Raw genomic sequence first — 110,248 nt, forward strand, 5'->3', positions numbered from 1 at the left:
CTTGGGTGAGGTGGCCGGAACGGGCGGGAGTAGAGGATTTGGCGGTGGCGGCGCCGGAAACGGCAGCAGCATCGCGGCGAACGGTGGGAGTGGCGGAGGCGGCGGCGGAGGCGGCGGTGCCGGATTGGGCGGCGCGCTGTTCGTTCAGGAGGGCGGCTCGCTAACGATCGCCGGCGCGTTCAACGTCAACGGCGGCAGCGTCGCCGGGGGAGTCGGCGGCGCCGGCGGCAACGGTTTTGGCGGCGTGGACAATGGCACGGCGGGTAGTGGCGGTTCTGCCTTCGGAGCCGGCATCTTCCTTCAAGGCAACGGCATCCTCAACTTCCAGCCCGGCGGCGGTGCGACGCAAACGCTTTCGGACGGCATCGCCGACCAGACCGGTTCTGGCGGCACGGGTGTCGACGCCGGAACCTGGGGACTGAACAAGAACGGCGTCGGCACGCTGGTGCTCTCGGCGGCCAGCACCTATAGCGGCGCAACGATAGTAGACGGCGGAACGCTGCGCGCCGGACATGCCGCCGCGTTCGGGACCAGCGACCAGTTTTCGGTCGCGGGCGGCGCGACGCTGGATTTGAACGGCTTCAACCAGACATTCGCCGTTTTGCAAGGCGCCGGCACAGTGACCGGCGCCAACAGCACGATCTCCGGCATCTTTGCGCCTGGCAACGGCACGCCAGGTTCGTCGATGGCGATAACAGGCAATCTCGCGTTCCAGGCGGCCGCGCAATATCTGGTCCAAATCGACCCCACGACCGCCTCTTTTGCGGTCGTCAACGGTACAGCGACGCTTGGCGGCGCTGCGGTGGGCGCCAGCTTTGCGCCCGGGACCTATGTGCAGAAGAAGTACACCATCCTCACCGCGACCGGTGGCGTCGGCGGTACCTTCGGTGGCGTGATTACTTCCGGTGCGCCATCGAACTTTTCTTCGACGTTGAGCTACGATGCCAACAACGTCTACCTGGACATGGTGCTGAGTTTCGCCATTCCAGGCGGCCTCAACCCCAATCAGCAGGCGGTCGGCGACGCGCTGACGAAGTTCTTCAACACCACCGGCGGCATTCCCGCAGTGTTCGCAAACATGTCGCCGAAGGGGCTCTCGCAGGCGGCCGGCGAGACCGGAACGGGATCGCAGCAATCCACGTTCAACGCGATGAACCAGTTCATGGGCGTCATGACCGACCCGTTCATTGCCGGGAGGGACGAAGGCGGGAACACGCCCGGCACGGCGCCAGGTTACGCCGACGCGGAAGCGCTGGCGCATGCCGCGAAGAAACGCAATCCGAGCGATGCGCTGGCGGCGATTTACACCAAGGCGCCAGCTGCGGTGCCATTCCAGCAGCGCTGGAGCGTATGGGCGGCCGGCTTCGGCGGCTCGCAAACGACGGATGGCAACAACGTGACCGGCTCCAATGCGGCGACGTCGCAGGTCTATGGCACAGCTGTTGGCGCCGACTATCGCTTCTCGCCGTTTACCATCGCCGGCTTCTCGCTGGCCGGCGGCGGCACCAGTTTCAGCGTCGCCAATAACGGCACCGGGCGTTCCGACCTGTTCCAGGCCGGCGCGTTCGTTCGGCACACTATCGACGCCGCCTATGTCTCCGGCGCGCTCGCCTATGGCTGGCAGGACGTCACCACCGATCGCACCGTTACCGTCGCCGGCATCGATCGGCTGCGCGCGCAGTTCAACGCCAATGCCTGGTCGGGCCGCGTCGAGGGCGGCTACCGCTTCGTGGCGCCCCTGATCGGCGGAATTGGCTTCACGCCCTACGGGGCGGGCCAGTTCACCACGTTCGAACTGCCGGCCTATGCGGAAGGTGTCATCTCGGGCAACAACACCTTTACGCTCGCTTATACGGCGAAGAGCGTGACCGACACCCGCAGCGAACTCGGCGTGCGCGCCGACAAATCCTTCGCCATGCAGAGCGCGATGCTGACGCTGCGCGGCCGCGTGGCCTGGGCGCATGACTTCAGTTCCGACCGCGGCATCGGTGCGACGTTCCAGACGCTGCCGGGCGCCAGCTTATTCGTCAACGGCGCCCCGCAGGCTAGCGATTCCGCGCTTCTCACCGCATCCGCCGAAACCAAATGGATGAACGGCTGGTCGACCGCCGCGACTTTCGACGGCGAGTTCTCCAACGTGACGCGCAGCTACGCCGGCAAGGGCGTGGTGCGATATGCGTGGTGAACTCCTCGGGTGGCAGCGGTGCCGTCGGAAACGATCAAGCCGCGCCATGACATGATGACGCTCGGCGTGGAAGACAAGTTTGATTGAACGCCGTTCGCGGAACGGACCACTTCGACGTCGTCACGGCGCCGGACACGCCGCTCCGGTCTTCACCCAGGCCTCGACCAGCGCGCCGGCCTGCTCTTGCGTGCCCGGGGCGGGCGTGCGGCCGAAGCCGGGCTTCCAGGCCCAGCCGACGAGGGTGTCCTTGCCGATATGGTCGATCAGGTCTTCCACCTTGCGCCCGCCATTGCGCGCGGGATCCCTGATCTGCTCGCAGATCTCGCCGACGGTCTTGCCCTCCCAGGCCATCTCGCGCGGGGCGAGATGCCATTCGGGATGGCCGGGCATGCGGCCGGGCTCGAAATTGGCCTTCTGGTGACAGGTGTTGCAGCGCATCGCCTCGAGCCCGTGGCCGTCAGCGCCGCGCGTGACCGGCGGCTGATGCAGGCGGGCATTGTCGCCCTGGTGCGGCCTGTCGCCGGCCGGATGACAATTGGTGCAGCGCGGATGCGTCAGCACCTTGCCGAGCTCGGTGAAGATTGCGGCCGAACGCTTGTCTGTGTCGCCGATCGAAGCAAAGCTCTCGGGTGAGGCGAGGGCGTGGCCTGCCGTCTCCGACGCCGCGTAGCCCGCACTGAGACTGCCGGCGAGGGCGGCGACCACGGCAATCATCTTGAACCGCACGTCGAAGATCATGATGCGTGTCACTTGGTGGCCATGAGGTAGCGCTTCGAGTCGGCGAGGATCACGTCGCGCACCGCCTCGTGATATTTGATGTAGCCGGTGCAGCGACAGAGATGGCCGTCGAGCGCATCCGCGATGGTCTGCTCCAGCGCCTCGCGCGCGACCGGTGTCCGCGACAGGCGCTCCAGCAAGACCTGGCCCTCATTGAGGAAGCCGGCGGTGCAATAGCCGCACTGAAAGGCGAAATTCGCGATGAAGGCCTTTTGCAGGGTCGAGAGCTCGCCGTCCCTCGCGTGCCCCTCGACGGTGCGGATCGACTTTCCGTCGAAATTCACGGCGGGCGCGACGCAGGTCGGGCTGGTGGTGCTGGTGCCGTCGGGCGCATCGATGATGACGGCGCAGCTCAGGCATTGCGCGGCGCCGCAGCCGAACTTGGTGCCGGTCATGCCCAGCATCTCGCGCAGAAAATCGTTCATCGAGAGATCTTCGCGGACGTCCATCGGGCCGTGCTTCTGGCCGTTGATGGTGAGGCTGAGGGTCGTCACGCGAGCACTCCCTTCAATAGGCTTGCGGTGACCGGCAGCGCGCGGAAGCGATGGCCGGTGGCGTCGTGGATGGCGTTGATCAGCGCCGGCACGATCGGGATCATCACGACCTCCGCCATGCCCTTCGGTGCTTCGTCTGCCGTTTGCGGCTTCAGCATCTCGATCTCGAGATCGCGGAGCGGCAGGTCAGAGCCGCGTGCGACCAGATAGCGCCCGAGATTCCATTCGCCGTTGCCCGGCCCGCCCTCGAACGGGGGCAGGGTTTCGAGCAGCGCGTAGCCGACGCCCATGGCGAAGCCGCCCTGGGCCTGGCCCATCACCACCTCGGGCACGAGCGCGGTGCCGCATTCGAACACGCTATAGGCCTTGGCGATGCGCAAGCTCCCGGTTGCGCGCTCGATCTCGACGCGAACGACCGTGCCGCACATCGAGGTGTAGGCGGTGCCGATCCGGTTGTTGTCGGTCGGCGGAAACTTGACACTGGTGCGGTTGATCCGCTCGAACTTGCCGTTGCCTTTGCGGATCGCCAGCGCGTCGATCTCGGCGCGGTATTGCTCGCCGGACAGCGGGAAGCGTGCCCGCGACCACGCCCAGCGCGAGAAGCTGTGCGCGACCGCACCGGTGACGAACCCGCGCGTGTGAGCCGTCGCCGCGAGCGCCGGGAGGGCGAGCGGTTCGAGGCCGGGCATGGTGAGCCGGCCGTTCTGCCAGCTTGCGCTGGCCCATTGCCGCGCGCGCGGATCGGTCTTTGCGATGCGCCACAGGTCGAGCGCCGCCGGCCACAGGCCGAAGCGGAAAATCACGCGGGCGGCTTCCGCGGCGGAATGCGTGCCGACATGCGCGCCGATCGAGGAGCTTGTCGGCGAGCTGATCGCAGGCACCCAGCGCGGATTTTTCTCCGCGGCATCCTGGGTCTTCTGGTCCATGGTGGAGGGATCGCCTGATGTGACCAGCCCGAGCACGTCATAGCTGTCGACGCGGGCGACCGAGACCTCGTCGGCGATGGCGCCGAGATGACCGGCGACCCGGTTGGCCAGCGCCGTCCCGATGCCGTTGCCCATTTCGACATGATCGCAATAGATGACGATCTTGCCGTCAGGTCCAAGCTCCACGCGTCCGAGCGAGCCGTCCGCGCCGGAGCCATAGTCTTTCGTCACGCAGGCGACGCCGGTGCCGACCAGTCGATCCGATGAGGTCTGTTTGAACTGCGCCCGCTGCTGCCAGATCGGGTGCTTCTCGAGCTTGTCGAGGATTTCGGGCGTGCGCACCGAGACGATGTAGGGATTGCCCGTCATGGTCCGGCCGTTTTGCGGCAGCGCGTTGCGCCGCCGGAATTCGATCGGATCGCGTTTGAGCTCGGACGCGGCTTCGTCGATCAGGACCTCCAGCGCCGTCATGGCTTGCAGGATGCCGTAGCCGCGCATTGAGCCCGCGCTCACACCGCGCGAGTGCACCGCGACGGTCCTGACGTCGACCTTCGGAATGTCGTAGATGCCGATTGCACCGGTGGCTGCGACGACGGCGACGCTGGCCGAGAAATGGGCGAGCCCGCCGCCGTCGAGCACGTGATCGGCGGCGAACCCCTTGATCTTGCCGGTCGCGCGATCGATGCCGATGCGCGAGCGCATCTTGATCGCGTGGCGTTTGATGCCAGCCTGAAACTGCTGGTAGCGGTCATGCGCCAGCCGCACCGGCTTGCCAGGAAAGCAGACCGCCGCAAGCGCAACATAGAGAATAAAAGGCGTGTGATCGCGACCACCAAAGCCCCCGCCGACATGGGCGAACTGCGCGTTGATGTGCGCCGGCTTGTAGGGCGCGCGGGCCTTGCCGAGCAGATGCGCGATCGACTCCGCCGCCTCGTAAGGCGACTGGACGCCGAGCAGCAGTTCGAGATTGCCGCCCTTGCCGTCGTACCAGGCGAGCCCGCATTCCGGCTCCAGGAACATCGGGTCGACCGATTGCGTCTCGAACTCGCGGTCGAGCACCAGCATCGAGGCGTCATCCGCGGCAAGCTCGCCGCGGATCTGCTCGCCATATTTCGCCGCCTTGGCGTAATCCGCCGGCATGTCCTTCGCGAGCGGCGACCACACCGGCAGCGCCGCGCTCTGGACCTTCTTGGGCGAGACCCAGCCGGCCTGGAGCGGCGAATAGACATCCGGTTTGTCAGGTGAGGGACCGGCCACGCGGGTGAAGCGGAAGGCCCCGTAATCGGGGACGACGACGGGCCCGGTCTCCTCGCCGAACTGGACGAACGTGCCGTCGCGCAGCGCCAGACGCGCCTGGTCGAAGGCGTCGAACTTCTCGAAGATCAAAAGCGCGACCGGCTGTCCCAGATAAAGCGGCGTCTTGCCGATCGGACACAACAGGTCGCCCGCATAGAATTCCGGCACCTGTGTCCCGATCCGGTCGAGATCGGCGGCAGTCACCACCACCGACGGCTTGAGCGCGCCGCCGAGGCGGGCGAGGTCCAGCCCGGTATAGACATGCGTGGCGTCGTTGGCGCGGACCAGGATGGCGTGCGAGGTGGCCTGCGGCCAGCCGGGGAGATCGTTGGCGCGGAAGTCGGAGGCGTAAAGTTTTGCGCCGGTGACCTTGGCGACGCCGTCGACACGGCCGGCGCCCGTTGTCGCGGGATTGAACTTGCCGCGTCCAGGCAGCGTCTCGTGCGCTGCGAAGGGCACACCGGCCGCGGACGCCAGATGTGACAGGCTGACCGAGATGCCTCCCGCCGACAACCACTTCACGAACTCGCGTCGCGAAGTCCCCATGATCATATCCTTGTACAGAATTTCGAGAACATCGGGATGCCGTCAGCATGCGATGTCCGAAGGGCATAGGCGCGCGCCAGCGCGAATCCGTCACGATGCATCATGCGACGATAGAACGGGTGAGAAGGTTTACAACCGCTGAATGTCGTGCGCTCGCAGATCGAATTGTGGTTTCGTGCTTGCTTTAGAATCGAATCGAACGGAAGACGGTCCGGCAACAGGGGGGCGCAATTCAAATGCAGCAGGATCCGAACGGTGCGTCTTCAGTCACCAGGGCGATGGGCACGACGACACTGTCGCGCCGCCAATTGCTGGATTGCGGTCTCAAAGCGGGCGCGTTGTCGCTGTTCGCAGGTGCCGCAAATGCCCAGCACGCCATGCACGACCATGCGGGCACGTCCCACACTGCGGACATGTCGCCGAGCATGGGGATGGTCGCTGAAACGCCCGTTCCCGCCATGGACCAAGCGCTGGTCGAGCCCGAGGTGCGGCGGTCAGTCAATGGCGTGCTGAGCACGACGTTGCGCGTCGGCTATGCCTATCGCCAGATCGGCGGCGTCAGGCTCTATGTCAGATCCTATGAGGGCGGCAGCCCCGGACCGACCTTGCGCATGAAGCCCGGCGAAACCCTGCGCATCAAGATGATCAACGATTTGCCGCCGAACCGCGATGGATTGCCGGCCGACATCAGCCATCCGCACCAGTTCAACAACACCAATTTCCATTTCCACGGCGCGCATACCAGCCCGAGCGGGATTTCCGACAACGTCATGCGCTCGATGGCGCCGGGCCGCAGCTACAACATCGAAATCACCCTGCCGGCCGATCACACCAGGGGCACCTACTGGTATCACCCGCATCACCACGGCAGCGCCGACATCCAGATGTCCTCCGGCATGGTGGGCGCCGTCGTCATCGAGGGTGATTTCGCCGACGTTCCCGAGATCGCTACGGCTCGCGAACGGCTCATGGTGCTCACCCAGGTGGTCTACGATTCCAACGGCATGGTCGAGAATTTCGAGACGCTGTTTCCCGAGACCGCGACGCGCTTTCTCGCCATCAACGGCCAGCGCCGGCCGATGATCGAGATGCGGCCAGGCGAGGTGCAGCGCTGGCGCATCCTCAATGCCGCCTATCAGGACGACATGCTGCTCGACTTGGAAAAGCACGATCTGCATGCGATCGCCTATGACGGCATCCAGCTCGGCGCCATGCAGCCGCTCAAGCAGGTCCTGATCGCGCCTGGGCAGCGCGCCGACATTCTGGTGAAGGCAGGCGCCCCCGGCACCTACGCCTTCAATGCCGCGCCCTACGACCAGGGGCATCCGTCGCCGGTGGGACCGCTGGCGCGGGTCGTGGTGTCGGGCGCGCCGATGGACATGAAGCTGCCGCGCACCCTGCCGCCGGCTCCGCTCGCGACCATCAAGGATTCCGAGATCACCAACCGCCGCAAGGTGGTGCTGTCGGCCACCGCGCCGGAGGCCGATGCGGCCGGCCATTGGCAGGAATTCCAGTTCTTCGTCGATGGCAAGAAGTTCGACCCCAGCCGCATCGATCAACGGGTCAAGTTGGGCGCGGTCGAGGAGTGGACCATCGTCAACACGCATGAGCATGACGACCACGTGTTCCACATCCATACCAACCCGTTCCAGGTGATCTCGGCCAATGGCAAGGCGCTGGCGGTGCCGGAATGGCGGGATTCCGTGATCGTGGAGCGCAAGGGCGGCGTGGTCGTGTTCCGCTCGCGCTTCATCGATTTCACCGGCGTCTACATGCTTCACTGCCACATGATGAACCATGAGGAGATGGGCATGATGCAGACCGTGGAGGTCTACAAGGCGTAAGCTTCTGGGCGAATTGCGGGAGTTTGGCGATTGGTTGCGGCTGATCCGGGCCCCCCGATGTTGCCGATCGGCGGCCGCATCCGAGTTTTCGGATATACGTAGCCTTGCACCTGCGGCCCAGTTCGTTATCGCAGCCTGCCAAGCCACAGCGCGGCGAGCGACTGGCGACTGCGCATGATCCGGCCGCCTGTCGGGTTTCTGATCCTGCGATTGACGGCGCTCCTGGATTGCAGTGGCACGGCGGAGTCGATGCGCGCGCCGGCGCTCAGAAAGCACAGCGTACCACCTTTCCAGGTAGTTCTCAGGCCCCTCGAGTGGCGCGATATTCGGCACGGTGACTGGGAAAACGGATTCTCTCTGCATAACGACATAGTTCAGCGGGCCTCCGCAGAACTTGCAGCGCGCGCAGATCACGTTGCCGATATACCACCCCGCCTCGCAATCGTCGTGCCGTGACGATTGTTCGCCGTTTTCAAGGATCCAGCCATGGAACTCATTTCTGTTCCGTGCTCCGCTCGCGAGCCATTCCCTGTCGTCGACACGCCAAACACGAGCGTTTCTGGAGTTACGTCATGAAGGTCAAGCTCGGTTCGACGACGCGGCTGCAAACGACGAAGATGACGTTTGGAAGCCGACTTCACGCTGTTAAAGGGTCAGGGTCAGGACGGCGGCATCGCTTGCTCGCCGGCACGGCCTTCACCGGCGCGTTCATCGCGGTGATCGCTGCCTATCCCCAAGGGGCGCTGGCGGCATGCGCAGGCGTCGACTCGGCGAGCGTCAGCTGCGACCTCGCCAATCAGGCGGCGGCCGGTATCCTCACCACCACATTCAACGGCACCACGGTCGTGAACGTCGGCAATGGCGGCAAGATCGATGCCGCCGGCGCCACCGCCACCGTGACGGCGCCGGGCAACCTGACATTCAACCACAGCGACGCGACCTACGGCATCACGAATCTTGGTGTCGGCAGCGGTTCGGGCGTAACGCTCGCAAACGACTTCGGCAACATCACCTATGTCGGCAGCGCCGGCGTGGTCGCGACGGCCATGGGGGACGGCATCAACGCCATCATCAACGCCGGCGCTGGCAACATCAGCATCACCAACAATGGCACCGTGAGCGGCGTGGGCACTGGCATCTACGTTGAGAACCAAGGTTCCGGCACCGTGCTGGTGAGCGGGACCGGCGCCGTGAACGGAGCCAGTGGGATCAGCGCGATACAGAACGGTGTCGGCCCAGGCGGCGGCACCAATGGTGTGGCGATCTCCGGCAGCGGCGCTGTCAACGGGTCCTTTGGCGTCGGCATCGCGGGACTCGTGGCAGGCGGCGCTTCCAACGTCCTGATCGACTGGTCCGGCCCGGTAAGCGGAGGTTTCAACAGCGCCATCCTCGCCCGGAACGACGGCAACGGAAACGTCGTCGTCAACGGCAGCGGTTCGGTGACCGGCGTGGATACCTTCACCTTCACGCCGGTCGACGGTATCAGAGCTTGGCAGACCAATGGTGCCGGCACCAGCGGCAGCGTGTCGGTCGGCGGTTCCGGCAATGTCAGCGCCACCGGCGACGGCATTACTGCCATCGTTATAGATACCAACAACACCGGCAACGTCACCGTCACCCGCACGGGCACGGTCACCGCGGACGGCGCCGGCATCGTTGCGCAAGCTTCCGGCGGCGGGAACGTCACCGTCGCTGGCACTGGCAATGTGAGTTCGTCCGGCTCCGCCGGCATCTATGCCATGGCCTCCGGCGGCAACGGCAATGTCGTGGTCGCGCCCGCCGGCACCGTCGCCGGCCTGACACTCGGCATCACTGCGAGCGCCGTCGGGACCGGCAACGTCACCATCACGACGTCAGGCGACGTCAGCGGTCCGCAGGGCGGCGGCATCCTTGCAAACGTGGTGGACGGCCGCGCCACGGTGAACGTCACGAGCGGCACAGTCAGCGGCGGTACCAACAACACGGGTATCGTAGCCGGCGCAACGGGCACAGGTGGAGTCACCATCGCCATCAGCGCCGGCGCGTCCGTCATCGGTCTCACCGGCATCGACGGCGACGGGACAAACAATCTCATCATCAACCACGGCACCATCCGGGGCTTAGTCGGCGTCAATTTCGTGGGCCCGACGTCGCTCGTCAATGCCGGCGCGATCATCGGCACGGCCGGCTCCGGCGTGATCTTCTTCGGCGTCGGCAACACGCTGACCATGGAGGGGCCCTTGGCCACGCTGACGGGCCAGGCCATCGCCAGCCCCGTCGGCACCGATACGTTTCGATTTGCCGGCGCCGGCACCAACAGCTTCGACGTCAGCCAGATCGGCGCCAACTGGGCATTGCTCGACAAGACCGGGAGCTCGAACTGGAGCCTGACCGGCACTGGTACTTACGCCGGCCCGGTAACGGTCAATGGCGGCACGCTCAGCGTCAACGGCGATCTTACTTCGGCAAGCAGCCTTACGGTGAATCCCGGCGGCACGCTCGGCGGCAGCGGCTTCGTCGGCAACGCCACCATCAACGGCGGCACGCTGGCGCCCGGCAATTCGATCGGCACGCTCACGGTCAGCGGCAGCCTGACCATGACGGCGGCATCGACCTATCTGGTGCAGATATCGGGCGCTTCGTCTGACAAAACCGTCGTGACCGGCACCGCCAATCTGGCCGGCAAGGTCGCGGTCGATCCCTTGGCTCGCGTCTCCGCAACCACCACCTACACCATTCTGAACGCGGGCACCGTCAGCGGCACTTTCTCCACGGCGGATTTCCTCGCCGCCAACAGTTTCGCGCGCAATGCGCGACTGAGCTATGTGGGCAACGACGTCTTTCTGACGGTCGATCCCGGCCTGCTGTCGCCGAACCTGCCCACCAATGCCAACATCAACCAGAAGAACGTCGCTGCCGGAATCGACAACGCGCTCAATGCGGGCGCGAACATGCCGGGGGGCTTCAACGCGCTATTCGCCCTGACCGGCTCCGGTCTTGCCAATGCGCTGTCCCAGATCTCCGGCGAGACGGCAACCGGATCGCAGCAGTCGACGTTCAATGCGATGAACCAGTTCATGGGGTTGATGACCGATCCGTTCATCGCCGGACGAGACGGAGCCGCAAATGCGCCCGGCGCGGCGCCAGGTTTCGCCGAGGAGGAAGCGCTCGCCTATGCCGCGAGGAAGCGTAACCCGAACGACGCGCTGGCCGCGATCTACACCAAGGCGCCAGCTGCGGCGCCGTTCCAGCAGCGCTGGAGCGTGTGGGCGGCCGGATTTGGCGGCTCGCAGAAAACCGACGGCAACTCGATCGCCGGCTCGAACAACACCAGCAGCAGCCTCTATGGCACCGCTGTCGGCGCCGACTACCGCATCTCGCGCGACACGCTGGTTGGGTTTGCACTTGCCGGCGGCGGCACCAATTTCAGCGTCGTCAACGGTGGCGGCGGACGCTCCGACCTGTTCCAGGCGGGCGCCTTCGTACGCCATACGGTGGGCGCCGCTTATTTCTCCGGCGCGCTCGCCTACGGCTGGCAGGACGTCACCACCGATCGCACCGTCACCATCGCCGGCATCGATCGGCTGCGCGCGCAGTTTAACGCCAATGCGTTCTCCGGTCGCGCCGAGGGCGGCTACCGCTTCGTCGCGCCCGTAATTGGCGGGGTCGGATTCACGCCGTACGCGGCTGGCCAGTTCACCACCTTCGACCTGCCGGCCTATGCCGAGTCCGTCGTCTCCGGCGCCAACACCTTTGCGCTGGCCTACGGCTCCAAGAGCGTCACCGCGACCCGCAGCGAACTCGGCGTCCGCACCGACAAATCCTTTGCCATGCAGAGCGGGATGCTGACGCTGCGCGGCCGCGTGGCCTGGGCGCATGATTTCAATCCCGACCGCGGCATTGGTGCGACGTTCCAGACGCTGCCGGGCGCCAGCTTCTTCGTCAACGGCGCGGCGCAAGCCGCCGAGTCCGCGCTCGTCACCGCATCCGCGGAGACCAGATGGATGAACGGCTGGTCGACCGCCGCGACATTCGAAGGCGAGTTCTCCAGCGTGACGCGCAGCTACGCCGGCAAGGGCGTGGTGCGATATGCGTGGTAGGCACCCGTCTCCCTAGTCTCGACCAGCGCCGGCTTGCTCTTGCATGCCCGGCACGGGTGCGCGCAGCTTGCGGCTCAGCATCGCGCAAGCTGGTGCGGCGGGGCAGGGTGTCTCACGCAGGGAGGGAGCAATCGTCAGCCGCGCGGTGCTGCTTGCCAGAGGTCGTCCGAGTCGATTGGCTTTAATCCCCGGACAAATGGCACATTTGAGTCCGGCGAGGGCGGAATCCGGGTCCGGCCGGGCTTCCCCTGGCGGCCCGCATGGCCTATTGACGCTGCAACGCAACAATTCCCCCAAAAAGACCTCATGATCCGCCTCGACAACGTCAGCAAGCAAGCCGGCCACCAGATCCTGTTCATCGAAGCGTCCGCCGCCCTCAACAAGGGGGAGAAGATCGGGCTCGTCGGCCCGAACGGCGCGGGCAAGACCACGCTATTCCGGATGATCGCCGGCGAGGAACTGCCCGATGAGGGGCAGGTCTCGACCGATCGCGGCATCACCATCGGCTATTTCAACCAGGATGTCGGCGAGATGGCCGGCCGCAGCGCCGTGGCCGAGGTCATGGACGGGGCGGGGCCGGTGAGTGCGGTAGCGGCTGAGCTGCGCGAGCTCGAGACGGCGATGGCCGATCCTGATAAGGCCGACCAGATGGATGAGATCATCGCGCGTTATGGCGAGGTGCAGCACGCCTTCGAAGAGCTCGACGGCTACGCGCTCGACGGCCGCGCGCGCGAGGCGCTGTCCGGCCTCGGCTTCAGCCAGGAGATGATGGACGGCGACGTCGGCAAGCTCTCCGGCGGCTGGAAGATGCGCGTGGCGCTGGCGCGGATTCTCCTGATGCGCCCAGACGTCATGCTGCTCGACGAACCCAGCAACCATCTCGATCTCGAAAGCCTGATCTGGCTGGAGAAGTTCTTGCACGATTACGAAGGCACGCTGCTGATGACCTCGCACGATCGCGAGTTCATCAACCGCGTGATCTCGAAAGTGGTCGAGATCGATTCAGGATCGCTCACCACCTACGCCGGCAATTACGAGTTCTACGAGCAGCAGCGGGCGCTGAGCGAGAAGCAGCAGCAGGCGCAGTTCGAGCGCCAGCAGGCAATGCTCGCCAAGGAGATCAAGTTCATCGAGCGGTTCAAGGCGCGCGCCTCTCATGCAGCGCAGGTGCAGAGCCGGGTGAAGAAGCTCGACAAGATCGAGCGGGTCGAGCCGCCGCGCCGCCGCCAGACGGTGGCATTCGACTTCCCGCCGGCGCCGCGCTCCGGCGAGGACGTTGTTGCGCTCAAAAAGGTGTTCAAGGGCTACGGCAGCAAGCGGATCTATGACGGGCTCGATTTCATGATCCGCCGCAGGGAGCGCTGGTGCGTGATGGGCGTCAACGGCGCCGGCAAATCGACACTGCTCAAGCTCGTCGCGGGAGCGAGCGAGCCGGACGAGGGCACGGTGGCGGTCGGCGGCAGCGTCAAGATGGGCTATTTCGCCCAGCATGCGATGGATTTGCTCGACGGCGAGCAGACGGTGTTCGAGTCACTCGAATACGCGTTTCCGACCGCGGGGCAGGGGTCCTTGCGCGCGCTCGCCGGCTGCTTCGGCTTCTCCGGCGACGACGTCGAGAAGCGCTGCCGCGTATTATCGGGCGGCGAGAAGGCGCGCCTCGTGATGGCGAAGATGCTGTTCGATCCGCCGAACTTTCTGGTGCTGGACGAGCCGACCAACCATCTCGACCTCGCCACCAAGGAGATGCTGATCGCGGCGCTGTCGGATTTCGAGGGCACCATGCTGTTCGTCTCGCATGACCGGCATTTTCTCAGCGTCCTGTCGAACCGCGTTCTGGAGCTGACGCCCGAAGGCATCCACCAGTTCGGCGGCGGCTACACCGAATATGTCGCGCGCACAGGGCAGGAAGCGCCGGGGTTGCGGAGCTAGATGGGATCGGTAGCCTGGATGGAGCGCAGCGCAATCCGGGTCAGTCTTCGCGTTCACCGAAGCTACCAACAATCTCTCCAGATCCTCCCCAATCGAGCGGAAGCAGGCCTTCGCGGACGTAGCGGTGAAGCGACGAATGCGGCCAGTCTATCGGTGACGCGACAAGGCCGTGCTTGACCGGATTGTAGTGAATGTAGTTCGCGCAGCGTTCGAAATCGGTCTCGTCGCGAATGGTATGCTCCCAAAAACGTCGCTGCCACAATGCGAATTCGCCCCGACGATTGCGGCTGATGGGGACACCTGAAATAGCCAGTTGATGCGTGAAGGAGCTCTTGATCCGCCGCCATCGGCCGGAAAGATCAGCGTCATTGTTCGGCAGCGTCATAATGATGTGCAGATGATCGGGGAGGGCGACGATCGCGTCGATCGTGAACGGCCTTTCTTCGCGTGCCACTCGGAATGCGTGGCGCAGCTTATCCACATGATCGACCAACACGGACGATCGTCGATCGTCCAGCGTCACCGTGAAGAAGAAGGTCCCGCCAGGGACGAAATTGCGCCGATAGCGAACCACGCGAGCACCTTCCCGGATTACGCTTTCGCTCCATCCGGGCTACAACCAGATCGAGAGATTTGCAATCCATTCGCTCGCTTGCACGTTTCAGGGGCTCTCGCTACGCTGCTTAAAAAAGCGGGAGTGACACAGCCATGAAGCAGCTGCGCATCGGCGACATCACCATCGATGCGGTGATCGAGCGGGAGGGGCCGTGGCGGCGGCCGCAGGATTTTTTCCCGGCTTATGACGAGGGTGTGTTCAACCACCATCTGCCGACGATGGAGCCGGAGGTGTTCGACGCCGCGCGCGGCATGATGATGATCACCTATCAGACCTTCGTCGTGCGCACGCCGCGCTACACCATCCTGGTGGATACCTGCACCGGCGAGGACAAGGGCCATCCGCCGCCGTTCGATTTTCCGGGCAAGGCGCGCTGGCGCAACGAGCTGTTCGCGCTCGGCATCGGCTTCGAGCAGATCGACTACGTCTTCTGCACGCATCTGCATATCGACCACACCGGCTGGAATACGACCTTGCGCGACGGCCGTTGGGTGCCGACGTTTCCGAATGCGAAATACGTCTTCCACAAGGGAGAATATGCGGCCTGGGAGGCCGAGCATGCCAAGGGCAGCAACCCGCCCGGCACCGTGTTTCGCGACAATTGCCTGCCGATCGTCGAGGCAGGCCAAGCGCTGTTGGTCGATGATGATTACGCGCTCGACGACACCGTCACGCTGACGCCGACGCCGGGGCATTCGCCCTGCCATTGCTGCGTCAACATCTTCTCGAAGGGGCGCCGCGCGGTGGTCGCCGGCGACCTCATGCACCACCAGATTCAGTGCCGCGAGCCGGACTGGTCGGCCAAGCCGGATTGGGACGCGAAGCAGTCGGCGGTGTCGCGGCGAAAGTTTTTTGCTTCCGTCGCCGACACCGACACGCTGATCCTGCCGATTCATTTTCCAACGCCGACCGTCGGGCTGATCAAGCCGCTCGGCGCCGCCTTTGACTACCGTTTCAAGCGGGAGTAGGCGACCGCCTCGCCGTCATGGCCGGGCTCGTCCCGGCCATCCACGACCTTCTACGCGGAAACAAGAACGTAGATGCCCGGGACAAGCCCGGGCATGACGAGTTCGTGGAGGGACCGCACGTCGGACGGTCTAGTAAGTGAAGAACATCCGCTGGATTTCTTTCGTGTCGGTCGTCTTGGTCAGCGCCAGCATCAGCAGAATGCGCGCCTTTTGAGGATTGAGCGTATCCGAGACGACGAAGTCGTGTTCGTCGTCCTTGGCCTCGCCGTTGCGCGCGACGATGCCGTTGCCGACCCGGCTGCTGCGCACGATGACGACCCCCTTCTTGCGGGCTTCGTCGAGGGCCGGCTCGACCGCGGGCCGAGCCAGGCTGCCGTCCCCCACGCCGGCATGCACGATCCCCTTGGCTCCGGCGGCGACAAAGGCGTCGATCGCGACCCGGTTCATGTTGGCGTAGCCGTAGACGATGTCGACTTGCGGCAGGACATCGAGGCTGGAGACGTCGAATTCGGAGTCCGCCGTATGCCGCCGAGTCGATTGACGATAGAAGTACGGCTTGTTGCCCTGCATGTAGCCGAGAAAGCCGAGTTCCGGTGTCCGGAAGGTGTCCGCCGTCGAGGTGTTGTTCTTGGTGACATCGCGAGCCGCGTTGATCTGATCGTTGAGAGCAACGAGCACGCCCTTGCCGACGGCCTCGTCACTGCCCGCGAGGATCACCGCGTTGAAGAGGTTGATCGGCCCATCCGCGCTGATCGCCGTCGACGGCCGCATCGCACCGACGACGACGACCGGTTTCTTGCTCTTGACGACGAGGTCGAGGAAATAGCTGGTTTCCTCGATCGTATCGGTCCCGTGCGTGATCACGATCCCATCGACGTCGTCCTGCGCGAGCAGCGTGTTGACGCGTTTTGCGAGCTTGAGCCAGTAGTCGTTATTCATGTTCTCGCTGGCGATCTGGAAAACCTGCTCGCCCTTGACGTTGGCCACCGTTTTCAGTTCGGGGACGGCATTCAGGAGGGTCTCGATGCCCACCGTAGCTGCGGTGTAGCCGACCACGGTGGTGCTGCTCGCCCCGCTGCCGGCGATCGTGCCGCCGGTTGCGAGCACCATGACGTTGGGCAGTCCCGGGCCCCGCGCGTTCGCGGCTTCAAGTCCGATGAGCAGAGCGAAGAGCAAGCTCATTGCCGCGATGAAGTGATGACGCACTCGAGGTTGCCACATCTTGACGTCCCTTTCCTAGAAAGCCCTGTCGATGCGCCCCGGTTCGCTCAGCACCGTATGATCGGTCAGTCGAGAGCTCCTGTCTAGGGTGGCGGCTTTCGGATGATTTGGTCTGGACGCCGGCACTGGAAGCACAAACGCGAATGGCCGGGACAGGCCCGGCCATGACAGTGTTCGTTTGGCGATTGCCCGCTAAAGATGCAGCGAGTTCGCGACGCCTTACGCGCCCATCTCGCACTTCTTCATGAAGCTGTTCTTTGCGGCGCCGGCGAGCGGCTTGCCCTCGGCGCTGACGGCCTTGGGCGCGCAGGCGTCGGCCTTGCACTTCTTCATGAACGAGCTCTTGGCGGCTCCAGCCAAGGCCTTGCCGTCCTTGCCGACGGCCTTGCTTTCGCAGGTGTCGTCCGCGAAGGCCGAACCCGCTGCAAAAGTGGCAACGATCGCAGCCAGGAAAATCCGCTTCATCATGATTGTCTCCCTAAACCAGAAATGGCGCGCGGATTGGAGCCGGGAATCGTGGCGCAATCAAGCTGGATCAGCGCCTGCCGTCCGGTCTTCCCAGCGATTTTCCGAGCGCGGGTGCGACAGGGCCCACCGCCTGCTGCACTGCTCGCTGACCGGGCCGGGCAATCCTGCTAGCTTCGGGCGAGTTTAGCCGGAGGGAGCATCGTGACGGAGACCCTGATTGCGAACATGCCGAATGCCGCTTCCGACCGGCATTCTCACCTGGTTCGGCCGCAAGAGATGGAATGGCAAAAGACGCGCTTTCCCGGCTGCGAGGCCAAGACGCTGCTGTTCGATCGCAGCAGCGGTCTGATGACGGCCTTGATGCGCTTTGCGCCGGGTTCGGTGCTGCCCGATCACGAGCATGTCGGCGTCGAGCAGAGTTATGTCATCGAGGGCGCTCTCGTCGACAACGAGGGACCGGCCAGCGGCATCGCCTGCAAGGCCGGCGAATTCATCTGGCGCGAGGCGGGCAGCCGGCATGCCGCCTGGTGCCCGGAGGGCGCCCTGATCCTGGCGATCTTCCAGGTGCCGAACAAATTCTTCGAAGCCGACGGCCGCGTCGTCGATGCCGCCGGTCAGGACTGGGACCAGACGTGGGGGCACACCGACGCGCAACGGGCGCGGAGCACCCGATAGGCGGCTCTTCGCAGCTCAACGGCCGTCATCGATGCTTCTGACGAGCACGGTGACCTGAACGGCGATCAGCCGCCGCATCTCCTTGCCGCTTCGGGCGGTTTCGCGCAGCCCCCGCATGCCGAACACCAGGCATCGCGCCAGCACTTCCGGCTCGTCCGCTATCCCAGCGGCCTTCACCTGATCGCGGATGAGGTCGGCGACCAAACACTGGAAGTTGTCGTAGACCTTCCGAACCGCGGGGAAACGGAGGTCGAACAGATCTGCCGAATCGGGATGCGCCTCGATCAGGTCGAAGCCATGCGATCCCCAGGATTTACAGGCATGGAGCAGCTTGGCGTGAAGGCCGTCGAGGCGCGCGATGGCGGCCCTGATCTCCCGATGCTTCTGCTCGTCCATTCGCTGGATCACCGCCGCGAACACGGCATCCTTGTCGGGGAAGAGCAAATAGAGCGCCGGCCGCGACATTCCCGCCTTGGCGGCGATGTCGCCCATCGTCGTGCGGGCATGGCCGTAGCGGGAGAAGACTTCCGTCGCAGCCCCGACGGCGAGCTCTTCTTTCGAAATGCCGGAACGAGCCATGAGCCTCACGAGGGTCGGAATTGAACGTCGGCCATATTGACAAAATAACGATAATTGTCAATTTGCACAAAGCTGCATGGGGCCATGAGAGGTTCTGCGAGATGAACGATGAAGCGCGATTGAAGACTTGGAACACCTATCAGGCGGCGTGGGGACCCATCGATGAGGACGCGCGGCGTCGGCTGCTCGAGCAAAGCGTTGCCGCGGACTGCGTGTATACCGATCCGGGCTCGCAGATTGAGGGACGTGACGCCTTGATGGCGCGCATCGGTCAAACCCAGCTCAAGTTTCCTGGCGCGCATTTCAGCAATGACAGCTTCCTCGAGCACCATGATCAGGGGCTTTTTCGCTGGACGATGTATGACGGCGCCGGTGACGTGTTCGTCACGGGCGAGAGCTTCGGCCGCTTCGGCGACGACGGCCGGCTCGTTCAGGCGACGGGTTTCTTCGAGGTGCCTGCTGCCAAGGTCTGACCGCTGGCCGGCGCGGCGGTCGATCCTGCCGCTCCCGACATCATACGCCCCGCGCGAGAAGCGCCTTGAAGTCCGCCCGTGCACGCCGCGCTTCGGACCGCGCCACCTCGGAGGCGTCGCCGAGGCCGAAATAGCCGTGGATCAGGCCGGGGCCCTCATGATGCTTCACCGGCACACCGGCGGCTTCCAGCGCGCGTGCATAGGCGGCACCTTCGTCGCGCAGGGGATCGAACCAGGCGGTGGTGACGATCGCGGGCGCGACGCCGGCAAGCGACTTCGCGCGCAGCGGTGAAACGCGCCAGTCGGTGGCGTGCGAGGGATCGGCGAGATAATGGCCGCAGAACCACTCCATCACCGCGCGTGAGAGAAAGTAGCCTTCGGCATTCTCGGCGCGCGAGGGAAAGCGTGCGTTCTCGCGCGCGTCCGCATAACTCCCGAGGACGTCGGTCACGGGGTAGACCAGGAGTTGCGCCGCGAGCTTGATGCCGGCGTCGCGGCAGGCGATCGCGGTGGTGGCTGCGAGATTGCCGCCGGCGCTGTCGCCGGCAACGCCGAGGCGTTTTGCATCGCCTCCAAATTCCGCAACGCGGCCAAACACGTCGCTGACCGCGGCAAAGGCGTCCTCGAACGCACCGGGAAAGCGCGTTTCGGGCGGGCGGCGATAGTCGACGGAGACGACGACCGCGCCGGTCTCGATCGCAAGGTTGCGTGCCTGCCGGTCGTGGGTCTCGAGGTCGCCCGCGACCCAGCCGCCGCCATGGAAGAACACCACGGTCGGCGCCGGCGTGGTGCCGACCCGGTAGACCCGTGCGTCGAGCGGGCCGGCGCCGCCTTTCACCTTGATATCCGCGACGATGTCGACCGGCGGCGGCGGTATGGCCGCGCGCGAGGCAGCCAGTGCGCGCAAGGAATCGCGGGCGCTCTGTGGCGTCATCGTCGTGTGATCGCGCATCGGCAGCAGCGGAATGATCTGGGCGACGACGGGATCGAGCGGTGCGGCCATGTTGGCTTTCATGGGGATCCTCACAGGGTTCTTGGTCTTGGTTGAGGGTTAGCATAGATTTTGCGCGCCGCATCGGCAACCGCTCGCATGTGGCAATGCCGGGAATGAACGGGCAGGGAGGTCTTGAGGTGGAATTCGAAACGCTGGTCCAGTCGCGCCGCAGCGTGCGTGGCTTCAAGAACGAGCCGGTGCCGCGCGCGGTGGTCGAGGCGATCATCGACAGCGCCAAACGTGCGCCGTCGTCGATGAACACCCAGCCCTGGCATGTCCACGTGCTCACAGGCGGACCGCTGGAACAGCTGCGCCGACGCAACATGGAGGAAATGGTCGGCGGCGCCAAGGTCAAGCGCGACATCGTCAGCCATGGCGAATACCAGGGCGTGCACCGCACGCGGCAAGTCGACGTCGCCAAGAAACTGTTCGGCGCGATGGGAATCGCGCGCGACGACAAGCCGATGCGGCAGGACTGGGTGATGCGCGGCTTCCGCCAGTTCGACGCGCCGGTCTCGCTGGTCTTGACCTATGATCGCGTGCTCGATCCCGGCGCGGTCTGCCATTTCGATCTGGGCGCGCTCTGCTACGGCATCGTGCTCGCGGCCTGGGACCGTGGTCTCGGTTCGGTGATCAACGGGCAGGGCATCATGCGTTCCGACATCGTGCGCGAGGTCGCGAACATTCCGGAGGACGAGGTGATCATGACCTGCGTCGCGATGGGCTATCCCGACGACAACTTTGCCGCGAACGCCGTGCGTTCCGATCGCGAGGGCAACGACGATTTCGTGCGCTACGTCGGATTCGCGGAGTAGTGCAGGCAGAGGAGATTATTCTCTCGCCTGAAATTTTTGGTGCGGACCGCTTGGCGGCCTCTTGCAATCTCGATCGTGCGGGAGGAACAATGTGCGGACTGAAAGGTTTGATGCTGGCGCGAGGGAATTGACATGCGGCGGCTCGCTAGCCTGGTTCGACGGTTCTTCGGCCCGCGAGTGCGGCGTCCGATCGATGATGATCCAAGTCTTCCTTTCACCCCCGAAGAGTTCGGCCGGCTGATCCGCAGCGGCCGGCAAGAGGACATGAAGCTGCTGGCCAACGGGCTCGCCTGCCGGTCCGTTCCGCGCCGCACCAGACATCGCGCCGCGCACTAGACTGGAGTCGAGGCGGGTGTGACGCGCTTATCGCTTGAGCGCGACCTGCCTGAACGCGATCAGCAGTGCCTTCTCCAACTTTCCGCTCATCCCGCATAGGATGTCATAGGCCTCGCCGCGTGGCAGCGTCGGCTTGTAGTGCCGATACTCTATCAGGGCCGCGAAGATGTCCGAGATCGTGAGAATCCGCACGATGTCGCCAATGCTCTCGGCCCCGAGCGCATCCGGATAGCCGCTGCCGTCGAGATATTCGTGATGATGCCGCACGGCATCGAGGATCTCCGGCGAGATATCGTCGTGGTCTTTCAGGAAATCGTAGCCCGCTGCCGGGTGAGTCTCGATCATGGCACGTTCCTCCGGATCGAGACGGCCGGGCTTGTCGAGGATGGCAAGAGGGATCCGGGCCTTGCCGATGTCGTGGAACATGGCCGCCGTATACAGGCGCTCCAGATCGGGCCTGCCGACGCCGAGGCTCAGGCCGAAGTCGATGGTGACGCCGGTGACGAGGAGACAATGCTGATAGGTCCCCTCGTGATGGCGCCGCACCGTCGTGAGCCATTCCGACAGGCCATGCTGGCTGATGCGATCGGCGATTTGGCGGCCGGCTTCTCTGGCGCCGTTGACGTCGATCGGCTGGCCCGATGTCACCGAGGTGAACATCGATGCGATCGCGGTCGCCGCGGTCTCGACTGCATTGTCCGGCTGCGCCGCGTGACCTGAGAAAGCAGACGCCACTTCGGCGGGCTCCGCCAGCGCTGCCAGCAGCTTGATCTTGTCGATCGTTCCGGGAAGGACGAGCGTGGCCCCGAGCGCGTAGGCCTGCGAAATACTCATGTGAGAGGAGTGCTCGACCAGGAAGATGCGCTTCGTTGCCTTCGCGAGCTTTACGGCTCGTTTCTTGATGGCCGCAATGGTGCGGACGTCACGCAATTCCGCGCGGATGACGATCGCGAACGGCACCTGGGACAGCTTGGCTTCCGCGTCGAGCCGTTCGCCTGAGACGGCAAACTGCTGCTCGAGAATCGAACAGACGCTCGATAATTTGTCTGAGGAATCAGCCAGCACATGCACGAACGGGCGTGCCGCTTCCTTCTCTCGGATGCCGCCGTCGCCTTTGACGGGGCGGGATATAATTCGCGCGCTCTGCACGGTTGACCTGAATTATGCTGAGTGGATGTGACCGATGAATCCTTGGGCCTATTTGCTCTGAGCGGCAGCGGCGGCGGCGGCGGCTGCCGGTTTCCTCTTTCCGTCTACGGTGACGAAGTGCACGCCGGCCGTGGTGCCGTCGATCCAGACCAATTCGCAGCGCCGGTAGGCGAGCCCCGTCGACGACAGCAGCAGGAAGAATTCCTTGGCCCGCAGAACGTCGAGCGTGCCCTCGACTTCGATCTTCGCACCGCTTTGCGATATGTCGAGCAGAACGCAACTGCGCCGCCACGTGCCGTCCGAGCCCATCAGATTGACCGGCTGCTTGTGATCCATTTTCACGCGCTGCGCCTTGCGACCGTCGAACTTCATCGGCCAACCCCCATCTTCGCGCCGCGATTTGCCGGATCGCTCGTGTTGGCGCTTGCCGCTATTTCCCCCCATCGCACTGTCCATTGGCTGGTGGACAGAAGCAGCGTCTCGAAGATCCGTTGCGCGCGCTCGCGCTCGGCATAGGAGAGCCTTTTGCCGCTGCGGTTGCTCAGGATGGTAAGGGTGGTCTGCCAGTTCAGCCGCGAAGCCCGGCACGCCATGACCAGCCCCTCGCAATCGTCGTCGCTCACGACATGCTCGATGATTTCAAGCGGCGCCCCTGAAAGCACCGACAGCGCCGTGAACAGGTTGGCCGTCTCGCCGCGGATCGCAAAACGGTTCACCGTGGAATCATTGAGCTTGCCGATTCGGTTGAGGACGACGATCTCCGGCCTCGCGCTTGCGTAGTCGGCCCGGCAAGGCCGCTTTGGCGCAGCCGGCTCCGCTTCCGGCACCGGCGCCGCGGCGGATGGGTTGGGCGTCGCCGGTGCCTTCCGGATTGGTGGGACGGAGAGCAGCTTGCGCACGACCAGGTCGGGCGTGCCGGGCCGGAGTACCATCGCCTTCGTGATCTCGCCGTCCTGGTCGGCCTTGGCAATCAGCGCTGCATAGGCTGCGTCGGAGAATTTCGCTCCCGGGTTCTTGATCAGGGCAAGGCAGATCGGGCCGCCGTGCTTGATCAACGCCTCGGTCACGGCCGGCGCGATGTCGCTGCGGTCGGCGATCGCGCGTCGATGCCACTCGCCACGGGAGTCAATGACAGCCTCGAGATCGGCTGCGGAAAGTGCACGCGACTTGAGCAACACAGGACATGCCACGTCCGGATTATCGTGCGAGGCGAGACGCCACAATGTTTCGGGAGGCGCGATGTCAAGCTCGGCGAGCGCCGTGCTGAGCTGGACCAGTGCGCTGGCCTCGACCCGTTCCGTCAATCGCAGCAGAACACCGTCGACCACGTTGCTGAGCAATTCCCGGCACTGGTCGCGGCTGCCATTGAGCAACTGCACCATGCCGGAGAGAATGCGTGCGCAACGCTCCGCCGGGCACGTTGCGACCGTCTCTTCCAATTCAGCAAGAATATCAGCAGGCGAATTTGCCATCATGGCAGGGGCCTGACTCAAAATTAATTTGGACTATCGAACTGCGCCTATTCCGCTCGACAAACGTTAATTTGAAATTTGGATTTTGCTCGTCTAGGTATATGTGCACCGCAGGCCACACGGGAAACGCTATCGAAAATTGGCGAGATTTGATGCGTCGCCTTGTCCTTGGACTTCGACGCTCGCCAACTGGTCAGCATAGTTCGAAGTGATTCTTTCAGACTTAAGGGGACACCGGAACGGGGAAGTTGGGCCAGCATCGTCGCCGGACGCGCGTGTGTTGCGATGCGAAGTCACATTGCCATGAACAGAAGTGATGATGCGCCGACGCTGGCGCCGAAGGTATTTCGTTTCACCGACGTCGATGAATTTCGAAGTGCCATACGAGGCCTGAACTTCGAGTTCACGCCTTTCGTACGGAGGATTTCGGCCGAGCAGACCATTCTGTCGCTGCCCGGCTGCGACGTGAATCTGACGCGGGCATTTCCGCGGGTCGTCGACGCACAGCTCGTCGAGAATTGTACGGCGATTGGATTCACGATGGACGATTTGGACGTCCCGGTTCGATTCAACGGCACGCAGCGCACACGACCCGTCATCGTCATCGGCAACGGCGGCGCGGCTTACACCACCATCGAGGAGGTGCAGCGGCAAATCGCCTCGGTGGTGTTCAGGCCGGAGGTGACGGATCGCGGTTGGCCACAAGCAGCCTTCTGCTTCAACATCTTCGAAACGACCGCGGCGGGCTTGAACCGGCTCCGCGGGGTGGTTCGGGAGGTGCTGGCAGCCGCTTCGGAGCCGGTCGATGCGCCCGACGTGCCGCTGAAGGCGGCCGCCATGAAGGAGACCCTGCTCGGCACTGTGGACGCAGTTTTCGAAAGCATCGTTCCTGCGCGATGGACCCTGCGCCCCAATGACGAGCGCAACTTCAAGGTCTTTCAGGACATCCGCGCGCTGCTTTCCGACGACCTCTCGCAGCCCATCTACAGCGACGAGATCGCGCGCAAGCTCGGTCTGTCCGTTCGCACCATGCACGACGTCGTCCGCCGCTATCGCGGCATGAGCCTGCACCGCTACTTGCGCCTGCGGCGGCTGTGGCTGGTGCGCCAGCGGCTGCTCGCCGGTGCCGACAGCGTCAAGGCCGTTGCGCTGGCGTTCGGCTTCTGGCATCTCGGCGACTTCTCCAGAAGCTATCGGGACCAGTTCGGCGAGACACCGTCGCAAACGCTTGAATGCGGACGGCGAACCTAGCCGTCAAAACGTTGAGGCCGGTCTGATGATCCGTGCTATAGTACCGGTCATGAGCAATCGCATCCTCGTCCTCTACGGTTCCTACCGTTCCGACCGCATGGGCATCCGCCTTGCGAATTTCGTCATCGATCGCTTGCGCGCCCGCGGCGACGACGTCGTGTTCATCGACGCCAAGGCGATCGGCCTGCCGATGCTCGATCGTATGTACAAGGAATATCCCAAGGGCTCCGCACCCGAGGCGCTGGAGAAGCTGGCCGGAGAGATCCGCGGCGCGGACGGTTTCGTGTTCGTCACTGGCGAATACAATTGGGGCATTCAGCCGGGCCTGAAGAATCTTACCGACCACTTCCTCGAGGAGTGGTTCTGGCGTCCGGCCGCCATCGTGAGCTACTCGGCCGGCCGCCTGTCCGGCGCGCGTGCCTCGACCGCCTGGCATGGCACGCTCTCGGAGATGGGCATGGTGGTGGTGTCGAGCACCATCGGCGTCGGCCCGATCGCTCAGACGCTGTCGGAGGCGGGCGAGCCAATCGGCGAGGGCGGCAAGGCGCTGGAACGCTCGTTCCCGCGCTTCGCCGACGATCTCGCCTGGTGGATCGAAGCTGCCAAGGCGCAACGGGCGCGCAAGGCGCCGCCTTATTGACGTCCCGTATTGACGGTCCCGTAGCCCGGATGGAGCGCAGCGCAATCCGGGGCCGCCGGTGTTTACGGCACGATTCCCGGATTACGCTTTCGCTCCATCCGGGCTACGAAGCTGCGCGTTTGCCGCGCTTACGCCGACCTGACCTCACCGAGGAAGCGGTCGAACTGTCCGGCGAGATCGCGTGACTGGGTCGAGAGCTGCTCGGCTGCGCCCAGCACCTCCCGCGCGGCCGTACCGGTGTCGTCGGCGGCGCGCTGCACGCCCGATATGTTGGTGTTGACCTCCTGGGTGCCGCGCGCGGCCTCCTGGACGCTGCGGGCGATCTCCTTGGTCGCCGAGCCCTGTTCCTCGATCGCGGCCGCAATCGCGGTGCCGATCTGGTCGATCTCGCCGATCACGTCGGCGACGTTGCGGATCGCGGTCACGGTCTCGTCGCTCGCGGCCTGGATCGCCGAAATCTGCTCGGAAATTTCGGTGGTGGCCTTGGCGGTCTGGCCCGCCAGCGATTTAACCTCGGCAGCAACCACCGCAAAGCCGCGGCCGGCCTCGCCGGCGCGGGCGGCCTCGATGGTCGCGTTCAGCGCCAGCAAATTGGTCTGCTCGGCGATGCTCTGGATCAGCGTCACGACGTCGCCGATCTTCTGCGCGCCCTCGGCCAGCGCGCGGGCGGTGTCGCCGGTGCGGCGGGCGTTGTCGACGGCGCGGGCCGCGATCTCAGTGGATTGGGCCACTTGACGGCCGATCTCCGAGATCGAAGAGGTCAGCTCTTCGGTGGCGCTCGCGACGGTCTGCACGTTGCTCGATGTCTGCTGCGAGGCGGCGGCGACGACCGCGGCCTGGCTGTTGGTCTGGGCCGCCGTCGAGGTCATCGACTGCGCCGTGCTTTCCATGGTGGAGGAGGCTTTCGACAGTCCGCCGACGAGCTCGGTGACCTTGGCTTCGAACGCGCGGGTGATCCCGTCGAGCGCCTGGGCGCGGCGCATCTTGCCGTCGTTCTCGGCCTGCTTCTCCGCCGCAAGGCTGTTGGCCCGGATCATGTTGTCCTTGAAGACCCGGACAGCCGCGGCCATTGCGCCGATTTCGTCGGAACGCTCGGCGCCGGGAATCTCTTCCGCGACCTCGCCGTCGGCAAGCCGCGACATCCGCGTCGTCAGGTTGACGATCGGAGCGCAGACCCGGCGGCGGACCGTGACGATGAGGCCGGCGCTGGCGATCAGCACGGCGAGGAGGCCCGCGAGTGCGATGGCGAAGCTGGTGTGGGCCGCAGTGGAAGCACCGGCGAGAATCTGCTCGGCGTTGTCGTAGAAGGCGTCGCGGACCTCGATGATGGTGCTGAGGCCGCGCTGCGTGGCGGTGTAATAGGTGTCCATGTCGTGTTCGTACTTGCCGCTGACCGCACCCTCCTTCACCAGCTTGAGCTCGCGGCCGAACTCTTCGATGTAGATCGCGTTGAATTTTTCCAGCGCCGCGGCGACGTTAGCCGGCGTTGCGGGATTGCCACGCAACTCCAGCAGCGACATCACGATCTGATCGTTGCGGCCCTGCGAGCGGCTGATCTCGGCCTTCTCGGTGTCGGTCGCTGGCTTCTTGCCCCCGACGAGATTCTTATGCAGGCTGGAGTTGAAGCCGCCCACGTCGCGCAATGTCATCGCGATGTTGGCGTAGCTGGCCTGCCGATAGGCATCGCCGTTGAGGATCGCCATGCGGCGGACCTGCTCGTTGAGCAGCGCGGTCACGCCGCCGTTAAGAACGGCGTTGTCGGCAACGATCTTTTTGGCAGCGTCCTTGCGCGCCTCAGGCGGGCCCGACATCGCCTTGTCGATGGCCTCGCGCAGTGCGGTGAACTTCGAGTTGATGGCGTCGATGTTGCCGCCGGTCGTGTTGCCGTCGTCGAACGGGCCGGGCAGTTCCTTGCGCAGCGCGTTCATCGTGTCGCGGGCGGCATCGGTCTGCTTGCGCAGCTTGCCCTGCTCGGCAAGCAGCGCCGGGTCGACGGCGGGAGGGCCATAGAGGATGTTGGTGGAAAAGCCGCGCTCGGGATTGAGGTAGCGCGGGATGTCGCTGACGGCGCGAACGATCGCCAGCCGCCCCTGGGCTTCGGTGATCCGCTCCATCGTCTGGTATTTCGTCACGGCGACGTAGACGGCGAGGCCGCCGCCCACGGTCGAGAGCGAAACGATGGCGGTGGTCAGGAGCGTACCGATTTTCATGATTCTGTCCGGCAACTGGCGCGGGAAATTATTTGCACGGACAATAGGCAGGCGATGTTAATCCCGGGTTTACGCTGGTGGCCGCGGTCACTTGGGCTGTCGGTCAAGGGCCGCGAGGATATCGAGCGTTGCCTGATCGCGCCCGCCCGAAAAATAGCGGGCGAGCGCCTCGTCGAAAACGGGCTCATTGGACACGGTGTCGAACAGCGTCATCGACGAATGGAATTTGGCGTCATCGGGCGCGCCGAGGATGGCGTTGATGGTCCGGCCCTCGACAGCGAGCACCAGCCTCGTGCATTCGATCAGGCGCGGACCGAGGATGGGGTGGGCGAGGTAGGCGCTGGCCTCGGCGCGGGAGGCGATGGCGTAGCGCTGCGACCTGGCGCTGAAGCCGAGGCCGGCGATTTGGGGGAAGACGAACCACATCCAGTGGCTCTGCTTTCGGCCCCGGGTCAGCTCCCCCTGGATGTCGCGATAGACCGGGTCCTGGGCCCGGACAAAGCGTTCCAGATCGAACGGATCGGTCATAAGATACCTTGGGATACCCTGGAATGGCTTGCCGGAGCCTTGCCGGAGCCTTGCCAGACCCTTGCCAGACCCCTGCCGGCCCCGATTATGCCTAACTTTTGGCTCCCAATGTGGTAGCTGGTATAGAATCTCCGGGTGGGGGTGGGTCCCCCCGGGGGTCGATTTTGGGGAGCTGATGGTTTCCGACCGGGCACAAGCCGAGAGGCTATTGTCGCGCCGCCGTATTGGGCGAGCCGAGACGATATTGCTGTCTCTGGCCGCCGTCGCGCTGGCGCTGGGCGCCGCCGCCTGGGTCGCGGACATCGGCGGCTCGGCCTCGCTTGTCACCGCCGCACTGCCGCCGGCCAATGCCCCTTCATTCGATGATCGTTTCGCTTCGGCATCGGGCAGCCCGCCCGCCCGCGAGCTCGGCCTGCGGACGCTGGAGCGCTCGGCAGTGAGTGCAGTCCAGCTCAAGCTGCGCGACGCCAAGGCGATGCTCGCCCAGAAGCTCCAGGGCGACGACTGGCGCTCGACCCTGACCGACGACGACCGGCACATTTCCGAAGAGGCGAGACTTTCGCAGCGTGCTGACGCGATCCCGATGCCGCGCTCGCGCCCGCCCCAAGCCGACATCTCTGCCCAGATCGCCTCGAGCCAGGCCTATGCCGAGACCAACCCCCGGGTCGACAACCGCAACTTCTTCGAAAAATTCACCGACAAGATCAGGCTGGCCTCGCTGACGCCCGACAGCGGCCTGTTCGGCAAGGCGCCCGATCTCGCCGCGCTCGGTTACGATTCGCGCACCGCGGTCTACGACATCTCGGCCAAGGCGCTTTACCTGCCGAGCGGCCTCGCGCTGGAAGCGCATTCGGGCATGGGCGCGCTGATGGACGACCCGGAGCACGTCGACCAGCGCATGGTTGGCGCCACCCCGCCCGCGACCTACGACCTGAAGCCGCGCGAGAAACTGTTTCACGGCGTCCGCGCACTGCGCTTGACGCCCACCGAGGGCACCAGCGCGCTCGGCCGCGTCGGCTTGCTCACCCATAATTACATGCTCGGGCCCCGTGGCGACTCCAACGGTTGCGTTTCGATCAAGGACTATGATCGATTCATGAAGGCCTACGACAACGGTGAGTTCAACCGTCTGGTCGTGGTGCCCCGGCTGACCCCGTCGGCGACTGCCTCGCAGCGCGCGAGCACTGAGTCCTGATATCTGCGCCTGATATTTGCCTGCTACGGCGGGGCTGCCGTTTTCCCTTCGTTAAGCCGTCATCGTCCAGAAGCAGCCCATGAGTGATCCGCAAAATTCCGAGACCCCGCTGCGCACGACGTTCAAGATCAAGCTGAACGGCGACACGCTGGCGATTGCGACCGTCGGCCAGGCCTATCAATTCCTCACCAACTTCAAATCGGTCGAGTGGATGGAATTCCGCTCGCTGCATGAAGACGCGGTCGCAGCGCTCGAAGGCGCCGCCGAGAACGCCATGCTCGTCGTGCAGGCGACCAACGCCGTGCGCGCGCTGTTTGTCAGCGCCAAGCTGCTCTGAGAGCGACACGGCAAATATTTGGGGAGATTCCCGGATTGCGCTGCGCTCCATCCGGGCTACCGCTCACGGCTTGGACTCCGCTATAGGGACAGGCAATGGTCTGCGAAGATCGCGCTCAAGCCGATACGTTGAAACATAGTTCAGGGAGAGACCCATCATGAAACGCCGTACATTTCTCAAGGGAGGCGCGCTCGCCGGCGCGACGACGCTGGTTGCCGCACCCGCGATTGCGCAGAGCGCGCCCGAGATCAAATGGCGCCTGACGTCGAGCTTCCCGAAGTCGCTCGACACCATCTACGGCACCGCGCAGACTTTTGCGAAATATGTTGCCGAGGCCACCGACAACAAATTCCAGATCCAGACCTTTGCGGCCGGCGAGCTCGTCCCCGGCCTGCAGGCGCTCGATGCGGTCAGCACAGCCTCTGTCGACATGGCGCAGACCCCGCTCTATTTCTACATCGGCAAGGAGCCGGCGCTGGCCTATGCGACCGGCGCGCCATTCGGCATGAACCATCGCCATCAGGAGTCCTGGTGGCATTTCGGCGGCGGCGCCGACCTTACCAACGAGGCGCTGAAGCCGTTCAAGGCGCATGCGATCCTCTGCGGCAATTCCGGCACCCAGATGGGCGGCTGGTTCCGCAAGGAGATCAAGACCGTCGACGATCTCAAGGGCCTGAAATTCCGCATCGCCGGCATGGGCGGCCATGTGCTGGCGCGGCTCGGCGTGGTGCCGCAACAGATCGCGGGCGGCGATATCTATCCGGCGCTGGAGAAGGGCACGATCGACGCGGTCGAATTCGTCGGCCCCTATGACGACGAAAAGCTCGGCTTCCAGAAGGTCGCCAAATACTACTACTTCCCGGGCTGGTGGGAGGGCGGCGCCATGCTGCACATGATCGTCAACGACGAGAAGTGGGCGTCGTTGCCCAAGCAGTACCAGTCGATCGTCAACCAGGCCGCGTCGGCCGCGGGCGCCTGGATGCTCGAGAAATACGACAGCGTGAATCCGGCGGCGCTGAAGCGGCTGATCGCCAATGGCGCGGACCTGAAGGCGTTTCCGCAGCCGGTGCTGGAGGCCTGTTATGCCGCGACCCAGGACCATCTGAACGAGCTCGCCACCAAGAGCGACCTGTTCAAGCGCACCAAGGAAAGCCACGACGCCTATATGAAGGAGCTGCTGTTCTACACGCAGATCGCGGAGAATTTTTACGACAATTATCTGCTCGGCAAGATGCGCAACAAGGCTTGAGTGCGCAAAACTCCCGTAGGGTGGGCAAAGGCGCACTTGCGCCGTGCCCACCACTGCTTGCTTGACTCGCCATGGTGGGCAGGCTTCGCTTTGCCCACCCTACAGCATCTATCGTGCGGTGAATTAAGCCGCGCCCAGCCCGAGCTTCTCGTAAATCCGCCGTGCATAGGCGCCGAATGCGTCCGTCGTCTTGAGCGGAAGGTCACGCGGGAAGGGCAGGTCGATCGGGAAATAATCGGCCATCTTCGCCGGGCCTGCTGTCAGCACAGCGCAGTGCGATGACAGGAACACGGCCTCCTGGATCGAGTGGGTGATGAAGATGATGGTCTTGCCGCTCTCGCGCCAGATCCGCAGCATCTCCAAGTTCATCTGCTCGCGGGTCAAGGCGTCGAGCGCGCCGAACGGCTCGTCCATCAGGATCAGTTTCGGGTCGTGAATGAAGGCGCGCGCGATGGCGGTGCGCTGCTGCATGCCGCCGGACAACTCTCGCGGATATTTCTGCTCGTAGCCGGCAAGTCCCACCAGATTGAGCAGATCGCGCGCCCGCTCGCGCGCGGCCTTGATGGGAAGGCCGACGATCTCCGCCGGCAGCAGCACGTTGTCCAGGATCGTCCGCCATTTCAGCAGCAGCGCCTGCTGGAATACCATGCCGATGTCGCGGGTCGGATCGAACGGGCTTTTGGCATTGCCGATCTTCACCGTGCCGCCGTCGGCGTCGTGCAGGCCGGCCAAAATCTTCATCACCGTGGTCTTGCCGCAGCCGGATGGGCCGACCAGCGAGACAAGCTCACCCTCCTGCACGTCCATGGTGACGTCGGACACCGCCAGGAATTCGGCTCCGCCGCTGCGATACACCTTGCGGACGCCTTGCAGGCTGATGAAGGGGTTTGAGCTCATGCCAGCCATTTGTTCAAGTTTGCGGCCACGAACGCGTCGTCGCTGAGGTCGGAATGCTCGCGAGTGACGCGGTCGATCTCATCCTTCTGGCCGTGGCTAAGGCCCTCGTTCGGATCGAGGCACCACAGGCCCTGCATCAGGCTCTGTCGTCGCAGCACCTCATGGCAGCCGGCGATGCAGCCGTGAAAATTGTTGGCGACGTCGAAGAATGCGCTGTTGCAGTCGGTGACGCGGGCATCGAGCGCGAGCAAATCGGCCGGGACGCTGTCCTTGTGCCGTGCCGCTCTGCAGCGCTCGAACTGTTTTATGGCGCTCGCGGTCCAAACCGACCAGTGGCCGAGCAGTCCGCCCTTGAAATAAGTGCGCGTGGTGATTCCGTTGTCACGGAGGTCGAACGGCAGCATCAGATCGAGCAGGATGTGGTCGTCATTGCCGGTATAGAGCGCAACGCGGTCGAGCGCGCCGGCCGCCGCGACGCCGCGCAGAACATCAAGGGTCCTGTAGCGGTTGAAGGGCGCGATCTTGATCGCGATGACATTGTCGATCGAGGCAAAACGCTGCCAGAACCGGCTCGACAGGACCAGGCCGCCGACGGCCGGCTGAAGATAGAAGCCGACCAGCGGAATTTCGGCAGCGACCGCTGCGCAATGCGCGATGATCTCGTCCTCCGACGCGCCCTTCATCGCAGCGAGACTGAGGAGCCCTGCGTGGTAGCCGATGTCGCGCGCGGTGCGGGCTTCGATGGTGGCCTGCCTGGTCGGACCGGCGAGGCCCGCGACCAGCGCCAGCGGACGCTTGGTCCAGTTCGCCGCAGTCTCGGCGGCGAGTTCGAGCACGGGACGGTAGAGGCCGACATCGCGGATCGCAAACTGCGTGGTGTGCACGCCGACCGCAAGGCCGCCGGAGCCGGCGTCGATGTAATAGCGCGTCAGCGCGCGCTGATGCTTTGTGTCGAGCTGGCGTTCGGCGGTGAGCGCGAGGGGATGCGCCGGCAGCACGGTGCCGTCGGCGATCAGCTTGCGGATCTCGCTGTTGATCTGGCTGTGGTGCATGATGTCCTATCCGAATTCGGGGCCGGCGACGGCGAATGGCATTTCTTCACCTGTGGCAGTGGCGGGGCCGAACCGCATGCGCTGGAACGGACGTTCGATGCTCCAGCCCGATGCGGTCAATCCTTCAGGGAACCCAGGTTGCGACGCGACGGCGTCGAGCAGCAGCGGGCCGGTTTCCGATCGCGCGATGGCATCGACCAAGGTCAGCGCGGCTGCGGCGTCGTCGGCAAACAGCGGGCCGATATGGCGCGCCGTGCGTCCGTCGCGAACCAGCGCGATGGCGCCGCTCGCGGAGACGATGCGTGAGCCGGGCCGCTGCGCAAAGGCAGAGAGCAGGGCGGTTCGATCGAGGCCCGTAGCGCGCCGGTCACGCGCGCGGAGCGCGTCGAGCGGCGCGGATGAAGGTGCCTGCTCCGACGTTGAAGCGGATTTCACCAGCCTGAGGCGGCGCAACTGCAGGGTCGGCGTGAACCCGAGCGGCCCATAGACGGCGGCACCATCCGGCGTCGCGTCGAGCCAGCTCGTCAGGTTGCGTTTGCCTGCCGTCGCCAGGCAGGCGTCGACGAGCCGCGTGGCGAGACCGCGCCGGCGGTGGCTTGCCGTCACCAGCACCATGCTGATCCAGGCGTTGTTGCCGGGGTAGGGCAAGAGCGCCGCGGTCGCGACCAGTTGCGTGCCATCACGGATGCCGAACACGATGCCGTCGCTTAGGAAAAAGCGCCAGTCGTCTTCATTCTGGTTCCAGTGCGCCTCTGTCGAGAGCGCGAGGCCTGCCGCAGCATCCTCGACGCCAAGCCGGATGACGCGCGGAGCGTCAGTAGCGTCCATCGCGCACCTCGTATTTGGTGGGCTTGCCGTGGCTCGGCATGGCGCGGGAGATCCAATCCGCGGTCCAGGCGATCAGCTGCTCGGTGTCGACGACCGGCAGGCCGAACAGCTCGACTGCCTTGGACGTGTCGGTCAGCCATGCCGTCGGCTGTTCGTTTCCTGTCAGGACCGGCGCGCGGCCGAACCTGGCGCCGAATCGTGCTGCGAGGTCGCGCACCGCCAAAATCTCGTGGCCGCTGACATTGATCGGCGAGGTCGGCGCCGTGCAATGCGCGAGACAGCGCAGCGCCTGGGACGAGGCATCGCCCTGCCAGATGAAATTGACGTGGCCGATGCTAACATCGATCGGAGTGCCCGTGAGCACTTTCAATGCGATGTCGTGGAGGACGCCATAGCGCATGTCGATCGCGTAGTTGAGGCGGAACAGCCGCCCGGGCGTTCCGAGCTTGCGCGAAAAATACTCGAACATGCGCTCGCGGCCGACGCAGGATTGGGCGTACTCGCCGGGCGGGTTCGGCGCCATGTCCTCGCTCGAGCCTTTGCCGTCGACGGGAACGAAGGGATAGATGCAGCCGGTCGAGAACGCCACGATCCGCGACGACGGGAAGGCCTGCGCGACCAGCGCCGGCACGTGCGCATTCATCGCCCAGGTCAGCGACAGATCGCCCTCCGCGCCGAATTTGCGGCCGGCCATGAAGATGATGTTGGGCGCCTTCGGCAGTGCCTGAATCGCGGTCTCGTCCATCAGGTCGCAATTGATGGTCTCGACGCTACGCGCGTGCAGCCAGTCCTTGACGCCGGCGTCGCTGAAGCGGGCGACGCCAATGACGCGGCGATCGGGCGCTGCGGCTTTGGCCAGCCCCGCCAGCGTCGGCCCCATCTTGCCGGCGACGCCTAGGATCATGATGTCGCCTTCGACCCTGGCGAGGTCGTCGATCAAAGCCTGCGTCGGCCGGCACAGGAGATCGTCGAGCGCGGCGATATCAGGGATGGTCTTCGGCAGTGTCTGGCGGGTGAGGAGCATGGTTTTGGTCCTTGGTCTTGGCTCTGCCGTTTCAAGTCGGTGTTGCGTCACCGACCACGAACATGCGTTCGAGGACGAGCACGAAGCCGTAAAGCGCGACGCCGAGCAGCGTCAGCAGCACGACGGCCATCACCATCGCGGGCGTGTCGAGCGACGACTGCACCTGGATCATGAGGTAGCCGAGCCCGCGCTCGGAGGCGATGAACTCGCCGACGATGGCGCCGGCGACAGCGAGGATGGCGCCGACCTTCATGCCGGAGAATATGTATGGCAGCGATCCCGGCAGCTGGATCTTGCGGAACAGCGTCCAGCGCGAGCCGCGCAGCGATTTGACGAGATCGAGCAGATCCGGCTCGACCTCGCGCAAGCCGCGCGCGGTGGTGAGCAGGATCGGAAAGAAGCAGATGCTGAAGGCGATCAGGATGTTCGGCACGATGCCGTAGGAGAACCAGACGATGAGGAGCGGGCCGAGCGCGACCTTCGGAATCATGTTCAGCGTCACGAACAGCGGCAGCAGCACGAGGCTGAGCAACGGCGCCCAGCTGAAGATGACGGCAAACGTGACGCCGACGAATGCGCCGAGCGCAAAGCCGCCGAGGATCTCGATCGCGGTCACCAGCGTATTGGCGCCCCAGGCGTAGCTCGCGGTTCCCAGCGTCTGGATCGTCGCGAGCGGCGAGGGCAGGATGAACTTCGGCACGTGGAAGGCGTCGACCAGGACCTGCCAGAGCACGAGCACGGCGAGGTGCACGATCAGGACGATCGCAAAGCTGCGCGTATTGCGGGCGCCGTCTCCTGTCACCGGTTGCTCCCTGTTGCAGCGGCCACCTTGCCGCTGGTCGCAAGCCTAACCGGCCTTGAGGGAAGTTTCAACCAGTTGGTTGATTACGGCCGGAGCGAATGTAGCACGAGATCGGCGACGTGCCGGCGGCGGGCGCGGCGCGCGGCCCGGCTTGACAGGTCCTTGCCGAAGATCGCCGACAGCGTCGGCGTGTTTGAGAGATAGAAATAGCTGAGGCCCGCGATGGAGATATAGAGCTGGATCGGGTCGATCCCCTTGCGGAACATGCCGGCGCGGACGCCCTCGTGAAGGATGTGGGACACGCTCTTCACCAACGGCGAATGCATCGCCTCCAGCCGCGTCGAGCCGCGGACGTGGCGGGCACCGCCGCGGTTCTCGTCGTTCAGAAGCACGATGAAATCGGGGTTTGTTGCGAGGTAATCGAACGAGGCCTCGATCAGTTTCCGGATCGCCTTTTCCGGGGGCAGGCCTTCGAGATTGAGCTGGCGCTCCTGTTCGCGAATATCGGCGTAAACCCATTCGAGGACGGCAAGATAGAGCGCGTCCTTGTCGCCGAAGTAGTGGTAGACGAGCTGCTTGTTGACGCCGGCGCGCTCCGCGATCTCGTCGACACGGGCGCCGGCAAAGCCGTGCCGGGCGAACTCCTCGCGCGCCGCGGTGAGCAGCTTCTTGCGGGTGGCGACCGGGTCGCGCCGCTGCGGCACGGTGTCGCCTGAACGTTTTGCGGGCATTTCCAACCAAACAGTTGACAAGTTGAGGGCGGCCTTGTTGCATTGGTATCCTCACAGGGGGAGAGCGACAAGCCGGGTCGCGGGCAACGAGGAGAGATGCGATGAAGCGTTTGCAGGCGGCGGGCTCGGCCCTGGCTGTAGCCCTGATGCTCGGTTCACCGGCGATGCCGGCGAACGCGGGTGAGGCGGTCAATCTGATCCTGAACTGGGCGCCGACGGCCGATCACTCGCCCTATTATTACGCCAAGGCACAAGGCTGGTACGAGAAGGCGGGCATCGATCTGACCATTGAGGTCGGCAAGGGCTCCGGCGTCTCCGCCGCCAAGGTCGGCTCCGGCGGTTCGCCCTTCGGCGTCGCCGATCTCGCCACCATGCTGGTGGCGAAGAGCAAGGGGGCTGATGCTGTGGCCGTGATGAGCGTCTACGCCAACACCGGCCAGACCTTTTACTGGCTGAAGAGCTACGGCGTAAACGGGGTGAAGGATTTTGCCGGCCACAAGATCGGTAATCCGCCCGGGGACGCCTCGCGCGTGATGTGGCCGGCCTTCGCCAAGGCCGCAGGGCTTGCACCCGACTCCGTCGGCTTCGTCAATGTCGGGCCGACCGCGAAGATCGCCGCGCTGAAGAGCCATACCGTCGACATCATCAGCGACTTCTACAACGAGCACGATTTGAAGGTGATCGAGTTCGGAAGCGATCTCGGCTACGTCAACTGGAAGGACATCGGGCTCAATCCTTACGGCAATTCGCTGATCGTCAACGGCGGCTATCTGCAGAAGAACCCGAAGCTGGTTGAGGAGTTCGTGCGGGTCACGCAAAAGGCCTTCGCGACCTGCGTCGCCGACGCCGCGCCCTGCCTGAAGGCCTTGCTCGATCAGGTCTCCGGTCTCGACAAGGAGAACCAGGAGCGCCAGTGGGAGCGCATCAAATTCCTGATGACCGACGAATTCACGACGACGAAGTCGCTCGGCTGGATCGACGGCGAGCGGATGAAGAAGGATTACGAGCTGGTCCAGACCTATCTCGGCATGGAAAAGCCGTTCGATGTCACGACGGCGTTCACGACGAAGATGCTCGATCCCGCCATCAAGATGGACGCGAGCAAGGTGAAGAAGTAGGGCGGCTTCCTTATCGTCGTCCCGGCGAAAGCCAGGACCCATTACCCCAGGGCGTGGTTTGGCGAAGACTTGTGGTTCGGTACTCCCACCGTCCGCATCGATGGATTCCGCGGTATGGGTCCTGGCTTTCGCCAGGACGACACCGGAGATCTGGGGCGGCTGCCCGTCGCCGAGGGCCACGGCCCGACGCCCGCCCCACCTAACCCCACGGAGAAATTAACCGGCCATTAACCATATCGGCGGCATCGTTAACCATTCAATAACAGGGAACGAGTCGGCCGCTATGGAGGCTGCAGTAAAACCTCAACGCCAAATGGTGCGCCTGCGCGGGCGCTCCTATGTGGCCTTCGTATTCGTGCCGACGGTTCCCATCCAGGACTGGCTGCAGGAGATCGATACCACCATCGCGCGCTCGCCGGGCTTCTTCGCCGGCCGCCCCGTGGTGATCGACCTGTCCTCGGTCGATCTCAGCCAATCCGGCATCGGCCATCTCCTCACCAGCCTTCAGGACCGCAACATCCGCGTGCTCGGGATCGAGGGCGTGGAGGAGAGCCGGCTGACCCCCATGATGCCGCCGCTGCTGTCGGGCGGGCGGAGCTGCGTCATCGAACCGAGCGCTCCGAAGAAGCCTGAGGCGAAGGTCGAGACCAAGCCGACCTCCCTGCTGCTCGAAAGCCCGGTGCGCTCCGGCCAGACCGTAATCTTCCCCGAAGGCGACGTCACCATTCTCGGCTCGGTCGGCTCCGGCGCCGAAGTCGTCGCCGGCGGTTCCATTCACATCTACGGCGCGCTGCGCGGCCGTGCCATGGCGGGCGTGAACGGTCACACGAGCGCACGTATCTATTGTCAGAAGATCGAGGCCGAACTGCTTGCAATCGATGGCTTTTACCAGACCGCCGACGATATCGACGCGGCCCTGCGCGGCAAGCCGGCTCAGGCCTGGCTCCAGGGCAACACCATGCGAATTACTGCGCTGAACTGACCAGAAGGAGATTTCAGAGATGGCCAAGGTACTGGTCGTGACATCAGGCAAGGGGGGCGTCGGCAAGACGACGACGACCGCCGCGCTGGGAGCTGCGCTCGCGCAACGCGGCGAAAAGGTTGTCGTCGTCGATTTCGACGTCGGCCTGCGCAACCTCGACCTCGTGATGGGCGCCGAACGCCGCGTCGTGTTCGACCTCATCAACGTGGTGCAGGGGGTCGCAAAGCTGCCGCAGGCGCTGATCAAGGACAAGCGGCTGGAGAACCTCTGGCTGCTGCCGGCCTCGCAAACCCGCGACAAGGACGCGCTGACCGAAGAGGGCGTGGGCAAGGTCATCGAGGATCTGCGCAGTCGTTTCGACTGGGTGATCTGCGACAGCCCGGCCGGCATCGAGCGCGGCGCCTCCATGGCGATGCGCTTTGCCGACGAAGCCGTGATCGTCACCAATCCCGAAGTCTCCTCGGTGCGCGATTCCGATCGCATCATCGGCATGCTCGATTCCAAGACGGTGCGGGCCGAGAAGGGCGAGCGGGTCGAGAAGCATATTCTCATCACCCGCTATGATCCCTCGCGCGCTGCGCGCGGCGAGATGCTGACCATCGAGGACATCCTCGAGATCCTCGCAACGCCCTTGCTCGGCATTATCCCGGAGAGCCAGGACGTGCTGCGCGCATCCAACGTCGGCACGCCTGTAACGCTGTCGAACGCGGAAGGCGCACCGGCGCGGGCCTATATCGACGCGGCGCGACGGCTGTGCGGCGACACTGTGCCGATGCAGGTGCCGACCGAGCGCAAGGGCTTCATGGACCGCCTGCTGCGACGGAGGGCCGCATGAGCATGGGTCTGCTTCGGCTTCTTCGCGGCAACAAGGCCTCTGCACCCGTCGCGCGCGAACGGTTGCAGATCCTGCTTGCCCATGAACGCGGACTGCGCGGCCAGCCCGATCTGCTCGGTGTGCTGCGTGAGGAAATTCTCGCGGTCGTCTCAAGGCACGTCACGCTGGACCCGACCAAGGTCATCGTCCGGCTCGATCGCGGCGACGAGGTCTCGACCCTCGAGGTCGATATCGAGGTGCCCAACGATTTCGAGCGCAGGCGCGCGGCAGTCGGGTAGGGACCTCGGCCGCGACGCTTCAAAATTTGGGGTGGGTGAGAAGGCGGTCCGCTGGGCATAGCGGGCCGCCTTTTGCGCGCCGATCGGAACGCTGCGGAACGAGGTCAGGGGCTCAATCGTTGTGAACAACCCGCGGCGGCGCGATGCACCGCGGTTTCGTCAAACGGGAGAACGCCCATGATGACCGAGGTCCAGGTCCACACCGTCGCGCGCCAGATGCTGGAACAGCATGGTTTTGCGGCGATCGCGAAGGCCGCTGAACAGGCCAGGGCCTGCGAGGGCCGCGGCGAGGGCGATGAGGCCAAAGAGTGGCGTCACATCGCCGACGCGATGAAGATCATACGCGGCCCGCACCAGAGCTGACACTCCCGCGCGCTCAACGCTCCCCGCGGTCGGCGCCCTGCGGCGACGTGCGATTCTGTGTCGGCTGGGAGCGCTCGCCCGTCTCCTTGCAGGGGAGCGGCTCCCACGAGCCGTCCGGCGCCTGCTGATAGGCGCTGCACGATGACGACGAGGTCGGTTTGTCCTCGCCCTTTTGGGCATCGGAATTCTTCGCCAGCACGGGCGCAGTCAGCACCGCCGCGACGGCAAACGCGACGGCGAGAAGGACATGGTTGATCCGCATGGGGCTCCCCTGTTCGAGTTTCGAAGAGAGCCGCATGCTGGCGAGGAATGTGACGATTATTGGCCGAAGCAAAAGTTCCGGCGCGGCGTGCTTAACGCCACGTGAGAACCCTAGCCGCCCTTGCTGCGGATCAGGCCGGCGAGGTTGGTCTTCTGGGCCTCGCACCAGCTGGGCATGCCGAGGCGGCGTTGGTTGAGGTCGGTCGCCTGGGTGGCCACCGCGACTTCGGCCATCAGATCGTCGTCCTGCTTCTCGCCCATCTTGCCGCCGGTGTGCATCCAGGCGATCGCCTTGCGGACCTTCTCGGTGGTGCCCTCGGGCAGCTGCATCTGCTCCGCCTTCTGCACCAGATCCTGGTAGACGACATCCGTGCCGGGACATTCGACCTTGGCGGCGAAGGCCTGCAAGACCAACGTGACATAGGTCGAACGTGGATGGTCGGCCGCTTGGGCCGGCGCCGCCAGCAGCAACAGGGCCGTCATCAGAAAACCAGTCCGCATCCTTGGTACCTCCCCGAATTTTCGGGAAGGCTAGCGGCTGGCGCGACGCTCCGCAATGGGGATGGCGTGCGGGAGCGAAGCGGCCGGCGAGCTAGCGCCGCCAGGCCGGCACGGGATCGAGCGGCGTGCGGTAGACCTCTTTGTGATCGCGGTCGGTGACGCGCACAGCGCAACCCTTGCTTTGCAACTCGGGCTTCACCTGCGACAGCTCGGTGGCCAGTTGAACGGCACGATCGGAGGCGACCTCGATGTCTTCGAGGATGATACCGCCCTGGTTCTTGAACTCTTCACCAACCACGAGATCGAAGGAATAGTAAGGCATCCGAATTCCCCGGTGTGACGAATTGAGCTTCGGCTTTCAACACATGACTGATGGTACCACTGAGTCGATGTTTATCGAATGAACGGCGCGCGCAATCTCTGTGCTTATGGCGCAGAAATGATGTGCAACATTCAACCGTGTTAAGATTTTATTAAATATGTCGGCGTGATCATGAGCCATGGAATTGCAGCAGAACCGGGCTCCGGGAACCGGCAGCTGCAAGAGAAGGCCGCCGGCATAGCTCCCGACGGCCTTTTCTCTTGATGGAAAACAATGGAAGCATTGCTTCCCGTAGTCACCCGGACTCAACGCATCACATCGACTCGGACAGCGTCCCTGGCGCGACGCTTCATGTCCTCGCGTGAGATCGTTCAGCGCAGCGGCATTGGCGGGCGCACGACAGGTCCGTCGTCGTCGGCAACGGCTTGCGTCGTCGTCATGGCAGCTGGCGGAGGCACTGCGGCAGCCTGCGACGGCGGCGGCGGTGCGAGCGGCGCGGGCGAATAAGCCGGCATGTAGGTGTGCGAGACGACCGGCTTGGGTTTGCGAACCGGCGGCGTCGCGGGCCGCGGCGGCAGCGCGGACATTTGCGCGCGCGGATCGATGCGCGGCTTCGCATCGGCCACCGGCTTCGCCGCGGGCGGCTTCGTCATCTCGCGTGCCATCTGCTCCTGCCCGGCCTTCAACTCAGCGATGTTGGCCTTGAGCTGCTCGATCTGTTGCGCCATCGCGGCGAGATCGCGCGTCATCGACTGCACCGATTGTACAGGATCGGATTGTGTTGCCGTGGGCACCGCTGCTGCAACCTGGGTTGCAGGCGGAGCCGGAGATTGATCGACTGCTTGATCTGTTGCCGCTTGATCCGTCGCGGCCTGGTCCGCAGGCGGCGCAGCCTGCGCGGCGGCAACCGGTGCCGTCTGCGACGTCGAAGGCAGCAGCGACGCCACTGCCGGTGTCCATTCGGCGAGCATCTGTTTTGCGGTGTCGCCATGTTTCTCCCAGGCAACAGTGGCGGCCGCGCTTCCGCCCGCAAACAGCATCGTGACGAACGCACCGCGCAGCCATTTACCAGCGGAGGAGCGCTTCTGCCGGCTGAGACCATCACCGGGTGCGACGCGCACGGCGGTGTCGACCGAGGGCGCTGCCGCCTGCGGCTCGCGGACGGGACTGAACTTCGGCTCCGGATCCATTCTGGACTTCAGTGTGAACGCCGGATCTATTTTGACTTCCGGACGAGTCGTGATCTCAGGCGCGAGCGCGGGCGCGACGCTGAGAGGGCGCGAGGCCAGCACAATGTCAGGCGAAATCTGCACGGCGTCGTGCGGGTCGTTGTTCGTGACCGTGTCCTTCACGATCTCATCGACGATTTGCCGAGAGTTCAGTGTCGCGAGCATCGCAGCTCCTTTGAAGCCTGGGTTTTTTGCAGTCCAGGTGTTGAGTAGTTGAAGTGTTGGCCGTCCGCATTCGCGCGAGCAGATCCGTGAGGCGAGCCCATCCAATTCCCCGAGGCCCAAGCACATGACGCACGAGTCCAGCCGGGTTTGACCAAAGCAAGGCGAGGGGATGGAGACTGTGCGACGCTCTTGCGCCGTTTGTGGTGATGGAACCCGCTTCATCAAACACAGGCACGTGTTCCGCAATGCCTTGTTTTCAGCACGATTTTGGCAGCATCTGGTGTTGCTGGGGGTGCTGCTATCGCTATCGGGGCCGGCGGTGCCAAGATCCTTATTCGTTCTATTCGTCCTTGCCATGCTTCCGCTGGGCGGCTGCATGCAGACGACGCTTTCGCCATCGACGGACGCGAGCATGACGCCGCGCGACCGGCAGCTGCTCGCGCATACGCCTTACGCGCAAGCGAGCGTGCCCGAGCAATATCTTCGTCACATCGTCGATTATCCGCGCAAGGAGCAGCCGGGCACGATCCTGGTCGATACCGATGCGCGCTATCTCTATTTCGTGCTGCCCGACGGCAAGGCGATCCGCTACGGCGTCGCGGTCGGCGAGGAAGCCATGGCGTTCTCCGGAGTGGCGCGGGTCGGTCGTCTGGCGGAATGGCCGGACTGGGTTCCGACGGCGGACATCCAGGCGCGGCTCGGACCCTATCCGGCGCGCGTGCCCGGCGGTCCCGCCAATCCGCTGGGGGCGCGGGGCATCTATCTCTATGCCGGCAATAAGGACACGCTCTACCGCATCCACGGCACCAACCAGCCGGAATATATCGGGCAGGCGATCTCGTCCGGATGCATCCGGATGCGCAACGAGGACGTGATCGATCTCTATGACCGGGTGAAGCTCAATTCGATGGTCGTGGTGCTGCCCCCCGGACAGAACGCGCAGGTCGAAGCGCGGCCGAGTTGGCGCGGGTGAGGTCGCCCTAGTTCTCGGGACGGGCAATGCGCCATTGCAGCGTCGTGGCATTGCCGTTGGCCTCGCCCGGCGCCTTGTCGGCCGGCGAGGTGTAGAGCGGACGATAGCGATATGCCCACATCTTGCTGCCGTCGTTGCGGCTGATCACGGTGAAATCGCCGATCGCCTTGGCATCGGCCGTTGCCGATAGCGGAATCCAGCTCTCGACGCATTTGCCGTTGCAGTTCGACGTCTTGCCGGTGGTATCGCGCTCGTAATAGTAGAGCGTCATGCCGTTGAGGTCGACGAGCGTCGGACCCTGCTTGGTCAGGATCACCTTCGCCGGTGAGGTCGCGGGCTTCGGCGGAGGAGGGGCATCGCCGCCACCATGGCCATTCGCGAGCGCCGGCGCGATCGAGAGCGCGACGGCCGCCGCCGCAATGAGGAACCTGAACATCCGAAACTCCAGACCGGCAAAGTTAATCGCGCGTTAAGACGCCGAATGCGGCCGACCGTAACAGCCGAAGGTTAGTTCCTGGTTTCGCGATACTGCGACGATTGGGGGTAGAATTACGGGGCTTTTTGTCTTGGCGTTTTCTTGACGCGAACCGATATCCCCTCCCGAAAACGCTCTAAGCCTGCGCTTGGCGCAGCGGGGCGCGGCTGAGCTCGTTGCCGGCGGCGATGGCCTTGTGCAACAGCCGCATCAGATCCGAACCTTCCTTGGCGCTGAGGCCGCGCAGCATGATGCGTTGCGCGGATTCGACGGCCGGTGTGATCTTGCGCAGCGTGCGGCGGCCTTCGTCGGTGATCTCGAGCTCGCGGGCACGACGGTCACGGCGCGAGGCGCGGCGCTCCGCGAGCCCCTTCTGCACGAGGCGGTCGATCACGCCGGTGATGGTGGTGCGGTCGTAGGCGATCAATCCTGCGAGCGTCACCTGGTCGAGCCCCGGATTGGCCTTGATGGTCGCGAGCGCGGCGTATTGCACCGGCGTGAGGTCGAAGCCGGCGTCTCCAACCTCGGCCAGAAACACCGCGACTGCGATCTGCTGGAATCGGCGCGCCAGATGTCCGGGCATGTCGTTGTTGTCTTTCACCGAATTTCTCCATTGGGGCAGGTCGGCCGGTGTCGTTGACAACTATACTGATAGTCAGCATACTGAGCAATATCCAAGCAAAACATCGGCGGGAGAGGTGCTCATGCAATTCCATCTCAATGGATTTCAGCCGGGCGATCCTGACATCGCCGATCCCGCAGCGCGCATTCAGGCCTCCGGCGCCACCGGGGCCGTGCCTGACGAAGTGGATGTCCTCATCGTGGGCTGTGGCCCTGCGGGCCTGACGCTCGCTGCCCAGCTTGCGCAGTTTGCCGACATAAAGACCTGCATCGTCGAGCAGAAGCCGGACCGCTTGCTGGTCGGGCAGGCGGACGGCATCGCATGCCGCACCATGGAGATGTTCCACGCCTTCGGATTCAGCGAGCGCGTCCTGAAGGAAGCTTGTTGGGTGAACGAGACGACGTTCTGGAAACCGGACGAGCGGGTGCCGGAAAATATCGTCCGCAGCGGCCGGGTGCAGGACGTCGAGGACGGTTTGTCGGAATTCCCGCACGTCATCCTCAATCAGGCGCGCATCCATGATGGCTTTCTCGACGTCATGCGCAAAGCGCCGGCCAGGCTCGAGCCCCATTACAGCCGGCGCCTGCTCGACCTTCAGGTCGATCCGGCCGCGGGGCCCGCCGACCATGCCGTGACGGCGCGGCTCGAACGGGTCGACGCCGCGAACGAGGGCAAGGTCGAGACGATCAAGGCGCGCTATGTCGTCGGCTGCGACGGTGCCCGCAGCATGGTGCGCAAATCGATTGGCCGCGAGTTGCTCGGCGATTCCGCCAATCATGCCTGGGGCGTGATGGACGTGCTGGCGGTGACCGATTTTCCGGACATCCGCTTCAAGGCCCTGATCCAGTCCGCCAAGGACGGCAGCCTGCTGATCATCCCGCGCGAGGGCGGCTACATGGTCCGCCTCTATGTCGAGCTCGCCAAGCTCGAGATCGGCGAGCGCGTCGCCAATCGTAACATCACCGCCGATGACGTGATCGCGAAAGCGCAGCGGATCCTGAAGCCGCATGCGCTCGATGTGAAGGAGATCGCTTGGTGGTCGGTCTACGAGATCGGCCAGCGACTGACCGACAAGTTCGACGACGTGCCGGAGACCGAGATCGCTACGCGTCTGCCGCGGATCTTCATCGCCGGCGATGCCTGCCACACCCACAGCCCGAAGGCGGGGCAGGGCATGAACGTTTCGATGCAGGACGCCTTCAATCTCGGCTGGAAGCTCGCTGCCGTTCTGCGGAAGCAGTCTGCGCCGAGCCTGCTGCATTCCTATTCGGCCGAGCGCCAGGCGGTCGCGAAAGAGCTGATCGATTTCGACCGCGAATGGGCGGGGATTCTTGCGTCCGCCGCCAAGGCCGGCGGCGCCGATGCCGCCAGGACGCAGGACTATTTCGTAAGGCACGGTCGCTACACCGCGGGCACCGCGACGCATTACCGTCCGTCGGTTCTGACCGGAGCGACGTCGCACCAGCATCTCGCGCAAGGGTTCGTCATCGGCACGCGCTTTCATTCCGCACCGGTGATCCGGCTTGCGGATGCGAAGCCCGTGCATCTTGGTCACGCTGCGCCGGCGGATGGCCGCTTCCGCATCTACGCTTTCTCTGGCGCTGAGAATCCCGCAGCAGCCGGCTCGGCCATTCGCGCCTTGTGCAGTTTTCTCTCCGAGGCGCGGGAGTCGCCGGTCCGGCGTTACACGCCCGCGGCCGCCGACGTCGACAGCGTGATCGACCTGCGGGCGGTCTTCCAGCAAGATCATCGCGAGCTCGCCGTCGAGGCGATGCCCGCGCTGCTGCTTCCGCGCAAGGGCCGGTACGGCCTGATCGACTACGAGAAGATGTTCTGTCCGGACCTCAAGAATGGTCAGGACGTTTTCACCATGCGCGGCATCGATCGCAAGGTCGGCTGCATGGTCGTGGTGCGGCCGGATCAGTACGTCGCGACCGTGTTGCCGCTGGACGATTTTGCTGCGCTTGCTGCGTACTTCGACGGCTTCATGCTGCAAGTGAACTGACGGGCCGGCGGCGCACCCGTAGGCTCTCTCTGCGCGCGGTGTCGATGAACGGCGAATGAATATTGAACCGCGCGCGGCATCCGTCCCGATCTTTTGGCGGATGAGACCTTCGTACGCGGAACGCCCGTTCCGCTAGCGCGTTCCGACTCGAAAGAGGAGGACTACGCCATGAAATTCCGAAGCGTGTTGTTAGCCGCATTGCTGCTCGCCCCGACGGCCGCAATGGCCGCACCGGGCATGGTCACCGTCTCGACCGGCCTGCGCGCCGGGCCGGGTTCGGGCTTTCCGCTGGTCGATCGCATCCCCGAGGGCGCCCGCGTCGACATCCATGGCTGCCTGCGCGGCAAAGCCTGGTGCGACGTGAGCTTCTCGGATGACCGTGGCTGGGTGTCGTCGCAATATCTCGAATATCTCTACCGCAATCACTACGTCTATCTCCCCGACTATGTCGATGAGATAGACGTGCCGATCGTTCCCTTCGTGCTGACCTCGTATTGGTCGAGGTATTATGAGGGGCGGCCCTGGTATCGGCGGCATGCCCATTGGAATAGCTACTGGACTTCGCATCAGCGCGAAGCGACGCGGATGACGATCAATCCGCGCGCGGCTCGCATCGGCCGCGCGGCAACGCGCGATGCGGCGGTCGCACTCGGGCGCAACGGAGCGAATGCCCGGGACAGTGTCAAGGGCGCGGCCGCGGTCTCCGGCCGTGATGCCGCAACTTCACGGCACGACGCCGCCATCGCCAAGCGCGAGACTGCGGTGACGACGGACCGGAGCCGTGCTGGACGAACCGAGCGCATCGCGCATGAGCGGACCAATCTGCAGAGCCGCAATCCGCGCGATGCACAGGCCCGCATCATGCACGAGCAGGCCGCGAGCCGCGCGGCTGTGCGTGCGCAACCGATGGCGCGGCCGCATGAGGCGCCGCGGGTGTCAGCCGCTCCCGCAAGCCGGCCCGCGATGCCGCATGTGGCCCAGCCCAGTTTGAGCCACGGCTCGCCGATGAATGCTCGTGCCCAAATGCCGGCACCGGCGCCGCGCGCGGCTGCGCCCGCGATGCCGCATGGCGGCGGCGCTCCTCACATCAACGCCGCGCCGCGCGGCGGCGGTGCGCCGGCAGGCGGCCCAGGTGGCGGCCACCAGAAGCACTAAATTTGCCAACGAAAGCCCGGCCCTCGCGCCGGGCTTTCTGCTTGGGCCGGACCGGGTTCCCGGCGCGTATAATTTAAGAAAGTTCTTCGCGGGCAGATTTCATCGATCGTAATATGTCTACTCAAAGCTGCAAGCATTCCACTCGGGGCAGCGGGGCACGGGAGGATGACGACGATGAGACAGAACCAGGCGGAGACGCGCCGCCACAATGTCGCGAAGCGGTCGATGACCAAGGAGGCCAAGCAGCTGTCCGGCCTGATTGCCGGATTGCGCCAATCTCTCGAGATGATTCACAAGGAGCGATCGAGCACCAAACTCTCCGGCGCCGAGATGGGCCTTCTCGACGAACGCCGCAACAATCTGTTGCTGACCATCGCAGCCCTCGACGACCGCCTCTCGGCGGTGCAGGGGCTGATTGATCTTGGCCGCCCCCACATCATTCGCGTCCACTGATCGGAGCGCAGACCTGATGCTATCGGCTTCGTCGCGGCGGCGACGGAACCAAGCTCAGCTGCCGGCTCTGCGTGGCATAAGGATTGGCGTAGCACTGCGCGGATTGCCCGGAGGCGGTCGCGGCGCACTGCGCGATCGTCGCAAAGCTGCAATCGATGCTGCGGCCGTCGATCGTGTAGATCTCGATGCAGACGGGATGGCGCGGGTCGTAGGTCTGCGCGGCTGTCGGCGTCACGCCGAGCAAGCCCGCACCAGGCAAGCCCGCGACAAGCAGAATCGCATTCATGACGCGACGCACGATCAACCTCCATCGTTCGGCCGGAACCAGGCACAATGCTGCCTTGGATGGCATCAAATTGCCACGCTCCCGGCGAATTGCCGCCAAAGCCCGCTGCCACGACGAGACCGGGTGCAGGGCAACGCAAGGGGATGCGCATTGGCCTACAAGATGATCGCAGAACGCGACAATGAGAAGTGCAGTTTTGCCCGTGAGAGCCGGTTGCTGATCGTGGCGAAGGCAAAGGTTTGGGCAAGCGAGGGGTGGAAGGTCGTCATCACCGACCAGGACGGCAAGGCCTACGCCCCGCCCGAATTCGATCAGCTATTGGCGGCCTGACCGCAATACGGGGCAGGGGACGACATTGATTTCGCACTTTCGACAGGGGCGCGGCCTGATCGCGCCCTTGACGACTCTTCCAACGATGACTCTTGCAGCCGCCGCCGTCCTGACGGCGACATTTGCCGCCGCGCAAAATCTCGATGCCGGCAAGTCGCCGCAAAAGCTCTTCGCCGATGGGTGCGCGACCTGCCATCGCAGCCCGCGCGGCCTTGCCAAGGGACGCTTCACCCTGACGCTGTCCTGGTTCCTGAAGGACCATTACGCAACCAGTTCGGACACAGCCAAGGCGCTTGCCGCCTATCTGGAATCGGTCGATACGGCGCCGGCTGCGGCCAAACCTGGCGCGAAGCGATCCGGGCCGCGTCCTCCCAAGTCGTCGCAAAGCCAGTAGGCGTGAGTCGGCTGCCGCAGGGCGTCGCGAAGCCGAAGGCCTTGCCGGTGAATACAGTGCTGCCGGCGTCAATGCACCGTGGTCGCCGAGAACAGGTTGATGACCACGACCCCGGACACGATCAGCGCGATGCCGACGAAGGCCGCAGCGTCGAGCATCTGGCGAAATAGCACGAAGGAGACGGTTGCCGTCAGGATGATGCCGACCCCGCCCCAAATCGCGTAGGCGATGCTCAGGGGGATGACCCGGATCGCGACCGACAGCGCGTAGAACGAGGCGACATAGAACAGCACCATCGCCAGTGTCGGCCACAGCCGCGTGAACTGCACGGATTGCTGGAGGAAGGCGGACGCCGTGACCTCGAGGACGATAGCGAGCGCAAGCGCTGCGTAGGCATTGAAGGCGGAAGTCATCACGGGCTCGGGCGTGTTGCGCAGAGAAAGATACCGCGCGGTACGGGGAATGTGACGTTTGCCCGGGTCCAGCTATCACGTGTCAGTGACGAGCCTGCGACACGGCGGAGCGCAGCACGAAACCGCCGCGCGATGGTTCGCGCGGCGGCTCATTGGTGGCGGCGTTAGTTGATCCGCACGGAGAGTTCAACGTCCTCGGCAAAGGCCGTGGACATGTAGCCGCTTCCGGGCCTGCGCATGCGCGCCAGATAGTCGGGGCTGTCCTCGGCGTTGTCGGCTACGATGATCGCGCCCGGCCGGAGATGGCCTTCGACCAGATCCAGGATATCGGCGTAGAGCGCCTTGGCGCCGTCGAGCAGCACGAGATCGATCGTGTCGGGCAGGTCGACTTGAAGCATCTTCAGCGCGTCGCCTTCGCGGATTTCGACGAGGTCCAGCAGCCCGCCGGCCGCGAGGTTCTCGCGCGCCCGGGCCGCCTTGGACGGTTCGAATTCGGTGGTGATGAGGCGACCGCCGCCATTGTCGCGCAAGCCCGCGGCAAGGTGCAGGGTCGAGATGCCGAACGAGGTGCCGAACTCGACGATCGCTTTGGCGCGGGAGCTGCGTGCGAGCATGTAAAGCAGGTGACCGGTCTCGCGGGAGACTGCGAGCGGTGCGTCCTTCAGCCGCCCGTAGAGGTCGCGGTAAGCGGTCTTGCTCTGCATCATCCGTGTGCGGTCGGCGTCGGTCACATCGGCGAAGGCGGCTTGCATCGCGCCGCGCGCCGCTTCGTCCTGGTCGAACAGACGATCGAGCAGTGGCGCAAGTGATATGATGGTCGGGGTGGTCATGTGTAGTCTCCAGATGTCGCCGCGAGGCGAGTGCTTGCGTGAGAATTGAAATACGACTAATTCGTCGCATTCGCTATTCGCATTGCCCGAGGGCGCCATGGCCGATCGCCGAAGCCGTTCAGTTTCCTCACGAAAACATCCGCAGCAGGCCCGCTCGAACGAGCTGGTGGCGGCCATTCTGGATGCGGCTGTTCAGGTCCTGGCCAAGGAGGGGGCGCAGCGCTTCACGACGGCGCGGGTGGCCGAGCGGGCCGGAGTGAGCGTCGGATCGCTCTATCAATATTTTCCGAACAAGGCGGCGATCCTGTTCCGCCTCCAGAGCGACGAGTGGCGGCGCACGAGCGAGCTCCTGCGCGGCATCCTGGCGCACCGGGCGGAACCGCCACTGGTGCGGCTGCGCGCGCTGGTCCACGCCTTCATTCGTTCCGAGTGCGAGGAGGCTGCGATCCGTGGGGCGCTCGATGACGCCGCACCACTTTATCGCGACGCGCCCGAAGCACACGACGCGCGGGCCGCCGGTAAGGGCATCGTCGCGGCCTTCATGCGGGAGGCCCTGCCCGAGGCGCCGGATGCGACGCGGGAGCTTGCCGGCGAGCTGATCAAGACGACGCTGAGCGAGGTTGGCAAGCGGTTCTCGGAGACACCGCGCAACGAGGCGGAGATCGCGCGTCATGCCGACGCAATGGCCGACATGTTCTGCGCCTATATCGATGAGCTTGCGCGGCGACGAAGTCATTCCTGACATCCGCGTTCGCGGGCCAATATCGTTTCCGACTTGACTGGATCATGAGTTAGCCTCGGTTTGTCCTCCAGCCAGTCAACGAGCGCGCCGCCATGCATGTCCTCCGCCCCCAATTCCGCATCGAGGAGCAGCAAGCGCTGGAATTCGCAACCCGACGGGGCTTCGGCATGATCGTGGCGGCGGATGAGCGCGGGCCGCGCGCCTCGCACGTGCCGTTCGTGCTGGAGCAGCGCGACGGGCGCACGATCGTGCAAATCCATTTCACCGCCAGGAATCCGCTCGCTCTGCTCGCGGACGGCACGCGGCGCTTCCTGCTGATTGTTGTCGGCGACGACGCCTACATCTCCAATGACTGGTATTCTTCGCGCGACAACGTCTCGACCTGGCTTTACGAGGCCGTGCACCTGTCCGGCGTGGCGCATCTGCGCGGGCTCGACGAGAACCGCGGGCACGGCGATACGCTACTCGCGGTCGCCGAAGCGCGGCTGCCGAAGGCGCCCTGGGACCTGGCACAGATGGAGCCGGACAAGCGCGAGACCATGTTGGCCGCCATTCGCGTCATCGATCTCGTGGTAGATACCGTCGAGGGGCAGGCCAAGCTCAACCAGCACAAGAGCGATGCGGATCACGTCGCGGTCGTGGACCGGCTGGCGCGGTCGGAGGAGACCGGGCATCGGCGGCTGGCGCGGAAGATGCAGGCGCTGCGGCCCGGGCTTGGGTATGGTCTTTGGTGATCCGGGCGACCCTTGTCTCGCGCGGCATTTGCCCCTACGGACTTTCATGCTTGTCATCTCCATTCAAAGCCAGGTGGTCCACGGCCATGTCGGCAACAGCGCCGCTGCCTATGCCATGCAGGCGGAAGGGGTGAATGTCGCGGCGGTGCCGACAACGCTGCTGTCGAACCATCCGCGCTATCCGACCGTGCGCGGGCGGGTGCTGGAGACCGAGCTCGTTGCAGATCTGCTGAGAGGCGTCGAGGAGCGCGATCTCGTCGACGAGGCCGCGGTAATCGTCACCGGCTATCTCGGTTCGCCCGGCAATGCCGCTGTCATTGCCGATTTCGTCGAGCGGGCGCTGACCCGCAATTCAAAGCTGGTCTATCTCTGCGATCCCGTGATCGGCGATGACGGCCGGGTCTATGTCGCGGACGGCATCCTGGACGTGGTCCGGCACCGGCTGCTGCCGGCTGCCAATCTGACCACGCCGAACCAGTTCGAACTCGGGCTGCTCACAGGCCTCGACATATTGGATGCGCAGGGTCTGCGCGCGGCGTGCGCGGCGCTGGCCGGAACCGGTCGCATCGACGTGGTCGCCACCGGTTGCACGCTCACTGATACGGCGGAAGGGCAGGTGGAAACGATTCTGTGCGCCGACGGTCAGTTGTCGCGCTTTGCGACGCCGCGCCTGCCGATCCGCCCCTCAGGCACCGGTGATCTCCTCACCGGCCTGATCGCGGCACATCTGGCTAGGGGCACAGTGACCGAGGCGGCGGTGCGGCTCGCAGTCGAAACCATTTTCGCAGTGCTGGTGCGCACGCAGGAGGCCGGCACCGCCGAAATGCGGCTCGTGCCGCTGCCGACGCCCGGACGGTAGACCGCCATACTCAGGTCGCGCGCTTCGCGGCCGATTGCGCTGATTTCTGCGGCTTTGCCGGGACCTTCTGCTCGCGCGTCGCCTGCGCCTTTGGCGGCTTTGCGCTTGCCACGGCCCGCGCCTTCCTGGGCTTGACGTTGGCTTCCTTACGGTCCGACGTGCCTCGGCGGGAGACGTATTCCGTCCCGTCGACCGGGCCGACATGCGGGGGATCGCGGCCAAGATAGGGGCGGCCGATGCCGAGCGCCTTGCCATTGGCATCGACCCACTTCCACAGCACCTCGGTCGAGACCCAGCGTTGCGCGCGGTTGTCGCCCTTGGTGCTGACGATGTCGGCCGCCATGCCGTGGCCGTAGCCGCCGCGCGTGCTGCCGCCGTGATAGGAGCGGTCGGAGGCGGCCTTCAGGCCGCTCGCGATCGACTGGCGATAGTCGTCGCGGAACGCGCTGGTGATGCCCGGCGAAAGCCCGGCAGCCTCAGCCGCGAGCAACGTGCGAAACAGCTTTTTCTTGAAACTCTTGTCCATGCCGCCGATGACGTAGTCCATCATCGACATGCCGGCGCGGTCGGCCGCCTTCGGATCCTTCCAGCCAAAGTCCTCGTCGACCAGTTTCGTGAAGCTGCGCATCACGGTCACCACCTTGCCCTTGCGCTTGACGGTGACGGCGCGGCGATCTGTGACCTTGATCGAGTCTTCCTTGGCCGTGCGCTGGTAGAGCGCCCAGAGATACCGGTCGATACAGGCTTCCATGACGTAGCATTCGTCGAGTACTGCGGTCGTGTCCGCCGACGGCGAGGCCTTGCTCGCGGCAGGCGCAGGGCCGGTCGCGATCGTCGCGGGCGACAGCGCGTCCGTCGTCACGATCTCGGTGGGATCGGCGGATGCGAGCTTTATCACGGGCTCCGGCGCCGGAGCCGGAGCAACCTCGCTGGCGACTGGTGTCGGGTCAGGCGAAATCTGCGGCGCGAGCGGCGCTTCGGTCGGCAAGATCAGCACTGGGTCGGCCGAGGCGAGCTTGATGGCCGGAGCTGGCGCCTCGGGCGCTGCCGCTTCAGCGGTGACCGTGCCTGGTGTCGCAGCGACGGCGGCCGCGATATCGGCGGTCAGGGCGACGCCGTCCTCGATGGCCGCAGCGTGCGGGATGTCTGCGAGGTCAAGCCGGCTGAGATCCTTCGCGCGCGAGACGGCAGAAGCATTGGCGCCGCTGTTCTCGATGAGGGCAGGGGCATAGGCGGACAAAGAGAGCGCCAACCAGCCGGCGAGAACCGCCGAGGGGCAGGAGACCGCCACCAGAAGAGACCGCCGATCATTCATGATCCCTGCCTCCAAACGGTTCTGTCGAACCTCGTCTTCTCCGAACAGTCTTGACCAACAGTCTTGACCAACAGTCTTGACAAACAGTCTTGCACGAAAAGGCACGCCGCGCGTCGATTGTTCGGAGGACGGTGTGGCGGCGCAATGGCGCAATTCGGCGAAAGCGGGCTTTTCGAGCAAGTGTTGCGCGCGGGCAACGCGGGTTCCATTGCGTTCCAGGGGTGGCACAGCCGAAAGGGCCTGCAAATGCAGTATTCATTGTCGTCAACTTGAGGCGGTTGAATTTACTCAATCTTGGATTGTGGTCGTGCAAGTCTCCCGCGCCGGCGATTCCGGCAGAGTTGGGAAGGACACGCGCATGACACTGAAACGCAAATGGGCTGAATTCGCCGCCGATGAATCCGGCGCCACCGCGATCGAATACGGACTGATCGCAGCAGGCATCGCGCTCGCGATCATCGAGATCATCTACGCCCTCGGCACCAACCTCGTCGCAAAACTGCAATCGCTGGCGACGGCGTTGAAATGAGCTGTGTGGAGTGGCGCCCGACGCCTTGCGGCAACTTTGCTGCGGCTAGCGCGTTAGGCGCCCATGACGCATTCCTCGCTTCGTCCCATGGACGCCTTCGACCCCACCGAGCCCGCCATCCTGCACGACCAGCTCTCCGATACGATCATCACGTGGACCGCTGAGCAGGCCGACGATTTCAGGCGTGCCAGCCGGCCGGGCCAGGACGGAACCGTGATCTGGAAGGCCTACGTCTTCGACGGCTGGGGCCACGTGCTCGGCGGCTGACGCCGCCCATAAAAGCGTCATGTCGCGCCGGGCGGTGATTTTGCCAAAGCGTCGCGCGCATTAAACATATTGCCATGCACCCGGCGCGTTGTTGCGTTGCAACAACGCATGTCGCAATGCAGCAAAACGCGCTTAAATGTGCTCCGAATCTTCCACTGAAGGAGCATCACCCATGAACAACAAGACTCTGTCGATCGCCGCCGCCATCCTGACGATCGCGGGCAGCACCGCGGCTTTCGCCGGCGAGCTGCCGACTTATGAGGCCAACGGCTTTCCGGTGTCCCCGATGCAGGTGCGCGTGCTCGGTGCCGCGCATGTCGAGCAGCAGGCCTCGGCACCCACCAACGTTGCTTCGATCCACCAGGCCCGCGTTCTCTCGCCGCGCAAGGTGAAGACGGCTGATGTCACGACCGGCAGCGCCCGCTGATCTGGGGGCGCCACAAGCCAACATCAAGCTAACGTGATGCAGGCTCGTTTTTCTCCGAGGCTGCCACGACCGCGTTCCCTTTTGGGAGCGCGGTCTTTTTTTTGGCACAGCGAGTCATGATCGCGTGCCACTTGTGTACGGCCGTTCAAAGCGAGTGTGATCTCTTTAATAGTTGCTTTGCAGATCGCGGCGCTTGATGCGGGCGCCGCTGATTGAGCAGCCAAGAATCATTTTCATAATGGAGTAGTCATGCCTGTTGCACAGAAAGCCGTTGTTGCAAGCGTCTCGCCGCGCGCGTTCATTCTCAGGCATCTCGCCTTGTTCGCAGCCGCCGCGCTGTTCGTGTTCGTTCTGAGCCTGACCTATGGCCTCGATCTCAGCCCCGGATTTTTCTAGCCAGATCTGCAACCGCGTGGGTTGAGCCTCGTCGCGTGCTGACATAAGGCTTGCTTATGGATCAGCGGACGAGCGGCGCCGACGCTCTCACTCAAAAGAACGATGCGGCGCCGGCGCTTGTCGGCGTGCTCTGCGGCCTCGCCGCGGCGGTGTTCTGGGCGCTCGGCTTCGCCGGCACGCGGCACGGGCTCAAGGTCGGCTTCACGCCGGTCGATTTGCTGGTGCATCGCTATGTCTGGTCCGGCATCGCGTTCCTGCCGCTGGTGATACGCGGCGGAATCTCCGATCTCTGCGGCATCGGCTGGGGCAGGGGCCTTGCGCTGATGGTGCTCGGCGGCCCCGTGATGTCGCTGATCTCCTACACTGGTTTTCTGTTCGTGCCGCTCGGCCATGGCAGCGTGATCCAGCCCTCCTGCGCGACGCTCGGCGGCCTGCTGCTCGCGGCCTTGTTCCTGAAAGAGCATGTCTCCGTGTCGCGCATCGCCGGCGCCTTGGTCATCGTCGGCGGGCTCGGCGTGATCGGCGCGGAATCGATCGGCGATATCGGCGTCGACGGCGTGCTCGGCGATCTCACCTTCGTGCTGACCGGATTGATGTTCGCAGGTTTCGGCGCGCTGCTGCGCCACTGGCGTGTCTCCGCCGTGTCGGCCGCGCTCGTCATCAACGTGCTGTCGCTGCTGCTGCTGCCGATCTACCTCATGACCGGCGGGCTGGCGCGGATCGCGGCGATCGGTATCGGTGAGAACGCCATCCAGGCGCTGGCGCAGGGCGTGCTTGCCGGCCCGGCTGCGCTTTATCTGTTCGCCGTCTCGGTCCAACGCCTCGGCGTGGCCCGCGCCGCCGTTGTCCCCGCCTGCGTGCCGGCGCTGACGGTGCTCACCGGCTGGCTCCTGCTCGGCGAGCCGCCGACACTATTGCAGACGGCGGGATTGGTGACGGTGCTGTGCGGATTCTATCTGGCGCAGCGGCAGCGATAGATCGCGGACCCTAAACGGCGCTTACCATTCGATGGCGGTGAACTTGACGCCGCGGCCGGTCAGCTCCCGCCCGAGCCGCTCGGCGCGCTCGCTGGCGGATTTGCCGAGCAGCCGATACCTGCCTCCGAGCGCCTTGTCGGCGGCAACCTGATGCCGGATGTTTTCGTACAATCGCAAGACGGCCTGATCGCTCAGATTGTCGAACATGTCATCTGTCGGGTTTGGCCTGTTGGCGTCCCCTGTTGGCGGTCCTCGCAGAGCGGCCTCCCAAGACTTGTTCGTGCGGATGTCGACTGATGGGTACCGGTCCGGCGCAGCAGCGTATGTCCACTTTTGAACACTGGGCCTCGGCTTACGCCTTCCTCACGAACTCCGATTTCAAATTCATCGCGCCGATGCCGTCGATCTTGCAGGCGATGTTGTGGCCGTCGGTCGCGTCCTGCAGGCGGATGTTGCGGACCTTGGTGCCGCCCTTGACGACGGAGGAGGAGCCCTTGACCTTGAGATCCTTCATCACGATGACGCTGTCGCCATCGGCGAGCGCATTGCCGTTGGCATCGCGAACGCCCGCCTGCTGCGCGGCGTCCGTGGGGGCCTCCGCCGTGCCGCTCCATTCATGGCCGCATTCCGGGCAGACCCAGAGGCCGCGATCCTGATAGGCGTGCTCGGAGTTGCAGGTCGGACATTTCATCGCGTCGGTCATCGTTTGCCTCGTCGCCCGTCACGGGCGCGCCGCACGCTTTCCGCCGGAAAAAGATGGATTGGGAGCAAATCCTTTACCATGGCTTTCAGTCCTGGTGGAACCCTTGGAAATTTAGGAGTTCAGGAAAAAGTTTGCGGTATCGAGGTCCGGGTTTACGCGGCGTTCGTTCGACGTTGCCGCGGAAGGGAGCGTTCTGGTCATGAGCGAGCATCGCGCCGCAGTCAGACATCACACGTTGCGCACCGGCATCGTCGAATTCGACAACGGCACCGGCAAGATCATCAGCGCGCCCTGCACGATCCGCGATGTCTCCGGCACCGGGGCGCGCCTCGGCCTCAACGCCTCGCTCTGGGTCGCCGACCAATTCACCCTGGTCTTCAGCAGCGGACTGCGCAAGGACTGCCGCGTCGCCTGGCGCAAGGGTAGGCTGATCGGCAGCGCGTTCGTGGCCGGCTATGCGAGCGCGGACGAGCAGGCCGTGATGATGACCACCGACGAGCAGTCCCGGCACAGACTCGGGATCGGTGCGCGCCTCAAGGTTGCGCGCGACAAGCGCGGCTACACGCAAGGCCAGCTCGCCGAGCTCATCGGCGCCACGTCGGCCTTCGTGTCGCTGGCCGAGCAGGGCGAGGCGGACATTCCGCTGTATCAACTGATGCACATCGCCGATCTGCTGATGGTTGGTCTCGACGGGCTCGTTGCCGGGCCGGCGCCCGAGGATGTCGACGCGGCGTAGGTGGCGACCCGCCAAAACAAAAACCTCGAAAACAACCCCATGCACAGTAGAAATCCCGAGGGATTTCAGTGTGTTGGAAATCCGAAAAATCGTTGGTGTTGGACCGTAGCCCGGATGGAGCGAAGCGCAATCCGGGAGTCCTGCGGCGGGCACCGTCCCGGATTACGCTTTCGCTCCATCCGGGCTACGGGCCCCGCATCGACTTCGGCGATGCCGAATCGAGTTTGACTCGTCGGGCAAAACAGGGGCATGATGTCATCGTGGCGAAGGTTGGCGTGATGGTGCCTCGCCGGGCCGTGGGGCGACATGCCGAAGACACCAAAAAGAAAACTGAAGACCTACCAGACCTCACTCGGCTTCTACGACCAGGCGATTGCCGCGCCCTCAATGAAGGCGGCGCTGGACGCCTGGGGCGCCAGGTCCAATCTGTTTCATCAGGGCGCTGCGAAAGAGACGGACGACCCCGACATCGTCGCGGCGACGATGGAGAAGCCGGGCGTGGTGCTCCGGCGTCCGGTCGGATCGGACGGTCCGTTCACCGAGCATTCCGAGTTGCCGACCGATCTCGCTGACGACGAGGCCAAGCCAAAGCGCAAAGCGAAGTCCAAGCCGACAAATCGTCGGGCGAAAGCCGCAAAGCAACCATCACGCAAGGTCGACGATCAACAGGCGCGCAAGGCCGCCGCGGCGTTCGAGAAGGAAGAGCGGCGGCGGGAAGCCGAGCGCCGCAAGGAGGAGGCCGCCCGCGCCAAGGAGCGCGCGCGCCGCGAGAAAGCGGTCGCGAGCGCGCAGGCGGCACTGGACGAGGCGAGGCGGGAGCACGACGCCCGCGCGGAGGCGATCGAAGCGGAGCGAGTTGCGCTGGACGAACGCGCCGAGGCGGAGCAGAGCCGGTGGGACAAGCAGAGGATGAAGCTATCTGAGGCCGTGCGTCGCGCGCGGGAGTAAATGCCTGGTCATGCGTGGCAGGTCGTCGTGCTCAGCGGCGAGATCGCGGTTCCATCCCTATATGGACTGAAGTGCCATATAGGTCTGCCAATGCCTGAAAAGCCCTCGAATTCTGCAAGCCCGATGATCGTGCGCCCGCGCCGCGCGGCGCCGGTCCTGGTGTGCCGCAAATGCCTCAAGCGCAGCGACGAGGGCCGCGACGTCAGGCGTGCGCTGAAATCCGAACTGAAGGCGAACAAGCGCGACGGCACCAAGCCGGCCAAGCTGATCGTGACCGGATGCTTCGGCCTGTGCCCGAAACAATCGATCGTGATCGCGAGCGGCGCCAGCCTGGCGCGACAACAGTATGTGCTGGTTGCGGACTGCGATCAGGTGCCGCGGGCGCTCGCGTTGTTGGATGGCAAGACCGGCGCGTGACGGTCGGTCTGCGCTGCGCGGAAAGACCTCGGACAAATTCGCTTGCCTTGCTTTGCATCCTTTTGCACTCTGGCGGGAAGGAGACCAACGCATGAAGATCATGACTGTCGCGTGTGCGCTCGGAACCGCCCTGGTGCTGTGCAATCTCGGGATATCGGATGCCGAAGCCCGAACGCGGAAGGTCCGCGTGGTGGATGAACAACGGCTGAGGGTGGATGTCCCCGTGCTCAGGCCGACGCCGTGGGATTACAATATCGTTCCACGCTATCGTTATCGCCCGGAAGACGACCGGGTCGATCCCTACGGTCCGCCTTTGGTGTCGTCGTATGTCCGCTACGAGGGCTGGCGCTGGCCGTATTGGTGGTAAAGACCACCGACGGACGCGGAATTGATTGGCGCCTGTAGCCCGGATGGAGCGAAGCGTAATCCGGGGCCGGACCATCCGCATCGCATGACCGCCCGCATGGCACGAATCCCGGATTACGCTTCGCTCCATCCGGGCTACGTTCCTAATCGCCGTCGTCGGCAGCAAGCCGCACAAACTGCCGCTTCATTGCGTTGACCTTGGCGACATAGCTCGCGACGAGGTGATCGCCGCAGCGCTCGTCGGGGATCATCGCAAACTTGCGGCGCGCGTAGGCGGTGGCCGGGCCGGCGCCGCAGAGATGGATGAAGGCGGCGAGATCCTGCCTCTCGCGCGCGCTCGCCTTCACATCGCCCGCGCGGGTGAGAACATCGGCGACATTGCGGTCCAGATACACCGATGCCAGCTCGATGGCGTGGCTCGGGATCGCGCGGACATAGAGGAAGGGAGAGCCGCAGCCGGCTTCCGTGACCGCGTTGCTGCGAATACAGAACCGCGCGGCGTCGGCATAGGCTGCGTCCAGCATCTGGAAGAGGCCGACGGCGCTGGAGGCGGGCCGGTAGATCGCGAGCGGATTAAAACTCCAGCGCCAGCGCCAGTAGGTGCGCGCGAGCGGATTGCCCGACGTCTCGACCTGCGCCAGCGCGGCCAGTAATTCGGGCGTGATCGTCGCGGTGGAATGCTTGCGGAACAGCGGCCCGTACTGCCGCCAGGTCTCCGATGGCTCCTTGTCGAGCGCGTGGCCGACAAGAACGAACAGCTCGGTCGGCTTGCGCATCGTTTGATAGGCGATGTTCACCAGCACGACGACCGCAAGCAGCATCGCCACGCCGCCCGCGATCCGAACCATCCGCGGTGCGCGGGCGAAAGTCTTTCGCATCCATCGCGCGCGTCGTCTGAGCTTGCGAAGGCGAGAGAGGAGGGGCTTGCTTCTTGCTGGCATCGGTCTTTTGGGAGTGCATTGCGGAGGCTTTGCACCTGGTTAACGCTGTCATGAGGCCTTGAAATCCGGCTTCTTTTCCCTCTGGCGCGTGTTTTCAAGTCGCCGCTCCGTACTCCCACGGCAGCTCGCATCCTTGATGGAAATAACCCGAGGTTGTAGTGTGCGCCGCAACAGGGTTAATTTTGTGTGAATGGATCGGCTGGAATGACCGTAATCGAAAGCGTGGTGTCGGCGGAAGCTGCGGAGCGGAAAATGCCGCCGGGCGTGCTGGTCGAAGGGCCGGTGGTCGAGGCCAAGTTTCGCGATTCCTACATCTCCTTCGTCATCATGATCGGCGGTTCGATCGCGGCGCTGGTCTGGGCCTTCTGGCAAGGCATCGGCTGGGTGGAGGTTTCGGTCTTCGCCGGCACGTTCGCGCTGTCCACGGTCGGCATCGGCTTCATGCATCGCTACTTCGTCCACCGCAGCTTCCGCTGCGGCCCGGTGATGCGGACGTTGTTCGCGGCCGTCGCCACCATGGCGGTGCAGGGCTCGATCCTGAAATGGGTGAGCAATCATCGCCGGCATCATCTCCACTCCGACAAGCCCGGCGACGTCCACAGCCCTTACTATGACGGCGACGGCAACCCCTATGTCACCTTCGCCAAGGGGATGATGCATGCGCAAGGCGGCTGGGTGTGGGACCAGGCCACCACCGATGCCGGATACTACGCCAAGGATATCCTGGCCGACCCGATCGCGATGTTCTTCACCAGGACGCGCTGGTACTGGTACGCGCTCTCGGCGGTGATCATTCCGGGTGCGATCGGCTACGCCTTCGGCGGCGTGCACACGATGACCGGCTGCATCCTGTTCTCCGGCCTGTTCCGCAGCTACCTCATGACCATGGCGACATCGCTGGTCAACTCGGTCTGCCATAGCGACGGTCGCTACGGCTACCGCCGCTTCGATCTCGACGACGGCACCACCAACGAATTCGTGACCACGATCCTCACCTTCGGTGAAGGCCTGCACAACAACCATCACCGGTTTCCGCGCGACGCCTACATTTCGCACGCCTGGTACGAGATCGACATCAACGGCCTGATCATTCTGGGGCTGGGCAAGCTCGGGCTGGTGCACGATATTTTCGCGGCGGGGAGCAGGGCTGTTCGCTCCGGAGATCCGGACGGCGGAAAGCGTCCAGTGGCAGATACCGAAGCGATGGTCTGAGGTCGCTGTAGCCCGGATGGAGCGCAGCGCAATCCGGGACCAGCGTAGCTTGGCGCGAGATCCCGGATTTCGCTGCGCTCCATCCGGGCTACGGTCCTTAACCGCCGCAAGCCGCAGAAGCTGCCGCTTTATCGCGTTGACTCGCATGCCGCGTTGAATTTTCCGCATGAACGCCATCGGTGAAATCCAAACCTAAGTTGTGTTCGGAGGGAACTCTGGCCCGATGGGGCCGTTGAGCCTGTGATCCCCGAGCGTAGCGAGATCGAACCTCCGATCCTCGCCTGAGTAACCGCCGTCGCGTTGTGAGCGCGGCTCGGCGCGAAGCGTGCTCCGTGCGTACCAACCGGAAATCTTCATGAACAGCCCCGATGTTCGCAATCCGATTCAGATCGACCGCGGCTCCAGCCTGGCGATCTCTCATGAAATAGCAGACCGCCTGCGGATCAAGCTTCGCGGCGAGCACGACCCATTGCCGCAACATCTGACGGCCCTGGTCGACCGCATTGCGCAGATCAGCAGCCATTCGAACCAAGCGACGCTCGTGATGACCTCCGGATCGGATTCAGCATGTTAGACTTTTCGAATGCATCTTTTACGCCTGAAACCATCGGCATCATGAAAACTGCGCTGGACACGGCGGTTGCGTCACTGCCGGCCCCGGTCAGCTCCGCGCATGTCCGGTCGATCGCGGAAACAATCCTTCGCACAGCGAAGGAGGGCGAGCGAGACCCCGTCGTCCTGGAGCGCATGGCGTTGATGGAGCTTCAGATCTCGCCGCGTGATTGAGGCCGGTCCGCGAGCTTGTGTGCCGGCGCGAAGTGCTCGAATGGCCCAGCGGGCTCACCAATCCGGATCGCCGTAGTAGGGATCGACCATATAGGGCGGGGGCATCCACGGCCCTCGCGACGGCCGGGGTCGCCGAGGTGCGGCCGCCTGCGCGTGCGGCCGTGCAGGCGCAGCGGTCTCGTTGTTGATCACGCTCCGCGCGGCCGGTTTCGCGGATGCAGGTGCGGACGACGATGCGGATGATGTCGTCAGCTCCTTTTGCAGCGCCTGGACCTGGGCGGCGAGGCGCGCATTGGCCGCCGTATCTTTCTCCTGCGCCGCCTTGAGCTGTTGAATGGTGTCGGCCTGCTCGCGCAGCGTCTGCTCGTTGCGGCTTTTCAGTTGCTCTAGCTTTCCGTTGATGTTCGCAAGCTCGCTGGTGATGGTCTTGAGCGATTGCGCGAGATCGGACGACGACGAGTCAGGCGTTGTGGCGCCAGTTCTTGAAGCGTCGGGCCTTGGAGCGTCGGGTCTTGAAGCGTCAAACCCTGCATTGCTCTCCGTGTCCTTGCCGACCGGCGGCGCGGGCACCGTGCCAGGCTCATCCGCGGCAGCCAATTGCACTGCCGGCGGTTGCGCCGGAGTTTCAACCGCGGACGCTTGCGGAGGCTCGCTCGCTGCTGGCGGAGCCCACCGCGCCATGATCGACCTGCTCATCGACCTGGCCTCGTCGCGATATTGCGAAGCGAAGGCGACACCGAGAACGCCGATCGCCAGCACGAGACCAACCAGAGCGCGCCGCATGGGCCGATCTCTCTTCAGGCCTTGGTCGCGAACCGTGCTAGCCGGCGCCAGCGCCGCGGCCTTGGGAGTCTTGTCCTCGGGAGCCTTGTCCTTGGGAGTCTCGACAGCATCCGCACCGGCACTTGCTCGCGAGGCCCGTGGGCTTTCGCTGCCGCGTTCCATTCCGGAAACCAGCCGGTCCAGCCGCGCAAGGTCTTGCTCCGCGCTCTTGATCCGGTCGTAAGCCCGCGCCAGCCCGCCATCGGCGCGCCCCGCGTCCGACTTTGGGGCGTCCGGCTTGGGGGCGTCAGGCTTGTGGTCATCAGGTTTGGGGTCGTTCGTCTCGGGCACCGATGCGCTCTCGATTCCGTCGGGCGTCAATGGGAGTGCGGCAGTCCGATCGGAACGATAAGACTCGCCGCCGTCCCACACAACGCGCGTGCGAAGGAGAAATTATGGCGAGACCTCGGGGTGGGGCGGTCGCGGGGTATGCAACGGGCGCCCTTGATCTGGATCAAGCATGCAGCGCCCGACCGTCGCCACCGTGCAGACATTCATCGGAAGGAACACATGGTTCAGACAAGAGCGATCATCCTTGGTGCCTTCGCGGCCCTGCTGCTGGCCGTGCCGGCCAAGGCACAGGTGCTGGTCGACGTTTCCAAGATCAGCTGCGACCAGTACATCACCCAGCGCGTTACCCACATGCAGACCGTGAACGTCTGGCTCGCCGGGTTCTACGCCGGCCGCCGCAACAATCCCGTTGTGGACACGCAAGCGCTGAACAAGAACGGCAACAAGCTCTCGCGCTTCTGCGAGTCGCATCGCGAGATGCCGCTGCTGGACGCGGTCGAGGCCAATACGAAGTAGGGGCCGAGGTGGGCGCGGGCGTTTGCGGCCGTGTCGGCCTGACCATATCGCGCATTCCGGCGACGCGCATTGAATCTACATCGACAGGTGAAGTGCACTGGCACCGTAATCGCCGGCCATCAATAGCGGCCGCCGTGGCCCTTTTGCTGCGTGATCCAGTCCGACAATGTTTTCGGTGTCGATCCCACGGTCCGGCCCGGTGATGCCTTCGGATTGTCGCGAACGCCTTTCGTCGGACGGGTGCGCGGCGCTTCCGTTCCGTTGACGCTCTTCGAGCCAGCGATCGATGCCTCCGCGGCTTCCTTCTCGAGGCGCAGCTGTTTCAATCGCGCCATCTTGATGCGCTCTGCCTCGACTGCGGGTCCTTCGGACAGCAGCGGCCTGTGTTGAGCGACCTCCGCCGGGACGATGACACCGATAATGGTTGTCTCGCCGAGCGCCTTGCAGGCTTCGAGCCGATGCAGTCCCTCGACCAGAACGAGGCGGTCTCCGTCGAGCCGGACGGAAATGGGTTCCTGTTGTCCGATGTCCAGCATACTTTCAGCGATCTCCCCGACGATCTCGGGCTTGATGGCTTTCTTCTGCTTCGTGGGAACGAAGATCTTCTCGATCGGGAAGCTTTCCGGTTTGGGCATAACTTCTACTCCGCTTCTACCAGGCCCGTCGGAACCCATGCCGGTGAGGACGAGAGTTTAGGAGGGAAGGGCCCGACCGCAAAGGCAATTCGGCGGCTGGTACTGATAGGCGTCGATGCCGGAAGCTGCTACCCGATCAATTTGCCCATAGGAGGGGTTGAGCCGCTGCGAAACCCATCGCTTCGCCGAACCACTGATGATGGGTATCGCTTCGCCCTACCCATCCTACGAGCTTTGCCAATGTTTCTCAGGAAACCCCATCATTATTCTAACGGAAAACTCGACCGACAGCACGCACAAGTAGCAGTCGCAAAAATTTAATGGTACTGAAGCAGTAATCACGCGAGAGATTGGGTATGGGGAGCTCAGTTGCCGCAGCGAACGATTCAAGATGTCGAAATCGCTTTAATAAAAGCGATGCTCGATCGGGAAATGAAGAACAAGAACATCCAGTTCTATTTCAATCGCCCGGAACGACCCGTCAATTCTGGCAGAATATCAACGATCAGAACTGGCTCTTACAGCAACTCTGGGAAAATTCCTGCCGCCTCGGCCGAAGAGTTGGACAGCTTTATTGCTTCGTTCACACCGCACGGTATAGGCACGGAACAGCCAGCCGGCGAATACGACATTCGTCAGCTCTTTCGAAAGAATAGCGACGCACGTTGGTATTTGCATCGTGGTGAAAGCGAAGAACACGAGTGCAAACAGGACTTCGATCCGAAGAAATTAACTCCTGTTGTAAGGGCGATTGCTGCGCTGGCCAATAACAAGGGAGGGTACATCTTCTTTGGAATTGGAAACAATCAATGTCGAGTTGACGGAGCTGGCCCTGCGTTCGCCCAAACCGATATCGCTGATATCGTGAACAAGGTGAAGGCGCATCTAGCTCCTACGCCAAGCATAATCGTGAAGAGTGTAGCCGAGTTCGATGGAAGAACGGTCGGGTTTTTGCTTGTGGAGAAGCACCTGGACCGTCCGGTCGTCGTTTACAGAGATGGTGATGGCTTAGCGGAAGGAGATATTCTTTATCGATATGCAGGTCAGTCGTCTCGCATCAAGTTTGCTGACTTAAGAGCGATGTTGGACGAGAGAGATCGAAGGGCCCAAGTTGCGCTCGCAAAGGCGGCTGGAGCTCTGGCTGACGTGGGTACGGCCAACGCTGTAATCCTCGACACGGACAAAAGTACTCTCAATACGAATGGTCGTCCGATAGTTCTGGATGAAAAATTGATCGAGCAGATCAAGTTCGTTAGGGAAGGGCAATTTGAGGAGAAGTCTGGCGCCCCAACGCTCAGGCTGGTTGGTGAGGTCAAAACGGTGACTGTGACCGGTCCACCGGAAAAGCTAATTTCAAGAGAGGCGATTTTTGAAAAGCACATTCTGGATGCGTTCTTGAAGCAAGAGCAGCCGGAAAATCCCGATCAATTCATCCTTGCGGGTTTGGCCCAATCGCGGATGTGGCTTCCAATATTCTATTTTGCGCGAGCGACCGGCCGCTCAAATTCAGAAATTGTCGATGCAATAGAGGCTCAGAAGGTCGCACAGAAGGGCAAGAAATCAATATTACTGGATAGATTAAAAGGGCAAAGAACCGCGTTCGCAAAAGCGGTCACGCAAGCGGCTCGGGCGGTCAGCAGCGAGGTTTCATCGGGGAAGCTACACCCGCCAAAGGTCCTCTCGGACGTCGGCGCATTTGCTCATGGTCTGACGGCGGTTGCAACGATCAAAACACCCCTTCCGGACATACTAAGTGCTCTCCAGATTGGCCGAGAGTTGGCCGAAAAAGCGGACGACAAAAATGCGTTCGGTGCTATTTGCAAGGCGGTGTGTCGAGTTGACGAAATGTTCTTCGGCGCGGACGATAACGAGAAATGAAGTTTATTGGTCTTGTCCCAATCCGGGGATTTGCGCGAGAGTCAAATGCACAGCCCAGTTCTGGACGAGATCCCTGGTAGGATCGTGACACTTGCGATCGGTGCGCTTGCGCAAGCGAATATGCATGCAGTTTCGCTGATCCCGGAAACGAGCATTGGGATTTCATTTCAGTGACGAATACGGCTCATGCTGGGGAGCTCTTCCTGAAGGCCATCATAGCAAAGGAGCACCCGCTTTTAATATTTAAAGATCTGTTCAGCCTCGATGACAATCGAGCCGATACGCTTGATCTAGTTAGCCTCATTAAACGAGGTAAAACGCATGAATTTGAAAAGCTGCCGCAAGTGCTGTGGGTTGCAACCGGACAGAGGTTGCCGAATCCTGAATGTTTCGAGCGTCTAAGACGAGTAAGGAATTCGATCCAGCATTTTTGCGCTCCGGAGAACGAGGATTTCAGGGCGCTCTCGCTGGAGTTCATCTACACGATAATCGATCCGCTCATTCGGGATAATTTTGGCCTTTTCGCAATTGAGTATCATGAGGATCACAGTGTTGGTTACGACCACGTAGTAGGCTGTCTTATTCGATACCAACTTAGATTTTCAATTCCGGATGACTTTGAAGTTGGAGAGATTAGGCTTTGCCGTGAGCTCAAGGGTGCGGAAGAAAGTTATCGCGAGTGGTTGATTGGAGAGTTGAAGCGGATTGGCCGAGAGGACCTATTAAGTGAGTAGGAAGAAAAAGGGCGGCCCCTCGGCCGCCCTTCGTGCATGCCTGGGTCAAACCCGGGCGTAACAATCATGATGACCTTCGGCCTCACGAACAACCCGTCGTGCTGCCGCAAGTATCGCACTTCATGCACGTGCCATTCCGCACCAGCGTGAAGTTGCCGCACTCCGAGCACATCTCGCCCTCATAGCCCTTGGCCTTGGCTTCCGCGCGGCGCTCGGCCTTGCTGGGCACCGCGACTTGTGCGCTGCCGGCCTTGCTCCACTGCAGGGCCTCTAACTTCTCGGTGGGCGAGAGGTCGTGGGCCACTTCCTGCTTCAGCGCGACCGCGCCTTCCAGGACGTCGCCGGCACGGCCTGCGCCGTGAGAGGCGAGCGAGGTGACCTTGCTGCCGCCGGCCGGGGCGCTGTCGTTGCCTTGGGCGACCGCGGTCGAGCCGCCGCGCATCACCACGAGGTTGTCGGTGCGGGAGCGGGTGAGGCCGCGCGACACCAGCTTGGAGGCGCGCTGGCCGTGATCGTCAGGCTCCTTGCCTTCCTCGACGCCCTTGCCGAGCACGTCGAACCCGGTCTCGCTGGGATCGACATGGGCGAGGTCGAAACGGCTGAGATAGCTCACAGCCAGTTCGCGGAAGACGTAGTCGAGGATCGAGGTCGCGTATTTGATGCTGTCGTTGCCCTGCACGGGGCCCGCGGGTTCGAAGCGGGTGAAGGTGAAGGCGTCGACATATTCGTCGAGCGGCACGCCGTACTGGAGGCCCAGCGACACCGCGATGGCGAAGTTGTTGATGAAGGAGCGCAGTGCCGCGCCTTCCTTGTGCATGTCGATGAAGATCTCGCCGATGCGGCCGTCGTCATATTCGCCGGTGCGCAAATAGACCTTGTGGCCGCCGACGACCGCCTTCTGGGTGTAACCCTTGCGGCGATCTGGCATCTTCTCGCGCTCGCGCATCACGATGATGCGCTCGACCAGCTTCTCGACGATCTTTTCCGAGACCTGGGCGGTGCGCGCCGCCATCGGCTTGTCGTAGAGATGGTCGACCGCATCGTCCTCGTCCTCATCGTCGCTGATGAGCTGCGAGTTGAGCGGCTGGCTGAGCTTGGAGCCGTCGCGGTAGAGCGCGTTGGCCTTCAATGCGAGTTTCCACGACAGCATGTAGGCGGACTTGCAGTCCTCTACAGTTGCGTCGTTCGGCATGTTGATGGTCTTGGAGATCGCACCCGAGATGAAGGGCTGCGCCGCCGACATCATGCGGATGTGGCTCTCGACCGAGAGATAACGCTTGCCGACCTTGCCGCAGGGGTTGGCGCAGTCGAACACCGGATAGTGCTCGGCCTTGAGGTGCGGGGCACCTTCCACCGTCATCGCGCCGCAGATGTGGACGTTGGCCGCCTCGATCTCGCGCTTGGTGAAGCCGACGGCCTGGAGCAGGTCGAAGCCGGGGGCCGCGATCGCCTCGGCACCGATGCCGAGCTGGTCGCGGATGAAGTCCTCGCCAAAGGTCCATTTGTTGAAGGCGAACTTGATGTCGAACGCAGTCGGCAGCGCCTTCTCGACCTTGGCGATGGCCTCGTCCGTGAAGCCCTTGGCCTTCAGCGTCGAGGCGTTGATGCCGGGCGCGTTGGAGAGCGAGCCGTGGCCGACGGCGTAGGCCTCGATCTCCGCGATCTCGCTCTCGCGATAGCCGAGCGCGCGAAGTGCTGCGGGGACCGCGCGGTTGATGATCTTGAAGTAGCCGCCGCCGGCGAGCTTCTTGAATTTCACCAGCGCAAAATCAGGCTCGATGCCGGTGGTGTCGCAATCCATGACGAGGCCGATCGTGCCGGTCGGCGCGATCACCGTGGTCTGGGCGTTGCGATAGCCGTGCTTCTCGCCGAGCTCGAGCGCCGCATCCCACGCCGCCTGCGCATGGGTGACGAGGTCGGTCTGCGGGCACGACACCAGGTCCATCGGCACCGGGTTGACGCTCAGCCCCTCGTAGCCGTTGGACTGGCCATGGGCGGCGCGGCGGTGGTTGCGGATCACGCGCAGCATGTGCGCGGCGTTCTTCTTGTAGCCGGGGAAGGTGCCGAGCTCGGAAGCCATCTCGGCCGACGTCTTGTAGGTGATGCCGGTCATGATCGCGGTCAGTGCGCCGGCGATCGCGCGGCCTTCCTTCGAGTCATAAGACAGACCCATGGTCATCAGGAGGCCGCCGATATTGGCATAGCCGAGGCCGAGCGTGCGGAACTCGTAGGAGAGCTCGGCGATCGATTTCGACGGGAACTGCGCCATCATCACCGAGATTTCGAGCACGATGGTCCAGAGCCGGCAGAGGTGCTCGTAGCCCTCGACGTCGAAGCGCTTGGAGGGGATATCGTAGAACGTCAGCAGGTTGGCAGAGGCGAGGTTGCACGCCGTGTCGTCCAGGAACATGTATTCCGAGCACGGATTGGAGGCGCGGATGTCGCCGGACGCCTTGCAGGTGTGCCAGTCGTTCATGGTGGTGTTGAAGTGCAGGCCGGGGTCGGCCGACGCCCAGGCGGCGTAACCGATTTTTTCCCAGAGGTCGCGCGCCTTCAGCGTCTTGGTGATCTTCTTGGTGGTGCGTCCGACGAGATTCCAGTCGCCGTCGGTCTCGACCGCGCGCAGGAAGTCGTCCTTGAGCGAGACCGAGTTGTTGGAGTTCTGGCCGGAGACCGTGAGATAGGCTTCCGAATCCCAGTCGGTGTCGTAGACGTCGAACTGGATGTCCTTGTAGCCCTGCTTCGCAAACTGGATGACGCGCTTGATGTAATTGTCGGGCACGAGGCTGCGGCGCGCGAGCTTGATCTCGCGGCGCAGGGCAGGGTTCTTCTCGGGATCGAAGCAATCGTCGCCCGAGCCCTCGCAATTGACGCAGGCCTTCAGCACGGCCTTGAGGTGCTTCTGGTTGATCTTGGATCCGGTGACGAGAGCCGCGACCTTCTGCTCCTCCTTCACCTTCCAGTCGATATAGGTCTCGATGTCGGGATGATCGACGTCGACGACGACCATCTTGGCCGCGCGGCGCGTGGTGCCGCCCGACTTGATCGCGCCCGCGGCGCGGTCGCCTATCTTGAGGAAGCTCATCAGGCCGGACGAGCGGCCGCCGCCGGAGAGGCGTTCGCCTTCGCCGCGCAGGCGCGAGAAGTTGGAGCCGGTGCCGGAGCCGTATTTGAACAGGCGGGCTTCGCGGACCCAGAGGTCCATGATGCCGCCCTCGTTGACGAGATCGTCACCGACGCCCTGGATGAAGCAGGCGTGCGGCTGCGGATGCTCGTAGGAGGATTTCGAGCGGGTCAGCTTGCCGGTGAAGGGGTCGACGTAATAATGGCCCTGGCCGGGGCCGTCGATGCCATAGGCCCAATGAAGCCCGGTGTTGAACCATTGCGGCGAGTTCGGCGCGACCATCTGCATGGTCAGCATGTAGCGGAGCTCGTCGTAGAAGGTCTGGGCGTCCTCGTCGGAGGAGAAGTAGTTGCCCTTCCAGCCCCAATAGGTCCAGCAGCCGGCGAGACGGTCGAACACCTGCTTGGCCGAGAGCTCGCTGACATAGCGCTCTTTCTCGGGCAGGAGGGCGAGCGCCTCCGTGTCGGGCACGGAGCGCCACAGGAAGGAGGGGACGGACTCTTCCTCGACCTTCTTCAGGCGCGCGGCAACGCCGGCCTTGCGGAAGTACTTCTGGGCCAGGACGTCGGAGGCGACCTGCGACCACGCGGTCGGCACCTCGACATTGTCGAGCTTGAACACGACCGAGCCGTCGGGATTCCTGATCTCCGACGTGGTCAGCCGGAAATCGATGCCGGCGTAAGGTGACTGTCCCGAAGTGGTGTGGCGCCGCTCAATCCGCATGGTCTTGCCCCGTCCTATCTTTGACCGAACCGCCTCCGTTCAGGCGCGCCGGGTCATCATTTCATTTCGCGGTGCTCGGCGGCCGTCTGGCCCCTGGCATCGCAGTTCAGCCGGTAGACCCGGCCCGTTTTCTCCCGACGCGATTGCTCGATGCGCGCACCGATCATCCGCCGGCACGTCCAGACCCATCCGCCCCAAAGGGATGAGCCCGACATGCGTTCAACGCCCCACAACGTCACGTCTTCAACCATTGCCATCCGAGCCTGTTTCCAGCCCGTTCAGGCGCCCGAAAGATCCGCTCTCGCCGGGCAGACAAGCCCGTGTCCCGCTGCCTTTGTCTGGCTTGGCGGAGTGCTGTTTTGCAGACCCTTTGGGGGAGTGCCGGCGGGACGCAAACACACTCGCGCCGAACGGATCGAAAACTAGGACTCTCCGTTACCCCCGTCAAGAACTAGTGCGAGTTCCTGAATCAAATACTAAATATGGTGGATTGTGGGGGATAACAGGGGGCAGGCCCGCGCCTGTTGTTGAGCCAAGTATCAGTGAGTCCTCAGGGATTCCCAACCGAAAAAATTTGCATCTTGTGGTCCTGCTGAGGCTTCACCCCGCTGTTCACAGGCCAGGTATATTTTTAAGTCGCGGGGTTGCCTCAGCGGGACTCACGTAGGGCTACGGTAGGTAAGGGCAGGCATGCCTGCCGGGCTGGTGGTGGGAGGCGCGAATCCGCGCCAAGCTGCCCTCGATTTTGCCGGACTACCCACATGCTTGATTCGACCCGCCGGGATGCGCGAGCGCGCATCGCCCCGGCCGGCCTGATGTTCCTCGCCATCACCTCGGTGGGCTGGGGTTTCAACTGGCCGGTGACGAAATTCCTGCTCTCCGAGCTGCCGCCGCTGACCCTGCGCGGGGTCACCGGCGTGCTGGGCGCGGTGCTGCTGGCGGCGCTGGCGCTGATCCGCCGCGACAGCCTCAGCGTCCCGCGCGAGATCTGGCCGCGCCTCGTGACCGCCGCGCTCCTCAACGTCACCGGCTGGATGGTGCTGATGGGCCTGGCGCTGCTGTGGCTGCCGGCGAGCGAAGCAGCGCTGATCGCCTACACCATGCCGGTCTGGGCCTCGCTGATCGCCTGGCCGGTGCTGGGCGAGCGGCCGACCTTGTTGCGCACCATCGCGCTGGTGATGGCGTTTGCCGGCCTCGCCTCGATCATGGGCGGCAACGGCTTTGCCGCCACCGCGGACAAGCTGCCGGGCATCGTCATGGCGCTGTGCGGCGCGCTCGGCTTCGCGCTCGGCACGGTGTTTTCGAAGAAGTACCCGATCCGCCTGCCGCCGATCACGGCCGCGGCCTGGCAGATCGGGATCGGCTGCCTGCCGATCACGATCATCGGCCTCGCCGTCGAGACCACCCATTTGGAATTGGTGACGCCGGTCGGATGGTGGCTGCTGGTCTATTCGACCGTGGTGCAGTTCTGCATCGCCTATGTCAGCTGGTTCGCAGCCCTTGCACGCCTGCCGGCCTCGGTCGCCGCGATCGGCACCATGGCGGTGCCTGTCATCGGCGTCGTGGCATCCGCGATCGCACTCCACGAGCCGCTGGGAGCAGGGCAGATTGCCGCGCTGATCTTCACGCTGGCGGCGGTGGTGCTGGCGACGCGGTAGGCGCCTAAATTTCGGTGACGACCGACGCTTCACACCGCCTTGTCTCCGAACGCAGCGGGAAGCGTGGTGAGGAACGACATCACGCGCTGTGTGCGCAGGGGCGGGCGGCGGTCGGAGGTGCGCAGCATCCATAGGGGCTCCGCCGGCGCGCGCCAGGGCGCAAGCACTTCGACCAGCCGGCCGGCGCGCAGGTCTTCATGGACGAGCCACGCCGGCCCCCAGCCGATGCCGAACCCATTCGCGATCAAAGCGAGCGAAGCGTGCGCGTCGTCGCAAATGTGCTTGGGCTTGGGCGTGACGCGAATGAGTCCTTTGCCGCGCGGGTCGGCGAAGCGCCAGGTGAGGATCTGACCGCTCGCGGGATTCCGGAAGCCGACGTGGTCGTGCGCGGAAAGCTCGTATGGCGTAGCCGGCGCGCCGCGCGCGTTCAGATAGGCAGGCGAGGCGCAAGCGATCCAGGAGAACGTGCAAAGCCGCCGCGCCTGATGGCCGGGCGCGCGGTCGAGGGGCCCTGAGCGGATCGCGACGTCGACGCCTTCCGCCGCGAGATCGAGAATCTCGTTGCGGAATTTGACCTCGATCTCGATTTCCGGCCGTACCCGCAGGAATGCGGGCAGTCGCGGCAGGATGCAGGCGCGCGCGAACGAGGCGGGGGCGGTCACGCGCACACGTCCGCCATCGTCGCGCGCGACTTCGCCGAGCGCGGATTGGACACGGGCGAGACTTTCGGCCAACGCGCGTCCCGCCGCCATTAGCCTGTCGCCCTCTTCGGTCAGCGCCAACGAATGGGTGGAGCGATGCAAAAGCCGCAACCCGCGAGCCTTTTCGAAGCGGGCGACCGCCTTGGACATTGCCGAGGTGGTCGTCCCCGCCCGCCGCGCGGCTTCGGCGAAGGAGCCCGCCTCGACGACACGGACGAAGGCGAGGAGACGTGAGAGGTCGGGAGGTAAAGTCGTTGTGGACATGCAGTCCACATAGTCATGGCTATGCAGTCACTACAAGAGCCATTCCCTAGCGGCTAAATACGGAGTGTCAGCGCGCAATCTGCGCCGCTAGAAACCGCGGGAAGTCCCATGAACCCCATCGAAATCACCCTGCAAGCCCTCGACGCCGCCGAGCGCGCGATTCCACCCGGCCAGCCGGTTTATATGCTCAATCTGCTGCGCTACCGCGCGTATGCGCGTTACGAGGACGGATTCGACGCCGCGCCCTGCTCGGGCCGCGAAGCCTTTCATGAACGCTATAGGCCGGCATTTCGGCGCCTCGCGGCCGGTAAGCCGCTCGTGCGGATGTTTTCCGGGCCGGTCCTGACGAGCCTCGTCGGCGCGCCAGGCGAACGCTGGGACGAAGCGGCGATCAATGAATACGGCGATTTCGCCACCTTCCGCTCGATCGTCGACACCGAGACTTACCGGCGCGAAGCCGCCCCGCATCGGCACGCGGCGCTCGAGGATTTCCGGCTGTTCGCGCTCGCCAAGGCGATGTGAACGCATCGAGGCGACGGCCTCGGCATTCGCCTTTAACGGAGCACTTCAGTCATCGGGAGTTTGTCTTCGAGCACCTGCTGGCATACTCCAGGGAGGTCGAGATACCGATGCGGGTGACGTTGGGCGGATCTGGCTGTAACAGCTCAAAGGCGCGGCGCCCATTTTGACCGGTGGCCATCGAAAAGAAGAAGCTGGCGGCGCGAAATGAGTTGGAATGGCCCAAAGGAAAACGTGAGTTCCTCTCGACGCCGGCCTCTCTGCAATGTCTCCGTGGTAGCCCGCATTCTTCACTGCCAAAGGACGCGACAGTGCGCTGAAAATATCATGCGTCACAAGGCTGCTGAACATCGCGATTCTGAAAAGCACGATCGCAGCGAGCATTTTGTCGCAGGATCCAAAGCGTTCCTTGGGCTTCGTGCGGCCCCTGCCACGAACGGCGGATTTACCCGATTTAACCGACCCGCACCGCCCACCGGACTATAGTCGCTCGATCGCAGTTTCGTCCGTCCGAAAGGTATCGCAATGAAACACCTGATCCTGGGAGCACTCCTCTCCATGGCGGCCAGCCTTCCTTCGTTCGCGCAGACGCCCGCAAGCAAGCCCGTCTCGATCGTTCTCGTACACGGCGCCTTCGTTGACGGCTCGGGCTGGAAGGCTGTCTACGACATTCTGACCCGCGACGGTTATGAGGTTTTGGTCGTCCAGAACTCGACTGCAACGCTCGACGGTGATGTCGAGACAACGCGGGAGGTCATACGCAAGGCGGGAAAGCCGATCATTTTGGTAGGCCACTCGTATGGCGGTGCCGTCATCACCGAAGCCGGAAGCGATCCCAAGGTTCGCAAGCTTGTCTATATTGCCGCTTTCGCGCCAGAGGTCGGAGAATCCGTCTACGAGCTCGCGACGCGTCCTACTCCGGGCGAGGCCGGTGCACCGTTGTTGCCGCCGAGCGGCGGCTTTCTTCTGGTTGATCCGGCGAAGTTTCCGAGTGCGTTCGCGCAGGATGTTGATCCGTCCATCACCGCCTTCATGGCCGCAGCACAAGTTCCGTGGGGACTCAAAGCGGTCGAACACAAGATCGTTGGCGCAGCATGGAAAGACAAGCCCGTGCACTACATGCTGACAACGCAAGATCACATGGTGCCGCCCAGCACACAGCGCTTCATGTCTTCGCGAGCAAAAGCGAAGCTTACCGAGCTGCCGAGCAGCCATGCCGCGATGCTCTCTCACCCGCGGGAAGTTGCAGCCTTCATCGAAAGCGCAGCCGGAGAAGCAGATTGATATCACCGGCACCATGCTGGCGGCAATATTACGACGTTTGGGCTTAGTGCCTTCACAAGACTCAAGGGGAATACGATGACTCAACACGTCCTGGTTATTGTCAGCAACGCGGCCGTGATCGGTCCGCACAATCGTAAGACGGGCTTCTTTTTTGCCGAGGTCGCACATCCGTTCGATGTGCTTGACAAGGCAGGCATTGCCGTTGAGTTCGCCTCTCTAAGGGGCGGGTGGACGCCATATGATGCCTACGACGAGAAAGATCCCGCGCAGAAGTCTTTTCTCGAAAGCAAGGCCTTTCGCCGTTTGAATCGCAGTCGCAAACTAGCTGAGGTGGATGCTGCCGATTACGAAGCCATCTTCGTGCCAGGCGGTCTTGGACCGATGGTCGACATTCAGCGTAACCCCGTCGTTCAAAATGCAGTCGTGCGTGCCTGGAGCACTGGAAAGTTTGTAACTGCCGTTTGTCACGGTCCGTGCGCGCTGCTCGGGGTAGACCTAGGCGATGGCAAGCCGTTCGTGCAGGGCAAGAAGCTTACATCGTTCTCGAAGAAGGAAGAGTACGACTACGCACGCGAAGACGTTCCTTACGAACTCGAAGATGCCCTGCGGGCAGAGGGTGCCGAGTATACGTCCGCAGCAAACTGGCAACCTCACGTCGTCGTCGACGGACGCCTCATCACTGGCCAGAATCCCGCCTCGGCCGGGCTCCTGGCCAAGGAGTTGCTGGCAGCACTCAGAAAATAAAGAATAGGCAGCCGAGCATCGCCTGGCTGACCTGGAGGCCGCATTCCCCGAGGAAGCGTGGTTGATAACAATGCCTCGGACGCAGAACTCGAAGTGAAGGTCTGCTTCGGGGGCATACACGTTGGTTCGCCGGTAGCTCGACGACTTCCGGTCTACTCCCGGCTTCGGACACTTCGCTGTAGCGCAAACTGGAGCAATGGGCCCACGAGCGGACGCATCGCGACTCAGCAGTTCGCAACTTTCGATCGCCCGCGTCAGCGCGCAGCTAACAATTCCGCCAAGGCCGGGGCGTTATGACGGTTCAGCCGCGCTTGGCGCCCGCGGTGACCTCGTCTTTGTGGGCAGCGAAGGCTTCCAGAACTTCGGTTTTCTCGCGCTTCGGGATTTTGAAGTGATCCAGGGTCCGTCCGAGTTCCGCTGCGACCTCGTCGAACTCTGCAGGTGAGATCCGGAGGTTGCGATGGGCCTCCTCAAGGCCAAGCGGGGTTGCGCCGGGCCTGGTTGCTGCAAACTTGAAGGGGCCACCCGAAACGTCGCAGACCCACAACGTGCGCATGAATTTGAGGCCGGGGAGCCTTTCCAGGCTCTTGGTGTGCCATTCTCGGAGCTGCGGATTCTTGGACTTCTGGCCGACGATGGGATTCTTCACGACGGCATCGCTGAAGTGATCCACTACAGCCGCGATGGCGAAAGCGCCGCCCAGCCGCTCATAGAGGCTTTTCTCAGGCGTGGTTTGCTTGTTCTGTGCTTGCGCGTTGTCCGCACTCGCCAAAGCCATGGGGACAGCAATCATCGCCAATCCTGCGACGATGCTTCGTCGCGTGATGGAAGTCGAACGAGTCTTTGTCATTGGCAGCTCCTTAGAGATGGCTCAAAAGGCCTCACCGCCTTGAGCACGGTGTGTCGTAGCTCGGCGTCCTCCGATGCCAACGGGTACGCCGCCACTGTTGGCGTTCAGGCCCCGTCTGATCGGCGCTCTCCTTGCTGTCTCCTTGGATGGCTTTGAAGCGAAGAGGTTCCCGTCAAAAATCGAAGTCGACGAACAAAACCCGCGCCACGAATGTCCGGACTGGGTCACAAGTCGCCGATCACGCCCAAGGTAGGAGCTTCCGCTTGGCCTTGGTAAGCCGACGTTATGTGCACGGCCTATGCGAGAGCGGCTTCGAGCGTTCTGTTCGGCGTCTGGCCAAAAGCAAGTCAGGAACTCGTGCAAGCGTTGCGGATTAGCTCTCTCTGCCGGACTGAGTGCCTCCAGCGAGACGGTTATGGCGAGCGAGCGCAATACATTCCTCGGCGTCGGGGCGTGCGACCTTGCGCTGCCTCTTCGTGAAGCCGACGTCGTCATCTTCGGAGCTGCCGACGCAACGCCGCATTTGAAGGGCAGGACCAGCCATGCCGCGAACGGCCCAATGGCCATTCGCAATGCTTTGCGCATCTATCAGACCGACCTGTCCAGGTGGGATTTCGACCAAGACGGAATCCTGCTCGATCCGGAGCAAATCCGGGTCGTCGATGGCGGCGATCTTGCCACGTCACCCGACGCCCCCGAGGAAAACCGGAAAGCAATCAGAACGGCCACCAAGAAGATCCTGAAGTCCGGTGCGGTGCCCATTCTGCTGGGCGGAGATGATTCCGCCCCTATACCGTTCTTCGAGGCGTTCGAAGACCTCGGCAAGCTGACCATCCTGCAAATCGACGCGCATCTGGATTGGAAGGACCAGCGCGACGGTTCAGCGCATACGTTTTCCAGCACGATGCGGCGCGCCAGCGAGTTGCCTTGGGTCGAACGCATTGTGCAGGTCGGTTTACGCGGTATCGGCGGCTCTGGCCTGCAGGAGCTCAGTTGCGCACGGAATTGGGGCTCCAGGATTTTTACAGCACGAGACGTTAGAAGCCGGGGCGTTCATGCCGTCCTCAGTGCAATCGAGGAAAATGCGAATTGCCTGATCACGATCGACTGCGACGGCCTGGATCCATCCGTCATTCCGGGTGTGCTTCTTCCGCAACCTGGCGGCCTGTCCTATTTCGACGTCACAGACCTGATCGCGGGTGTCGCCTCGAAGGCCAGAATTGTCGGTCTCGATCTGGTCGAATTGGTGCCGGAGCGTGATGTGCAGAATATCGGGGCAATCTGCGCAGCGCGGATCATCTGCAACGCCATTGGATGTGTCGCCAAGCAGATACGCTAGCCGGCCGGCATGCCTCCCAGCGCCTTCCTGATCATCTCGGCGAGCTGGTTGCGGCGGTAGGGTTTTGTCAGCAGCATCACGCCGTCGTCGAGCTTGCCGTGGTGGACGATGGCGTTGTCGGTATAGCCGGAGGTGTAGAGCACCTTCACGCCGGGGCGGATCGTCGCCACCTTGTCGGCGAGCTCGCGCCCGCTCATGCCACCGGGGATGACGACGTCGGTGAACAGCAGATCGAACTGCTGGCCCGCCCGGATCAACTCCAGCGCGGCTTTGCCGTCGGGCGCGGCGACGGTCTGGTAGCCGAGGCTCTGGAGCTGCACGGTGACGAAGTTGCGCACCAGCGGATCGTCCTCGACCACGAAAATGGTCTCGGCGCCGCCTTCCGCCTGCGGCGTCGTGGTGGGGGCCGCCTCGGCCATGCCTTCGCCCGGCGGCAGATAGAGCTTGATCGTGGTGCCGTGGCCTTCCTCGCTGTAGATCTTGATGTGGCCGCCGGACTGCTTGACGAAGCCGTAGACCATGGAGAGGCCGAGGCCGCTGCCCTTGCCGACCTCCTTGGTGGTGAAGAACGGCTCGAACGCCTGCTGCTGCACCTCGGCCGGCATGCCGGTGCCGGTGTCGCTGACGGCGAGCATCACGTAGGGACCGGCCCGAACGTCGGGATTGTTCTGCGCATAGGCTTGGTCCAGCACGACGCGGTGGGCCTCGAGCAGCAGCTTGCCGCCGTTCGGCATGGCGTCGCGGGCGTTGATGGCCATGTTGAGCAGGGCATTGGTGAGGCGGGACGGATCGATGTGGGCGGTCATCTGCCCCTGTTCGAGCACGGTCTCGATCTCGATCTGCTCGCCGAGGGTGGGGCGCAGCAGTTTCGCGATGTCCCCGACCGCGGTGTTGATCTCAACGTTGCGCGGCTGGAGCGGCTGCCGGCGCGCAAAGGCGAGCAGATGCTGGATCAGCTCGGCGCAGCGTTCGGCGGCCTCGTCGATCAGGCGCGCCACGCGCTGGAGGTCGGGCTGCTGCTTCAGGCTTGCCACCAGCGTCTCGGTATTGCCGGAGATCACGGTGAGCATGTTGTTGAAGTCGTGCGCGACGCCGCCGGTGAGCTTGCCGATCGCATCCAGTTTCTGCGACTGGTACAGCTGCCGCTCGGTCTCGCGCGACATGGTCGCGTCGTGATAGACCAGCACCGCGCCAGAGACGTTGCCTTGCCCGTCTAGCATCGGCCGGCCGCTGATCATGAGATGGCGGGAAGGATTGCCGCTGTGCGGGCGGACGATCATCTCCATATTCTCGAACGGCTCGCCGCGAAGCACGCGTGCCGACGGCAGCTCGTCGGGCTTGAGCGGGGTGACGCCGTCGCCGTGAAGCACACTGGACATCGCGCGCAGATTGCGCAGGTTCATGCCGCTCCGGTGCAGCAGCATGCGCTCCGCGGCCGGATTGGACAGAAGGACGTTGCCCTCGGCATCGATGACCAGCACGGCCTCCGCCATGCTGTGAAACGTGCTCTGGAGCACGTTGACCGACAGGCGCAGCTCGTCATGCGCGGTGACCAGATGCTCGGTGCGCTCGGCCACTGCGGACTCGAGCTGCTGCTTGGCGGCCGTGGTCTCCAATAGCGTGCTCTTGAGTGCGCCCTCGGTGCGCCGGCTCTCGCGCATCATCATCACGACCAGCAGCAGGATCACCAGCGCGCCGGCGAGGTCGATGCCGAGCAGCACGATGCCGGTACGGCGCGAATCCTGGGAGCGCGCCGCGAGCAATCGTTCTTCCTCTGCGCTCAAACGATCGAAATTGCCCATCACCGTGTCCATGAGGCCACGGCCCTCGCCCTTGCCCTGCACCGCGGCAATGCCGGCCTGATCGTTTCCGGCGCGCAGGCGCATCACTTCGGCGGCGATCTCGATCCGGCGGAGCGCCAGCGGCTCGGTGCCCTCGAGCAGCGCGACATGTTCGGGCGTGTCGCGCACGCTGCGCTTGAGGTCGGCGAGTGCCGGTGCGATCCGGGCGTGCACCGCCTGGAATTCTTCGCTGAAGCTCGGGCTGCGATAGATCTCGTAGCCGCGTGCGGCGCTCTCGGCGCTGCGCATCAGCACCCGCAGGTCGGAGATCTTCTTCAGCACCTGGACGGTATGATTGACCCATGCCGCATCGGACCGTGACTTGACGTCGAGGCCGATCGAGGCTGCGGTGATGATCAGGAGGATGGCAAGTCCAGCACCGAGAATGACGCGCTGCGTTGGGATCAAGGGGCTTCTTTCTTGTCCTTCGGCTGTGAGCCATCGCCCGGCCCGGCGATGCATTCCCGGATCGTGGTCAGCAGCGCGTCCGGCGTGAATGGCTTGCGCAGGCAGCGGGTCGCGCCGAGCTCCAGCGCCATCCGGAGGAAGTCGGGAGAGGGCGAGGCGGATGACGCGAAGGCGTAGCCGGACATCGCGATCAGCGGAACCGCCGGCGCGCGCTCGTGAAAGATGCGAATGGACTCGAAGCCGCGCATATGCGGCATGAAGATGTCGACCAGCATCACATCGAAACTCTGTGTTTCGAGCGCAGCCAAACCCGTTTCTCCGCCGTCAGTCAACGTGACGTCGAAGCCCTGGCGCTGGAGGAGGACCTCGATGGTCGCGCCGACCATCGGATCGTCATCAACCACGAGAATACGCGGCATGACACTTCCCAGTCATCGAAGTCCCCATAGCCAAGTTGATACAGGTGAATCGCGCGTCGGGTCAATTTGGGATTGGATAAGGGTAGATATGCACGGTGCGGTGAATAAAGGTCCGCTCGCGTCGGTTGGTACGCGGCATTGCAGATCACGAACACGCGAAACAGGTGAAGCGCCCCAATGCAAAAAGGCGCCGCATCGCTGCGACGCCTTCTTCTTCAAATGTTGCCGGTGTGCTTACGGGCAAGGATGACGCTGGCCGTCATAGCCCAGATAGGTGCCGGACGCCGGATCGTAGGACTTGTAGCGCTGCGCGCAGTAGCCCTCGGAGTCGCCGCCGCTATCGGGGACCACGGCCACTGACGGCTCGTCATAATAGCTGTCGTCGCCATAGTAGTAGGGGTCGTTGTAGTAGCCGCCGCCGTAATAGGCGTACGAGCCGAGGCCGCCGATCGCAGCACCCGCGGCGACACCGGGCCAGAACCCGCCGCCGCGACGATGATGCCAGTGACGACCACTCCAATTGCCGCTACCGCCCTGCCAGTTGCCCGCAGTCGCGACGCTGCGTGTCCCGCTGTAGGACGGCGAAAAGGCCTGTCGGCTCGCGGTGCCGCCTACGAAGCTGCCACCGCTGGGACGTACCGCTGCGCCGGCGGCGAAATTGCCACCGCCGCCACCGATCCTCGCGCCGCCGAAGTTGCCGCCGCCCATGCGGGCGCCGCCACCGCCAAAGTGAGCACCCCCACCACTGAAGTGAGCGCCGCCGCCACCGCCGCCGAAGTGGGCACCGCCACCTCCGCCGCCAAAGTGGGCACCGCCGCCACCGCCGCCACCGCCGAAATGCCCACCGCCGCCACCTCCATGTCCGCCGCGACCTTGCGCGAAGCTTGGCGTCGCCAACGGGAGAACCAGCGCCACGGCCGCAGCCGCGCTCAAGACTTTCAGACTCTTCATGATCAAAACTCCTTTTCCCGGAAGCAAACCCCATGAAAGGGCTGTAGTTCCTGGGATCACGGCGGTTTGCGTGCGAGGATAAGCTTTCATGGCCACGCTGTATCCGGCATGAACGGATCGCGTCCGATTTGCGGCAGCGTCCGTGTGCCCGGCGACCGCATCTGCAGCGGGGCACCGCCGCCCGCGCCGAACTGGACATTTCGCCGTCCGGATGGCATCAGGACCCGACGAAGCAGGGCCCTTGCCGCATGAAACAGTTCTTCCTCAAGATTTTCACCTGGTGGAATGGCCAGACGTTTGGCACTCAACTCTGGACCAAGCGCTACGGCGAGCTGGTCGGCCAGGACGAACAGGGCAACCTCTATTATCGCACCCGCGGCGGGGCGATCGATCCTGCGCTCGGCTTCGAGCGGCGCTGGGTGGTCTATAACGGCTATGCCGAGGCCAGCCGTATCCCGCCGTCCTGGCACGGCTGGATGCATCACACCGTCGACGTGCCGCCGACGCAGGACAACTACCAGCCGCGCGAGTGGGAAAAGCCGCACCAGCCCAATCTCACCGGCACGGCGAACGCCTACCGTCCTTCGGGCTCGACGCTCGCCAGCGGCAAGCGGCCGAAGGCGACCGGCGACTATCAGCCCTGGACGCCCAGCTAGGCTTCCGATCCCCGCTGAATCCTTGTCGTAGGAGTGGATGCACCCGCATCCGCCTCGCTTTGCTGTGGACAGCGGGAACAGCGGGGATGATTGCTGCGCACTGGTTGCAGCCAGGCGAGCGATGCGGCTCAATGGTCGCATCTTACGGAGATGGGAGACCATCGCGTTCGGTTCGGGCAACAGTTCGCGACTGTCCCGAAATGCAGCGGCCGCCGACCAGGACTCGATCGGGAGATAGGCCCCCGGTCTGGAAGCTCCGAAATCGCCCGATGAAATGTGCAGCCGCCGTAAGACAGGAAAGGCCGCTCGGGAAACCGGGCGGCCTTTTTCTGTTGGGGCTCATGGATGTCTCGTGCCCCGGACGCAGCGCAGCGCTTCTTCAGCGGTGCGCTGCAGAGCCGGGGCCCATGCATCGGCACCCGCGTGGCCTGTTGGATCCCGGCTCTGCGGAGCGTCACTGGGTGCCGCGCCGCGTCCGGCACACGCGAGCAACTACATCATCCGTTCAGACGCGCGCTTCACCGCCTCTAGCCGCCGCGCCTGGCCTTGCGCGCCACGCTCTCTGAGCAACGCCAGCACTTCCGCCGGCGCGGTATCCGGCGAGCCGGCATTGAACGGCGGGGCCGGATTGTATTCGAGCTGAAGCTGGATCGCCTCCGCGGTGGTGCGATTGACCATGATCGACACCAGGGTCAGCGCGAAATCGATTCCCGCGGTGACGCCGCCGCCGGTCACGCGGTTGCGGTCGACGCAGACGCGCGTCTTGGTCGGGGTCGCGCCGAACTGGCTGAGCATCTCCATCGCGCTCCAATGCGTGGCGGCGCGGTAGCCCTTCAGGAGGCCGGCGGCGCCGAGCGCCAGCGATCCCGTGCAGACCGACGTGACGTATTTGGCGCCCTCGGCCTGGCGGCGCAGGAAACCGAGCACCTCCTCGTCATTGAGCAGATCGTTGGTGCCGCCGCCGCCGGGCACGCAGATCACGTCGAGCTGCGGGCAGTCGGCGAACGTCGTGGTCGGCGTCAGCGTCAGCACGGAATCGCTCGGCACCGGCTCGATCCGTTTCCAGATCAAATGCAGCTTTGCGCCGGGCACGGAGGAGAACACCTGCAGGGGACCCGTAAAATCGAGCTGGGTGACGCGCGGAAACACCAAGAGACCGATCTGGAGCGGGGACGACATGAGAGCCTCCAATTATGAGCTTGACGGAAGCAGCCTCTCATGATGCCCTTCTGTCCAAAATGGCATTTTTCCCTCGCTTTCGGACATGACTATGATCGGCATCTTGATCTTCCCGGACTTCCAGCTGCTCGATGCGGCCGGCCCGATCTCCGTGTTCGAGATCGCGGCGCGCTGCACGGGCAAGACGACGACCGGGATCCGCGTGCTGGCGGTGGACGCGGGGCCCGTGCGCAGCTCGTCCGGCGTGGAGATGATGGCGCGCGACTTCAAGTCGGCGAATGCGATCACGACGCTGGTCGTGGCGGGAGGCGCGGGCGTGACGGATGCCGCGCGCTGCGAGATTACGCGCGCCTTCGTGCAGCGGCTGGCGCGGCGCGGCGTGCGGGTCGCAAGCGTCTGCTCGGGCGCCTATGTGCTGGCCGAGGCGGGATTGCTCGACGGCCGCCGCGCCACCACGCATTGGGGACGCACGCGGGATTTCGTCGCGCGCTATCCCAAGGTGAAATTCGAGCCGGACCAGATTTTCACGCGCGATGGCAATGTGTGGACGTCGGCAGGCATCACGGCGGGCATCGACCTCGCGCTCGCGATGGTGACGGAGGATCACGGTGAGCAGATCGCGCAGGACACCGCGCGGCAGCTCGTGCTGTATCATCGCCGCAGCGGCGGCCAGTCGCAATTCTCGTCACTTCTGGAATTGAAGACGCCGAACGGCCGCTTTGGCGCGCTGCTGTCATGGGCGCGCGAGAACCTCGACGCCCGGTTGACGGTCGAAGACCTCGCCGACCGCGCCGGCATGAGTGCGCGGCATTTTGCCCGCGCCTTCGCCGCCGAGACCGGCACGACGCCCTCGAAGGCAATCGAGCGCTTGCGCATCGAGGTCGCGCGCGAGCGCGTGCAGTCCTCGCGCGAGGCGATCGAGCTCGTCGCGGAGACGACCGGCTTCGGGGATCCCGAGCGCATGCGGCGCGCCTTCATCCGCGCCTTCGGCCAGCCGCCGCAGGCGCTACGGCGCGCGGCAAGGGCCGGGTAGGGAGAATTGATCGGGTTGGAGAGCCCGCTTGAGCGGGTGAGCAGACTTGCATATTGCCCGGCCTTGCGTCACCCGTTGCAGACGATCAGTACAACACGTACCGTCGCTGATCCCGATGCAAGGAACCCTAATGACCGATCGAGAAAAGATTCTGATTGCCCTTCGCGAAAAGCCTCTGAAGACTTTCGAGGTCATGAAGCGCGTGAATATCAAGAATCAGGACGACTGCCAATCGCTCCTGTTGAAGATGCGTGACGAAGGCGCTGTGAAGTTCGACATTCACAAGGGAAATTGGCGCGCGGCGTGACGACGTTCGCCTGGTTACCAGCGGCCTCGCGACGGCACAGCGGACATGACGTGAAGATTGATTCAGCCCGATGCGGCCTTGCCGCCGGTCGCCGCGGCGCCCGAGGCCTGTGCGCGCGCCGTCAAGCGCCGCGCGATCGGCATCAGCATGTAGGGCGCCAGGTGAATGGGAAACTGTGTCATCGCGAAATAGAGCCAGGTGGTGGGCGGCAGCGCGCCGGCAGTCGCGGCGAGCATCAGGCCCAGATTGCGCTGTGACACCATCAGCCCGAGCGCCAGCGCGCGCTCATAGCCGATGCGGCGGAACAGCACCGTGGTGACGGCGAGCAGCGTGAAATAGATCGCAAAGGCGAGCGCTGCGAAGCCGAGGGTGGAGACCGGCCGGGCGACGAGATCGCTCGCGACGTCGCCCATGATCGCGGTCGCGAAGACCAGCAGGATGACGATGTTGAAGCCGTCGATCGGCTGCCGGTAGCGCTGGATCGCGGCCGCGCCGAACACTTGTCGGATCACGGTCGCGGCCAGCAGCGATGCTGCGAGGATGCCGAGCAGCTTCAAGCCCAGCGCAGGCGGCGAAATGCTGAGCATGCCATCGAGGAACAGGCTTGCGAACAGCGATGCCGTGAACGGCACCAGCGCGGTCGCGCTCACCAGCGTGACCAGCACCAGCGTGGCGTCGAGGCCCATCAGCGCGGCCAGCGCCGGCGCGGCCATCATCGGCGAGGCCATGCTCTGCAGCATCAATGCCAGGGCAAGGTCCGGCGCGCGCGCCGTGAGCCCGGTGACATGGACGATCAGCCCGACGATCACAGGCACGCCGATCATGGTCCAGACGGTCGCGGTCGCCACCAGTGTCGGCCGGCGCAGATGGCTGGTGAGCGCGGCGAGATCGACCCGCATGAAGGAGATGCAGAGGAGGACGAAGATCGCCTCGGTGACATAGGGGCGCAGCAACGCCCCGAGCGGCGGCACCGCGAGCGCGATGAACACGACGGCGGCCACCGCGCGGGTGCCCTGGCCGCCAAGCCATGTCAGCCCGCGCAGGGGGAGGGCGAATATGTTTTGAAGAACGGGCGGCATGGGGAATGGCGTTTCAGCCCAATCCTTTCAGCCACGCGCCGATCTCGCTCACGGCGACATTGGCCTCTCGCAGCAATTTTCCCATCGTGAAGAAGCCGTGGAACTGGCCGGGATAATGCTTGGTAGCCACGGGCACGCCGGCCTGCTTCAGACGTTCGGCATATTCGTCGCCCTCGTCGCGCAGGGGATCGGCACCGACGGTCAGCACATAGGCCGGCGGCAGCCCGGCCAGGTTTGTCGCCCGTGCCGGCGAGGCGCGCCAGTCGTGGATATCGGTGGCGCCGTTGAGATAATGGTCGCGGAACCAGCGGATCACCGAATGCGTCAGCAGCACGCTGGTCTCGGGCTCGCGGTGGGAGCCGTGCGTCATGGCGAAATCGGTCGCAGGGTAGATCAGCAACTGCCCCGCGATGGCGGGACCGTTGCGATCGCGCGCGGCGAGCGCGACGACCGCGGCGAGGTTGCCCCCGGCGCTGTCGCCACCGATCGAAAGCCGGGAGGCGTCGATGCCGAGCTCGCGCGCGCTGGCGGCGACCCATTTGGTCGCGGCGATCGCGTCATCGGCGGCGGCGGGAAATTTGTGCTCGGGCGCGAGGCGGTAGTCCACCGAGATCACGATCAGCGCGCCGGCGTCGGCGAGCTGGCGGCAGACCACGTCATGGGAGTCGAGATCGCCGATCACCCAGCCGCCGCCATGGAAGAACACCAGCGCCGGGGACAAGCTATCGTGCCGGCGCGGCTCCTTCGGAACATAGAGGCGCGCGGGAATGGCGCCGTGCGGTGCCGGGATCGATAGGGGCGTGACGCGCGCGAGGTCCGGTGGCTCGGGATTGGTCGCAAAGCGCGCCTGCGCGTAATAGGCGCGCGCTTCCGGTGCGGTCAGGCTCTCGTAGGCGGGCCGGCCGGCCTCCTGGAAGGCCTTGAAGACGGCGGCGGCATCGGGATCGAGCACGACGGGCATGGGGAAGCGACCTCTGGGTTTCCAGTTATGGTTGGAGTTCTTTTTGGGAGCGGCGCCGCCTGGCCCCCGGGGAAGGGCGCTCGACTATCCCATCCGGGGGCCGATCTGGCCAGACCGGGCCGGGAAGGGCAGGGATGCCGCCCTTCCCCCGCCGTATTCGCCGTGTTAACCGGATGGCCTGCGAGCGGCGGTATCCCCTGTAGAATGTCCAGCAAGCCCGATTCGCTGTTGAAGCCGCGCGAGATGTTTCGAACATTTACCCTGACAGGTCTTGCGGCGCTTCTGGCCGCCACCGTACTGACGGCTGCGACGCCGGCGCAGGCGCAAATCGGCACGATCTTTTCCGATCCGCCGCCGCTGCGGCCGCCCGGCAACATTCCGCGTGGCCAGCCCCAGCCGCAGCCACAGATCCCCGACGACGACGAAGAGGTGCCGGAGCTGCCGCCGCAGGGCCGTGTGCTGCCGTCGCGTCCGATGGCGCCGCCGCCGGGCCGGCAGGGCAATGTGATGCCGGGCCCGGTCGAGACCCAGCCTCTGGCGCCGCCGCCCGGTTCTAGCGCCGCTCCGCCAAACCAGCCGCCGCCCGTCGCGGTCGCTCCGCCCAATCCGCAAGGCGCCCCGGGTGCGCCCGGTCAGCGCCAGCCACAGCAGAAGGGCGGGCCGGGCGGCGCAGTCCCGCAGACGCCGGCGAGCCTTCAGCCGGGCGACGAGGTCGTTACCGAGCCGCCGGCCCAGAAGATCGTGAACAAGAAGGCGACCTTCTCCGGCCTCGACAAGATCACCGGGCGCATCATCAATTTCGACGAGGAGATCGGCGAGACCGTGCAGTTCGGGGCGCTGCGGGTCAAAACCGACGCCTGCTACACCCGGCCCGCGACCGAGGCCGCCAACACCGACGCCTTCGTCGAGGTCGATGAGATCACCTTGCAGGGTGAGGTGAAGCGCATCTTCTCGGGCTGGATGTACGCGGCAAGTCCGGGCCTGCACGGCGTCGAGCACCCGATCTACGATATCTGGCTCACCGACTGCAAAGAGCCGCAGCAAACGATTGCGACCGCGGCACCGGATCCCGGCACCAAGCCGGCAGCACCGCCGCCGCCCGCGCAGAAGAAAGCAGCGCCCAAGCAGGTGCAGCAGCGTCCGCCGCAGCAATTGCCGCCGATCCAGCAGCAGCAGCCGGCACCGCCGCCACCACCCCCGCCGCCCGAGCAGCGGCCAGGTCTGTTCGGTATCCCCGGGTTTGGCCGCTAGGCCAAATCCGCCGGGGTTTGACCGGTAATTGCTGATTATTGCCGTGCGGCGATGATCTCGAGCGCGCGGGCGCCCGGGATCGCTTCGCCGGCCGAGAGCCTCAGGAAATCGCCGGGCTCGCCCGCGAGCGCCTTGTCGAGCAGCGCGGTGTAGCGCCGCCGCGAAATCTCGGCCGCGCCAAAACTCTTCAGGTGTTCGGTGACGTATTGGGTGTCGAGCAGCTCGAATCCGCCATGGATGAGCCGCGCGACCAGATGCACCAGCGCGACCTTGGAGGCATCGCGCGCGGTGTGGAACATGCTCTCGCCGAAAAAAGCCCGCCCCAGGCTGACGCCGTAAAGCCCGCCGACGAGGTCCTCGCCCTGCCAAGCCTCGACGCTGTGGCAATGGCCGAGCTCGTACAGCCCGCCATAGAGGTCGCGGATGCGCTTGTTGATCCAGGTGTCCTCGCGCCCGGCCTGCGGCGCGGCGCAGCCGGCGATCGTGGCCTTGAAGGCGGTATTGACGGTGACGCGGAATGAATCCGAACGCACGGTGCGCGCGAGCCGCGAGGCCACGCGAAATCCGTCGAGCGGGATGACGCCACGCAACTCCGGCTCGACCCAGAACAGGGTCGGATCATCGGCGCTTTCGGCCATCGGAAAGATGCCGCAGGCATAGGCGCGCAGCAGCACGGCCGGCGTGATTTCAGACGGGGCAGAGTCGCGCGAAGTCATGGCTCGCCACAATAGCAGGATCGCAATGCGGTTGCGATGGGCGGTGCGGATCAGTTCGCTGCGGCAGCAGCCGGCTTGCTGGCGGCGGCCGGTACACGGCGGAACCTCAACATGACGCGGGTTCCGGAATGTGTGGGGTCGCGCTCGACCGAAGCGTCGAGCTTGGTGGCCATGGCTGCGACGATACGCTGGCCCATGCCGGTGGAGCGCGGATCGGCCTTGACGTTGTCGCCGACGCCATCGTCGCTGATCGACAGCAGGAGATCGTCGCCCTGCGAGGTCAGCTCGACATGGATCGGGCCGGCGCCGTCAGGATAGGCGTATTTCACCGCGTTCATCACCAGCTCGTTGACGATGATGCCGACGGCGACCGCACGATCTGGATCGATCTCGATCGGTTCGGCCTTCAGCGTCAGGCGCGACATCCGGTTGCCCTCGGCCGAGCGGCGCAAATCCTCGAGCAGCGAGTCCAGATACTGGTTCAGGACCACGCTCTTGAGGTCCTGCGAGGTGTAGAGGCGGCGGTGCACCTGCGCGACCGCGGCGACGCGGCCCATCGCGTTGGTCAACGCAGCCTTGACCTCGTCCTGCGCGGCGGAGCTGGCCTGCAGGTGCAGCAGGGAGGCGATGATCTGCAGCGAGTTGCCGACGCGGTGGTTGACCTCGCGCAGCAGCAGTTCGCGTTCGGCAGCGAGCGCTGCGTAGCGGTCGCGCGAGGCATGGATCTCGGCTTCGGCTTCCTCGCGCGCCTTTTGCAACTCGGCCTGGCGCAGCGCGCCCTCGGCCGCGACGTGAAGCAGGGGAATGAAGTCGCCCTTGACGTCCTTGACCAGATAATCGGCCGCGCCTGCCTTGAGCGCCGTCACCGCAATGCTGGAATCCTGCGACGCCGTGACGAAGACCACCGGCGGTGCGCCTGGTATCGCCATGATCTGCTCCAGCGTCTCCAGCCCGTCGAGGCCGGGCATGTACTGGTCGAGCGCCACGACGTCGATGCCGCCGGTCGTGCCCGCGCGGCGGATGAGTTCGAGGCCTTCCTCGCCGCTCGCGGCATGGACGACCTTGTAGCCGCGCCGTGTCAGGCCGCGATCGACCAAGCGCGCAAGCGCCCCGTCGTCGTCGATGTAGAGCAGTGTGGGCGTACGTTGATTCATGGGGCGGCGGGCGGGACCTGGATGACCGAGAAGAACAAGCCAAGCTGCCGGATGGCATTGGCGAAATTCTCGTAGTTCACGGGCTTGGTGATGTAGACGTTGCAGCCGAGCTCGTAGCAGCGCTTGATTTCCTGGGAATCGTCGGTGGTGGTCAGCACCACCACGGGCGAGGCCTTCAGGTATTTGTTCTCCTTGATCTGCTTGAGGATGTCGATCCCGGTCATGTCGGGAAGGTTGAGATCGAGCAGGATCAGGAGCGCATTACCTTTCTGCACCAGCCCGCTACCGTCGGGCCCGAACAGGTGCTTCATCGCGTCCGTGCCGTTGGCAAAGGAGATGATCTCGTTGTTGACGCCGGACCTTCGGATGTTCCGCTCGATCAGCCGCGCGTGTCCTTCGTCGTCCTCGATCATGATGATGCTGACGGGTTGAGTCATTGATCCGCGTTCCGGTTGCTGGCGTTCCAGGTGATGGGCAGCGTGATGGTGAAGGTACTGCCCGTATTCAGTTCCGATGATACCGACATGGTGCCGCCGAGGCGACGCACAAGTGCACGCACATGCGCAAGACCGATGCCCTGACCGGGCTTGTCCTGGGTTCCGGCGCGGCGAAACAGGTCGAAGATCCGCTGGTGGTCCTTGGGGTCGATGCCGCGGCCGTTATCGCTGATCTCGAAGATAGCGTAGCCGAGCTTGGTACGCCCGCGAATTCTGATCTCGCCGGGGACGCCGGGCTTGAGATATTTGATGCCGTTGTCGATCAGATTGGAGAATATCTGCTCCAGCGCCAGGCGGTCGCTGACGAGATTGGGCAGGGGGGCGACATGGATTTCGGCCTGCGCCTCGGCGGCCTGATGCGCCAGCGTCGACACGATGGCTTCGATCAACTCGCGCGTGTCGATCTTTTCCGGCTGGAACTCGCGCCGGCCCTCGCGGGTGAGATTGAGGATCGCCGAGATCAGGCGGTCCATCTTGGCGATCGACGACTTGATGAAGCCCAGCGCCTCGGCAAAATCCGCTGAAAGCTGCTTATCGGGACCTTCGAGCGCGATCTCGCCGGTCGAAGGCGGCGGACCGTCGGCCGGGACATGGGTAAGGCCGCCGATGCGGCGGAAAATGTCGCCGCCGAGCTCCTCGAGTTCGCTGGTGAAGCCCATGATGTTGACGAGTGGCGAGCGCAGATCGTGGCTGACGATATAGGCAAAGCGCTGGATCTCGTTGTTGGCTTCGCGCAGATCGGCCGTGCGTTCGTCGACCACGGCCTCCAGATTGACATTGGCATCGCGCAGGCGCGCCTCGGCATCGTCACGGGCACGGACCGAGTGCCGCACCAGCCAAATCGAGATCAGCGCCAGCAGCACGACGAGGCCGGAGCCGATGCCGGTCATCGACGCCGCGAGGGTCTGGCTGCGGTCCGAATTGACCGTTCGAAGCCGGAACAGCCGTTCTTCTTCCTGGATCATCCCGGTCGCCACTTTGGCGATCGCGGCTGTCGCGTCCGTGGAGGCGATCTCGCGGACCAGCGCTGCGGCCTTCTCCCGCTCACCCCGCCGGATGAAATCCATCTCCCGCACGAACTGCCCGAGCCGGGTCTCGATCGACGCGCTCAGCTTCTCGATGTTCTCGCGTTGCGCCGGATTGTCGCCGATCAGGCGCGTGAGCTTGTCGAGAGCCGGGATGACGGCCGCCACGGCCTTGTCATGGTCGGCCTTGAAATCCTCTCCTTGCGTCAGAAGGTAGCCGCGGGCGGCGCTCTCGGCCCGCCGGATCTCTAGCAGGAGGGCGTTGATCTGGTTCTCCGCCTCGATGGTGTGAACCACCCATTTGCTGTCGTCTCTCGCCTTGTTGACGAGGTAGACGGAGCCGGCGCTGATCACGGTCAGCACGAGAAGCCCCGCCGTGAACAGCAGGATCTGCCAAAATGCACGCCGTCGCTGTGCGTCAGCAGTCACGACGGTCTCGCTCGGTCAGGCTTGCCGGACTTCAAAACGCCCCCTCGGAACTGTCCCCATCGTCCCAAACGCGATTGGGGCCAAAGGGTTCCATGTGGAGGGACGGCTACTTCGGGGCGGGTTCCGCCTTGCCGGCGAGATATTGTTCCAGCCAGTGGATGTGGTAGTCGCCGTTGATGATGTCGTCTTCGCGCACCAGAGCGCGGAACAGCGGCAGGGTGGTCTCGATACCCTCGACCACCATCTCGTCCAAGGCCCGGCGCAGCCGCATCAGGCACTCGCCGCGGGTCTTGCCGTGCACGATCAGCTTGCCGACGAGCGAGTCGTAATAAGGCGGGATCGTGTAGCCCTGATAGACGGCGGAATCGATCCGCACGCCAAGTCCCCCGGGCGGGTGATATTGCGTGATGCGGCCGGGCGAAGGACGGAAGGTCTGCGGATTCTCGGCGTTGATGCGGCACTCGATCGCGTGGCCGATGACCTGGACCTCGTCCTGCCGCGCCGGCAGGTCGCCGCCGGCGGCGATGCGGATCTGCTCCAGCACGAGGTCGATGTCGGTGATGCTCTCGGTGACGGGATGCTCGACCTGGATGCGCGTGTTCATCTCGATGAAGTAGAACTCGCCGTCCTCGAACAGGAATTCGATGGTGCCGACGCCGAGATATTTCATCTCGCGCATCGCCTTGGCGCAGGTCTCGCCGATCTTGGCCCGTGCAGCCGCGGTCAGCACGGGCGAGGGGCCTTCCTCCCAGACCTTCTGGTGGCGTCGCTGCAGCGAGCAGTCGCGTTCGCCAAGATGAATCGCGCCGCCGCGGCCGTCGCCGAGGATCTGGATCTCGATGTGGCGCGGCTTCTGGAGATATTTTTCGAGGTAGACGGAGGCATCGCCGAAGGCGGATTTGGCCTCGTTGGCGGCCGTCGACAGCGCGACCTGAAGATCGGCCTCGCTCTCGGCCACCTTCATGCCACGGCCGCCGCCGCCGGCCGCGGCTTTGACCAGCACGGGGAAGCCGATCTTCCTGGCGATCGCCATCGCGTCGTCGTTGGGGCCGACCCCTCCGTCGGAGCCGGGCACCACGGGAATGCCGAGCTTCTTGGCAGTCCTCTTGGCCTCGATCTTGTCGCCCATCAGGCGGATGTGCTCGGCCTTCGGGCCGATGAAATGCAGATTGTGTTCGGCGAGGATTTCGGCGAAGCGCGCGTTCTCCGACAGGAAGCCGTAGCCGGGATGCACGGCATCGGCACCGGTGATCTCGCAGGCCGCGAGCAGCGCGGGCACGTTGAGATAGCTGTCCTTGGACGCCGGAGGCCCGATGCACACGCTCTCGTCCGACAGGCGCACATGCATGGCATCGGCGTCGGCGGTGGAGTGCACGGCGACGGTCGCGATCCCGAGCTCCTTGCAGGCCCTGAGGATGCGAAGGGCGATCTCGCCGCGATTGGCTATGAGGATCTTGTCGAACATGGTGTCCTTATTGGACTGACGCGCGGAAAGCGGCCAGGGCGATGAGACCGCCCTCGACCGTCACTCAATGATCACGAGGGGCTCGCCGTACTCGACCGGCTGGCCGTCCTCGATCACGATCTGCGTCACCGTGCCGGCGCGCGGCGAGGGGATCTGGTTCATGGTCTTCATGGCTTCGATGATCAGCAGCGTCTGGCCGACTGAGACCTTGCTGCCGACCTCGATGAACGGCTTGGCGCCGGGCTCCGGCGCCCAATAGGCGGTGCCGACCATCGGCGAGGTCACGGCGCCGGGATGCTTCGACAGGTCGGCAGCGGCAGGCGCGGCGGCAACGGCGGCCGCTGGGAGAGCGGCGGGGGCGGCCGCCATCTGCATCGGCATGGTCGCGGCGACGCTGATGTTGCGGGCGACGCGCAGGCGCAGGCCGGCACGCTCGATCTCGATTTCGGTGAGGCTGGTCTCATCGAGCAGCAAGGCGAGCTCGCGGACGAGGGCGGAATCCTCGCTGGAAAACTTTGCGGCTGCTTTGTCGTCTGGCTGGCGCGCCATGTTGTTTGATCCGAATGTTCTGTGTGAAGGGGGAGCGTCAGGCTTTGGGCTTGATGCCGAGCTTGGCGGCAAGGCCCTGGATGGCGAGGCGGTAGCCCTCGATGCCGAAACCGCAGAGCGAAGCGAAGGCCGCGCGCGCGGTGTAGGAATGATGCCGGAAGTTCTCGCGGGCGTGGATATTGGTGACGTGCACTTCGACCGTCGGGATCTGCACTGCAAGCAGCGCGTCGTGCAGGGCGATCGACGTGTGCGAATAGCCGCCGGCATTGATGATGATGCCCTTCATCTTGCGGGCGTGCGCCTCGTGGATGAAGTCGATCAGCTCGCCTTCGCGGTTGGACTGCCGGCAGTCGGCCTTGAGGCCGAACGTCACCGCCGTTTCCCGGCACAGCGCCTCGACGTCGGCCAGCGACGCATGCCCGTACTTCTCGGGCTCGCGTGTCCCCAACATGTTGAGGTTCGGCCCGTTCAGGACAAGGATCGTGTCGGTTGCTGGTTCGGCCATTCCAATCCCGCAAGAGGTGCTTCGGCGTGGCGGGGGTTATAGGTAACAAAGCGCGTGAGGGGAAGCCTTGAAGGACCTCCGAGGTGGCTTCAGATGCCTCATCCGGGGTGCAAAAACCTGTGCGCAAGCTACGGAAATTGCTTGTTAACCAGTTCTAATCGTGGCTGCCGGACGGGAGAGGCGGGGGAGGAGCGCCCGATAGCCCAAAAGCCCCTGCCGATCTCTCGGCAAGGGCTCATTTGGGCATCAGCGAGGCAGCTTAGCCTTCGATGACGTATACGATCTCGCGCGTCTGCGGGCGAACGATGACGTACTGGCCGTGCACGAAGATCACCTCGTAGCCGCGCCACTCCGGATAGATCTCGACGATCCGGGGCGGGAGCGGATGGAAGCGAACGCTCGCCGGGATGGTCGCGCCGACCGAGATGTTGAAGTTGACGTTGGTCGTTTCCTCGATCTTGGTCGACTTGATCGCGGATGAGATCTCGGTCCGCTTCTCGGGCGGCGGCGCAGAAGCGGTCGCGGAGGCCGTGCCGGTCGTGGTCTGAGACTTGGTATCGGCAGCCTTGCTGTCTGCACCCTTGGTCTGACTGTCTGCGCCCTTGGTCTGGGCGTTCATGTTACCGCTCTTGGTGTCAGTCTCCGTGCTCTTGGTCTTGTCCGTCTGGGACTTGTCCATCGTGCTCTTCGACTTGTCCTGCGCTGCCTTATCCTGCGCTGACTTGTCATGCATGGATTTGTCCTGCGTGGACTTGTCTTGCGCGGACTTGTCCTGCGCGCCCTGGGCGTGCTCACCCTTCGCCGCGCCGGCCTTCTCGTCGGCCGCGTTCTTGTTCATCGCGCCGGACTTGTCCATCCCGCCCGACGACTTCTCCTCGGCTGCTCCGCCGGGCTTCATGGCGCCGCCAGTCTGGCCGACGGTGCCCTTCTCCTGAGCGGATTCACGGCCCATCGAGCCGCCGCGCTCGGCGGCGCCGGAAGGCTGCGAGTGCTGCGTCGGCTGCGCGCCTGCGCCGCCACCGCTGTCGCGGTTCATGGTGCCCTGTGCGTTCGCCAGACCGGTACCGGCGACGAGCGCGAGCGCGGCGACCGAGATCATAAAGCGGTTAGACATTGAATTCTCCTCACGTGTTTCTCTGCGTCATTGCCCGCGCCGACAACGAAAGGAGGTATCAGGAGTTCCGGAACATTGGCGGTTCCGCGGCATTTGTTTGTTGAATGCCAGATGAACGCGCGCGCCAGATTTCGGCGCAATGAAAAGGCCGGCTTTTCAGCCGGCCTCGTTGCATGCGTGAGTTGTAGACGTGATCAGCAAGTCGCCTTGTTAGCAAGTCGCTTTGCCGCAGCGGGCCACAGCGATCTTTTCCTTCAGGCTTTCGACACCGACGGCGCCAATAACGATCTGCTTGCCAATCACGTAGCTCGGCGTGCCGTTCATGCCCATTGCTTCGGCGAGCTTGAAGTTCTCCTCGATGGTGGTGCGCACCTCGGCGCTGCCGATGTCTTTCTCGATCTTCGCGGTATCGAGGCCGGCTTCCTTGGCCGCCTGAAGTGCGCGCGCCTTGTCGGCCGCGCCACGACCGCCGAGCAGCTTCTGGTGGAAGTCGAGGTACTTCTTGCCGGAGGGATCCTGCATGCGCACGGCGACGGCGACCTGGGCTGCTTCGACCGAGCCCTGGCTCAGCACCGGAAACTCCTTCAGCACCACCTTCAGCTTCGGATCGCCTTTCATGAGGGTGAGCATGTCGTCCATCGCGCGCTTGCAGTAGCCGCAATTGTAGTCGAAGAACTCGACGAAGGTGACGTCGCCGTCCTTGTTGCCGAGCACGACCTGGCGCGGCGAGTTGAAGATCGCATCGGAATTCTGTGCGACGCTGGCCTCGTGTTTTTGCGTCTCGGCGGCGGCCTGGCGCTTGGTGAGCTCGGTCATCGCTTCCTCGAGCACCTCGGGATGGGTGACGAGATAGTTCTTGATGATCACCTCGATGTCCGTGCGCTGGGCATCGGAAAAGCTGTCGGCCGACGCGGGCGCGGCTGCGCCGAACATGGCGAGCGCAAACAGCGCGGGAGCAAGCAGGCGCAGCGAAGGCATAGGCAAATCCTCTTATCCAAAGCAGGTTTCGGAAAACGTCCCGGCGGACTTAAGCTCGGTGTCGTGACGTCGTGGTGCAAGGCGTCGTCTTGGTCTTGTCAGTTGCGCGGCGGTTTCGACGCCACGATGTCGTCGGCCTTGACCCATCCGGGGGTGCCGACGGCGAAACGGGTTTTCGCGCGCGTCGCAAGCTCGCGGGCGGTCTTGTTGTCGCCGCGCAGATAAGCGGCCTGCGCCGACGCCAGATCGGCCTCGGCATAGTCGCCCTTGCGGCCATAGGCCATCGCGAGCTGCATGTAGCCGAGAACGGCCTCCGGTTCCCGTGCCACCGCGGCCCGGAGAATCCGAACGGCGTCATCGGTGTAGGCCTTATTATCGGACCCAACCAGAGCCTGCCCAAGTAACATCTCGATGAGGGGCGCGTTGTTCGAAAGTGCGACAGCCTTGCGCAGGGCAGGAATCGCCTCAGCCGGCTTGCCGCCCTCCAGCAGGGCCTGGCCGCGCACCTCGTAAAAATACGCGTTGTTGGGCTGGACCTGGATCAGTGCGTCGATCTGGGCGAGCGCGCTGCGCAAATCCCCATGCAGATAGGTGCTGATGGCGCGGGCGTAGCGCGCCGGCATGCTGTCGTTGGTCAGGGGATAGCGGCGGTACACCGTCTCCGGCCGTTCCATGAAGGCGGAGATCTTGGCGCGCACCATGTCGTGGCGGAGCTGGAGCGCGGGATCATCCTTCTTGTCCCAATAAGGGCTCGCGCTGGCGAACTCCTGGAGTGAAGCGACGCGCTCGGCGGGCATCGGGTGCGACTGGAGATAGGGATCGGCGCCGCGTGCCGCGAACAGGCTCTCGCTGGTGAAGCGCTTGAAGGTCTCGTACATGCCCTTCGGCGACTGCTGGGTCGCCGTCAGGAATTTCACGCCGGCGCGGTCGGCGTTCTCCTCCTGCTGACGCTGATAGGACAGCAGCGTACGGCGGATCATCTCCTGCGGGCCGGCGAGGGCGGCGGCTCCGGCATTGGCAAGGCCATTGTTGCCGGCGCTGCCGCTGCCGCGGGTGCTGCCCACGGCCATCGCGCCAGCGCCGAGCAGCATGGCGATGATCATCTGGGTCTGGGCGTTGGCGAGCTGCTCCCGCAGCTTGGAGAGATGGCCGCCGGCCAGATGCCCGGTCTCGTGCGCGAGCACGCCGATGATCTGGTTCGGCGTCTCCGACTGGAGGATCGCGCCGTAATTGACGAAGATGCGGCGGCCATCGGCGACGAACGCGTTGAACGAGCCCTCGTTGACGATCACCATCTGGATGTTCTGCTTCTCCAGACCCGCGACGCGCAGGATCGGACGCGTGTATTCGCGCAGCAGCTGCTCGGTCTCGGTGTCGCGCAGGACCGGCGGCCCCTTGGCCTGCGCATGCGCGGCCGAGAACGGCGTCAGCGCGATCGCAGCCGCCGCAACGAGGGAGGTGAGGGCGGTGGCCTTCTTGCGCAATGCGATCTGGAATAACATCAAGCGGTCTGGGTCAAACGGGTCTTGTCGGCAGGCTTGTCAGGCATTCTTGGTCAAGCAGTTTCGTGATTGGTTTTTGGCGATTGGCGGCGGACCGGATACGCGATATGCCCCTTTGAGCCGTACCCCTTATGAGCCGTACAATGCGGCCAGTCTGGGGCGCAAGCACCCCGTTTCCGGGTCGGACGGACCGGTTCGCCAGCGAATAGCAGAAATCGATGCACGATACGACATTGAGGAACCGGTTGGGGCAGTGGCTTGAGCCCTCCCGCCGCAGCGATGTTCCCCCGTTCATGGTGATGGACGTCATGGCCGCCGCGGCCCGGATCGAGGCGGCGGGGGGCCATGTCATCCACATGGAGGTTGGCCAGCCCGCCGCGGGCGCGCCGAAGACCGCGATTGCGGCCGCCCATGCGGCGCTCGAGGCAGGGCGGATCGATTATACCTCCGCACTCGGCATCCCCTCCTTGCGCGCGCGCATCGCGCGGCATTATCGCGATGCCTATGGCTGTGACATCAGCCCCGAGCGGATCGTGGTGACCACCGGCTCCTCCGGCGGGTTCATCCTGGCCTTCTTGGCGATGTTCGAGCCGGGCGACCGCGTTGCCGTGACGGTGCCGGGTTATCCGCCGTACCGACATATCCTCACCGCGCTCGGCTGCGAGCCGGTGCTGATCGAGACCACGAACGAGACGCGGCATGCGCTGACCGGCGAGGCGCTGCTGGCCGCCCATCGCAAGGCGCCGCTGAAGGGTGTGCTGGTCGGCAGCCCCGCCAATCCGACCGGGACCATGATGTCCCGCGAGGCGCTCGCCGGCCTGATCGCGGCGGCGGAAGACGCGGGCATCCGTTTCATCTCGGACGAGATCTATCACGGGCTCGACTACGCATTTCCCGCGGTGACGGCTGCGGCGCTGTCGGACCACGCGCTCGTGATCAACTCGTTCTCGAAGTATTTCTGCATGACGGGCTGGCGCGTCGGCTGGATGGTCGTGCCCGAGATTCTGGTGCGGCCGATCGAGCGGCTGCAGCAGAACCTGTCGATCTCGGTGCCGTCGCTGTCGCAGATCGCGGCCGAAGCGGCCTTCGACGGCGCGGCTGAGATGGAGGAGATCAAGCACGGCTATCAGGAAAACCGGCGCATCCTGATCGAGGGATTGCCCAAGGCCGGCCTGACCAGGTTTCTGCCGGCCGACGGCGCATTCTATCTCTATGCGGACGTCTCGGACTTCACTTCCGACAGTTTCGAGTTCGCCAAGCAGATGCTCGAGCAGGCCCATGTCGCGGCCACGCCGGGCCTCGACTTCGATCCCATCCATGGTCGTTCATTCATACGGCTCTCTTATGCGCGTTCGGCTGCGGAGATGCGGGAAGCAGTTGACCGGATCGCTCACTGGCTTAAATAGCCGCCAGTTTTCGACAGCCTTCTGGAGTGCAACTTGCCTGACCGTTCCGCCCCGTCTACCGCCACGCATTCTCCTCTCGCCGCATTGATGTGGCCAGTCCGGCCCGGTGAAACCGTCGGCGCTTTGCGTGCTGTCGTGCTGATTGCGCTCGGTACCGCCTTGATGGCCCTGTCAGCCAAGGTGAACCTGCCGCTGCCTTACGTGCCCATGACGTTGCAGACGCTGGTCGTGTTGATGATTGGCGCCGCCTATGGCTGGCGGCTTGGCAGCGCAACCATGATCGCCTACCTCGCCGAGGGCGCAATGGGCCTGCCGGTGTTCGCCGGCCCCGTCGGTGGAATTGCACCGCTGGTCGGCCCGACCGCGGGCTATCTGTTTGGCTTCATTGGCGCCGCCTTCGTCACCGGCTGGCTCACCGAGCGCGGCTGGGATCGCAGCGTATTTCTGCTGTTTGCCGCTATGGCCGTCGGCCACATCCTCATTCTGGCCGCGGGCTTTGGCTGGCTGGCGTTCGGTCTCGGCCTTGGCGCCGCAAAAGCGTGGCAGGTTGGCCTGATGCCGTTCGTTGCGGCGTCGCTGGTCAAGAACGCGCTGGGCGCGACATTGATGCCGGCGACACGCAGGGTGGTCGATCGCGGGTAAAGCGCGCAATAACGAGCAGTTCCGATTGACAGGGCCGGCCAAGTTGATCTTGGCTGGCTTGGCGTTTGAGGGGGAGTGAAACAATGACGACGACAACGATGGCGGGGGCGCCGGTCGCGCCGCCCGCCGCCAAGCCGTGGTACAAAGTACTTTATATCCAAGTGCTGATCGCGATCGTGCTCGGCGCCATCGTCGGCTGGCTCTGGCCGTCAGTCGCCACCAATGAGTGGATCAAGGCACTCGGCGACGGCTTCATCAAGCTGATCAAGATGGTGATCGCGCCGATCATCTTCTGCACCGTGGTCTCGGGCATCGCCCATATACAGGACGCCAAGAAGGTCGGCCGCATCGGCGTCAAGGCGCTGGTCTATTTCGAGATCGTCTCGACCTTCGCACTGGTGATCGGACTGATCATCGGCAATCTGGTGAAGCCGGGTGCGGGCTTCGGCGGCGCCGCCGCCAACGCGCAGGCCGTAGCAAACTACGCCAAGCAGGCCGAAGGCCAGAAGTCGGTCGACTTCGTGCTGCACATCATTCCGGACACCGTCGTCGGCGCCTTCGCGCAAGGCGAGATCCTGCAGGTGCTGCTGTTCTCGGTGCTGTTCGGCTTCGCCATCATGGGGCTCGGCGAACGCGGCCACACCATCCGCAGCTTCATCGACGACGCCGCGCATGCGGTGTTCGGCGTCATCTCCATCGTGATGCGCGCGGCGCCGATCGGCGCCTTCGGCGCGATGGCCTACACCATCGGCAAATTCGGCACCGGGGCGATCCTCAACCTGATCGGCCTGATCGCGACGTTCTACGTGACCGCGGCGCTGTTCGTGTTCGTCGTGCTCGGAATTATCGCGCGCTTCGCCGGCTTCTCCATCTTCAAGTTCCTGGCCTACATCAAGGACGAGCTGCTGATCGTGCTCGGCACCTCGTCCTCGGAAAGCGCGTTGCCGTCCTTGATGGAAAAGCTCGAGCGCCTCGGCTGCTCCAAATCGGTGGTCGGCCTCGTGGTGCCCACGGGCTATTCGTTCAATCTCGACGGCACCAACATCTACATGACGCTGGCGACGTTGTTCATCGCGCAGGCGCTGGGCTTCGATCTGTCCTTCAGCCAGCAACTCACCATCCTGGTGGTGGCGATGCTGACCTCGAAGGGGGCCTCCGGCATCACGGGTGCGGGCTTCATCACGCTGGCGGCGACGCTCGCCGTTGTCGATCCGCGCCTCGTGCCGGGCATGGCGATCGTGCTCGGCATCGACAAGTTCATGAGCGAGTGTCGCGCGCTGACCAATCTGTGCGGCAACGGCGTTGCCTGCGTGATCATCGCCTGGTGGGAGGGCGAGCTCGATCGCGACAAGCTCAACGCCAACCTCGCCAGGCAGATCGATCCGACCGACATGGAAACGGCGCTCACGACGGACTGATCTGCAAGCTTTCACCGACGGCGCCAGGCGCGCCGTCAGGTCTTGAAATAGCAGGGCTGGTCGAAATCCTCGATCAGCCCTTTTTCTTGCGGTGACCAGCCGAGATCCTCCCCGCGAGCGCAGAACGCTAGAACCGCTCCGGCCGATATGGCGTCGGATTGATCGCTGGCGTTTCGCCGCTCATCATCTCGGCGAGCAGGCGCCCGGTCGCTGGCCCCAGCGTAAAGCCCTGGTGGCCGTGGCCGAAGTTCATCCACAGGCCGGGATGGCGTGGGGCAGGGCCGAGCACCGGCAGCATGTCGGGCGTGCAGGGGCGGGTGCCGAACCACGGGTCGGGCTCGACCCGCTTGCCGAGGTCAATCAACTCGCGCGCGGAAGCTTCGGCGCTGGCGAGCTGCACGGGCGTCGCGAGCGCGTCCAGACCGGTCAACTCCGCGCCGGTGGTGATGCGAATGCCTTTGGCCATCGGACCCATGGCGTAGCCGCCGGCCTTGTCGACCAGCGGCAGATCGAGCGAGGCGCCGCCGCTGTAATGCATGTGGTAGCCGCGCTTGCGCACCAGCGGGATGCGATAGCCGAATTTGAGCAGGAGATCGGGCGACCACGGCCCGAGCGTCACCACGGCGTGGGCGGCGTCGATGTGTCCAATGTCGGTCGCGACCGACCAGCCGGTCGCGGTCTGCTGCAAGGTCTGAGCATCGCCAAGCACGATATTGCCGCCGAGGCGCTCGAACAGATCGGCATAGGCCGTGACGAGCGCGCCGGGATCGGACACCGTCCAGGTGTCGAGCCAATGGATCGCGCCGGGCAGATCGTCGCGCAGGACAGGTTCGGCCTTGGCGAGCTCGGCGCCCGAGAGCGCCCGAAACCTCACGCCGAATTCGCGCTCGTCCTCTTCCGCCGCCTTGACGGCGAGATCGAACGACGCTGCGTCGCGATGCAGGTGCCGGTATCCCGCGCGGCGGATGAGATTGTCGGCGTGGGCTTCGCGAATGAGGATGTCGTGCTCCGCCGTCGCGTAGGCGATCAGCCGCGCCCAGGCGTCGATGGCGTCACGATGCCGCTTCGGTGCCGAATGCCACCAATAGCGCAGCAGGGGCTCGATATGGAGATGAAGCGACGACAGGCTGTAACGCACGTCGTTGGTGCGGCCGGTCGCGATCTTCAGGAGCGTGGCGAGGTCGCGCGGCATCGGATAGGGGCGCACCGCTTCCGCCTGGATCATCCCGGCATTGCCGTAGCTGGTCTCGCGGCCCGGCTCCCTGCGGTCGATGAGCGTGACGGACCAGCCGCGCTGCTGGAGGTGCAGCGCCGCGCTGACGCCGATCATGCCGCCGCCGAGTACGATCGCGCTTTGCATCAAACTGACCTCGCCAAATCAAAACCGCCCGGTTTGGCCGGGCGGTTTCAACTGTCTTGCTCGTCTATTCGCCGCCGCCGAAGCGGCGCGACCACCAGCCGGCACGACGCGGTGCGGCCGACGTTTCGCTTGCCGCTGCGGGCGCGGGCTCCGGAGCCGGTGCGGGCGGGGCAACCGGCTCGGCCGCCTGAGCAACCGGTGCCGGTTCACTCTGGCTGCTCGACAGGAAGCTTACCTTTTCCCGAACCGTCGAACGGCGTCGTGCGGCCTTGTCGTCGGCGTGCTCTTCGTCCGCGGTAGCAGGAGTCGGCTCAGGCTGGGGCGTTGCCTCGATCCGTGCCTCGATCTTTGCCTCGGCGCGCGGCTCTGGCTGCGTGACCTGCGGCTGCGAGGTGTGCTCGGCCTGCGCGATCGAAGGCGCAGCCTCGCCGCCAAAACCGTCGAAATCGGCGACTGCATCGGTCGCTTCCGACGGTGCACTGGCCGCGAGCTCGTCGCTGATGGAGCCGGCGAGACCTTCCTCGCCAGGACCGCGACGGCGGCGGCCGCCACGGCGACCACGCCGGCGACGGCGATCGGCGCTGCCCTGCTGCTCGCCACGGGCTGCCTGTTCCTCGCCTTCCTCGCCGTCCGGCTCGGCCTCGGTATCCTCTTCGCCTTCGCCGGCTGCCACGGCCGTCTCGGCAATGGCGGGAGCGCCATCCTCGCGCGTCTCCTCGTCGCGCTGGCCACCGCGACCGCGGCGGCGGCGGCGGCGCTTGCGGCGCTGGCCGTCCTGCTCGGTCGCGGCATCGCCTGCGGTCTGCTCCTCGGCGAGACCTTCGGTCTCCTCGGTCTCGACCTCGGATTCGGTCTCAGGATCGAACTCCTCGTCGTCATAGGCCTCTTCGACCAGGGGCGGCGGGCTTGCGGCCGCCTGCGCCACCAGCAGAGCCTTGGCGGCTTCCAGCGTATGCACCTGCTCGCCACGGTCGATGACATAGGCCTGCGGTCCGCTGACGCTCGGGTCGGCGATCACCGCCAACGTGACCTTGAAGCCGTTCTCGAGGTCGCGCAGATGGCCGCGCTTGTGGTTCAGCACATAGAGCGCGACGTCAGTGCGGGTGCGGACCACAAGATTGTGGGTCGCCCCCTTCATCAGGATCTCTTCGAGGCCGCGCAGCAACTGGAGCGCAACCGAGGATACCGAGCGCACATGGCCGGTGCCGCCGCAATGCGTGCAGGGATCGGTCGAGGATTCCAGCACGCTGGCGCGAATGCGCTGGCGCGACATCTCGAGCAGGCCGAAATGCGAGATGCGTCCGACCTGGATCCGCGCGCGGTCCTGCCGGAGGCAATCGGACAGCTTGCGTTCGACCGCGCGATTGTTGCGCTTTTCGTCCATGTCGATGAAGTCGATGACGATCAGGCCGGCGAGGTCGCGCAGCCGAAGCTGACGCGCGACCTCCTCAGAAGCCTCGAGATTGGTCTTGAGCGCGGTGTCCTCGATATGGTGCTCGCGGGTCGAACGTCCGGAGTTGACGTCGATCGAGACCAGCGCTTCGGTCTGGTTGATCACGATGTAGCCGCCGGAGCGCAACTGCACGGTCGGCGAGAACATCGCATCCAGCTGGCTTTCGACGCCCATGCGCGAGAACAACGGCTGGCCGTCGCGATACTGCTTCACCGCGCTCACATTGGCGGGCATCAGCATCTTCATGAAGTCGCGCGCTTCGCGGTAGCCGGATTCACCGGCGACCGAGATCTCGTCGATCTCCTTGTTGTAGAGGTCGCGCAGCGAGCGCTTGATCAGCGAGCCTTCCTCGTAGACGAGGGTCGGGGCCTGCGACTTCAGCGTCATGTCGCGCACCGTCTCCCACATCCGGATCAGGTACTCGAAATCGCGCTTGATCTCGGGCTTGGTGCGGGCGGCACCGGCGGTGCGCAGAATGATCCCCATGCCCTCGGGCACGTCGAGATCCTGCACCACTTCCTTCAGGCGCGAACGGTCCTGCGCGCTCGTGATCTTGCGGCTGATGCCGCCGCCGCGTGCGGTGTTCGGCATCAAGACGGCATAGCGGCCGGCGAGCGAGAGGTAGGTCGTCAGCGCTGCGCCCTTGTTGCCGCGCTCTTCCTTGACGACCTGCACCAGCATCACCTGGCGGCGCTTGATGACTTCCTGGATCTTGTATTGGCGGCGGGGACGGAAGGTGCGCTCCGGCACCTCCTCCAGCACATCGTCGCCGCCGACGGATTCAACGACGTCCTCTTCGGCTTCCTCGTCGTCCTCGTCTTCGTCGTCATCCTCGGCCGTCGCTTCGGATTCGTGATGCGGAGGCTGCGCACTCTCGCCTGCGGCGTACACGGCGTCGGCAGGCTCAGCAGCCGCTGTCACGGCCTCGGCGAGATCGTCGGCGTGGGCGTCGGAGGCAACCTCCTGCGGCTCGGCAACGGCCTCGGTGGCAACCGCGGGCTCGGCGCCGATTGCTGCGACGGGCGCCGGTGTTTCGTCGGCATGACCATGGTCGTGATGATCGTGTTCGCCATGATGGTGGTCGTGATGATCGTCGCCATGGGCATGATGATGGTCGTCGTGGTCATGTCCTTCGTGGTCATGTCCTTCGTGGCCATGCCCTTCGTGGTCATGTGCTTCGTGGCCGTGATCGTGATGATCTTGGCCTTCGTGCTCGCCGTGATGCTCTGCGCCGGCATGCAGGTGCTCGCCCTCGTGCGAAGCGCCCTCGGGCAGGGCCTCGCCCTGGACCTGCTGGGCGGCGGGATCGGTGCCTTCGACGATGTCGCTGCGGACGCGCTCGCCATGACTACGGCGGCGGGAATTGCGGTGGCGGGAGCGGCGGCGGCCCTGGGAGCGGTTCTCGCTCTCTTCCTCGGCCTCACGATGGGCCTGCTCTTCGGCTTCGATCAGCGCCTGCCGGTCGGCAACCGGGATCTGGTAATAATCGGGATGGATTTCGCTGAAGGCGAGGAAGCCGTGGCGGTTGCCGCCATATTCGACGAAAGCGGCCTGGAGCGAGGGTTCGACCCTTGTGACCTTGGCGAGGTAGATATTCCCGCGCAGTTGCTTGCGTTGCGCGGTCTCGAAATCAAACTCTTCGACGCGATTGCCGCGGACCACGACGACCCGGGTCTCTTCCGGGTGGGTGGCATCGATCAACATCTTGTTGGGCATGTCTTAACTCTTGGCGGCGGCGGGCGCGATTCACCGTGGGCGCCATCAGCGCTGCCGGGTGACGCGACGGTCCACCTGATTCGGGGGTGAGGGGAAGGCCGAAACGCCGTCTCTCGCGCCTTGCCGAACCGGAAGCCGGAGGACCAAAGCGGCGCGCGGAATTGTCACTCCGCAGCGTCGCGAATGGTCCTTCAGAATTGGTCGGCACAGTCTGGCGCATCAAGCGTCGGCCCGTATGAAACATTGGGCGGCGGGGCCGCCCCTCAATCAGTTGCTGTTGGCCAGGCATGGCGCGAGCGCGCTCGCCTTGGGTAGTACGAACCGCTCCCTTGAGATTAAGGGACCGGGTAACGGGTTGCGCCGCTGTCAGAACCGTCCCGGAAACGTGGTGGTAACCGGGGACCGTCCGCCGCCGGGGCTTGCCCCGCTCCACCTCGCTGCCGCGCACCGCGCTGGACCTAGAGGGGAACGGAAAAACGCTGGAATTCCCAAACCTTGAGAGTTCCGGCGCTGCACCGGGAGGCTGAATGCGACACAACCGGAAATATCGGCCGTCAGCATTCCGTACATACGTGGATTGGGCCATCCGTGCAAGGAGCGTCGCACGGCGGTCACAGTCAGCGAGTTTCGCGTGTCTGTCATTAAGGATCGTTTAACCCTGTGGTTCTATTGCGTTAAAGAGGCTGCTCGGAGGCACGGAATCGGTGGCGAGCCGCGCAAATCAAAGGATCTTGCTGGGATGCGTGCTGCTCTGCGCGGCGGCATTGCCCTGTGCTGATTCCTCGCGCCTGAAGGCCGCGGAAAGTCAGCCTCAACTCCCTGTTGCATCAGCGAATTTCCCGACGGCCTCGGCCGCCCGGCTGGCCGGTGACGGCAGGCAAACGCGCTTTGTCCTCGACGTCGACCAGACCGTTAGCTTCCGCGCCGTCGCCTTGGCCGACCCGTATCGGGTGGTGGTCGACGTTCCCCAGGTCAATTTTCAGCTTCCCGCCGGCACCGGGTCCGGCGGACGCGGACTGGTCAAGGCCTTCCGCTATGGGCTGGTGATGCCCGGCGGCTCCCGAATCGTGTTCGACCTGACGGGCCCGGCCAAGATCACCAATTCCTACGTGGTGGAGGCTGCCAACGGCCAGCCGGCGCGGCTGGTGCTCGAACTGGAGGAGGTCGAGCGCACCGCCTTCGTGCCGTCGCTGGCTCCGGAAAACCGTCCTGAACTGCGGCCGGCAATTGCCGATCCGCCGCCCGCGACGGTTCCCGCATCTGCACACCCTGAAGCCGGGCAGAAGGCCGATGGCCGCGCGGTGGTCGTCATCGATCCCGGCCATGGCGGCATCGACAACGGCACGCAGTCGAGCGGCGAGAGCGAGAAGAATCTGGTGCTGGCCTTTGGCCTGGCGCTGCGCGAACGGCTGGAAAAGACCGGCAAATATCGCGTGGTGATGACACGGGACGACGACACCTTCATCCCGCTCAACGACCGGGTCAAAGTTGCCCGCAGCCTCAAGGCTGCGTTGTTCGTCTCGATCCATGCCGACGCGCTGCCGCGTGCCGAGGGCGATGCGCAGGGCGCGACCATCTACACCTTGTCCGACAAGGCCTCCGACGCCGAGGCGCAGCGGCTGGCGGATGCGGAAAACCGGGCGGACGCGATCGCGGGCTTCAACCTCGCGGAGGAGCCTACCGATGTCGCCGACATCCTGATCGATCTCACCCAGCGGGAAACCCGCACATTTTCAAGTCGTTTTGCCCGGCTGTTGATGGGCGAAATGAAGTCGACGGTGCGAATGCACAAGCATCCCCTGAAGTCGGCCGGCTTCCGAGTGCTGAAGGCGCCCGACGTGCCGTCGGTTCTGGTCGAGATCGGTTATGTCTCCAACAAGGGCGACCTCGAGCATCTGGTCTCCGAAGGATGGCGGTCGCGTGCCGTAGGCTCCATGGCACAGGCGATCGACGGGTTTTTGGCCAAGCGGATGGCCACGGCCGGATCGAACTGACGACCGGGGAGTCCACGAATTGAGAGTGATTTTCCGTCACGCCGCAAAAGCCCTAGTTTGGCCACAGCGGGCGCTTTATAAAAACGCCGCAGGGGGTTCCGGAATCGGCGAGAATCCCGTTCGGCAAGCGTCTTGGGTCCGGCACTGATAGTATTGAGTAAGGCCGGTGAATTCGCGATGGTTTGGCGCCTGTTTCGGGTGCCGAGGGCTGATCTTAAGCTGGTCTTGGGCTGATCTTTGGGCTGATCCAGAGTTTGAACGGATAAATAGATAATGCGCTTGCTGGTGCGGTTCATGGGCTTCCTGTTCGCCGCGGGAACGGTGTTGTTCCTTGTCGGGGTGGGTGCCGTCGCAGGCCTGATCTGGCATTTCTCCAAGGACTTGCCTGACTACTCTCAGCTTCAGGATTACGAGCCGCCGGTGATGACCCGCGTGCACGCGACCGACGGCTCGCTGCTCGGCGAATATGCCAAGGAGCGGCGGCTGTACCTGCCGATCCAGGCGGTGCCGAAACTCGTGATCAACGCTTTCCTCGCGGCCGAGGACAAGAATTTCTACGAGCACGGCGGCATCGACTACACCGGCATGGCGCGCGCCGGCGTGGTCTACATCCAGAACTACGGCTCCAATCGCCGTCCGCAGGGCGCTTCCACGATCACCCAGCAAGTCGCCAAGAACTTCCTTCTGACCAACGAGGTCTCCTTCGCCCGCAAGATCAAGGAAGCCTTGCTGGCCATGCGGATCGAGAAGACCTACTCGAAGGACAAGATCCTCGAGCTGTATCTGAATGAAATCTATCTGGGCCTCGGCGCCTACGGCATCGCGGCCGCGTCGCTGGTTTATTTCGACAAGTCGGTGAACGAGCTGACGGTGGCGGAAGCGTCCTATCTCGCGGCGCTGCCGAAGATGCCCGCGACGCTGCATCCCGTCCGCAACCGCGACCGCGCCATCGAGCGCCGCAACTACGTGATCGATCGTCTGGTTGAGAACGGCTGGGTCAAGCAGGCTGACGCCGACAAGGCGCGCAAGGAGCCGCTGGCCGTTACCAGCCGTTCCAACGGCGCCCACACCTTCGCCGGCGAATATTTCGCCGAGGAAGTGCGCCGCGACATCTTCGAGCGCTATGGCGAGAAGAAGCTGTACGAGGGCGGCCTTTCGGTCCGCACCACGCTCGATCCCAAGATTCAGGTCATGGCGCGCAAGACCATGGTCGCCGGTCTCGTGAAC

At 64.3% G+C, this 110,248-nt stretch carries 114 protein-coding genes (1 of these 114 cut by a window edge); 58 read left to right on the top strand and 56 right to left on the bottom strand.

Features of this window, described 5'->3' with window-relative positions:
* A partial coding sequence (locus GWG67_RS23930; RefSeq protein WP_275171818.1) for an autotransporter domain-containing protein occupies nt 1-2,185 on the top strand: 2,185 nt, incomplete at its 5' end.
* Between the two features lie 120 nt (nt 2,186-2,305).
* Here GWG67_RS23930 and GWG67_RS23935 read toward each other — a convergent pair.
* Genes GWG67_RS23935 through GWG67_RS23945 form a run of 3 tightly spaced genes read right to left on the bottom strand, consistent with a single transcriptional unit; the run spans nt 2,306 to nt 6,224 of the window.
* Complete coding sequence (locus GWG67_RS23935) at nt 2,306-2,923, bottom strand: Isoquinoline 1-oxidoreductase subunit (protein ID WP_275171819.1); 618 nt, start codon at nt 2,921-2,923, stop codon at nt 2,306-2,308.
* An 8-nt stretch (nt 2,924-2,931) separates the two neighbouring features.
* Nucleotides 2,932-3,456, bottom strand: a complete 525-nt coding sequence (locus GWG67_RS23940) for a (2Fe-2S)-binding protein (RefSeq protein ID WP_275171820.1) — start codon at nt 3,454-3,456, stop codon at nt 2,932-2,934.
* On the bottom strand, nt 3,453-6,224 hold the full coding sequence (locus tag GWG67_RS23945) for a xanthine dehydrogenase family protein molybdopterin-binding subunit (RefSeq protein ID WP_275171821.1): 2,772 nt from the start codon (nt 6,222-6,224) through the stop codon (nt 3,453-3,455). Before GWG67_RS23945 ends, GWG67_RS23940 begins: the two co-directional genes overlap by 4 nt.
* Before the next feature lie 236 nt (nt 6,225-6,460).
* On the opposite strand from GWG67_RS23945, the gene GWG67_RS23950 reads away from it, so the two are divergent.
* From GWG67_RS23950 to GWG67_RS23960, 3 genes are all read left to right on the top strand, one after another.
* Nucleotides 6,461-8,068: a multicopper oxidase family protein gene (locus GWG67_RS23950; RefSeq protein WP_275171822.1), complete on the top strand. Its 1,608-nt coding sequence runs from the start codon at nt 6,461-6,463 to the stop codon at nt 8,066-8,068.
* Nucleotides 8,069-8,640: 572 nt separating this feature from the next.
* On the top strand, nt 8,641-12,147 hold the full coding sequence (locus GWG67_RS23955; protein ID WP_275171823.1) for an autotransporter domain-containing protein: 3,507 nt from the start codon (nt 8,641-8,643) through the stop codon (nt 12,145-12,147).
* Nucleotides 12,148-12,453: 306 nt separating this feature from the next.
* Nucleotides 12,454-14,076: an ABC-F family ATP-binding cassette domain-containing protein gene (locus GWG67_RS23960; RefSeq protein ID WP_018456346.1), complete on the top strand. Its 1,623-nt coding sequence runs from the start codon at nt 12,454-12,456 to the stop codon at nt 14,074-14,076.
* 40 nt (nt 14,077-14,116) lie between these two features.
* On the opposite strand, the gene GWG67_RS23965 is transcribed toward GWG67_RS23960, so the two are convergent.
* A complete protein-coding gene (locus GWG67_RS23965; protein ID WP_275171824.1) occupies nt 14,117-14,650 on the bottom strand; it encodes a transposase in 534 nt (177 codons plus the stop codon).
* Between the two features lie 134 nt (nt 14,651-14,784).
* Here GWG67_RS23965 and GWG67_RS23970 point away from each other — a divergent pair, with 134 nt between their 5' ends.
* Nucleotides 14,785-15,660, top strand: a complete 876-nt coding sequence (locus GWG67_RS23970; RefSeq protein WP_275171825.1) for an MBL fold metallo-hydrolase — start codon at nt 14,785-14,787, stop codon at nt 15,658-15,660.
* A gap of 129 nt (nt 15,661-15,789) precedes the next feature.
* Here GWG67_RS23970 and GWG67_RS23975 read toward each other — a convergent pair whose 3' ends face one another.
* Together GWG67_RS23975 and GWG67_RS23980 are read right to left on the bottom strand one after the other, a co-directional pair.
* Nucleotides 15,790-16,881, bottom strand: a complete 1,092-nt coding sequence (locus tag GWG67_RS23975; RefSeq protein ID WP_275171826.1) for a type II asparaginase — start codon at nt 16,879-16,881, stop codon at nt 15,790-15,792.
* 219 nt (nt 16,882-17,100) lie between these two features.
* The gene (locus GWG67_RS23980; RefSeq protein ID WP_275171827.1) at nt 17,101-17,349 is read right to left on the bottom strand and encodes a hypothetical protein; all 249 of its coding nucleotides are present in this window, start codon (nt 17,347-17,349) and stop codon (nt 17,101-17,103) included.
* A gap of 225 nt (nt 17,350-17,574) precedes the next feature.
* On the opposite strand from GWG67_RS23980, the gene GWG67_RS23985 reads away from it, so the two are divergent.
* On the top strand, nt 17,575-18,024 hold the full coding sequence (locus GWG67_RS23985; RefSeq protein WP_275172009.1) for a cupin domain-containing protein: 450 nt from the start codon (nt 17,575-17,577) through the stop codon (nt 18,022-18,024).
* A 15-nt stretch (nt 18,025-18,039) separates the two neighbouring features.
* Here the strand turns inward: GWG67_RS23985 and GWG67_RS23990 are convergent, their stop codons facing one another.
* Nucleotides 18,040-18,603, bottom strand: coding sequence for a TetR/AcrR family transcriptional regulator (locus GWG67_RS23990; RefSeq protein ID WP_275171828.1), 564 nt, complete (start codon nt 18,601-18,603; stop codon nt 18,040-18,042).
* 101 nt (nt 18,604-18,704) lie between these two features.
* Here GWG67_RS23990 and GWG67_RS23995 point away from each other — a divergent pair, with 101 nt between their 5' ends.
* Nucleotides 18,705-19,076, top strand: a complete 372-nt coding sequence (locus tag GWG67_RS23995) for a nuclear transport factor 2 family protein (RefSeq protein ID WP_275171829.1) — start codon at nt 18,705-18,707, stop codon at nt 19,074-19,076.
* Nucleotides 19,077-19,116: 40 nt separating this feature from the next.
* On the opposite strand, the gene GWG67_RS24000 is transcribed toward GWG67_RS23995, so the two are convergent.
* The gene (locus GWG67_RS24000; RefSeq protein WP_275172010.1) at nt 19,117-20,079 is read right to left on the bottom strand and encodes an alpha/beta hydrolase; all 963 of its coding nucleotides are present in this window, start codon (nt 20,077-20,079) and stop codon (nt 19,117-19,119) included.
* Between the two features lie 128 nt (nt 20,080-20,207).
* Between GWG67_RS24000 and GWG67_RS24005 the strand changes: the two genes are divergently transcribed.
* Nucleotides 20,208-20,885, top strand: a complete 678-nt coding sequence (locus tag GWG67_RS24005) for a nitroreductase (protein WP_275171830.1) — start codon at nt 20,208-20,210, stop codon at nt 20,883-20,885.
* Between the two features lie 132 nt (nt 20,886-21,017).
* Entirely contained in the window at nt 21,018-21,221 is a 204-nt protein-coding gene (locus GWG67_RS24010; protein WP_275171831.1) for a hypothetical protein, read from the top strand.
* Nucleotides 21,222-21,248: 27 nt separating this feature from the next.
* On the opposite strand, the gene GWG67_RS24015 is transcribed toward GWG67_RS24010, so the two are convergent.
* The 3 genes from GWG67_RS24015 to GWG67_RS24025 are packed head-to-tail and all read right to left on the bottom strand — an operon-like array spanning nt 21,249 to nt 23,845.
* Nucleotides 21,249-22,370 carry an HD-GYP domain-containing protein gene (locus GWG67_RS24015; RefSeq protein WP_275171832.1) on the bottom strand — a complete coding sequence of 374 codons (1,122 nt, stop codon included), beginning with the start codon at nt 22,368-22,370 and terminating at the stop codon, nt 21,249-21,251.
* A gap of 48 nt (nt 22,371-22,418) precedes the next feature.
* On the bottom strand, nt 22,419-22,742 hold the full coding sequence (locus tag GWG67_RS24020; RefSeq protein ID WP_275171833.1) for a PilZ domain-containing protein: 324 nt from the start codon (nt 22,740-22,742) through the stop codon (nt 22,419-22,421).
* Entirely contained in the window at nt 22,739-23,845 is a 1,107-nt protein-coding gene (locus GWG67_RS24025) for a DUF2336 domain-containing protein (RefSeq protein ID WP_275171834.1), read from the bottom strand. Before GWG67_RS24025 ends, GWG67_RS24020 begins: the two co-directional genes overlap by 4 nt.
* 300 nt (nt 23,846-24,145) lie before the next feature.
* Here GWG67_RS24025 and GWG67_RS24030 point away from each other — a divergent pair, with 300 nt between their 5' ends.
* The gene (locus GWG67_RS24030) at nt 24,146-25,093 is read left to right on the top strand and encodes an AraC family transcriptional regulator (RefSeq protein ID WP_275171835.1); all 948 of its coding nucleotides are present in this window, start codon (nt 24,146-24,148) and stop codon (nt 25,091-25,093) included.
* A gap of 49 nt (nt 25,094-25,142) precedes the next feature.
* Entirely contained in the window at nt 25,143-25,733 is a 591-nt protein-coding gene (locus GWG67_RS24035) for an NADPH-dependent FMN reductase (protein ID WP_085353019.1), read from the top strand.
* A gap of 128 nt (nt 25,734-25,861) precedes the next feature.
* On the opposite strand, the gene GWG67_RS24040 is transcribed toward GWG67_RS24035, so the two are convergent.
* Together GWG67_RS24040 and GWG67_RS24045 are read right to left on the bottom strand one after the other, a co-directional pair.
* A complete protein-coding gene (locus GWG67_RS24040) occupies nt 25,862-27,943 on the bottom strand; it encodes a methyl-accepting chemotaxis protein (protein ID WP_275171836.1) in 2,082 nt (693 codons plus the stop codon).
* A gap of 87 nt (nt 27,944-28,030) precedes the next feature.
* Nucleotides 28,031-28,471, bottom strand: a complete 441-nt coding sequence (locus tag GWG67_RS24045; protein ID WP_275171837.1) for a DUF1810 domain-containing protein — start codon at nt 28,469-28,471, stop codon at nt 28,031-28,033.
* Nucleotides 28,472-28,715: 244 nt separating this feature from the next.
* Between GWG67_RS24045 and GWG67_RS24050 the strand changes: the two genes are divergently transcribed.
* The 3 genes from GWG67_RS24050 (at nt 28,716) to GWG67_RS24060 (ending at nt 31,252) form a co-directional block, all read left to right on the top strand.
* On the top strand, nt 28,716-29,666 hold the full coding sequence (locus GWG67_RS24050; protein WP_275171838.1) for a DUF2778 domain-containing protein: 951 nt from the start codon (nt 28,716-28,718) through the stop codon (nt 29,664-29,666).
* Nucleotides 29,667-29,745: 79 nt separating this feature from the next.
* On the top strand, nt 29,746-30,003 hold the full coding sequence (locus tag GWG67_RS24055) for a hypothetical protein (protein WP_275171839.1): 258 nt from the start codon (nt 29,746-29,748) through the stop codon (nt 30,001-30,003).
* 157 nt (nt 30,004-30,160) lie between these two features.
* Nucleotides 30,161-31,252, top strand: a complete 1,092-nt coding sequence (locus GWG67_RS24060) for a TRAP transporter substrate-binding protein (protein ID WP_275171840.1) — start codon at nt 30,161-30,163, stop codon at nt 31,250-31,252.
* Between the two features lie 123 nt (nt 31,253-31,375).
* On the opposite strand, the gene GWG67_RS24065 is transcribed toward GWG67_RS24060, so the two are convergent.
* The 6 genes from GWG67_RS24065 to GWG67_RS24090 all read right to left on the bottom strand — a co-directional run bounded on the left by GWG67_RS24065 (nt 31,376) and on the right by GWG67_RS24090 (nt 36,586).
* Nucleotides 31,376-32,158 (bottom strand): ABC transporter ATP-binding protein, encoded by a 783-nt coding sequence (locus GWG67_RS24065; RefSeq protein ID WP_275171841.1) that lies wholly within the window; start codon nt 32,156-32,158, stop codon nt 31,376-31,378.
* Nucleotides 32,146-33,201 carry a dihydrodipicolinate synthase family protein gene (locus GWG67_RS24070; RefSeq protein ID WP_275171842.1) on the bottom strand — a complete coding sequence of 352 codons (1,056 nt, stop codon included), beginning with the start codon at nt 33,199-33,201 and terminating at the stop codon, nt 32,146-32,148. Before GWG67_RS24070 ends, GWG67_RS24065 begins: the two co-directional genes overlap by 13 nt.
* Before the next feature lie 6 nt (nt 33,202-33,207).
* Complete coding sequence (locus GWG67_RS24075) at nt 33,208-34,029, bottom strand: GNAT family N-acetyltransferase (protein WP_275171843.1); 822 nt, start codon at nt 34,027-34,029, stop codon at nt 33,208-33,210.
* Entirely contained in the window at nt 34,016-35,053 is a 1,038-nt protein-coding gene (locus GWG67_RS24080; RefSeq protein ID WP_275171844.1) for an NAD(P)-dependent oxidoreductase, read from the bottom strand. The genes GWG67_RS24075 and GWG67_RS24080 overlap by 14 nt, the downstream gene beginning before the upstream one ends.
* A gap of 31 nt (nt 35,054-35,084) precedes the next feature.
* A complete protein-coding gene (locus GWG67_RS24085; RefSeq protein WP_275171845.1) occupies nt 35,085-35,855 on the bottom strand; it encodes an ABC transporter permease in 771 nt (256 codons plus the stop codon).
* 83 nt (nt 35,856-35,938) lie between these two features.
* Nucleotides 35,939-36,586, bottom strand: coding sequence for a TetR/AcrR family transcriptional regulator (locus GWG67_RS24090; protein WP_007591743.1), 648 nt, complete (start codon nt 36,584-36,586; stop codon nt 35,939-35,941).
* A gap of 101 nt (nt 36,587-36,687) precedes the next feature.
* Between GWG67_RS24090 and GWG67_RS24095 the strand changes: the two genes are divergently transcribed.
* The 5 genes from GWG67_RS24095 to GWG67_RS24115 all read left to right on the top strand — a co-directional run bounded on the left by GWG67_RS24095 (nt 36,688) and on the right by GWG67_RS24115 (nt 40,162).
* Entirely contained in the window at nt 36,688-37,704 is a 1,017-nt protein-coding gene (locus GWG67_RS24095; RefSeq protein WP_275171846.1) for an ABC transporter substrate-binding protein, read from the top strand.
* 283 nt (nt 37,705-37,987) lie between these two features.
* The gene (gene minC / locus GWG67_RS24100) at nt 37,988-38,686 is read left to right on the top strand and encodes a septum site-determining protein MinC (RefSeq protein WP_275171847.1); all 699 of its coding nucleotides are present in this window, start codon (nt 37,988-37,990) and stop codon (nt 38,684-38,686) included.
* Nucleotides 38,687-38,705: 19 nt separating this feature from the next.
* On the top strand, nt 38,706-39,521 hold the full coding sequence (gene minD / locus GWG67_RS24105) for a septum site-determining protein MinD (protein ID WP_275171848.1): 816 nt from the start codon (nt 38,706-38,708) through the stop codon (nt 39,519-39,521).
* Nucleotides 39,518-39,799: a cell division topological specificity factor MinE gene (gene minE, locus GWG67_RS24110; protein ID WP_275171849.1), complete on the top strand. Its 282-nt coding sequence runs from the start codon at nt 39,518-39,520 to the stop codon at nt 39,797-39,799. Before minD ends, minE begins: the two co-directional genes overlap by 4 nt.
* Nucleotides 39,800-39,976: 177 nt before the next feature.
* Nucleotides 39,977-40,162, top strand: a complete 186-nt coding sequence (locus GWG67_RS24115) for a hypothetical protein (RefSeq protein ID WP_219683905.1) — start codon at nt 39,977-39,979, stop codon at nt 40,160-40,162.
* Between the two features lie 13 nt (nt 40,163-40,175).
* On the opposite strand, the gene GWG67_RS24120 is transcribed toward GWG67_RS24115, so the two are convergent.
* From GWG67_RS24120 to GWG67_RS24135, 4 genes are all read right to left on the bottom strand, one after another.
* A complete protein-coding gene (locus GWG67_RS24120) occupies nt 40,176-40,424 on the bottom strand; it encodes a hypothetical protein (protein WP_275171850.1) in 249 nt (82 codons plus the stop codon).
* Between the two features lie 110 nt (nt 40,425-40,534).
* Entirely contained in the window at nt 40,535-40,924 is a 390-nt protein-coding gene (locus GWG67_RS24125) for a hypothetical protein (RefSeq protein WP_275171851.1), read from the bottom strand.
* Between the two features lie 91 nt (nt 40,925-41,015).
* A complete protein-coding gene (locus tag GWG67_RS24130) occupies nt 41,016-41,246 on the bottom strand; it encodes a hypothetical protein (protein ID WP_007591727.1) in 231 nt (76 codons plus the stop codon).
* A gap of 371 nt (nt 41,247-41,617) precedes the next feature.
* Nucleotides 41,618-42,640, bottom strand: a complete 1,023-nt coding sequence (locus GWG67_RS24135) for a hypothetical protein (RefSeq protein WP_275172011.1) — start codon at nt 42,638-42,640, stop codon at nt 41,618-41,620.
* 355 nt (nt 42,641-42,995) lie between these two features.
* On the opposite strand from GWG67_RS24135, the gene GWG67_RS24140 reads away from it, so the two are divergent.
* A complete protein-coding gene (locus tag GWG67_RS24140) occupies nt 42,996-43,613 on the top strand; it encodes a L,D-transpeptidase (protein WP_275171852.1) in 618 nt (205 codons plus the stop codon).
* A 7-nt stretch (nt 43,614-43,620) separates the two neighbouring features.
* Here GWG67_RS24140 and GWG67_RS24145 read toward each other — a convergent pair whose 3' ends face one another.
* On the bottom strand, nt 43,621-44,049 hold the full coding sequence (locus GWG67_RS24145) for a hypothetical protein (protein WP_275171853.1): 429 nt from the start codon (nt 44,047-44,049) through the stop codon (nt 43,621-43,623).
* Between the two features lie 175 nt (nt 44,050-44,224).
* Nucleotides 44,225-44,689 carry a MarR family winged helix-turn-helix transcriptional regulator gene (locus GWG67_RS24150; protein WP_275171854.1) on the bottom strand — a complete coding sequence of 155 codons (465 nt, stop codon included), beginning with the start codon at nt 44,687-44,689 and terminating at the stop codon, nt 44,225-44,227.
* 103 nt (nt 44,690-44,792) lie between these two features.
* Here GWG67_RS24150 and GWG67_RS24155 point away from each other — a divergent pair, with 103 nt between their 5' ends.
* The 3 genes from GWG67_RS24155 (at nt 44,793) to GWG67_RS24165 (ending at nt 48,323) form a co-directional block, all read left to right on the top strand.
* The gene (locus GWG67_RS24155) at nt 44,793-46,715 is read left to right on the top strand and encodes an FAD-binding monooxygenase (RefSeq protein WP_275171855.1); all 1,923 of its coding nucleotides are present in this window, start codon (nt 44,793-44,795) and stop codon (nt 46,713-46,715) included.
* Between the two features lie 168 nt (nt 46,716-46,883).
* A complete protein-coding gene (locus GWG67_RS24160; RefSeq protein WP_275171856.1) occupies nt 46,884-47,870 on the top strand; it encodes an SH3 domain-containing protein in 987 nt (328 codons plus the stop codon).
* A 174-nt stretch (nt 47,871-48,044) separates the two neighbouring features.
* A complete protein-coding gene (locus GWG67_RS24165; RefSeq protein ID WP_275171857.1) occupies nt 48,045-48,323 on the top strand; it encodes a hypothetical protein in 279 nt (92 codons plus the stop codon).
* A gap of 19 nt (nt 48,324-48,342) precedes the next feature.
* Here GWG67_RS24165 and GWG67_RS24170 read toward each other — a convergent pair whose 3' ends face one another.
* Nucleotides 48,343-48,621: a DUF3551 domain-containing protein gene (locus GWG67_RS24170; protein ID WP_275171858.1), complete on the bottom strand. Its 279-nt coding sequence runs from the start codon at nt 48,619-48,621 to the stop codon at nt 48,343-48,345.
* 111 nt (nt 48,622-48,732) lie between these two features.
* Here GWG67_RS24170 and GWG67_RS24175 point away from each other — a divergent pair, with 111 nt between their 5' ends.
* Nucleotides 48,733-48,939 carry a hypothetical protein gene (locus GWG67_RS24175; protein WP_342761057.1) on the top strand — a complete coding sequence of 69 codons (207 nt, stop codon included), beginning with the start codon at nt 48,733-48,735 and terminating at the stop codon, nt 48,937-48,939.
* Between the two features lie 85 nt (nt 48,940-49,024).
* Nucleotides 49,025-49,333: a hypothetical protein gene (locus GWG67_RS24180; protein WP_275171859.1), complete on the top strand. Its 309-nt coding sequence runs from the start codon at nt 49,025-49,027 to the stop codon at nt 49,331-49,333.
* Between the two features lie 68 nt (nt 49,334-49,401).
* Here GWG67_RS24180 and GWG67_RS24185 read toward each other — a convergent pair whose 3' ends face one another.
* Nucleotides 49,402-49,746 carry a multidrug efflux SMR transporter gene (locus GWG67_RS24185; protein WP_275171860.1) on the bottom strand — a complete coding sequence of 115 codons (345 nt, stop codon included), beginning with the start codon at nt 49,744-49,746 and terminating at the stop codon, nt 49,402-49,404.
* A gap of 164 nt (nt 49,747-49,910) precedes the next feature.
* Entirely contained in the window at nt 49,911-50,576 is a 666-nt protein-coding gene (locus tag GWG67_RS24190; RefSeq protein WP_275171861.1) for an O-methyltransferase, read from the bottom strand.
* Nucleotides 50,577-50,673: 97 nt separating this feature from the next.
* On the opposite strand from GWG67_RS24190, the gene GWG67_RS24195 reads away from it, so the two are divergent.
* The 3 genes from GWG67_RS24195 to pdxY all read left to right on the top strand — a co-directional run bounded on the left by GWG67_RS24195 (nt 50,674) and on the right by pdxY (nt 52,911).
* Entirely contained in the window at nt 50,674-51,318 is a 645-nt protein-coding gene (locus GWG67_RS24195) for a TetR family transcriptional regulator (RefSeq protein ID WP_275171862.1), read from the top strand.
* A 92-nt stretch (nt 51,319-51,410) separates the two neighbouring features.
* Nucleotides 51,411-52,052: an FMN-binding negative transcriptional regulator gene (locus GWG67_RS24200; RefSeq protein ID WP_275171863.1), complete on the top strand. Its 642-nt coding sequence runs from the start codon at nt 51,411-51,413 to the stop codon at nt 52,050-52,052.
* 46 nt (nt 52,053-52,098) lie between these two features.
* Nucleotides 52,099-52,911 carry a pyridoxal kinase gene (gene pdxY, locus GWG67_RS24205; RefSeq protein WP_275171864.1) on the top strand — a complete coding sequence of 271 codons (813 nt, stop codon included), beginning with the start codon at nt 52,099-52,101 and terminating at the stop codon, nt 52,909-52,911.
* A gap of 10 nt (nt 52,912-52,921) precedes the next feature.
* Here the strand turns inward: pdxY and GWG67_RS24210 are convergent, their stop codons facing one another.
* Nucleotides 52,922-54,226: a hypothetical protein gene (locus GWG67_RS24210; RefSeq protein WP_275171865.1), complete on the bottom strand. Its 1,305-nt coding sequence runs from the start codon at nt 54,224-54,226 to the stop codon at nt 52,922-52,924.
* A gap of 358 nt (nt 54,227-54,584) precedes the next feature.
* On the opposite strand from GWG67_RS24210, the gene GWG67_RS24215 reads away from it, so the two are divergent.
* The 5 genes from GWG67_RS24215 to GWG67_RS24235 all read left to right on the top strand — a co-directional run bounded on the left by GWG67_RS24215 (nt 54,585) and on the right by GWG67_RS24235 (nt 56,822).
* Nucleotides 54,585-54,755, top strand: a complete 171-nt coding sequence (locus GWG67_RS24215; RefSeq protein WP_275171866.1) for a Flp family type IVb pilin — start codon at nt 54,585-54,587, stop codon at nt 54,753-54,755.
* Between the two features lie 63 nt (nt 54,756-54,818).
* On the top strand, nt 54,819-55,022 hold the full coding sequence (locus GWG67_RS24220; protein WP_247297420.1) for a hypothetical protein: 204 nt from the start codon (nt 54,819-54,821) through the stop codon (nt 55,020-55,022).
* A 172-nt stretch (nt 55,023-55,194) separates the two neighbouring features.
* Complete coding sequence (locus tag GWG67_RS24225; RefSeq protein ID WP_275171867.1) at nt 55,195-55,449, top strand: hypothetical protein; 255 nt, start codon at nt 55,195-55,197, stop codon at nt 55,447-55,449.
* Nucleotides 55,450-55,698: 249 nt separating this feature from the next.
* Nucleotides 55,699-55,845, top strand: a complete 147-nt coding sequence (locus GWG67_RS24230; protein ID WP_167552239.1) for a hypothetical protein — start codon at nt 55,699-55,701, stop codon at nt 55,843-55,845.
* A gap of 56 nt (nt 55,846-55,901) precedes the next feature.
* Nucleotides 55,902-56,822: a DMT family transporter gene (locus tag GWG67_RS24235; RefSeq protein ID WP_275171868.1), complete on the top strand. Its 921-nt coding sequence runs from the start codon at nt 55,902-55,904 to the stop codon at nt 56,820-56,822.
* A gap of 21 nt (nt 56,823-56,843) precedes the next feature.
* Here the strand turns inward: GWG67_RS24235 and GWG67_RS24240 are convergent, their stop codons facing one another.
* Complete coding sequence (locus GWG67_RS24240; RefSeq protein ID WP_275171869.1) at nt 56,844-57,029, bottom strand: hypothetical protein; 186 nt, start codon at nt 57,027-57,029, stop codon at nt 56,844-56,846.
* 145 nt (nt 57,030-57,174) lie between these two features.
* A complete protein-coding gene (locus tag GWG67_RS24245) occupies nt 57,175-57,525 on the bottom strand; it encodes a zinc ribbon domain-containing protein YjdM (protein WP_275171870.1) in 351 nt (116 codons plus the stop codon).
* Nucleotides 57,526-57,724: 199 nt separating this feature from the next.
* Between GWG67_RS24245 and GWG67_RS24250 the strand changes: the two genes are divergently transcribed.
* The 4 genes from GWG67_RS24250 (at nt 57,725) to GWG67_RS24265 (ending at nt 59,993) form a co-directional block, all read left to right on the top strand.
* On the top strand, nt 57,725-58,261 hold the full coding sequence (locus GWG67_RS24250) for a helix-turn-helix domain-containing protein (protein ID WP_275171871.1): 537 nt from the start codon (nt 57,725-57,727) through the stop codon (nt 58,259-58,261).
* A gap of 306 nt (nt 58,262-58,567) precedes the next feature.
* Entirely contained in the window at nt 58,568-59,209 is a 642-nt protein-coding gene (locus GWG67_RS24255; RefSeq protein WP_275171872.1) for a cell envelope biogenesis protein TolA, read from the top strand.
* A 90-nt stretch (nt 59,210-59,299) separates the two neighbouring features.
* Nucleotides 59,300-59,626 (top strand): (2Fe-2S) ferredoxin domain-containing protein, encoded by a 327-nt coding sequence (locus GWG67_RS24260; protein WP_275171873.1) that lies wholly within the window; start codon nt 59,300-59,302, stop codon nt 59,624-59,626.
* Nucleotides 59,627-59,717: 91 nt separating this feature from the next.
* On the top strand, nt 59,718-59,993 hold the full coding sequence (locus tag GWG67_RS24265; RefSeq protein ID WP_275171874.1) for a hypothetical protein: 276 nt from the start codon (nt 59,718-59,720) through the stop codon (nt 59,991-59,993).
* Nucleotides 59,994-60,135: 142 nt separating this feature from the next.
* Here GWG67_RS24265 and GWG67_RS24270 read toward each other — a convergent pair whose 3' ends face one another.
* Nucleotides 60,136-60,933, bottom strand: a complete 798-nt coding sequence (locus GWG67_RS24270; protein WP_275171875.1) for a transglycosylase SLT domain-containing protein — start codon at nt 60,931-60,933, stop codon at nt 60,136-60,138.
* A 204-nt stretch (nt 60,934-61,137) separates the two neighbouring features.
* On the opposite strand from GWG67_RS24270, the gene GWG67_RS24275 reads away from it, so the two are divergent.
* The 3 genes from GWG67_RS24275 to GWG67_RS24285 all read left to right on the top strand — a co-directional run bounded on the left by GWG67_RS24275 (nt 61,138) and on the right by GWG67_RS24285 (nt 62,931).
* Nucleotides 61,138-62,145, top strand: a complete 1,008-nt coding sequence (locus tag GWG67_RS24275; RefSeq protein ID WP_275171876.1) for an acyl-CoA desaturase — start codon at nt 61,138-61,140, stop codon at nt 62,143-62,145.
* 355 nt (nt 62,146-62,500) lie between these two features.
* Complete coding sequence (locus GWG67_RS24280; protein ID WP_275171877.1) at nt 62,501-62,719, top strand: hypothetical protein; 219 nt, start codon at nt 62,501-62,503, stop codon at nt 62,717-62,719.
* Nucleotides 62,713-62,931 (top strand): hypothetical protein, encoded by a 219-nt coding sequence (locus GWG67_RS24285; protein ID WP_275171878.1) that lies wholly within the window; start codon nt 62,713-62,715, stop codon nt 62,929-62,931. The genes GWG67_RS24280 and GWG67_RS24285 overlap by 7 nt, the downstream gene beginning before the upstream one ends.
* 54 nt (nt 62,932-62,985) lie before the next feature.
* On the opposite strand, the gene GWG67_RS24290 is transcribed toward GWG67_RS24285, so the two are convergent.
* On the bottom strand, nt 62,986-64,044 hold the full coding sequence (locus tag GWG67_RS24290; RefSeq protein ID WP_275171879.1) for a hypothetical protein: 1,059 nt from the start codon (nt 64,042-64,044) through the stop codon (nt 62,986-62,988).
* Between the two features lie 219 nt (nt 64,045-64,263).
* Between GWG67_RS24290 and GWG67_RS24295 the strand changes: the two genes are divergently transcribed.
* Complete coding sequence (locus tag GWG67_RS24295) at nt 64,264-64,560, top strand: HdeA/HdeB family chaperone (protein WP_275171880.1); 297 nt, start codon at nt 64,264-64,266, stop codon at nt 64,558-64,560.
* 119 nt (nt 64,561-64,679) lie between these two features.
* Here the strand turns inward: GWG67_RS24295 and GWG67_RS24300 are convergent, their stop codons facing one another.
* Nucleotides 64,680-65,195: a ParB N-terminal domain-containing protein gene (locus tag GWG67_RS24300; protein ID WP_275171881.1), complete on the bottom strand. Its 516-nt coding sequence runs from the start codon at nt 65,193-65,195 to the stop codon at nt 64,680-64,682.
* A 369-nt stretch (nt 65,196-65,564) separates the two neighbouring features.
* Here GWG67_RS24300 and GWG67_RS24305 point away from each other — a divergent pair, with 369 nt between their 5' ends.
* Together GWG67_RS24305 and GWG67_RS24310 are read left to right on the top strand one after the other, a co-directional pair.
* On the top strand, nt 65,565-67,073 hold the full coding sequence (locus tag GWG67_RS24305) for an ATP-binding protein (protein WP_275171882.1): 1,509 nt from the start codon (nt 65,565-65,567) through the stop codon (nt 67,071-67,073).
* A gap of 170 nt (nt 67,074-67,243) precedes the next feature.
* Nucleotides 67,244-67,807 carry a hypothetical protein gene (locus GWG67_RS24310; RefSeq protein WP_275171883.1) on the top strand — a complete coding sequence of 188 codons (564 nt, stop codon included), beginning with the start codon at nt 67,244-67,246 and terminating at the stop codon, nt 67,805-67,807.
* Between the two features lie 82 nt (nt 67,808-67,889).
* Here the strand turns inward: GWG67_RS24310 and GWG67_RS24315 are convergent, their stop codons facing one another.
* A complete protein-coding gene (locus GWG67_RS24315) occupies nt 67,890-71,654 on the bottom strand; it encodes a vitamin B12-dependent ribonucleotide reductase (protein WP_275171884.1) in 3,765 nt (1,254 codons plus the stop codon).
* Between the two features lie 56 nt (nt 71,655-71,710).
* The gene (locus tag GWG67_RS24320; RefSeq protein WP_275171885.1) at nt 71,711-71,911 is read right to left on the bottom strand and encodes a hypothetical protein; all 201 of its coding nucleotides are present in this window, start codon (nt 71,909-71,911) and stop codon (nt 71,711-71,713) included.
* 504 nt (nt 71,912-72,415) lie between these two features.
* Between GWG67_RS24320 and GWG67_RS24325 the strand changes: the two genes are divergently transcribed.
* On the top strand, nt 72,416-73,312 hold the full coding sequence (locus GWG67_RS24325; RefSeq protein ID WP_275171886.1) for a DMT family transporter: 897 nt from the start codon (nt 72,416-72,418) through the stop codon (nt 73,310-73,312).
* A gap of 29 nt (nt 73,313-73,341) precedes the next feature.
* Here the strand turns inward: GWG67_RS24325 and GWG67_RS24330 are convergent, their stop codons facing one another.
* Nucleotides 73,342-74,277 carry a LysR family transcriptional regulator gene (locus GWG67_RS24330; RefSeq protein ID WP_275171887.1) on the bottom strand — a complete coding sequence of 312 codons (936 nt, stop codon included), beginning with the start codon at nt 74,275-74,277 and terminating at the stop codon, nt 73,342-73,344.
* A gap of 108 nt (nt 74,278-74,385) precedes the next feature.
* Between GWG67_RS24330 and GWG67_RS24335 the strand changes: the two genes are divergently transcribed.
* The 3 genes from GWG67_RS24335 to GWG67_RS24345 all read left to right on the top strand — a co-directional run bounded on the left by GWG67_RS24335 (nt 74,386) and on the right by GWG67_RS24345 (nt 76,824).
* Nucleotides 74,386-74,799, top strand: coding sequence for a hypothetical protein (locus GWG67_RS24335; protein WP_275171888.1), 414 nt, complete (start codon nt 74,386-74,388; stop codon nt 74,797-74,799).
* Between the two features lie 522 nt (nt 74,800-75,321).
* Nucleotides 75,322-76,080, top strand: coding sequence for an alpha/beta fold hydrolase (locus GWG67_RS24340; protein ID WP_275171889.1), 759 nt, complete (start codon nt 75,322-75,324; stop codon nt 76,078-76,080).
* A 75-nt stretch (nt 76,081-76,155) separates the two neighbouring features.
* A complete protein-coding gene (locus GWG67_RS24345) occupies nt 76,156-76,824 on the top strand; it encodes a type 1 glutamine amidotransferase domain-containing protein (RefSeq protein WP_275171890.1) in 669 nt (222 codons plus the stop codon).
* A 301-nt stretch (nt 76,825-77,125) separates the two neighbouring features.
* Here the strand turns inward: GWG67_RS24345 and GWG67_RS24350 are convergent, their stop codons facing one another.
* On the bottom strand, nt 77,126-77,617 hold the full coding sequence (locus GWG67_RS24350; RefSeq protein WP_275172012.1) for a group 1 truncated hemoglobin: 492 nt from the start codon (nt 77,615-77,617) through the stop codon (nt 77,126-77,128).
* A gap of 472 nt (nt 77,618-78,089) precedes the next feature.
* On the opposite strand from GWG67_RS24350, the gene GWG67_RS24355 reads away from it, so the two are divergent.
* A complete protein-coding gene (locus GWG67_RS24355) occupies nt 78,090-79,013 on the top strand; it encodes an arginase family protein (RefSeq protein ID WP_275171891.1) in 924 nt (307 codons plus the stop codon).
* Here GWG67_RS24355 and GWG67_RS24360 read toward each other — a convergent pair.
* From GWG67_RS24360 to GWG67_RS24370, 3 genes are all read right to left on the bottom strand, one after another.
* Nucleotides 79,010-81,262: a CHASE3 domain-containing protein gene (locus GWG67_RS24360; protein WP_275171892.1), complete on the bottom strand. Its 2,253-nt coding sequence runs from the start codon at nt 81,260-81,262 to the stop codon at nt 79,010-79,012. The two genes, GWG67_RS24355 and GWG67_RS24360, sit on opposite strands and share 4 nt — an antisense overlap.
* The gene (locus GWG67_RS24365; RefSeq protein WP_275171893.1) at nt 81,259-81,681 is read right to left on the bottom strand and encodes a response regulator; all 423 of its coding nucleotides are present in this window, start codon (nt 81,679-81,681) and stop codon (nt 81,259-81,261) included. Before GWG67_RS24365 ends, GWG67_RS24360 begins: the two co-directional genes overlap by 4 nt.
* Before the next feature lie 234 nt (nt 81,682-81,915).
* Nucleotides 81,916-82,632, bottom strand: coding sequence for a BA14K family protein (locus tag GWG67_RS24370; RefSeq protein ID WP_275171894.1), 717 nt, complete (start codon nt 82,630-82,632; stop codon nt 81,916-81,918).
* Nucleotides 82,633-82,880: 248 nt separating this feature from the next.
* Between GWG67_RS24370 and GWG67_RS24375 the strand changes: the two genes are divergently transcribed.
* Entirely contained in the window at nt 82,881-83,288 is a 408-nt protein-coding gene (locus tag GWG67_RS24375; protein ID WP_275171895.1) for an NADH:ubiquinone oxidoreductase subunit NDUFA12, read from the top strand.
* 492 nt (nt 83,289-83,780) lie between these two features.
* Here GWG67_RS24375 and GWG67_RS24380 read toward each other — a convergent pair whose 3' ends face one another.
* On the bottom strand, nt 83,781-84,467 hold the full coding sequence (locus GWG67_RS24380; RefSeq protein ID WP_275171896.1) for a DJ-1/PfpI family protein: 687 nt from the start codon (nt 84,465-84,467) through the stop codon (nt 83,781-83,783).
* 91 nt (nt 84,468-84,558) lie between these two features.
* Between GWG67_RS24380 and GWG67_RS24385 the strand changes: the two genes are divergently transcribed.
* Entirely contained in the window at nt 84,559-85,500 is a 942-nt protein-coding gene (locus GWG67_RS24385) for a GlxA family transcriptional regulator (RefSeq protein ID WP_275171897.1), read from the top strand.
* 130 nt (nt 85,501-85,630) lie between these two features.
* On the top strand, nt 85,631-85,807 hold the full coding sequence (locus GWG67_RS24390) for a hypothetical protein (protein WP_275171898.1): 177 nt from the start codon (nt 85,631-85,633) through the stop codon (nt 85,805-85,807).
* A 62-nt stretch (nt 85,808-85,869) separates the two neighbouring features.
* On the opposite strand, the gene GWG67_RS24395 is transcribed toward GWG67_RS24390, so the two are convergent.
* Both GWG67_RS24395 and GWG67_RS24400 read right to left on the bottom strand, forming a co-directional pair.
* Nucleotides 85,870-86,886 carry a Na+-dependent transporter gene (locus GWG67_RS24395; RefSeq protein WP_275171899.1) on the bottom strand — a complete coding sequence of 339 codons (1,017 nt, stop codon included), beginning with the start codon at nt 86,884-86,886 and terminating at the stop codon, nt 85,870-85,872.
* Nucleotides 86,887-86,899: 13 nt separating this feature from the next.
* Nucleotides 86,900-87,847, bottom strand: coding sequence for an alpha/beta hydrolase (locus GWG67_RS24400; protein ID WP_275171900.1), 948 nt, complete (start codon nt 87,845-87,847; stop codon nt 86,900-86,902).
* Between the two features lie 204 nt (nt 87,848-88,051).
* Between GWG67_RS24400 and GWG67_RS24405 the strand changes: the two genes are divergently transcribed.
* On the top strand, nt 88,052-89,098 hold the full coding sequence (locus GWG67_RS24405) for a DUF2155 domain-containing protein (protein ID WP_275171901.1): 1,047 nt from the start codon (nt 88,052-88,054) through the stop codon (nt 89,096-89,098).
* A gap of 35 nt (nt 89,099-89,133) precedes the next feature.
* Here GWG67_RS24405 and aat read toward each other — a convergent pair whose 3' ends face one another.
* The 10 genes from aat to GWG67_RS24455 form a co-directional block, all read right to left on the bottom strand.
* The gene (aat, locus tag GWG67_RS24410) at nt 89,134-89,814 is read right to left on the bottom strand and encodes a leucyl/phenylalanyl-tRNA--protein transferase (protein ID WP_026232743.1); all 681 of its coding nucleotides are present in this window, start codon (nt 89,812-89,814) and stop codon (nt 89,134-89,136) included.
* Between the two features lie 50 nt (nt 89,815-89,864).
* Nucleotides 89,865-90,968, bottom strand: coding sequence for a sensor histidine kinase (locus tag GWG67_RS24415; protein WP_275171902.1), 1,104 nt, complete (start codon nt 90,966-90,968; stop codon nt 89,865-89,867).
* Entirely contained in the window at nt 90,965-91,405 is a 441-nt protein-coding gene (locus GWG67_RS24420; protein WP_007609730.1) for a response regulator, read from the bottom strand. The genes GWG67_RS24415 and GWG67_RS24420 overlap by 4 nt, the downstream gene beginning before the upstream one ends.
* A complete protein-coding gene (locus GWG67_RS24425) occupies nt 91,402-92,919 on the bottom strand; it encodes a CHASE3 domain-containing protein (RefSeq protein WP_275171903.1) in 1,518 nt (505 codons plus the stop codon). The genes GWG67_RS24420 and GWG67_RS24425 overlap by 4 nt, the downstream gene beginning before the upstream one ends.
* Before the next feature lie 106 nt (nt 92,920-93,025).
* Nucleotides 93,026-94,384: an acetyl-CoA carboxylase biotin carboxylase subunit gene (accC, locus tag GWG67_RS24430; protein WP_275171904.1), complete on the bottom strand. Its 1,359-nt coding sequence runs from the start codon at nt 94,382-94,384 to the stop codon at nt 93,026-93,028.
* A gap of 60 nt (nt 94,385-94,444) precedes the next feature.
* Nucleotides 94,445-94,933, bottom strand: a complete 489-nt coding sequence (gene accB, locus GWG67_RS24435) for an acetyl-CoA carboxylase biotin carboxyl carrier protein (protein WP_275171905.1) — start codon at nt 94,931-94,933, stop codon at nt 94,445-94,447.
* A 37-nt stretch (nt 94,934-94,970) separates the two neighbouring features.
* Nucleotides 94,971-95,438: a type II 3-dehydroquinate dehydratase gene (gene aroQ / locus GWG67_RS24440; protein ID WP_275171906.1), complete on the bottom strand. Its 468-nt coding sequence runs from the start codon at nt 95,436-95,438 to the stop codon at nt 94,971-94,973.
* A gap of 259 nt (nt 95,439-95,697) precedes the next feature.
* Nucleotides 95,698-96,552: a DUF1236 domain-containing protein gene (locus GWG67_RS24445; protein WP_275171907.1), complete on the bottom strand. Its 855-nt coding sequence runs from the start codon at nt 96,550-96,552 to the stop codon at nt 95,698-95,700.
* 210 nt (nt 96,553-96,762) lie between these two features.
* Nucleotides 96,763-97,530 carry a DsbA family protein gene (locus tag GWG67_RS24450; RefSeq protein ID WP_275171908.1) on the bottom strand — a complete coding sequence of 256 codons (768 nt, stop codon included), beginning with the start codon at nt 97,528-97,530 and terminating at the stop codon, nt 96,763-96,765.
* 98 nt (nt 97,531-97,628) lie between these two features.
* Entirely contained in the window at nt 97,629-99,032 is a 1,404-nt protein-coding gene (locus GWG67_RS24455) for a M48 family metalloprotease (protein ID WP_275171909.1), read from the bottom strand.
* Nucleotides 99,033-99,250: 218 nt separating this feature from the next.
* Between GWG67_RS24455 and GWG67_RS24460 the strand changes: the two genes are divergently transcribed.
* The 3 genes from GWG67_RS24460 (at nt 99,251) to GWG67_RS24470 (ending at nt 102,498) form a co-directional block, all read left to right on the top strand.
* The gene (locus GWG67_RS24460) at nt 99,251-100,438 is read left to right on the top strand and encodes a pyridoxal phosphate-dependent aminotransferase (RefSeq protein ID WP_275171910.1); all 1,188 of its coding nucleotides are present in this window, start codon (nt 99,251-99,253) and stop codon (nt 100,436-100,438) included.
* 87 nt (nt 100,439-100,525) lie between these two features.
* Nucleotides 100,526-101,080 carry a biotin transporter BioY gene (locus GWG67_RS24465; RefSeq protein WP_275172013.1) on the top strand — a complete coding sequence of 185 codons (555 nt, stop codon included), beginning with the start codon at nt 100,526-100,528 and terminating at the stop codon, nt 101,078-101,080.
* Between the two features lie 83 nt (nt 101,081-101,163).
* Nucleotides 101,164-102,498: a dicarboxylate/amino acid:cation symporter gene (locus GWG67_RS24470; RefSeq protein WP_275171911.1), complete on the top strand. Its 1,335-nt coding sequence runs from the start codon at nt 101,164-101,166 to the stop codon at nt 102,496-102,498.
* Nucleotides 102,499-102,625: 127 nt separating this feature from the next.
* Here the strand turns inward: GWG67_RS24470 and GWG67_RS24475 are convergent, their stop codons facing one another.
* Both GWG67_RS24475 and GWG67_RS24480 read right to left on the bottom strand, forming a co-directional pair.
* On the bottom strand, nt 102,626-103,858 hold the full coding sequence (locus tag GWG67_RS24475) for an FAD-binding oxidoreductase (protein ID WP_275171912.1): 1,233 nt from the start codon (nt 103,856-103,858) through the stop codon (nt 102,626-102,628).
* Between the two features lie 64 nt (nt 103,859-103,922).
* Nucleotides 103,923-106,061, bottom strand: a complete 2,139-nt coding sequence (locus GWG67_RS24480) for a ribonuclease E/G (protein ID WP_275171913.1) — start codon at nt 106,059-106,061, stop codon at nt 103,923-103,925.
* On the opposite strand from GWG67_RS24480, the gene GWG67_RS24485 reads away from it, so the two are divergent.
* The 3 genes from GWG67_RS24485 to GWG67_RS24495 all read left to right on the top strand — a co-directional run.
* A complete protein-coding gene (locus tag GWG67_RS24485; RefSeq protein WP_275171914.1) occupies nt 106,029-107,117 on the top strand; it encodes a hypothetical protein in 1,089 nt (362 codons plus the stop codon). The two genes, GWG67_RS24480 and GWG67_RS24485, sit on opposite strands and share 33 nt — an antisense overlap.
* A gap of 614 nt (nt 107,118-107,731) precedes the next feature.
* Complete coding sequence (locus tag GWG67_RS24490) at nt 107,732-109,021, top strand: N-acetylmuramoyl-L-alanine amidase (protein WP_275171915.1); 1,290 nt, start codon at nt 107,732-107,734, stop codon at nt 109,019-109,021.
* A gap of 273 nt (nt 109,022-109,294) precedes the next feature.
* Nucleotides 109,295-110,248, top strand: the start of a protein-coding gene (locus GWG67_RS24495; protein ID WP_275171916.1) for a penicillin-binding protein 1A. Its footprint extends 1,548 nt past the window's final position; only the first 954 of its 2,502 coding nucleotides appear in the window; the start codon lies at nt 109,295-109,297; its stop codon lies off the right edge, out of view.

It is taken from the genome of Bradyrhizobium sp. CSS354, from assembly GCF_029051725.1.
In the GTDB taxonomy this organism is placed as follows: domain Bacteria; phylum Pseudomonadota; class Alphaproteobacteria; order Rhizobiales; family Xanthobacteraceae; genus Bradyrhizobium.

Excerpts from the sequence above, each read along its gene's own strand:
- GWG67_RS23935 (WP_275171819.1), bottom strand. The coding sequence starts at position 2,923 with ATGATCTTCGACGTGCGGTTCAAGATGATTGCCGTGGTCGCCGCCCTC.
- GWG67_RS23945 (WP_275171821.1), bottom strand. The coding sequence starts at position 6,224 with ATGGGGACTTCGCGACGCGAGTTCGTGAAGTGGTTGTCGGCGGGAGGC.
- GWG67_RS23950 (WP_275171822.1), top strand. The coding sequence starts at position 6,461 with ATGCAGCAGGATCCGAACGGTGCGTCTTCAGTCACCAGGGCGATGGGC.
- GWG67_RS23955 (WP_275171823.1), top strand. The coding sequence starts at position 8,641 with ATGAAGGTCAAGCTCGGTTCGACGACGCGGCTGCAAACGACGAAGATG.
- GWG67_RS23960 (WP_018456346.1), top strand. The coding sequence starts at position 12,454 with ATGATCCGCCTCGACAACGTCAGCAAGCAAGCCGGCCACCAGATCCTG.
- GWG67_RS23970 (WP_275171825.1), top strand. The coding sequence starts at position 14,785 with ATGAAGCAGCTGCGCATCGGCGACATCACCATCGATGCGGTGATCGAG.
- GWG67_RS23975 (WP_275171826.1), bottom strand. The coding sequence starts at position 16,881 with ATGTGGCAACCTCGAGTGCGTCATCACTTCATCGCGGCAATGAGCTTG.
- GWG67_RS23980 (WP_275171827.1), bottom strand. The coding sequence starts at position 17,349 with ATGATGAAGCGGATTTTCCTGGCTGCGATCGTTGCCACTTTTGCAGCG.
- GWG67_RS23985 (WP_275172009.1), top strand. The coding sequence starts at position 17,575 with ATGCCGAATGCCGCTTCCGACCGGCATTCTCACCTGGTTCGGCCGCAA.
- GWG67_RS23990 (WP_275171828.1), bottom strand. The coding sequence starts at position 18,603 with ATGGCTCGTTCCGGCATTTCGAAAGAAGAGCTCGCCGTCGGGGCTGCG.
- GWG67_RS23995 (WP_275171829.1), top strand. The coding sequence starts at position 18,705 with ATGAACGATGAAGCGCGATTGAAGACTTGGAACACCTATCAGGCGGCG.
- GWG67_RS24000 (WP_275172010.1), bottom strand. The coding sequence starts at position 20,079 with ATGGCCGCACCGCTCGATCCCGTCGTCGCCCAGATCATTCCGCTGCTG.
- GWG67_RS24010 (WP_275171831.1), top strand. The coding sequence starts at position 21,018 with ATGCGGCGGCTCGCTAGCCTGGTTCGACGGTTCTTCGGCCCGCGAGTG.
- GWG67_RS24020 (WP_275171833.1), bottom strand. The coding sequence starts at position 22,742 with ATGAAGTTCGACGGTCGCAAGGCGCAGCGCGTGAAAATGGATCACAAG.
- GWG67_RS24025 (WP_275171834.1), bottom strand. The coding sequence starts at position 23,845 with ATGATGGCAAATTCGCCTGCTGATATTCTTGCTGAATTGGAAGAGACG.
- GWG67_RS24030 (WP_275171835.1), top strand. The coding sequence starts at position 24,146 with ATGAACAGAAGTGATGATGCGCCGACGCTGGCGCCGAAGGTATTTCGT.
- GWG67_RS24035 (WP_085353019.1), top strand. The coding sequence starts at position 25,143 with ATGAGCAATCGCATCCTCGTCCTCTACGGTTCCTACCGTTCCGACCGC.
- GWG67_RS24040 (WP_275171836.1), bottom strand. The coding sequence starts at position 27,943 with ATGAAAATCGGTACGCTCCTGACCACCGCCATCGTTTCGCTCTCGACC.
- GWG67_RS24045 (WP_275171837.1), bottom strand. The coding sequence starts at position 28,471 with ATGACCGATCCGTTCGATCTGGAACGCTTTGTCCGGGCCCAGGACCCG.
- GWG67_RS24055 (WP_275171839.1), top strand. The coding sequence starts at position 29,746 with ATGAGTGATCCGCAAAATTCCGAGACCCCGCTGCGCACGACGTTCAAG.
- GWG67_RS24060 (WP_275171840.1), top strand. The coding sequence starts at position 30,161 with ATGAAACGCCGTACATTTCTCAAGGGAGGCGCGCTCGCCGGCGCGACG.
- GWG67_RS24065 (WP_275171841.1), bottom strand. The coding sequence starts at position 32,158 with ATGGCTGGCATGAGCTCAAACCCCTTCATCAGCCTGCAAGGCGTCCGC.
- GWG67_RS24070 (WP_275171842.1), bottom strand. The coding sequence starts at position 33,201 with ATGCACCACAGCCAGATCAACAGCGAGATCCGCAAGCTGATCGCCGAC.
- GWG67_RS24075 (WP_275171843.1), bottom strand. The coding sequence starts at position 34,029 with ATGGACGCTACTGACGCTCCGCGCGTCATCCGGCTTGGCGTCGAGGAT.
- GWG67_RS24080 (WP_275171844.1), bottom strand. The coding sequence starts at position 35,053 with ATGCTCCTCACCCGCCAGACACTGCCGAAGACCATCCCTGATATCGCC.
- GWG67_RS24090 (WP_007591743.1), bottom strand. The coding sequence starts at position 36,586 with ATGCCCGCAAAACGTTCAGGCGACACCGTGCCGCAGCGGCGCGACCCG.
- GWG67_RS24095 (WP_275171846.1), top strand. The coding sequence starts at position 36,688 with ATGAAGCGTTTGCAGGCGGCGGGCTCGGCCCTGGCTGTAGCCCTGATG.
- minC (WP_275171847.1), top strand. The coding sequence starts at position 37,988 with ATGGAGGCTGCAGTAAAACCTCAACGCCAAATGGTGCGCCTGCGCGGG.
- minD (WP_275171848.1), top strand. The coding sequence starts at position 38,706 with ATGGCCAAGGTACTGGTCGTGACATCAGGCAAGGGGGGCGTCGGCAAG.
- minE (WP_275171849.1), top strand. The coding sequence starts at position 39,518 with ATGAGCATGGGTCTGCTTCGGCTTCTTCGCGGCAACAAGGCCTCTGCA.
- GWG67_RS24115 (WP_219683905.1), top strand. The coding sequence starts at position 39,977 with ATGATGACCGAGGTCCAGGTCCACACCGTCGCGCGCCAGATGCTGGAA.
- GWG67_RS24120 (WP_275171850.1), bottom strand. The coding sequence starts at position 40,424 with ATGCGGATCAACCATGTCCTTCTCGCCGTCGCGTTTGCCGTCGCGGCG.
- GWG67_RS24125 (WP_275171851.1), bottom strand. The coding sequence starts at position 40,924 with ATGCGGACTGGTTTTCTGATGACGGCCCTGTTGCTGCTGGCGGCGCCG.
- GWG67_RS24130 (WP_007591727.1), bottom strand. The coding sequence starts at position 41,246 with ATGCCTTACTATTCCTTCGATCTCGTGGTTGGTGAAGAGTTCAAGAAC.
- GWG67_RS24135 (WP_275172011.1), bottom strand. The coding sequence starts at position 42,640 with ATGCTCGCGACACTGAACTCTCGGCAAATCGTCGATGAGATCGTGAAG.
- GWG67_RS24140 (WP_275171852.1), top strand. The coding sequence starts at position 42,996 with ATGCTTCCGCTGGGCGGCTGCATGCAGACGACGCTTTCGCCATCGACG.
- GWG67_RS24145 (WP_275171853.1), bottom strand. The coding sequence starts at position 44,049 with ATGTTCAGGTTCCTCATTGCGGCGGCGGCCGTCGCGCTCTCGATCGCG.
- GWG67_RS24155 (WP_275171855.1), top strand. The coding sequence starts at position 44,793 with ATGCAATTCCATCTCAATGGATTTCAGCCGGGCGATCCTGACATCGCC.
- GWG67_RS24160 (WP_275171856.1), top strand. The coding sequence starts at position 46,884 with ATGAAATTCCGAAGCGTGTTGTTAGCCGCATTGCTGCTCGCCCCGACG.
- GWG67_RS24165 (WP_275171857.1), top strand. The coding sequence starts at position 48,045 with ATGAGACAGAACCAGGCGGAGACGCGCCGCCACAATGTCGCGAAGCGG.
- GWG67_RS24180 (WP_275171859.1), top strand. The coding sequence starts at position 49,025 with ATGACTCTTGCAGCCGCCGCCGTCCTGACGGCGACATTTGCCGCCGCG.
- GWG67_RS24185 (WP_275171860.1), bottom strand. The coding sequence starts at position 49,746 with ATGACTTCCGCCTTCAATGCCTACGCAGCGCTTGCGCTCGCTATCGTC.
- GWG67_RS24190 (WP_275171861.1), bottom strand. The coding sequence starts at position 50,576 with ATGACCACCCCGACCATCATATCACTTGCGCCACTGCTCGATCGTCTG.
- GWG67_RS24195 (WP_275171862.1), top strand. The coding sequence starts at position 50,674 with ATGGCCGATCGCCGAAGCCGTTCAGTTTCCTCACGAAAACATCCGCAG.
- GWG67_RS24200 (WP_275171863.1), top strand. The coding sequence starts at position 51,411 with ATGCATGTCCTCCGCCCCCAATTCCGCATCGAGGAGCAGCAAGCGCTG.
- pdxY (WP_275171864.1), top strand. The coding sequence starts at position 52,099 with ATGCTTGTCATCTCCATTCAAAGCCAGGTGGTCCACGGCCATGTCGGC.
- GWG67_RS24210 (WP_275171865.1), bottom strand. The coding sequence starts at position 54,226 with ATGAATGATCGGCGGTCTCTTCTGGTGGCGGTCTCCTGCCCCTCGGCG.
- GWG67_RS24215 (WP_275171866.1), top strand. The coding sequence starts at position 54,585 with ATGACACTGAAACGCAAATGGGCTGAATTCGCCGCCGATGAATCCGGC.
- GWG67_RS24220 (WP_247297420.1), top strand. The coding sequence starts at position 54,819 with ATGACGCATTCCTCGCTTCGTCCCATGGACGCCTTCGACCCCACCGAG.
- GWG67_RS24225 (WP_275171867.1), top strand. The coding sequence starts at position 55,195 with ATGAACAACAAGACTCTGTCGATCGCCGCCGCCATCCTGACGATCGCG.
- GWG67_RS24230 (WP_167552239.1), top strand. The coding sequence starts at position 55,699 with ATGCCTGTTGCACAGAAAGCCGTTGTTGCAAGCGTCTCGCCGCGCGCG.
- GWG67_RS24235 (WP_275171868.1), top strand. The coding sequence starts at position 55,902 with ATGGATCAGCGGACGAGCGGCGCCGACGCTCTCACTCAAAAGAACGAT.
- GWG67_RS24240 (WP_275171869.1), bottom strand. The coding sequence starts at position 57,029 with ATGTTCGACAATCTGAGCGATCAGGCCGTCTTGCGATTGTACGAAAAC.
- GWG67_RS24245 (WP_275171870.1), bottom strand. The coding sequence starts at position 57,525 with ATGACCGACGCGATGAAATGTCCGACCTGCAACTCCGAGCACGCCTAT.
- GWG67_RS24250 (WP_275171871.1), top strand. The coding sequence starts at position 57,725 with ATGAGCGAGCATCGCGCCGCAGTCAGACATCACACGTTGCGCACCGGC.
- GWG67_RS24255 (WP_275171872.1), top strand. The coding sequence starts at position 58,568 with ATGCCGAAGACACCAAAAAGAAAACTGAAGACCTACCAGACCTCACTC.
- GWG67_RS24260 (WP_275171873.1), top strand. The coding sequence starts at position 59,300 with ATGCCTGAAAAGCCCTCGAATTCTGCAAGCCCGATGATCGTGCGCCCG.
- GWG67_RS24265 (WP_275171874.1), top strand. The coding sequence starts at position 59,718 with ATGAAGATCATGACTGTCGCGTGTGCGCTCGGAACCGCCCTGGTGCTG.
- GWG67_RS24270 (WP_275171875.1), bottom strand. The coding sequence starts at position 60,933 with ATGCCAGCAAGAAGCAAGCCCCTCCTCTCTCGCCTTCGCAAGCTCAGA.
- GWG67_RS24275 (WP_275171876.1), top strand. The coding sequence starts at position 61,138 with ATGACCGTAATCGAAAGCGTGGTGTCGGCGGAAGCTGCGGAGCGGAAA.
- GWG67_RS24280 (WP_275171877.1), top strand. The coding sequence starts at position 62,501 with ATGAACAGCCCCGATGTTCGCAATCCGATTCAGATCGACCGCGGCTCC.
- GWG67_RS24285 (WP_275171878.1), top strand. The coding sequence starts at position 62,713 with ATGTTAGACTTTTCGAATGCATCTTTTACGCCTGAAACCATCGGCATC.
- GWG67_RS24295 (WP_275171880.1), top strand. The coding sequence starts at position 64,264 with ATGGTTCAGACAAGAGCGATCATCCTTGGTGCCTTCGCGGCCCTGCTG.
- GWG67_RS24300 (WP_275171881.1), bottom strand. The coding sequence starts at position 65,195 with ATGCCCAAACCGGAAAGCTTCCCGATCGAGAAGATCTTCGTTCCCACG.
- GWG67_RS24315 (WP_275171884.1), bottom strand. The coding sequence starts at position 71,654 with ATGCGGATTGAGCGGCGCCACACCACTTCGGGACAGTCACCTTACGCC.
- GWG67_RS24320 (WP_275171885.1), bottom strand. The coding sequence starts at position 71,911 with ATGGCAATGGTTGAAGACGTGACGTTGTGGGGCGTTGAACGCATGTCG.
- GWG67_RS24325 (WP_275171886.1), top strand. The coding sequence starts at position 72,416 with ATGCTTGATTCGACCCGCCGGGATGCGCGAGCGCGCATCGCCCCGGCC.
- GWG67_RS24330 (WP_275171887.1), bottom strand. The coding sequence starts at position 74,277 with ATGTCCACAACGACTTTACCTCCCGACCTCTCACGTCTCCTCGCCTTC.
- GWG67_RS24335 (WP_275171888.1), top strand. The coding sequence starts at position 74,386 with ATGAACCCCATCGAAATCACCCTGCAAGCCCTCGACGCCGCCGAGCGC.
- GWG67_RS24340 (WP_275171889.1), top strand. The coding sequence starts at position 75,322 with ATGAAACACCTGATCCTGGGAGCACTCCTCTCCATGGCGGCCAGCCTT.
- GWG67_RS24345 (WP_275171890.1), top strand. The coding sequence starts at position 76,156 with ATGACTCAACACGTCCTGGTTATTGTCAGCAACGCGGCCGTGATCGGT.
- GWG67_RS24350 (WP_275172012.1), bottom strand. The coding sequence starts at position 77,617 with ATGATTGCTGTCCCCATGGCTTTGGCGAGTGCGGACAACGCGCAAGCA.
- GWG67_RS24355 (WP_275171891.1), top strand. The coding sequence starts at position 78,090 with ATGGCGAGCGAGCGCAATACATTCCTCGGCGTCGGGGCGTGCGACCTT.
- GWG67_RS24365 (WP_275171893.1), bottom strand. The coding sequence starts at position 81,681 with ATGCCGCGTATTCTCGTGGTTGATGACGATCCGATGGTCGGCGCGACC.
- GWG67_RS24370 (WP_275171894.1), bottom strand. The coding sequence starts at position 82,632 with ATGAAGAGTCTGAAAGTCTTGAGCGCGGCTGCGGCCGTGGCGCTGGTT.
- GWG67_RS24375 (WP_275171895.1), top strand. The coding sequence starts at position 82,881 with ATGAAACAGTTCTTCCTCAAGATTTTCACCTGGTGGAATGGCCAGACG.
- GWG67_RS24380 (WP_275171896.1), bottom strand. The coding sequence starts at position 84,467 with ATGTCGTCCCCGCTCCAGATCGGTCTCTTGGTGTTTCCGCGCGTCACC.
- GWG67_RS24385 (WP_275171897.1), top strand. The coding sequence starts at position 84,559 with ATGATCGGCATCTTGATCTTCCCGGACTTCCAGCTGCTCGATGCGGCC.
- GWG67_RS24390 (WP_275171898.1), top strand. The coding sequence starts at position 85,631 with ATGACCGATCGAGAAAAGATTCTGATTGCCCTTCGCGAAAAGCCTCTG.
- GWG67_RS24395 (WP_275171899.1), bottom strand. The coding sequence starts at position 86,886 with ATGCCGCCCGTTCTTCAAAACATATTCGCCCTCCCCCTGCGCGGGCTG.
- GWG67_RS24400 (WP_275171900.1), bottom strand. The coding sequence starts at position 87,847 with ATGCCCGTCGTGCTCGATCCCGATGCCGCCGCCGTCTTCAAGGCCTTC.
- GWG67_RS24405 (WP_275171901.1), top strand. The coding sequence starts at position 88,052 with ATGTCCAGCAAGCCCGATTCGCTGTTGAAGCCGCGCGAGATGTTTCGA.
- aat (WP_026232743.1), bottom strand. The coding sequence starts at position 89,814 with ATGACTTCGCGCGACTCTGCCCCGTCTGAAATCACGCCGGCCGTGCTG.
- GWG67_RS24415 (WP_275171902.1), bottom strand. The coding sequence starts at position 90,968 with ATGAATCAACGTACGCCCACACTGCTCTACATCGACGACGACGGGGCG.
- GWG67_RS24420 (WP_007609730.1), bottom strand. The coding sequence starts at position 91,405 with ATGACTCAACCCGTCAGCATCATCATGATCGAGGACGACGAAGGACAC.
- accC (WP_275171904.1), bottom strand. The coding sequence starts at position 94,384 with ATGTTCGACAAGATCCTCATAGCCAATCGCGGCGAGATCGCCCTTCGC.
- accB (WP_275171905.1), bottom strand. The coding sequence starts at position 94,933 with ATGGCGCGCCAGCCAGACGACAAAGCAGCCGCAAAGTTTTCCAGCGAG.
- aroQ (WP_275171906.1), bottom strand. The coding sequence starts at position 95,438 with ATGGCCGAACCAGCAACCGACACGATCCTTGTCCTGAACGGGCCGAAC.
- GWG67_RS24445 (WP_275171907.1), bottom strand. The coding sequence starts at position 96,552 with ATGTCTAACCGCTTTATGATCTCGGTCGCCGCGCTCGCGCTCGTCGCC.
- GWG67_RS24450 (WP_275171908.1), bottom strand. The coding sequence starts at position 97,530 with ATGCCTTCGCTGCGCCTGCTTGCTCCCGCGCTGTTTGCGCTCGCCATG.
- GWG67_RS24455 (WP_275171909.1), bottom strand. The coding sequence starts at position 99,032 with ATGTTATTCCAGATCGCATTGCGCAAGAAGGCCACCGCCCTCACCTCC.
- GWG67_RS24460 (WP_275171910.1), top strand. The coding sequence starts at position 99,251 with ATGCACGATACGACATTGAGGAACCGGTTGGGGCAGTGGCTTGAGCCC.
- GWG67_RS24465 (WP_275172013.1), top strand. The coding sequence starts at position 100,526 with ATGTGGCCAGTCCGGCCCGGTGAAACCGTCGGCGCTTTGCGTGCTGTC.
- GWG67_RS24470 (WP_275171911.1), top strand. The coding sequence starts at position 101,164 with ATGACGACGACAACGATGGCGGGGGCGCCGGTCGCGCCGCCCGCCGCC.
- GWG67_RS24475 (WP_275171912.1), bottom strand. The coding sequence starts at position 103,858 with ATGCAAAGCGCGATCGTACTCGGCGGCGGCATGATCGGCGTCAGCGCG.